The 111,920-nt window shown below is 60.2% G+C and carries 108 protein-coding genes, 1 tRNA gene, 3 pseudogenes and 1 riboswitch; of the genes and pseudogenes, 64 read left to right on the forward strand and 48 right to left on the reverse strand.

Features of this window, described 5'->3' with window-relative positions:
• The 14 genes and pseudogenes from AC07NR_RS05030 to AC07NR_RS05095 all read left to right on the forward strand — a co-directional run.
• Positions 1-513, forward strand: a pseudogene (locus AC07NR_RS05030) (type VI secretion system Vgr family protein); the annotation flags it as partial.
• Complete coding sequence (locus tag AC07NR_RS05035) at positions 510-5,162, forward strand: RHS repeat-associated core domain-containing protein (protein WP_495077946.1); 4,653 nt, start codon at positions 510-512, stop codon at positions 5,160-5,162. The pseudogene AC07NR_RS05030 and the gene AC07NR_RS05035, both read left to right, overlap by 4 nt.
• Positions 5,159-5,491, forward strand: coding sequence for a hypothetical protein (locus AC07NR_RS05040; protein ID WP_134826548.1), 333 nt, complete (start codon positions 5,159-5,161; stop codon positions 5,489-5,491). Before AC07NR_RS05035 ends, AC07NR_RS05040 begins: the two co-directional genes overlap by 4 nt.
• 67 nt (positions 5,492-5,558) lie before the next feature.
• Positions 5,559-5,822 carry a PAAR domain-containing protein gene (locus AC07NR_RS05045; RefSeq protein ID WP_305837924.1) on the forward strand — a complete coding sequence of 88 codons (264 nt, stop codon included), beginning with the start codon at positions 5,559-5,561 and terminating at the stop codon, positions 5,820-5,822.
• A gap of 136 nt (positions 5,823-5,958) precedes the next feature.
• On the forward strand, positions 5,959-6,354 hold the full coding sequence (locus AC07NR_RS05050) for a hypothetical protein (protein WP_495077947.1): 396 nt from the start codon (positions 5,959-5,961) through the stop codon (positions 6,352-6,354).
• Positions 6,355-6,602: 248 nt separating this feature from the next.
• Positions 6,603-7,655 (forward strand): isopenicillin N synthase family dioxygenase, encoded by a 1,053-nt coding sequence (locus AC07NR_RS05055; RefSeq protein ID WP_423205513.1) that lies wholly within the window; start codon positions 6,603-6,605, stop codon positions 7,653-7,655.
• 27 nt (positions 7,656-7,682) lie between these two features.
• Positions 7,683-8,492: a MetQ/NlpA family ABC transporter substrate-binding protein gene (locus tag AC07NR_RS05060; protein WP_495077948.1), complete on the forward strand. Its 810-nt coding sequence runs from the start codon at positions 7,683-7,685 to the stop codon at positions 8,490-8,492.
• Positions 8,489-9,289 (forward strand): methionine ABC transporter ATP-binding protein, encoded by an 801-nt coding sequence (locus tag AC07NR_RS05065; RefSeq protein WP_495077949.1) that lies wholly within the window; start codon positions 8,489-8,491, stop codon positions 9,287-9,289. The genes AC07NR_RS05060 and AC07NR_RS05065 overlap by 4 nt, the downstream gene beginning before the upstream one ends.
• Positions 9,286-9,957: a methionine ABC transporter permease gene (locus tag AC07NR_RS05070; protein ID WP_495077950.1), complete on the forward strand. Its 672-nt coding sequence runs from the start codon at positions 9,286-9,288 to the stop codon at positions 9,955-9,957. Before AC07NR_RS05065 ends, AC07NR_RS05070 begins: the two co-directional genes overlap by 4 nt.
• Positions 9,958-9,965: 8 nt before the next feature.
• Entirely contained in the window at positions 9,966-11,522 is a 1,557-nt protein-coding gene (locus AC07NR_RS05075; protein WP_495077951.1) for a sugar ABC transporter ATP-binding protein, read from the forward strand.
• Positions 11,515-12,540: an ABC transporter permease gene (locus tag AC07NR_RS05080; RefSeq protein WP_495077952.1), complete on the forward strand. Its 1,026-nt coding sequence runs from the start codon at positions 11,515-11,517 to the stop codon at positions 12,538-12,540. The genes AC07NR_RS05075 and AC07NR_RS05080 overlap by 8 nt, the downstream gene beginning before the upstream one ends.
• A 31-nt stretch (positions 12,541-12,571) precedes the next feature.
• Positions 12,572-13,627 (forward strand): substrate-binding domain-containing protein, encoded by a 1,056-nt coding sequence (locus AC07NR_RS05085; RefSeq protein ID WP_495077953.1) that lies wholly within the window; start codon positions 12,572-12,574, stop codon positions 13,625-13,627.
• Positions 13,628-13,735: 108 nt separating this feature from the next.
• The gene (locus tag AC07NR_RS05090; RefSeq protein ID WP_495077954.1) at positions 13,736-16,123 is read left to right on the forward strand and encodes a TonB-dependent receptor plug domain-containing protein; all 2,388 of its coding nucleotides are present in this window, start codon (positions 13,736-13,738) and stop codon (positions 16,121-16,123) included.
• Between the two features lie 41 nt (positions 16,124-16,164).
• Complete coding sequence (locus AC07NR_RS05095; protein ID WP_495077955.1) at positions 16,165-17,529, forward strand: APC family permease; 1,365 nt, start codon at positions 16,165-16,167, stop codon at positions 17,527-17,529.
• Here the strand turns inward: AC07NR_RS05095 and AC07NR_RS05100 are convergent.
• From AC07NR_RS05100 to AC07NR_RS05110, 3 genes are all read right to left on the reverse strand, one after another.
• Positions 17,526-17,987, reverse strand: coding sequence for a DUF3574 domain-containing protein (locus AC07NR_RS05100; RefSeq protein ID WP_495077956.1), 462 nt, complete (start codon positions 17,985-17,987; stop codon positions 17,526-17,528). The two genes, AC07NR_RS05095 and AC07NR_RS05100, sit on opposite strands and share 4 nt — an antisense overlap.
• Positions 17,988-18,177: 190 nt before the next feature.
• Positions 18,178-19,209, reverse strand: a complete 1,032-nt coding sequence (gene ahr, locus AC07NR_RS05105; RefSeq protein ID WP_495077957.1) for an NADPH-dependent aldehyde reductase Ahr — start codon at positions 19,207-19,209, stop codon at positions 18,178-18,180.
• Positions 19,210-19,260: 51 nt separating this feature from the next.
• On the reverse strand, positions 19,261-19,506 hold the full coding sequence (locus tag AC07NR_RS05110; RefSeq protein ID WP_085708437.1) for a hypothetical protein: 246 nt from the start codon (positions 19,504-19,506) through the stop codon (positions 19,261-19,263).
• A 163-nt stretch (positions 19,507-19,669) separates the two neighbouring features.
• On the opposite strand from AC07NR_RS05110, the gene AC07NR_RS05115 reads away from it, so the two are divergent.
• The 3 genes from AC07NR_RS05115 to AC07NR_RS05125 all read left to right on the forward strand — a co-directional run bounded on the left by AC07NR_RS05115 (position 19,670) and on the right by AC07NR_RS05125 (position 21,289).
• Positions 19,670-20,314 (forward strand): ATPase, encoded by a 645-nt coding sequence (locus AC07NR_RS05115; RefSeq protein WP_495077958.1) that lies wholly within the window; start codon positions 19,670-19,672, stop codon positions 20,312-20,314.
• Between the two features lie 86 nt (positions 20,315-20,400).
• Positions 20,401-20,742 carry a hypothetical protein gene (locus tag AC07NR_RS05120; protein ID WP_134826561.1) on the forward strand — a complete coding sequence of 114 codons (342 nt, stop codon included), beginning with the start codon at positions 20,401-20,403 and terminating at the stop codon, positions 20,740-20,742.
• A 154-nt stretch (positions 20,743-20,896) separates the two neighbouring features.
• Positions 20,897-21,289, forward strand: coding sequence for a DUF1801 domain-containing protein (locus AC07NR_RS05125; protein WP_495078459.1), 393 nt, complete (start codon positions 20,897-20,899; stop codon positions 21,287-21,289).
• A gap of 51 nt (positions 21,290-21,340) precedes the next feature.
• Here AC07NR_RS05125 and AC07NR_RS05130 read toward each other — a convergent pair.
• The 7 genes from AC07NR_RS05130 to AC07NR_RS05160 all read right to left on the reverse strand — a co-directional run bounded on the left by AC07NR_RS05130 (position 21,341) and on the right by AC07NR_RS05160 (position 25,447).
• Positions 21,341-21,415: transfer RNA gene (locus tag AC07NR_RS05130), tRNA-Gln, on the reverse strand.
• Between the two features lie 194 nt (positions 21,416-21,609).
• Positions 21,610-22,059, reverse strand: coding sequence for a hypothetical protein (locus AC07NR_RS05135; protein WP_423205522.1), 450 nt, complete (start codon positions 22,057-22,059; stop codon positions 21,610-21,612).
• The gene (locus AC07NR_RS05140; RefSeq protein ID WP_305837952.1) at positions 22,043-22,327 is read right to left on the reverse strand and encodes a hypothetical protein; all 285 of its coding nucleotides are present in this window, start codon (positions 22,325-22,327) and stop codon (positions 22,043-22,045) included. Before AC07NR_RS05140 ends, AC07NR_RS05135 begins: the two co-directional genes overlap by 17 nt.
• 79 nt (positions 22,328-22,406) lie before the next feature.
• Positions 22,407-23,870, reverse strand: a complete 1,464-nt coding sequence (locus AC07NR_RS05145; RefSeq protein ID WP_305837954.1) for a GDL motif peptide-associated radical SAM/SPASM maturase — start codon at positions 23,868-23,870, stop codon at positions 22,407-22,409.
• A 99-nt stretch (positions 23,871-23,969) separates the two neighbouring features.
• Complete coding sequence (locus AC07NR_RS05150) at positions 23,970-24,551, reverse strand: DUF1842 domain-containing protein (RefSeq protein ID WP_423205524.1); 582 nt, start codon at positions 24,549-24,551, stop codon at positions 23,970-23,972.
• Positions 24,552-24,591: 40 nt separating this feature from the next.
• Entirely contained in the window at positions 24,592-25,227 is a 636-nt protein-coding gene (locus AC07NR_RS05155; protein ID WP_134826565.1) for a DUF1842 domain-containing protein, read from the reverse strand.
• A 34-nt stretch (positions 25,228-25,261) separates the two neighbouring features.
• Positions 25,262-25,447 (reverse strand): DUF1843 domain-containing protein, encoded by a 186-nt coding sequence (locus AC07NR_RS05160; protein ID WP_085708738.1) that lies wholly within the window; start codon positions 25,445-25,447, stop codon positions 25,262-25,264.
• A gap of 547 nt (positions 25,448-25,994) precedes the next feature.
• Between AC07NR_RS05160 and AC07NR_RS05165 the strand changes: the two genes are divergently transcribed.
• The gene (locus AC07NR_RS05165; protein WP_495077959.1) at positions 25,995-26,912 is read left to right on the forward strand and encodes a LysR substrate-binding domain-containing protein; all 918 of its coding nucleotides are present in this window, start codon (positions 25,995-25,997) and stop codon (positions 26,910-26,912) included.
• 40 nt (positions 26,913-26,952) lie between these two features.
• Here the strand turns inward: AC07NR_RS05165 and leuD are convergent, their stop codons facing one another.
• From leuD to AC07NR_RS05195, 6 genes and pseudogenes are all read right to left on the reverse strand, one after another.
• Positions 26,953-27,561: a 3-isopropylmalate dehydratase small subunit gene (gene leuD, locus AC07NR_RS05170; RefSeq protein WP_495077960.1), complete on the reverse strand. Its 609-nt coding sequence runs from the start codon at positions 27,559-27,561 to the stop codon at positions 26,953-26,955.
• Between the two features lie 3 nt (positions 27,562-27,564).
• Positions 27,565-28,986 carry a 3-isopropylmalate dehydratase large subunit gene (leuC, locus tag AC07NR_RS05175; protein ID WP_495077961.1) on the reverse strand — a complete coding sequence of 474 codons (1,422 nt, stop codon included), beginning with the start codon at positions 28,984-28,986 and terminating at the stop codon, positions 27,565-27,567.
• A 127-nt stretch (positions 28,987-29,113) separates the two neighbouring features.
• Positions 29,114-29,626 (reverse strand): GNAT family N-acetyltransferase, encoded by a 513-nt coding sequence (locus AC07NR_RS05180; RefSeq protein ID WP_495078460.1) that lies wholly within the window; start codon positions 29,624-29,626, stop codon positions 29,114-29,116.
• Positions 29,624-30,181, reverse strand: a pseudogene (locus AC07NR_RS05185) (HD domain-containing protein); the annotation flags it as partial. The pseudogene AC07NR_RS05185 and the gene AC07NR_RS05180, both read right to left, overlap by 3 nt.
• A gap of 85 nt (positions 30,182-30,266) precedes the next feature.
• Complete coding sequence (locus AC07NR_RS05190; protein ID WP_495077962.1) at positions 30,267-30,824, reverse strand: helix-turn-helix domain-containing protein; 558 nt, start codon at positions 30,822-30,824, stop codon at positions 30,267-30,269.
• A gap of 78 nt (positions 30,825-30,902) precedes the next feature.
• Positions 30,903-31,307, reverse strand: a complete 405-nt coding sequence (locus AC07NR_RS05195; RefSeq protein WP_495077963.1) for a RidA family protein — start codon at positions 31,305-31,307, stop codon at positions 30,903-30,905.
• A 134-nt stretch (positions 31,308-31,441) separates the two neighbouring features.
• Here AC07NR_RS05195 and AC07NR_RS05200 point away from each other — a divergent pair, with 134 nt between their 5' ends.
• Positions 31,442-32,383 (forward strand): LysR family transcriptional regulator, encoded by a 942-nt coding sequence (locus AC07NR_RS05200; protein WP_423205533.1) that lies wholly within the window; start codon positions 31,442-31,444, stop codon positions 32,381-32,383.
• Here AC07NR_RS05200 and AC07NR_RS05205 read toward each other — a convergent pair.
• Positions 32,346-33,206, reverse strand: a complete 861-nt coding sequence (locus tag AC07NR_RS05205) for a LysR substrate-binding domain-containing protein (RefSeq protein WP_495077964.1) — start codon at positions 33,204-33,206, stop codon at positions 32,346-32,348. The genes AC07NR_RS05200 and AC07NR_RS05205 overlap by 38 nt on opposite strands.
• 137 nt (positions 33,207-33,343) lie before the next feature.
• On the opposite strand from AC07NR_RS05205, the gene AC07NR_RS05210 reads away from it, so the two are divergent.
• From AC07NR_RS05210 to AC07NR_RS05225, 4 genes are read left to right on the forward strand one after another with little or no spacing between them, the layout of a single operon-like run.
• A complete protein-coding gene (locus AC07NR_RS05210) occupies positions 33,344-34,396 on the forward strand; it encodes an agmatine deiminase family protein (protein WP_119429109.1) in 1,053 nt (350 codons plus the stop codon).
• 3 nt (positions 34,397-34,399) lie between these two features.
• Complete coding sequence (gene aguB / locus AC07NR_RS05215) at positions 34,400-35,308, forward strand: N-carbamoylputrescine amidase (RefSeq protein ID WP_495077965.1); 909 nt, start codon at positions 34,400-34,402, stop codon at positions 35,306-35,308.
• A 1-nt stretch (position 35,309) separates the two neighbouring features.
• The gene (locus AC07NR_RS05220; RefSeq protein ID WP_495077966.1) at positions 35,310-36,413 is read left to right on the forward strand and encodes an extracellular solute-binding protein; all 1,104 of its coding nucleotides are present in this window, start codon (positions 35,310-35,312) and stop codon (positions 36,411-36,413) included.
• Between the two features lie 47 nt (positions 36,414-36,460).
• The gene (locus tag AC07NR_RS05225) at positions 36,461-37,579 is read left to right on the forward strand and encodes an agmatine deiminase family protein (protein WP_495077967.1); all 1,119 of its coding nucleotides are present in this window, start codon (positions 36,461-36,463) and stop codon (positions 37,577-37,579) included.
• A gap of 9 nt (positions 37,580-37,588) precedes the next feature.
• On the opposite strand, the gene AC07NR_RS05230 is transcribed toward AC07NR_RS05225, so the two are convergent.
• The 5 genes from AC07NR_RS05230 to AC07NR_RS05250 form a co-directional block, all read right to left on the reverse strand.
• Positions 37,589-38,251, reverse strand: a complete 663-nt coding sequence (locus AC07NR_RS05230; protein ID WP_495077968.1) for a glutathione S-transferase family protein — start codon at positions 38,249-38,251, stop codon at positions 37,589-37,591.
• Between the two features lie 32 nt (positions 38,252-38,283).
• On the reverse strand, positions 38,284-38,691 hold the full coding sequence (locus tag AC07NR_RS05235) for a RidA family protein (protein ID WP_495077969.1): 408 nt from the start codon (positions 38,689-38,691) through the stop codon (positions 38,284-38,286).
• A 31-nt stretch (positions 38,692-38,722) separates the two neighbouring features.
• Positions 38,723-39,085, reverse strand: a complete 363-nt coding sequence (locus AC07NR_RS05240; protein WP_495077970.1) for a hypothetical protein — start codon at positions 39,083-39,085, stop codon at positions 38,723-38,725.
• Positions 39,086-39,102: 17 nt separating this feature from the next.
• Positions 39,103-39,609: a PaaI family thioesterase gene (locus AC07NR_RS05245; RefSeq protein WP_495077971.1), complete on the reverse strand. Its 507-nt coding sequence runs from the start codon at positions 39,607-39,609 to the stop codon at positions 39,103-39,105.
• A 70-nt stretch (positions 39,610-39,679) separates the two neighbouring features.
• Positions 39,680-40,516 (reverse strand): SDR family oxidoreductase, encoded by an 837-nt coding sequence (locus AC07NR_RS05250; protein ID WP_495077972.1) that lies wholly within the window; start codon positions 40,514-40,516, stop codon positions 39,680-39,682.
• 112 nt (positions 40,517-40,628) lie between these two features.
• On the opposite strand from AC07NR_RS05250, the gene AC07NR_RS05255 reads away from it, so the two are divergent.
• Positions 40,629-41,534, forward strand: a complete 906-nt coding sequence (locus AC07NR_RS05255; RefSeq protein ID WP_495077973.1) for a LysR family transcriptional regulator — start codon at positions 40,629-40,631, stop codon at positions 41,532-41,534.
• Positions 41,535-41,541: 7 nt separating this feature from the next.
• Here the strand turns inward: AC07NR_RS05255 and AC07NR_RS05260 are convergent, their stop codons facing one another.
• On the reverse strand, positions 41,542-42,495 hold the full coding sequence (locus tag AC07NR_RS05260) for a LysR family transcriptional regulator (RefSeq protein WP_248741176.1): 954 nt from the start codon (positions 42,493-42,495) through the stop codon (positions 41,542-41,544).
• A gap of 143 nt (positions 42,496-42,638) precedes the next feature.
• Here AC07NR_RS05260 and AC07NR_RS05265 point away from each other — a divergent pair, with 143 nt between their 5' ends.
• Together AC07NR_RS05265 and AC07NR_RS05270 are read left to right on the forward strand one after the other, a co-directional pair.
• Positions 42,639-43,817, forward strand: a complete 1,179-nt coding sequence (locus AC07NR_RS05265; RefSeq protein WP_495077974.1) for a M20 aminoacylase family protein — start codon at positions 42,639-42,641, stop codon at positions 43,815-43,817.
• Between the two features lie 30 nt (positions 43,818-43,847).
• Positions 43,848-45,152: an MFS transporter gene (locus AC07NR_RS05270; RefSeq protein ID WP_495077975.1), complete on the forward strand. Its 1,305-nt coding sequence runs from the start codon at positions 43,848-43,850 to the stop codon at positions 45,150-45,152.
• A 19-nt stretch (positions 45,153-45,171) separates the two neighbouring features.
• Here the strand turns inward: AC07NR_RS05270 and AC07NR_RS05275 are convergent, their stop codons facing one another.
• Complete coding sequence (locus AC07NR_RS05275) at positions 45,172-45,456, reverse strand: FecR/PupR family sigma factor regulator (RefSeq protein WP_085731863.1); 285 nt, start codon at positions 45,454-45,456, stop codon at positions 45,172-45,174.
• Positions 45,457-45,670: 214 nt separating this feature from the next.
• On the opposite strand from AC07NR_RS05275, the gene AC07NR_RS05280 reads away from it, so the two are divergent.
• Positions 45,671-47,581 carry a tyrosine-protein phosphatase gene (locus AC07NR_RS05280; protein ID WP_495077976.1) on the forward strand — a complete coding sequence of 637 codons (1,911 nt, stop codon included), beginning with the start codon at positions 45,671-45,673 and terminating at the stop codon, positions 47,579-47,581.
• Between the two features lie 29 nt (positions 47,582-47,610).
• On the opposite strand, the gene AC07NR_RS05285 is transcribed toward AC07NR_RS05280, so the two are convergent.
• Positions 47,611-48,585 carry a helix-turn-helix transcriptional regulator gene (locus tag AC07NR_RS05285; RefSeq protein ID WP_495077977.1) on the reverse strand — a complete coding sequence of 325 codons (975 nt, stop codon included), beginning with the start codon at positions 48,583-48,585 and terminating at the stop codon, positions 47,611-47,613.
• Positions 48,586-48,667: 82 nt separating this feature from the next.
• Positions 48,668-49,573 (reverse strand): LysR family transcriptional regulator, encoded by a 906-nt coding sequence (locus tag AC07NR_RS05290; RefSeq protein WP_096821669.1) that lies wholly within the window; start codon positions 49,571-49,573, stop codon positions 48,668-48,670.
• A 105-nt stretch (positions 49,574-49,678) separates the two neighbouring features.
• Here AC07NR_RS05290 and AC07NR_RS05295 point away from each other — a divergent pair, with 105 nt between their 5' ends.
• From AC07NR_RS05295 to AC07NR_RS05305, 3 genes are read left to right on the forward strand one after another with little or no spacing between them, the layout of a single operon-like run.
• On the forward strand, positions 49,679-51,406 hold the full coding sequence (locus AC07NR_RS05295; protein WP_495077978.1) for an amidohydrolase: 1,728 nt from the start codon (positions 49,679-49,681) through the stop codon (positions 51,404-51,406).
• Positions 51,407-51,445: 39 nt separating this feature from the next.
• On the forward strand, positions 51,446-52,519 hold the full coding sequence (locus AC07NR_RS05300) for a C45 family autoproteolytic acyltransferase/hydrolase (RefSeq protein WP_495077979.1): 1,074 nt from the start codon (positions 51,446-51,448) through the stop codon (positions 52,517-52,519).
• 49 nt (positions 52,520-52,568) lie between these two features.
• Entirely contained in the window at positions 52,569-53,915 is a 1,347-nt protein-coding gene (locus AC07NR_RS05305; protein ID WP_495077980.1) for an MFS transporter, read from the forward strand.
• Between the two features lie 15 nt (positions 53,916-53,930).
• Here AC07NR_RS05305 and mntP read toward each other — a convergent pair whose 3' ends face one another.
• The 3 genes from mntP to AC07NR_RS05320 all read right to left on the reverse strand — a co-directional run bounded on the left by mntP (position 53,931) and on the right by AC07NR_RS05320 (position 56,759).
• Positions 53,931-54,494: a manganese efflux pump MntP gene (gene mntP / locus AC07NR_RS05310; protein ID WP_495077981.1), complete on the reverse strand. Its 564-nt coding sequence runs from the start codon at positions 54,492-54,494 to the stop codon at positions 53,931-53,933.
• A gap of 208 nt (positions 54,495-54,702) precedes the next feature.
• Positions 54,703-56,100 (reverse strand): ATP-binding protein, encoded by a 1,398-nt coding sequence (locus AC07NR_RS05315; RefSeq protein WP_248741167.1) that lies wholly within the window; start codon positions 56,098-56,100, stop codon positions 54,703-54,705.
• On the reverse strand, positions 56,097-56,759 hold the full coding sequence (locus AC07NR_RS05320) for a response regulator (protein WP_119429240.1): 663 nt from the start codon (positions 56,757-56,759) through the stop codon (positions 56,097-56,099). The genes AC07NR_RS05315 and AC07NR_RS05320 overlap by 4 nt, the downstream gene beginning before the upstream one ends.
• 170 nt (positions 56,760-56,929) lie before the next feature.
• On the opposite strand from AC07NR_RS05320, the gene AC07NR_RS05325 reads away from it, so the two are divergent.
• From AC07NR_RS05325 to AC07NR_RS05345, 5 genes are read left to right on the forward strand one after another with little or no spacing between them, the layout of a single operon-like run.
• Positions 56,930-57,196, forward strand: a complete 267-nt coding sequence (locus AC07NR_RS05325; protein ID WP_114882494.1) for a PepSY domain-containing protein — start codon at positions 56,930-56,932, stop codon at positions 57,194-57,196.
• Positions 57,196-57,741: a cytochrome b/b6 domain-containing protein gene (locus tag AC07NR_RS05330; RefSeq protein WP_495077982.1), complete on the forward strand. Its 546-nt coding sequence runs from the start codon at positions 57,196-57,198 to the stop codon at positions 57,739-57,741. The genes AC07NR_RS05325 and AC07NR_RS05330 overlap by 1 nt, the downstream gene beginning before the upstream one ends.
• Positions 57,742-57,792: 51 nt before the next feature.
• Positions 57,793-59,088, forward strand: coding sequence for a sialidase family protein (locus AC07NR_RS05335; RefSeq protein ID WP_495077983.1), 1,296 nt, complete (start codon positions 57,793-57,795; stop codon positions 59,086-59,088).
• On the forward strand, positions 59,088-59,690 hold the full coding sequence (locus tag AC07NR_RS05340) for a hypothetical protein (RefSeq protein ID WP_495077984.1): 603 nt from the start codon (positions 59,088-59,090) through the stop codon (positions 59,688-59,690). Before AC07NR_RS05335 ends, AC07NR_RS05340 begins: the two co-directional genes overlap by 1 nt.
• A gap of 3 nt (positions 59,691-59,693) precedes the next feature.
• Positions 59,694-61,727, forward strand: coding sequence for an LTA synthase family protein (locus AC07NR_RS05345; protein WP_495077985.1), 2,034 nt, complete (start codon positions 59,694-59,696; stop codon positions 61,725-61,727).
• Positions 61,728-61,771: 44 nt separating this feature from the next.
• On the opposite strand, the gene AC07NR_RS05350 is transcribed toward AC07NR_RS05345, so the two are convergent.
• A complete protein-coding gene (locus AC07NR_RS05350; RefSeq protein ID WP_134826597.1) occupies positions 61,772-63,454 on the reverse strand; it encodes an MFS transporter in 1,683 nt (560 codons plus the stop codon).
• Between the two features lie 425 nt (positions 63,455-63,879).
• On the opposite strand from AC07NR_RS05350, the gene AC07NR_RS05355 reads away from it, so the two are divergent.
• Positions 63,880-64,083 carry a hypothetical protein gene (locus AC07NR_RS05355; RefSeq protein WP_495077986.1) on the forward strand — a complete coding sequence of 68 codons (204 nt, stop codon included), beginning with the start codon at positions 63,880-63,882 and terminating at the stop codon, positions 64,081-64,083.
• Between the two features lie 250 nt (positions 64,084-64,333).
• Positions 64,334-64,726, forward strand: coding sequence for a hypothetical protein (locus AC07NR_RS05360; protein WP_495077987.1), 393 nt, complete (start codon positions 64,334-64,336; stop codon positions 64,724-64,726).
• 56 nt (positions 64,727-64,782) lie between these two features.
• On the opposite strand, the gene AC07NR_RS05365 is transcribed toward AC07NR_RS05360, so the two are convergent.
• Positions 64,783-65,478: a transposase gene (locus tag AC07NR_RS05365; protein WP_495077988.1), complete on the reverse strand. Its 696-nt coding sequence runs from the start codon at positions 65,476-65,478 to the stop codon at positions 64,783-64,785.
• A gap of 261 nt (positions 65,479-65,739) precedes the next feature.
• A pseudogene (locus AC07NR_RS05370) lies at positions 65,740-65,850 on the reverse strand (hypothetical protein); the annotation flags it as partial.
• A gap of 427 nt (positions 65,851-66,277) precedes the next feature.
• Here AC07NR_RS05370 and AC07NR_RS05375 point away from each other — a divergent pair.
• On the forward strand, positions 66,278-66,595 hold the full coding sequence (locus tag AC07NR_RS05375; RefSeq protein ID WP_248741160.1) for a hypothetical protein: 318 nt from the start codon (positions 66,278-66,280) through the stop codon (positions 66,593-66,595).
• 109 nt (positions 66,596-66,704) lie between these two features.
• Here the strand turns inward: AC07NR_RS05375 and AC07NR_RS05380 are convergent, their stop codons facing one another.
• Positions 66,705-67,088, reverse strand: a complete 384-nt coding sequence (locus AC07NR_RS05380; RefSeq protein WP_495077989.1) for a DUF6124 family protein — start codon at positions 67,086-67,088, stop codon at positions 66,705-66,707.
• A 508-nt stretch (positions 67,089-67,596) separates the two neighbouring features.
• On the opposite strand from AC07NR_RS05380, the gene AC07NR_RS05385 reads away from it, so the two are divergent.
• Both AC07NR_RS05385 and AC07NR_RS05390 read left to right on the forward strand, forming a co-directional pair.
• Positions 67,597-67,977, forward strand: a complete 381-nt coding sequence (locus AC07NR_RS05385) for a RidA family protein (RefSeq protein WP_495077990.1) — start codon at positions 67,597-67,599, stop codon at positions 67,975-67,977.
• A 286-nt stretch (positions 67,978-68,263) separates the two neighbouring features.
• Positions 68,264-70,252 carry a peptidase U32 family protein gene (locus AC07NR_RS05390; RefSeq protein ID WP_085708386.1) on the forward strand — a complete coding sequence of 663 codons (1,989 nt, stop codon included), beginning with the start codon at positions 68,264-68,266 and terminating at the stop codon, positions 70,250-70,252.
• A gap of 60 nt (positions 70,253-70,312) precedes the next feature.
• Here the strand turns inward: AC07NR_RS05390 and AC07NR_RS05395 are convergent, their stop codons facing one another.
• Positions 70,313-71,623 (reverse strand): MFS transporter, encoded by a 1,311-nt coding sequence (locus AC07NR_RS05395; RefSeq protein WP_495077991.1) that lies wholly within the window; start codon positions 71,621-71,623, stop codon positions 70,313-70,315.
• A 367-nt stretch (positions 71,624-71,990) separates the two neighbouring features.
• Between AC07NR_RS05395 and yddG the strand changes: the two genes are divergently transcribed.
• Positions 71,991-72,890 carry an aromatic amino acid DMT transporter YddG gene (yddG, locus tag AC07NR_RS05400; protein WP_495077992.1) on the forward strand — a complete coding sequence of 300 codons (900 nt, stop codon included), beginning with the start codon at positions 71,991-71,993 and terminating at the stop codon, positions 72,888-72,890.
• A 28-nt stretch (positions 72,891-72,918) separates the two neighbouring features.
• On the opposite strand, the gene AC07NR_RS05405 is transcribed toward yddG, so the two are convergent.
• The 3 genes from AC07NR_RS05405 to AC07NR_RS05415 form a co-directional block, all read right to left on the reverse strand.
• Positions 72,919-74,154, reverse strand: a complete 1,236-nt coding sequence (locus AC07NR_RS05405; RefSeq protein ID WP_495077993.1) for an aromatic ring-hydroxylating oxygenase subunit alpha — start codon at positions 74,152-74,154, stop codon at positions 72,919-72,921.
• 103 nt (positions 74,155-74,257) lie between these two features.
• Complete coding sequence (locus AC07NR_RS05410) at positions 74,258-75,598, reverse strand: MmgE/PrpD family protein (RefSeq protein WP_495077994.1); 1,341 nt, start codon at positions 75,596-75,598, stop codon at positions 74,258-74,260.
• 123 nt (positions 75,599-75,721) lie between these two features.
• Positions 75,722-76,681, reverse strand: coding sequence for a LysR family transcriptional regulator (locus AC07NR_RS05415; RefSeq protein ID WP_248741376.1), 960 nt, complete (start codon positions 76,679-76,681; stop codon positions 75,722-75,724).
• 366 nt (positions 76,682-77,047) lie between these two features.
• Here AC07NR_RS05415 and AC07NR_RS05420 point away from each other — a divergent pair, with 366 nt between their 5' ends.
• From AC07NR_RS05420 to AC07NR_RS05455, 8 genes are all read left to right on the forward strand, one after another.
• On the forward strand, positions 77,048-78,082 hold the full coding sequence (locus AC07NR_RS05420) for a quaternary amine ABC transporter ATP-binding protein (protein WP_248741155.1): 1,035 nt from the start codon (positions 77,048-77,050) through the stop codon (positions 78,080-78,082).
• A gap of 54 nt (positions 78,083-78,136) precedes the next feature.
• Entirely contained in the window at positions 78,137-79,090 is a 954-nt protein-coding gene (gene proW / locus AC07NR_RS05425; protein WP_085708380.1) for a glycine betaine/L-proline ABC transporter permease ProW, read from the forward strand.
• A gap of 42 nt (positions 79,091-79,132) precedes the next feature.
• Positions 79,133-80,155, forward strand: a complete 1,023-nt coding sequence (gene proX / locus AC07NR_RS05430; protein ID WP_248741154.1) for a glycine betaine/L-proline ABC transporter substrate-binding protein ProX — start codon at positions 79,133-79,135, stop codon at positions 80,153-80,155.
• Positions 80,156-80,320: 165 nt separating this feature from the next.
• A complete protein-coding gene (locus AC07NR_RS05435) occupies positions 80,321-81,637 on the forward strand; it encodes an NAD(P)/FAD-dependent oxidoreductase (RefSeq protein ID WP_495077995.1) in 1,317 nt (438 codons plus the stop codon).
• Positions 81,638-81,700: 63 nt separating this feature from the next.
• Entirely contained in the window at positions 81,701-83,029 is a 1,329-nt protein-coding gene (locus AC07NR_RS05440; protein WP_495077996.1) for an MFS transporter, read from the forward strand.
• Between the two features lie 66 nt (positions 83,030-83,095).
• On the forward strand, positions 83,096-83,998 hold the full coding sequence (locus AC07NR_RS05445; RefSeq protein ID WP_248741151.1) for a dihydrodipicolinate synthase family protein: 903 nt from the start codon (positions 83,096-83,098) through the stop codon (positions 83,996-83,998).
• A gap of 1 nt (position 83,999) precedes the next feature.
• Positions 84,000-85,490, forward strand: coding sequence for an aldehyde dehydrogenase (locus tag AC07NR_RS05450; protein ID WP_495077997.1), 1,491 nt, complete (start codon positions 84,000-84,002; stop codon positions 85,488-85,490).
• Between the two features lie 127 nt (positions 85,491-85,617).
• Positions 85,618-86,643, forward strand: coding sequence for a GlxA family transcriptional regulator (locus AC07NR_RS05455; protein WP_495077998.1), 1,026 nt, complete (start codon positions 85,618-85,620; stop codon positions 86,641-86,643).
• Positions 86,644-86,665: 22 nt separating this feature from the next.
• On the opposite strand, the gene AC07NR_RS05460 is transcribed toward AC07NR_RS05455, so the two are convergent.
• On the reverse strand, positions 86,666-87,727 hold the full coding sequence (locus AC07NR_RS05460; RefSeq protein ID WP_423205566.1) for an alpha/beta fold hydrolase: 1,062 nt from the start codon (positions 87,725-87,727) through the stop codon (positions 86,666-86,668).
• Between the two features lie 220 nt (positions 87,728-87,947).
• On the reverse strand, positions 87,948-88,142 hold the full coding sequence (locus tag AC07NR_RS05465) for a PLDc N-terminal domain-containing protein (protein WP_085708371.1): 195 nt from the start codon (positions 88,140-88,142) through the stop codon (positions 87,948-87,950).
• Positions 88,143-88,313: 171 nt separating this feature from the next.
• Here AC07NR_RS05465 and AC07NR_RS05470 point away from each other — a divergent pair, with 171 nt between their 5' ends.
• Both AC07NR_RS05470 and AC07NR_RS05475 read left to right on the forward strand, forming a co-directional pair.
• Positions 88,314-89,150, forward strand: a complete 837-nt coding sequence (locus tag AC07NR_RS05470) for an AraC family ligand binding domain-containing protein (RefSeq protein WP_495077999.1) — start codon at positions 88,314-88,316, stop codon at positions 89,148-89,150.
• Positions 89,151-89,201: 51 nt separating this feature from the next.
• The gene (locus AC07NR_RS05475; RefSeq protein WP_248741146.1) at positions 89,202-89,798 is read left to right on the forward strand and encodes a LysE family translocator; all 597 of its coding nucleotides are present in this window, start codon (positions 89,202-89,204) and stop codon (positions 89,796-89,798) included.
• Between the two features lie 12 nt (positions 89,799-89,810).
• Here the strand turns inward: AC07NR_RS05475 and AC07NR_RS05480 are convergent, their stop codons facing one another.
• Entirely contained in the window at positions 89,811-91,166 is a 1,356-nt protein-coding gene (locus tag AC07NR_RS05480; protein ID WP_495078000.1) for a PBS lyase, read from the reverse strand.
• Between the two features lie 79 nt (positions 91,167-91,245).
• On the opposite strand from AC07NR_RS05480, the gene AC07NR_RS05485 reads away from it, so the two are divergent.
• From AC07NR_RS05485 to AC07NR_RS05495, 3 genes are all read left to right on the forward strand, one after another.
• Positions 91,246-91,602, forward strand: coding sequence for a hypothetical protein (locus tag AC07NR_RS05485; protein WP_495078001.1), 357 nt, complete (start codon positions 91,246-91,248; stop codon positions 91,600-91,602).
• Positions 91,603-91,766: 164 nt separating this feature from the next.
• Complete coding sequence (locus AC07NR_RS05490; protein ID WP_495078002.1) at positions 91,767-92,462, forward strand: tRNA (adenine(22)-N(1))-methyltransferase; 696 nt, start codon at positions 91,767-91,769, stop codon at positions 92,460-92,462.
• Positions 92,463-92,514: 52 nt separating this feature from the next.
• The gene (locus tag AC07NR_RS05495; protein WP_495078003.1) at positions 92,515-92,679 is read left to right on the forward strand and encodes a DUF2986 domain-containing protein; all 165 of its coding nucleotides are present in this window, start codon (positions 92,515-92,517) and stop codon (positions 92,677-92,679) included.
• Positions 92,680-92,765: 86 nt separating this feature from the next.
• On the opposite strand, the gene AC07NR_RS05500 is transcribed toward AC07NR_RS05495, so the two are convergent.
• From AC07NR_RS05500 to AC07NR_RS05515, 4 genes are all read right to left on the reverse strand, one after another.
• On the reverse strand, positions 92,766-93,101 hold the full coding sequence (locus AC07NR_RS05500; protein ID WP_265814702.1) for a DUF190 domain-containing protein: 336 nt from the start codon (positions 93,099-93,101) through the stop codon (positions 92,766-92,768).
• 10 nt (positions 93,102-93,111) lie between these two features.
• On the reverse strand, positions 93,112-93,495 hold the full coding sequence (gene crcB / locus AC07NR_RS05505; RefSeq protein WP_423205571.1) for a fluoride efflux transporter CrcB: 384 nt from the start codon (positions 93,493-93,495) through the stop codon (positions 93,112-93,114).
• 145 nt (positions 93,496-93,640) lie between these two features.
• A riboswitch (Fluoride riboswitch) is annotated at positions 93,641-93,701 on the reverse strand.
• Between the two features lie 84 nt (positions 93,702-93,785).
• Positions 93,786-95,432 (reverse strand): alkaline phosphatase D family protein, encoded by a 1,647-nt coding sequence (locus AC07NR_RS05510; protein ID WP_495078004.1) that lies wholly within the window; start codon positions 95,430-95,432, stop codon positions 93,786-93,788.
• A 137-nt stretch (positions 95,433-95,569) separates the two neighbouring features.
• Positions 95,570-97,954 (reverse strand): DUF3772 domain-containing protein, encoded by a 2,385-nt coding sequence (locus tag AC07NR_RS05515; RefSeq protein WP_495078005.1) that lies wholly within the window; start codon positions 97,952-97,954, stop codon positions 95,570-95,572.
• A 156-nt stretch (positions 97,955-98,110) separates the two neighbouring features.
• On the opposite strand from AC07NR_RS05515, the gene AC07NR_RS05520 reads away from it, so the two are divergent.
• From AC07NR_RS05520 to AC07NR_RS05540, 5 genes are all read left to right on the forward strand, one after another.
• Entirely contained in the window at positions 98,111-98,452 is a 342-nt protein-coding gene (locus AC07NR_RS05520) for a hypothetical protein (protein WP_367253516.1), read from the forward strand.
• Between the two features lie 99 nt (positions 98,453-98,551).
• Positions 98,552-99,802: a TolC family protein gene (locus AC07NR_RS05525; protein ID WP_495078006.1), complete on the forward strand. Its 1,251-nt coding sequence runs from the start codon at positions 98,552-98,554 to the stop codon at positions 99,800-99,802.
• Complete coding sequence (locus AC07NR_RS05530; protein WP_495078007.1) at positions 99,799-101,046, forward strand: efflux RND transporter periplasmic adaptor subunit; 1,248 nt, start codon at positions 99,799-99,801, stop codon at positions 101,044-101,046. The genes AC07NR_RS05525 and AC07NR_RS05530 overlap by 4 nt, the downstream gene beginning before the upstream one ends.
• Entirely contained in the window at positions 101,043-104,201 is a 3,159-nt protein-coding gene (locus AC07NR_RS05535) for an efflux RND transporter permease subunit (protein ID WP_495078008.1), read from the forward strand. The genes AC07NR_RS05530 and AC07NR_RS05535 overlap by 4 nt, the downstream gene beginning before the upstream one ends.
• Positions 104,198-104,548 (forward strand): copper-binding protein, encoded by a 351-nt coding sequence (locus AC07NR_RS05540; protein WP_495078009.1) that lies wholly within the window; start codon positions 104,198-104,200, stop codon positions 104,546-104,548. The genes AC07NR_RS05535 and AC07NR_RS05540 overlap by 4 nt, the downstream gene beginning before the upstream one ends.
• 54 nt (positions 104,549-104,602) lie before the next feature.
• On the opposite strand, the gene arsH is transcribed toward AC07NR_RS05540, so the two are convergent.
• From arsH to AC07NR_RS05560, 4 genes are all read right to left on the reverse strand, one after another.
• Complete coding sequence (gene arsH / locus AC07NR_RS05545; RefSeq protein WP_495078010.1) at positions 104,603-105,292, reverse strand: arsenical resistance protein ArsH; 690 nt, start codon at positions 105,290-105,292, stop codon at positions 104,603-104,605.
• 11 nt (positions 105,293-105,303) lie between these two features.
• A complete protein-coding gene (locus tag AC07NR_RS05550; protein WP_495078011.1) occupies positions 105,304-105,774 on the reverse strand; it encodes an arsenate reductase ArsC in 471 nt (156 codons plus the stop codon).
• Positions 105,775-105,783: 9 nt separating this feature from the next.
• Positions 105,784-106,131: a metalloregulator ArsR/SmtB family transcription factor gene (locus tag AC07NR_RS05555; RefSeq protein ID WP_248739426.1), complete on the reverse strand. Its 348-nt coding sequence runs from the start codon at positions 106,129-106,131 to the stop codon at positions 105,784-105,786.
• Between the two features lie 109 nt (positions 106,132-106,240).
• Positions 106,241-106,861 carry a LysE family translocator gene (locus AC07NR_RS05560; protein WP_248739427.1) on the reverse strand — a complete coding sequence of 207 codons (621 nt, stop codon included), beginning with the start codon at positions 106,859-106,861 and terminating at the stop codon, positions 106,241-106,243.
• Positions 106,862-107,140: 279 nt separating this feature from the next.
• Between AC07NR_RS05560 and AC07NR_RS05565 the strand changes: the two genes are divergently transcribed.
• From AC07NR_RS05565 to AC07NR_RS05585, 5 genes are all read left to right on the forward strand, one after another.
• Positions 107,141-108,100 carry a hypothetical protein gene (locus AC07NR_RS05565; protein WP_495078012.1) on the forward strand — a complete coding sequence of 320 codons (960 nt, stop codon included), beginning with the start codon at positions 107,141-107,143 and terminating at the stop codon, positions 108,098-108,100.
• A 2-nt stretch (positions 108,101-108,102) separates the two neighbouring features.
• Positions 108,103-108,735: a DUF2997 domain-containing protein gene (locus tag AC07NR_RS05570; protein WP_495078013.1), complete on the forward strand. Its 633-nt coding sequence runs from the start codon at positions 108,103-108,105 to the stop codon at positions 108,733-108,735.
• Between the two features lie 21 nt (positions 108,736-108,756).
• Complete coding sequence (locus AC07NR_RS05575; protein ID WP_495078461.1) at positions 108,757-109,257, forward strand: 4Fe-4S single cluster domain-containing protein; 501 nt, start codon at positions 108,757-108,759, stop codon at positions 109,255-109,257.
• Between the two features lie 27 nt (positions 109,258-109,284).
• Positions 109,285-110,895, forward strand: coding sequence for an AAA family ATPase (locus AC07NR_RS05580; protein ID WP_495078014.1), 1,611 nt, complete (start codon positions 109,285-109,287; stop codon positions 110,893-110,895).
• A 157-nt stretch (positions 110,896-111,052) separates the two neighbouring features.
• Positions 111,053-111,784: an NAD-dependent epimerase/dehydratase family protein gene (locus tag AC07NR_RS05585; RefSeq protein WP_305838661.1), complete on the forward strand. Its 732-nt coding sequence runs from the start codon at positions 111,053-111,055 to the stop codon at positions 111,782-111,784.
• The last annotated feature ends 136 nt before the right edge of the window (positions 111,785-111,920 follow it).

Below are 111,920 nucleotides of genomic sequence, written 5' to 3' on the forward strand. Positions count from 1 at the left end.
GGCATCAAGGACGGCGATTACGAAGTCATCGATGCCTTGGGCAAAAGCATCAAGGGCAAGCTCGATGCCAAGGGCTTCGCCAGTGTTGCCGGCGCCGCACCGGGCCCGGCGCGGGTGCTGTTCGGCAAGGATCCGGCGGACACCTGGAGTGAAGGCAGCTACATCGGCAAGCCGGAATGGCCGTTGAGTCCACCGGGCGCGGAAGACGTGCCGAGTCAGGTGCAGGCGATGGTGGCGCAGGCGTTGCCGAGCAAGAACTGGGACATGTTGGAGAAGGGCAAGGAATTGGCACAGACAGGGATGGGTGCGATGCAAACCGCGCAGCAAGTGAAAGGTGTGATGCAGGGTGGGGTGGCCGGGTTGCCGAAGCTGGCGAGTGCGGCGATGCCGAGTGCGTCGGGGATTCTCGGGGCGGCGAGCAAGGCGGGCAAGTTGCCAACGCTTCCGGCTCCAACCCTGCCAAAAACTTCTATTAAAACCCCGGGCCTGCCGGCGGGTGAGATGCTGTCATGACCACTGAAACTGCTGTTGTGAAACGTGAGCCTCAGGTTGCGATCGTTCCACTCAATACCGTTGACATCAAGGATGTAGGACGTGGCGCTGCGGTTTTTGACGCATGGCTGCAATCGATCAGTGGTGGTGTGGTTACTTTGGATCGCATCAAGAATGTCGCGGGGGCCTTGCCTGTCATCGGTAACATCATGGCACTGGTCGATGCCTTGGGTGACATTGTAACTCTGGCCAAAAGCAAGCAACGTGAAGTGCTCGACTGGGTCAGTCTGGGCATCAACTTGATCGGTGTGCTGCCGGCACCGCCGACAATGGCTGCAGCTCGTATGAGTTTGCGCCCGACGCTGTTCCTTGTACGTCAGGAGTTACGCAATAGCGCCAAAATGCTGTTGGGTGATTCGATGATCGAGGTGTTGGTCGGGCATTTGAACGCCACAATTGTTGGTACCATCGATGACTTTGTAAAGCAGGCCCAACCCAAGCTTGCGGGTATTCTCAACGATGCGGGCGAACTGGGTCAGAGTGCAATTACCGAAATCGCCAAAGGTCTGGAGACAACGGTCAATGGCAATCTCAACGCTAAGGGTGATGTTCAGGCAGCCAGACAAAAGTTGAGCGCCGCAGGCGATCAGTTGCTCAATGATCCGAAAGCTGCGATCAGTAATATTTTTGGTGCAGCATTCAGTGCCTATAAAGCAGCTGGAAAAGGCGTAGCCAATAGTGCGGCGAAGAACCTTCTTCCGGAGCAAGCCAGGCAGTTAGTGATCAAACACACCACTTCGTTAAAAGCGCTGGGTCCAGAGTTGCGAAGCCAGCTGAGTAAATTGGCCGACCCTGGCACACGGCATTCAATCGGTTGGTTGATTCAGGTATTGAGCGGCGCTGTCACCAGTTTTCGCAAACGTCGTGGACACGGGCAAAGTGCAGTCCTCAAGCCAAATGCAACCACCCAAGCCAAGCATAAGGCCGGCGAAGGTCGTCTTGAAGCCAGCAGTCGTCAGGCACCGGCATCAGCGAATTGCAACAGCTGCAAAAACGGCGTCAAGGCAGGTACCGGAAACAGTATCAGCTTCGCTTTGGGGTCAGAAAGCCTCAGCCATGTTGACTTTCGTTTGCCTGGACCGTTTTCGATCGAGTGGGTGCGTACCTATAGTTCACGACTCGACGCTTACGATCAAGGTGAAATGGGCGCTCGGTGGATCACTGAATTTACGACGCGTCTGGACTGTGTCGACGAGGGGTTGCAGTTCCACGATATAGATGGCCGTAGTCATTTCTTCCCTTTACCGAAAGTCGGACAGTTTCATTACGACGCGATAGAAAACATCACGCTGGTTCGAGTAGATGAAACTGAGCTGCTGATATGCCGTGGCTTCGAGCGACGAGAGTCCTATGTTCGAAGTGGACAGCGTTATCTGTTGAGTGGCGTTGTCTTGCGTAGCGGTGCGGGTATCAAACTGCATTATGAGCACCGCCATGGGGACACGCCTGTGCTGTCCGACCTGATGACATATCAGGGCGATGTTACGAATGTCCTCACGCATATCGGCACAATGATGGATGAGCACGGGCGCCTTGCGGGGTTCTGGGAAATTTGCGAGGGTCAACCAGAGCGTCAACTGTGTGCGTATCAATACGACACCAACGGTGACCTCATTTTGGCTCAAGATGAGAATGGCGCAGTCTGGAATTATCAGTATCAACACCATCTGATCACACGCTATACGGATCGAACCGAACGAGGCATGAACATCGAGTGGCTTGGCCAGGGACCCGATGCCAAGGCCATTCGGGAATGGGCGGATGATGGCAGCTTCGACACCCGACTGGAATGGGACGAAAACATTCGTCTGACTTACGTGACCGATGCCCACGGAAACGAGACCTGGCACTACTACGACATCCTTGGCTACACCTATCGTATTCGTCACCCCGATGAGCGTTCCGAGTGGCTGTTCCGGGATGACGCAAAAAACCTGATCAGGCACGTGCATGCCAATGGCAGCACAGATCGTTATAGCTACGATGAGCGAGGTAATCTCCTCGAACATATTCGAGCCGACAACAGCGAAGTGCATTTCGCTTACGACGATCAAGACCTGTTGACCAAGATCAGTGATGCCGAGGGCGGACAATGGCAACACGGCTTTGATGATCAAGGCAATCTCGTCGAGACCACCGACCCGCTAGGGAACAAGACCGAGTACGCCTACAACGCGGCGGGCGTACCAGTCGCTATCAAAGATGCCAACGGAAACGAAAAAACCCTTGAATATAATGACCTTGGACAATTGGTCAAATACACCGACTGCTCTGGCAAGAAGAGTGCCTGGGAATACAACTCGCGTGGGCAGATGGTTTGTTTCACGGACGCCTGCGGTGAAAGCACTGAATACGAATACCATGCAGGCCAGTTGGTACTGATCAGACATCCCGACGGTACCGAAGAGCGATTCGATCGTGACGCAGAAGGCCGGTTACTTGCGCATACCGATGGCCTCGCCCATTGCACTACCTGGCGTTACAGCACCGCAGGTCTGGTGATTGAACGAGTTGACGCAACTGAACAGATCCTGCGTTACAGCTGGGACACGTTGGGTCGGTTGACCGGGCTGGAAAACGAGAATGGTCGCTCCACGGTATTTCGATATGATTCGCTTGGACGTCTGTTGGCCGAAACAGGCGTCGATGGTCGTACCTCTCACTATCAGTACGATCTCGAAACCGGGCGTCTGGCACGCATCATCGACGGCGAGCGAATAGTTTCATTCAGCTATGACCCGATGGGGCGAGTGACAGGGCGTCAAGCCAGCCAGGGGGACCAGGTACAAAGTGAGGCATTCGCCTACGATGGTAACGGCAAGATGGTGTTGGCCGAAAACGCCGATAGCCGCCTGCAGTTCTTTCATGACCCAGCCGGCAATCTTCAGCGCGAGCACCATCACTATCTTACATTGGAAAAACCAGCCGTCGCCGTCTGGCGGCACGACTACGATGCGTTGAATCAACGTGTTGCGACCCTTCGTCCCGACGGGCATCGTGTCAGCTGGCTGACTTATGGCAGTGGTCACCTGTTGGGTATGCGGCTTGATGATCACGAGCTGGTCAACTATGAGCGCGACGACATGCATCGAGAGGTGGCTCGCCATCAGGGCAACCGCCTGGTGCAATCGCAAAAGTGGGATCCGTTGGGGCGCCTGCAGGAGCAGTTGATCGGTCGGAGCGATGACAAAGCGACCCTGCTCAAACGTGATTATCATTATGACGCTGCGGCACAACTTTCCGGCATCAATGATTCGCGTCGCGGTGCTCACACCTATCTCTACGATCCTGTCGGGCGGTTGCTCAGCGCGATGACTCGCCATGGTGAGGAAACTTTCGCGTTCGATCCGGCGGGCAATCTGTTGGAGAACAAAGCCACAGAAATGCGCGGGCCGCTGGATCTGACCCCACAGCACAACAAACTGGCCGACAATGTGTTGCAGGAGTACGCCGGCACTCATTTCGAGTATGACAATCGTGGCAACATGATTCAGCGCTGGAAAAGCGACAATCGCAGCCAGATGAAATGGGACCTGTTTGATCGCCTCGTGCATTTCGAAGACAACCGCCTTGCGGTGGACTTTGCTTATGACGCGCTGGGCAGGCGCCTTTACAAAAAATCCGTTGCACACTTCAAACGCCGGCCGGAGGCGGGTTCTCAGTGGAATCGCAATGAATATTGTCGCGTACAGCGTGAACAGGGTTGCGGTTTTACGCTCTATGGCTGGGACGGTGATAATTTGGCCTGGGAGAGCAGCCCGGATGAAATGGATGGAACACCCGGTCGGACGATTCACTACGTTTTTGAACCCCAATCCTATGTTCCTCTGGCGCAGGCAGTACGTCATGTATCGATAAACCTGTCTGAAGTGCCTGAGTTCAATGGTGAATACAGTCTGGAAAATGACCCGGTCTGGAACAACGAATCCATCGCGACACCGTTTGATACGTTGGCCTGGTACCAATGCGATCATTTAGGAACACCACAGGAGCTGACGGATGCTCAGGGACAGATTGCCTGGAGTGCGCAGTACAAGGTTTGGGGCGTTGCCACGGAACAGCGTTCAGAATGGGCCCGACAACACGGGATCAAGAACCCGATAAGATTCCAGGGTCAGTATCATGATCATGAGACCGGTCTGCATTTAAATCGCTATCGATATTATGAACCCGAAACAGGACGCTTCATCAGTAAGGATCCTATTGGCCTCGCCGGTGGCTTGAACCTGTATCAATACGTGCTCAATCCATTGACTTGGGTTGATCCGCTGGGTCTCTCGGCCTCTTCGGATCTACCTCGCATGAAGGGAACGAGCACCCGTCGCGCAGGAAGTACATTGACCAATGCCGGTTTCACAAAAACCAACGATAATGGCATCAATCAGAAGTGGAAGCATCCCGATGGGTCAGAGGTCAGGGTTCATAAATACGGGAACCAGAATCCTTGCCCTTACAAGTCAGGCAATAACGCGCATATACATAAAGAAGACCCCTCCGGCAATCAGCTGGACGATCGTGGGTCGGTATCCACCGACCCAAACAAAACACACATCGGCATGCGCAACCCTGCCGACCTACCGACTGTTCGACACAGGCCCCACGGATCATGAGTTATGAATACAAGGTGGTGTTCGACGACACCACCTCTGCCAGCAAGGTAATGAAGGAAATAGAGGACAGCGATGCATGCGTTCGCGCGCAACAGCCTGGCGACCTCTACCTGAAAGATCAGTCGCTCAACAGCAGTGCTGATTATGACGCTCGAGTGATCTATGAAAGTGAGAGCGTTCTGTGGCTTCAGGTCAATTTCAAATCATTGAGCCTGTACCAAACCATGCTCTCGGCGTTGGGCGACAGCGACTATAGATGTCTTGAGGATGGTGATGACGATGAAGAGGTGCCGCTCAAGGAAGCATTTCGCATCAAGGGCAATGCTTGAAGAACGCTTGAGTTTCTGAATTGTGCGTCAGTGCAAATAGACAGGCCATGGTCAAAGGAATGACAACATGAAAGACGCAATCCGCCTCGGTGACTCCACCACCCACGGTGGCAAGGTGCTCGAAGCCTTTTCCCGGACCGATCTCAACGGCAAGCCGATTGCCGGGGTCGGCCACATGGTCAGTTGCCCATTGTGCAAAGGGGTTTTCCCGATTGCCGAGGGCAGCAGCACCTACACCGTCGATGGCGTGCCCATCGCGCTCGACGGCATGAAAACCGCCTGCGGTGCAGCGTTGATAGCCAGTGGACCCAAAGGGGCCGTGGTCAGTTGAATCCATATCTGTGCATTGATTGCCATCTCCCATGAAGCGGCCTTTTCGGCGCGTCGTTTGAACAAAACACGCTTCAACCAAAACAAGTTTCACCTCAAAAAGAGCTCAAAACGCTCGAACATTTAAAGGAATAAATATGAAGACCGCTTCTTTGATTCTTGCCATGGCAGCCGCGTTTGGCACCCACTCGCTCGCCCACGCCGAAGGGCAAGACGCCGCCACCCTGAAAGGGATTTACGACAACGGTCGCAACGTGTCAGGCCTGATCAAAAGCTGTGTCGACAAGGGATTCCTGAAAGCGGACAGCACCGAGAACGCCAACAAGATGGCCGCATTCGTCGGCAACATGCCAGGTGATTTCGACAAGCGCGACGGCGACAAGAACGAACAGTCTGGCCGTAAAGGCGAAGTGTTCACGGATGGGGAATACAAGAGCCTGGAAAGCAACCTGCCGCCGAACCTCACGCTCAAACAATGGTGCGAGCAAGCGGATCAGGGCATGCGCGAAGGGCTGAAGCGCGTCGGTCTGTAGCCGTCAGCCCATTCAGGACCGGCTGCAACGGCAAGTCGATTGCCGCAGTCGGTCTTCAGGTCAGTTGAGCCCCCGATATACAGGCCTAAGCTAATGCAAAAAAGATATTTGTTCGGAGTTTTATATATCGTTTAGTTTTTATTCACAGACGAATCAAAAGCATCAAACCGACAGACCCCCGATTGCCATGACGGCACACGCTGAATCGATCACAGGCTCTTCAGGTTTGATTCACACGGGAGTGAATCATGCCGCATACCTCAAACATCACCGCGTTACCCATCCTCGACTTGTCGCAGCTCGACGGTACGCCGCAGCAGCGCCAGGCCTTTCTAGATGACCTGCGTCACGCCGCCCGCGATGTGGGTTTTTTCTACCTGACCGGCCATGGCATCGACGCCAATCTTCTCAAGCAAGTACAGGACCACGCCCGCCAGTTTTTCGCCTTGCCCGACAGTGAAAAAGCCGCTGTCGGCATGATCAATTCGCCGCATTTTCGCGGTTACAACCGCGCCGCTTCGGAGATCACTCGCGGCCAGCCGGATCAGCGTGAACAGTTCGATCTGGGTGCCGAACGTGAGGTCTTGCCGCTGACGGCCGACAGTCCGCTGTGGGCGCGTCTGCAAGGGCCTAACCAATGGCCGCAGGCGTTGCCGCAACTCAAGCCGTTGCTGCTCGATTGGCAGCAAGCAATGACCCATATGTCGCTGCGCCTGCTGCGCGCTTTCGCTCAGGCGCTCGCGCTGCCGGAGAACGCCTTCGACCGGTTGTACGGCGACAAACCCAACGAACACATCAAGCTGATGCGCTATCCGGGGCAGTCCTCGACGGCGAGCAATCAGGGCGTCGGCGCGCACAAGGATTCGGGTTTCCTCAGCTTCCTGCTGCAAGACCGGCACGCCGGTCTGCAAGTGGAAATCGAAGAGGGACGCTGGATCGACGCGTTGCCACGGGACAACACCCTGGTGGTGAATATCGGCGAGCTGCTGGAGCTGGCCACCAACGGCTATCTGCGCGCCACGGTGCATCGCGTGGTCTCGCCGCCGGCGGGTAGCGAGCGCTTGTCCATCGCGTTTTTCCTTGGCGCGCAACTCGACGCGGTGGTGCCGCTGTACCCGCTGCCGGCGGTGTTGCTGCGCGAAGCGCGAGGCCCGGCGAGCGATCCGCTCAATCCGCTGTTCCGCGATGTCGGCTGGAACTACCTCAAGGGCCGGCTGCGTTCGCACCCCGATGTGGCGCGTCGGTTCTATGCCGACGCCTTGTTGCCCGAACCAGCGGCTCGCAAGACCGCAAACGCCTGATCCATCACTCGCTAAAGGATGCTCCCCATGTTGAAAACAGCAGGTTTGACCCTGGCCGTCCTCGGCGCGCTGGTGACTTCGTTCAGTGCTCAAGCGCTCGAGCCGTTGCGGGTTGCCGCCGACCCGGTGCCCCACGCGCAGATTCTGGCCTACATCCAGAAAATCGATCCGCAACTGAACCTCAAGGTGATCGAAATTCCTCAGGGCGTGAACTCCAACGAGCTGCTGGTACACGGCGATGTGGACGCCAATTACTTCCAGCATCTGCCGTACCTGCAATCCCAGGAAAAGGCCCTCGGCGAAAAGCTTGCGGTGGCGGCCACGGTGCACATCGAACCGCTGGGCATCTATTCCCACCGCCACAAAACCTTTGCCCAGGTGCCGGACAAGGGCACCGTCGCGGTGCCGAACAACGTCACCAACCTGAGCCGCGCGCTGTACCTGTTGCAGGACAACGGCCTGATCAAGCTCAAGCCCGGTTTCAATGACCCGGCGGCCGATCAGGCAACGCCCAAGGACATCGCCGAAAACCCGAAACACTTGAAGATCCTCGAAATCGAATCGCCGCAACTGCCCCGCGCACTGGACGACGTGGACCTGGCGGTGATCAATGGCAACTACGCGCTGGAAGCCGGGCTGGTGCCGGCCAAGGATGCGCTGGGGCTGGAGAAAGCCGAGCACAATCCTTACGCCAATATTCTGGTGACCACGCCGAAACTGGAAAACGATCCGCGCATCCAGCAACTGGCCAGGGACCTGACCTCGCCGCAAGTGGCCAAGTACATCGCTGAGAGCTTCAAGGGCTCGGTGATCCCGGTGGCGGATGCCAGGCCATGATTGTCGTCGAGCAGTTGAGCAAGACCTATCCGTCAGCATCGACCCCGGCGCTGGACCAGGTATCGCTGAGCATTCCCGATGGCGCGATCTACGGGATTCTCGGGCGCAGCGGCGCGGGCAAATCGACGCTGCTGCGTTGCCTCAATCTGCTCGAACGTCCGGACGCCGGGCGGATTTTGCTGGATGGCGAAGACCTCACCGCGCTGTCCGATCAGGAACTGCGTCGTCAGCGTCAGCGCATCGGCATGATCTTCCAGGGTTTCAACCTGCTGCATTCGCGCAATGTGTTCGACAACGTCGCGGTGCCGCTGGAAATCGCCAAGGTCGCCAAATCACAGCGCCACGAACGGGTTCGGGAACTGCTGGAGCTGGTGGGCCTGAGCGACAAGGCCGAAGCCTTTCCGTCGCAACTGTCCGGTGGGCAGAAGCAGCGAGTGGGCATCGCCCGGGCCTTGGCGGCACGGCCGGCGTATCTGCTTTCGGACGAAGCCACCAGCGCCCTCGACCCGGAAACCACCGCATCGATTCTGGAACTGTTGCGTGACATCAACCGGCAACTCGGTTTGACCATCGTCCTGATCACCCACGAGCTGGACGTGGTCAAGTCGATCTGCGATCACGCCGCGTCCATGGCCAACGGAAGGCTGGTTGAGGCGGGACCGGTCGCCAGACTGCTCGCCGACCCACAGTCCTCACTCGGCGCATCACTGCGGCCCAGTTGCGGTTTGCCGCTGGGGCACGACGCGCCCGGTTTGAGTTTTCTAAGGCAATACGGCGTACGGGCGGCCCACTCATGAACCGCGTGATCGACTGGAATGAAATCCTGCAACTGGTGCTCAACGCCACCGGCGAAACCCTGTACATGGTGCTGCTCGCCGGGCTGTTCACCCTGTTGATCGGCCTGCCGCTGGGGGTGCTGCTGTTCATCAGCCGCCGTCAGGGTTTGTACCCGTTGCCCCGGATCAATCAGGCACTGGGCGCGATCATCAACCTCGGTCGTTCGCTGCCGTTTGTGGTGATGCTGATTGCCCTGATCCCGCTGACCCGTCTGGTGGTTGGCACCACGTTGGGCAGCACCGCCGCCGTGGTGCCGATCACCATCGGCGCCTTTCCGTTTTTTGCGCGGATCGTCGAGAACGCCCTGGACGAAGTCGAAAAGGGCCGCATCGAAGCGATCCTCGCCATGGGCGGCGACATCCGTCATGTGATTTTCAAAGTGCTGCTGCCCGAAGCGCTGCCGGCCTTGCTGGCGGGCATCACCCTGACGCTGGTGATGCTGATCGGTTTTTCCTCCATGGCTGGAGTGATCGGTGGCGGGGGACTGGGCGATCTGGCGATCCGCTACGGCTATCAACGGTTCAACAATGAAGTGATGGTCGCCACGGTCGTGGTGCTGGTCATCCTCGTTCAGGGCGTGCAGAGCCTGGGTGATCGGCTGGTTCGTTCGCTGGCTCATCGACGTTAAGGAATCTTATGAGTGCACCTGTCGCCGTGGCCTCCGAGCCGCTGATTCGTGTCCGTGAGCTGAGCAAGACCTTCGGCTCGAACCGTGCGCTGGATCGGGTCAGCCTGGAGATTTTTCCCGCCGAAGTGGTGGCGTTGCTCGGCGCCAACGGTGCGGGTAAATCGACGCTGGTGAAGATCCTTGCCGGTAGCCAGTCGGCCGACAGCGGCGAGATTCAGGTCGACGGTCAGCCTCGGCAATTCAACTCGCCGCTATCCGCTCGGCGGGTCGGCATCGTCGCGGTTCATCAGCAGATCAACGAGGGCATCGCACCCGGTTTGAGCGTGGCGGAAAACCTGCTGCTCGACGAGTTGTGCCGCCCGGACGGCGACTTCTGGCTCAACCGCAAACGCCTGCTGGAACGTGCCGCGAGCATTGCCGCCGGCCTCGGGCTGGAGTTGCCGCTGGAGCAACCAATCGAACATTTGGGCCAGGCCGAACGGCAACTGGTGGTGCTGGCCCGCGCCTTCGCTCTGCAGCCACGGTTGCTGATTCTCGATGAGCCCACGGCGGCGCTGTCGGACGCCGAAGCACAACGCTTGTTCGGTCTGATCGACACGCTGCGCAGCCGGGGCGTGGCGATCATTTATATCTCCCATCGTCTGTCGGATCTGCAACGGGTGGCGGATCGAGCCATCGTCCTGCGTGACGGGCAACTGGCCGGCGAATTCAGTGCCCGGCAACTGCCTCAAGCGCTGGAAGCCATGCTTGGTCAGGCGCTGGAGGCGCACGTCTACACGCCGCGAGCCACAGGGCGCGAAGTGCTGAAGCTGCGCGAAGTGAAACTGCTGCCACGCACGCAAGCGTTTGACCTGACCTTGCACGAAGGCGAAGTCGTAGTACTGACCGGGCTGCTCGGCGCCGGCAAAAGCGAGATCGCCGAAGTGCTGTTCGGCCTGCGCCAACCCTTGTCCGGATCATTGCAACTGGACGGCGCCGACTGGCAACCGGGCTCGCCGCGGCAGTCGATCCAGAGCGGCGTGTTCTTCGCTGCCGAAGACCGGGCCAGTCAATCGCTGGTGCCGGATTTTTCATTGCGCCGAACCCTGACCTTGCCGTTTCTCGAACGCTTCACCCGTGGCGGTTTCATCCGCAACCGCGCCGAAGCGGCAGCGGTGGAGGCGCAGGTCGCGGCGCTGGGGATCAAGACTGCCGGTATCGATGTGCCGATGAGTGCGCTGTCCGGCGGCAATCAGCAGAAAGTCGTGCTCGGTCGCTGGCTGCTCGGCGAGGGCCGGGTGCTGATCCTCGACGAGCCTTTTCAGGGCGTCGATGTACGTGCCCGACGCGAGATCGGCCAACTGCTGCGCGACAGCGCCGATGGCCGCGCCACGCTGGTGATCTGTGCGGATGTCGATGAAGCCCTGGAAATCGCCGACCGGATTCTGCTGGTACGTGATCACGCGGTGGTCGCCGACTACCCGCGTGCCGGTCTGGATCGCGCCGTTCTGGTAGCTGCGCTGGCCGGCGACGATCCGCAGAATTCTTTTGTTCAAGCCGCGCCAAGGAGTAGAGCGAGTGCCTGATTCGAGTTCCCTGTTGACATCCGCCCCGGCCACTGCCGAGCGCTTCGTGCAAGCGCTGATCCGCTACGGCCTGTTGTGGGTGCTGGCGTTGATCGTGGTGTTTTTCAGTGTGGCGGAGCCGGCGTTTCTGCGGGTCGGCAATCTGTTCAGCATCCTGCAGTCGGTGTCGATCGTCGCGCTGCTGGCATTGGGCGTGACGCTGACCATGGCCGTCGGCGGGCTGGATTTGTCCATTGGTGCGGTAGCGGCCATGAGCCTGATGATCGCCAGTTACGTGATGGTGGTGCTCGGCTGGGGAGCGCTGCCGGCGGTGCTGATCAGTCTGGCCGGCGGCGCGCTGGTCGGGCTGCTCAACGGCTGGCTGATCGTGAAGATGCGCGTGCCGGACATTCTCGCGACGCTGGGCAGCATGTTTCTGGTGATCGGCGTGCAACTGATTCCCACGGGCGGGCGCTCGATTGCGGTGGGCATGACCCTGCCCAATGGCGACGAAACCGAAGGCGCGTTCAGTGCGCTGTTTCTCGCCCTTGGACGTGGACGGTTGTGGGACGTCGTGCCGATTCCGGTGTTGATCACGGCGGTTGTCGCGCTGGCGGTGTGGCTGTTTCTCGAACGCACACGCATCGGCCGGTTGTTCTATGCGATTGGCGGTAACGAGCAGGCGGCGCGCCTGGCCGGTGCGCCGGTGCAGCGCTTCAAACTGCTTGCTTACGTGCTGTCGGCGTTGCTGGCCTCGCTCGGCGGAGTGCTGTTGGCGGCGCGGTTGGGGCGCGGCGATGTCAGCTCCGGCAACGGTCTGGTGCTCGATGCGCTGGGCGCTGCACTGATCGGTTTCGCCGTGCTCGGGGCGAAGAAGCCCAACGCCTTCGGCACGCTGGTCGGTGCGCTGCTGGTGGCCTCGTTGCTCAACGGCCTGACCATGCTCAACGCGCCTTACTACGCGCAGGATTTCGTCAAGGGACTGGTGCTGGTGCTGGCCCTGATGTTCACCTTCGGCCTCGCGCATCGGGCGCGTTGAGCCGGTTCATTGATGCTTCAAGGAACGATCCATGCACGGTTCAATCAAGCAGTTCGCACGTCATTGCCTCACCGGCGCCTTGCTTTCGGTTCTGGCGCTGAATGCCCAAGCCAAGGCCTTGCCCGGTGCCCCGGCACCGTTCGATAAAGGTCAGGTACAAATTGCGCTGGTGGGGTATCTGTTCTCCGGGGATTTCCCCGAAGCCTACCTGCGCGGCGTCGAGAAACAGACCGAAGCACTGGGCGCCAATCTGCGGGTATTCGATGCCCGGCAACAGGCGGCCAGTCAGGGCGAAATGATCGATCAGGCGGCCGACCTCGGAGTGGACGGGATCATCGTGCAACTGGGTCTGGCCGAAACCCTCAAGGGGCCGATTGACCGTGCGCTCGCCAAAGGCATCAAGGTCGTTGCCTTCGACGTCGATCTGAACACACCGCAGGTGACTCAGGTCGAGCAGGACCACCACGCACTGGCGCGTCTGGCACTCGATCAAGCGGTGAAGGACAACGGCAACCGCTTCGACGCCGGCTACGTCTACATCAGCGGTTTCACACCGATGGAGCGTCGCGACGAGATCTGGAGCCAGGTCAAAAAGAGCAATCCGGGGATTATCGAGAAGGCGCGGTTCGGCACGCTCAATCCGCCGATTGCCAACTCCGTGGCCGATCAGGCCAGCGCCGTGTTGCGCGCCAATCCGGGGATCAGCGTGATCTTCGCGCCGTTCGATGAGTTCGCCAAAGGCGCGAAAATTGCCGTCGACGAGGCGGGCCTGAGCAGCAAGGTGAAGATCTACAGCGCCGACATATCCACCGCCGACATCCAGATCATGAAAGAACCCGACAGCGCCTGGGCGGCGACGGCGGCGGTCAATCCGCAAGTGGCCGGCGCGATCAGTATGCGCAGTCTGGCGTTGCTGATCGCCGGCGAGAATCCGGGGCACAAGGTGCTGGTGCCGCCGACCTTGATTACCCGCCAGCAGTTGCTGGATCTGGATGTGAAAAACGTCCGCGATCTGGGGCAGAAACTGCCGTCCTTCGGTGATACCGCCAATGTCGCGCGGGCGCCGTGGATTCCTGTGGCGAACTGAAAATCCCAACACCCAAAAAACTACAGCAGACATTTGCCGTGCACTGACTGACGACTCCTTTTTTGTCGGCAGCGGACGGGTATTAGCTGCGATAAAAGGAGCTGTCACATGATTCACCGTTCCCGTTCATTACTGGCTGTCGCTGTTGTCAGTGCGATCTGGCAACTTCCCGCACAAGCCGAGGACACTTCCACCCACATCGACGATGACACACGGTTGGGCACCGTGCTGGTCACCGGCACCCGGGGCACGGCGCGCACGGTACTGGATTCGCCGGTGCCAGTGGATGTGCTGACCGCCGAAGACCTCAAGTCCGCCGGTGCCGCCGACGGCGAACTGGGCGCGGCGCTGCAGACGCTGCTGCCGTCGTTCAGCCTGCCGCGCCAGTCCAACTCCGGCGGTGCCGACCATGTGCGCGCCGCACAACTGCGGGGCATGAGCCCGGATCAGGTGCTGGTACTGGTCAACGGCAAGCGCCGGCACACCTCGGCGGTGGTCAACGACTCGTCGAAAATCGGCCGTGGCACGGCGCCGGTGGACTTCAACTCGATCCCGATCAGCGCCATCAAACGCATCGAAGTGCTGCGTGACGGCGCCGGTGCGCAGTACGGTTCCGATGCGATTGCCGGGGTGATCAACATCATCCTCGACGACGCCCCAGAGGGCGGCGAAGTGTCCACCAGCTATGGCGCGTATCACACCCATCAGGACGCCATCGGCAAAACCACCACCGACGGCCAGAACAGCGTGACCACCGCCAAGATCGGCACCCGACTTGGCGAGGAGGGCGGATTCATTCGTGGCGGCACCGAGTACAAGAATCGCAACCCGACCAACCGCGCCGGTTTCGATGGTTTTGCCGACACGCCGGGCCAGCGCAACTATGTGATGGGCGATGGCCTGGCGCGGGACGTGAACCTGTGGTTCAACAGTGAGCTGCCGCTGGCCGGCGGCAAGGCCTACAGCTTTGGCACCTACAACCAGCGCCATACCACCGGCGCCGAGTTCTACCGTTATCCGTCGGAGCAGCCGCAGTTCTATCCCGACGGCTACCTGCCGCAATCCCTGGGCGACAACACCGACATTTCCGCCACCGCCGGTTTCAAGGGCCTGATCGGCGACGATTGGGACTTCGACAGCAGCCTGACCCATGGCCGCAACCGCTTCGAATCGGCTACCCGTCGCACCCTCAACGTCAGCCTCGGTGCGGACTCGCCGACCCGTTTTGACACTGGCGATTACGAGCTGCGCCAGACCACAGCCAACCTCGATTTCAGTCGCGAACTTCGCCTCGGCGGCCGCTCGTTCGTACTGGCGCTGGGTGGCGAATATCGCTACGAGAATTACCTGACGTTCGCCGGTGACGAGGCCTCTTACATCGGTTCCGGGGCTGACGGCGCCAACGGTTTGCGTCCGAGCGAAGAGTCGGATCTGGACCGCAATGTGTTCGGCACTTACGCCGAATTGTCCGGTGATCTCACCGACCGGTTCTTCGTCGATGCCGCCACCCGCTGGGAGCATTACGACGATGCCGGCAGCAAACTCACCGGCAAACTCAGTGGCCGCTACAAATTGACCGAGCAGTGGGCAGTGCGTGGCGCGGTGTCGAACAACTTCCGTGCACCTTCGCTGGCGCAGAGCGGCTTCCAGAACACCACCAGCAACTTCGGCGAGGGCGGCACGCTCACCGACATTCGTGTGCTGTCGGTCAACGACCCGATTGCCCGGGCACTGGGTGCGCAGAAGCTCGATCCGGAAACCTCGAACAACTACAGCCTCGGCCTGACCTTCCAGTTGAACGATCGCTTTGACGCCTCCCTTGATGTGTTCCGCATCGACGTCAAGGATCGCATCACGCTGTCCCAGCGCATCGGCAGCGACGCACTGGAAAGCTACATCAATGACAATTTCGGCGTGCCGGGCGTGCACGACGTGAACTTCTTCACCAACGCCGCCGACACCAGCACCCACGGTGCGGAACTGGTGCTCAACTACCATCAGCCGTTCTACGAAGGGCAACTGGGGCTGACCACCGCGTACACTTACAACCACACCAAGGTCACCAGCACCAAGGGCACGCCGTCGCAGCTGACTGCGCTGGGGATCGGCAACGATGCGCTGGTGGGCGTCGAGGAAACCAACACCCTGACCGATGCGGCACCCAAGGATCGCTTCGTGTTTTCCGCCAACTGGGTCAGCGAACACTGGGGCTTGCTCGGGCGCCTGACCCGACAGGGCGAGACCACCCGGGTGTTCGATTTCGGCGACTCGCAGCCCGAACAAACCTATGGCGCGGTGTGGCAACTGGACGCCGAGGTGACCTACAAATTCACCCCGAAATTCAACATCGCCCTGGGCGGCAACAACCTGACCGACAACTACCCGGAGCGCTCCGGCTCGGCCATCAACTACGGCGGCAACCTGCCGTATGACGTGCTGTCGCCGATCGGCACCAACGGCGCTTACTACTACGCCCGCGCCACTTACGGCTTCTGAGATTTGCCGCCATGGATGGCGGACCTTCTGCAGGATCACGCATGAGTAAAACCAACGGCCCTCAACGCCATTTGCCGGTATTCCAGGCGTTGCTGATCACCCTAGGCATGGTCATCACTACCGATATTCTCAGAACCGCGCCGACCGTTGCGTTGAACGTCGGGCCGGAACATTTCTATTGGGTCTGGGTTCTCGGCGGACTGGCGTCGATGGCCGGGGCCCTGTGCTTTGCCGAAATGGCCACCGCGTTTCCGCACTCGGGCGGTGACTATCATTTTCTGCGCACCGCCTACGGCGAGCGCATGGGTTTTCTGTTCGCCTGGTCGCGCTTCTCGGTGATGCACACCGGGTGGATCGCGTTGTCGGCGTTCATGTTTGCCGATTATTTCAACGCGGTTTTTCCGCTGGGACAGTACGGATCGGGGCTGTTTGCCGGCGCGATCATTGCGGGATTGGTGTTGCTGAATCTGACGGGCAAGCACATCGGTTTCATCACACAGACCGTGCTGGTCGGGCTGCTTGCTCTCGGGTTCCTGAGCATTGCCAGCGCCGGGGTCTGGCTGGCGTGGCAAGGGATCGAACCGACGCTGCCCAGCGATCCCGTCGTGCCCGAACACACCGGCGCGGCAGGGTTTTCCGCCGCGATGATTTTCGTGTTTCTGGCCTTCGGCGGCTGGAGCGATGCGGCGACGTTGTCCGCCGAAGTGCGCGATGGGCGGCGCGGAATATTCGTCGCCATGCTCGGTGCGCTGACGGTGTTGATGGCGATCTATCTGGCGCTGAATTGGGCGTTCGTCCAAGGGCTGGGGTTCGCAGGCCTGGCGGCGAGCAATGCGCCCGCCGTGGAGTTATTGAATCGCGCTTTCGGTGCGCCGGGGGTGATGCTGATCCTGCTGATGGTCGGCATCGCCGCCATCGCCACCATCAATTCGACCCTGCTGGTGGGCGCCCGTACCACTTACGCCGCCGCCCGGGACGTGCCGCAACTGCGTCGCTTCGGCGAGTGGGACGAGCGCGATGGCGTCCCGCGCAAGGCCTTGCTGGCCGAAGGCGCGGTGGCGTTGTTGCTGGTGTTGTTCGGCAGTTTTACCCAGAGCGGTTTCAACACCATGGTTGAGTACCTGACGCCGGTGTACTGGTTGTTCCTGAGTTTGAGCAGTCTGGCGTTGATTGTGCTGCGCAGGCGATTTCCCGAAGTGCCGCGGCCGGTCAGGGTACCGCTTTATCCGATTTTGCCGCTGCTGTTTTTTGGGTTGTGCGCTTACATGCTGTATTCGAGCGTGACGGTGGTGGGGTTGGGGGCTTTTTTGGGGATTGGGGTGTTGCTGGTGGGGGCGCTGGTGCTGGCGGGGTTGAGCCGCCTGGTGTCGACACCTCGGCAAGCTCTGCAGCAGACAGCGGATTAGAACGATACCTGGGCCGGCTGAGACAAACGCAACACCGACAAATCCCCCGTGATGCGCTTGTACGCCAAACGAATCGCCTCAATATCGCTCTCACGCTTCGGCCCGCTTTCGTGCAGGATCACAATCACCTTGGTCGCCAGCCGCTCAGGCACTTTCGCGTCATGGTCCTTCCACTGCCCGTAGGCGTCCAGCACGGTGAAACCGTCCGGGAACCGCGACGTCACTTCCTGATCGAGAAACTCGCGCCAGCGCGCGGGGCTCACCACACCTTCCTTGCCATCGATCGACCCCACCGAGAAATACAACTCGGTGCGCACCCACTGCGCCTGGGCCGGGCGCGTGGCATCGCCTTGCAGGGTTGAACTGGCGGGATCTTTGGTATGCACGGAAACGGGAGGAGGGCTGGCACAACCGGCGACTGCCAAAAACATTGCGGCCATCAACAGGCTTTTTTGCATGGAACGTCCTTTTTTATGAGTTGAGTGCAGGCGAGAGCCATCATAAGGGGCATCAGTAATAGCGATAAAAGATTAAAAAATGGCCGTCTGCTTGATTTACGGAATAAGGAGATAAGCGAGAAAACCATGAAACAGCGTTTTCTCCGGGCACAAAAAAGGCGCATGAGCGGTTAACTCATGCGCCTTTCATTCATTTGCTGGCGTTCAACACAATCCGATACCGCGCCTTGCCACTGCGCAGATGGTCGACCGCTTCGTTGACCTTGCTCATCGGAAATTCTTCGACCTGCGGCAGGATCTGATGCCGTGCGCAGAATTCCAGCATGGTCGCCGCCGTGGCAGGCGAGCCGACCGGGGAGGCTGACAGGGATTTCTGCTGCGGGATGAGGTTGAACACGTGCACCGGAATCGCATCGGGCACGATGCCGACGAAGTGCAGCCGCCCCTTGCCGCGCAGGGTGGCGAGCATGGCTGTCCAGTCGAGGTTGGCATTGGCGGTGATCAGCAGGAAATCCAGCGTGCCGGCAATCGCCTTCAGCGCATCGCTGTCGGTGGAGGCGACGACCTTGTGCGCACCAAGGCGTTTGGCTTCGTCCTGTTTGCTCAGCGACGAGGTGAACGCCGTGACGTCGCAGCCCCACGCATTGAGAAAGCGCAGCGCCAGGTGACCGAGGCCGCCGATGCCGACGACTCCGACCCGATCCGTGGGTTTGATGCCGAACTCCACCAGCGGGTTGAACACCGTGGAACCGGCGCAGAACAATGGGCCGGCCAGCGCGGGATCGAGATTGTCCGGGAGTTTCAGCGCCCAGGCCCAGTGAGTGCGCAGTCGATCAGCGAATCCGCCGTGGCTGCCGATGATCGTGGGTTTGGCGGTGGCGCAAAGGTGATGGGAGCCGCCGATGCAGGAAGAGCAGTGCATGCAGCTGCCCTTGTACCAGCCGATGCCTACCCGCTGGCCGACTTCCAGTCCGCGAACCTGCGGGCCTGCACGCACGATGCGGCCAACCACTTCGTGGCCGGGAATGAACGGGTATTGGCTGATGCCCCAATCGTTGTCGATCAGCGACTGGTCGGAGTGACAGACGCCGCAGTATTCCACGGCGACTTCGACTTCTTCATCCCCGAGCGGGCCGGGATCGTAACTGTAACGCTCCAGCGGAGCGCCGGCCGAGGTGGCGGCCCAACCGGTAAATGTAGTGGGTTCGGTGTTATTGCTCATCGGACACCTCCAGGTCTGGCGCTGCGGGCGCAGCCTGAAGAGTCTAGCGGGTCATCGCGTATGCGCGAGCCAGGTGTCCAGCACGCGCCGGTCGAGTTCTTCCCAGTCCGCCATGCCCAGCACTCGCGTGGTGTTGAGGCCGCGCAGGTAACCGCGCAACTGATTGGCCACGGCCCGTACCGACTCCGAATCGTCCGCCGGCTGGCCCAGCACGGTTTCGTATTCGACGAGGTATTCGGCCACCCGGTCGCGGAATTCGGGCAGGACGGCATCGCGGATCAAATCAAAGGTTCGCACGGATAATCCTCATTTGTTTTCGTTGTGATCGAGTGTGCAGCAGTCTGCACGCTGCGCAACTATTGGTTCAAGTAATAGTGACCATCAAGAAACGCAAGTTCTGCTTTGCGGCCGACAGGCGGAAAATCGCCTCCATCGAAACGCAGCTCAAGGAATTTGCGCGATGAAGACTCTGACCCGACTGGCTTTGGTCGCCCTGCTGATGGGCGGGGTAGCCACCACTGCACCGACTTACGCAGCCGACGCCGGTACGTGCCATTTTCTTCCCATCGGCGGCGCCGGCAGCGGACTGCAGCACTCGCAAACCGTGGGTGTGCTGTACAGCGAAAACACCCTGGACAACCTGCAATACCTCGAGCGTTATCACGATGTGGCGGTGAACGGTGCCAAGGATGCGCTCGATGCGCGGATTCGCGAGGCCTTCGTCAACAGCTCCGACCCGGAACTGGCCATCGACTGGTTGATGAGCTCGCTGCAACAGCAGTTTCTCTCGGTGACTGTCTACGACAGCCTGGATCAACTGGTACAGGCCCATCCCGACGTGGTGGTGATGCTCGACACCCACAACCGTCTGCTGACCCAGCGCAACAGCCAGGTCGAAGCGCGGTTCGCCGCACGCTTCTACGACGCCAACCTGCAATACATCGGCAAGGCCGAAGGTGCGGTGGAGAAACAGCTGCCGTCGGTGTGGGTTCACAACAAGGCAGCGCCCGAGATCGCAGCCCAGATCGAAAAACAACGGGACCTGCAATTCAGCGCCTTGAAGCAGTTCGATGATTCGCTCAAGGCCCTGGTGAGTGCAGGCTGAACACCCGAATCAGAAATCGCAACGGCGGCGCCCGTGACGCTGAACGTTGCTTGAGAACCGAATCTTTTATTTTCAGGATTTTATCCATGCGTGCCTTTTTTATCCCTGCCATGGCTTCTGCCAGTTTGCTGCTGACCGCTTGCGCCTCCGCGCCGAATGACCCGACGCTGACCTTGCAGACTCACAAGACCCCGGCCCAGTACGCCGAATGCGTCGTGCCGAAACTGCAGAACAGTGCGATGAACCCGACTGTCTCCCAGACCCAGCGCAGCTACCGGATCGTGGTGCCGAGCAAAGTGTCGGCGGACAACGTGCTGGAAGCCTACAAGGCGCAGGACGGCGGCAAGGTGTTCTTGTACGAGCGCCACTTGCTGGCGTCGAGTTTCATGCCGTCGAGTTTTGAACGAGCCGCCCAGGAGTGCCTGTAACACCCGACGGTTAACGCTTTTGACGATGCTCCTTTGGTTGGCCGCAACCAACCAATTCCTTTGCCCCGCACCTTGCGGGGCTTTTTTTTGCCCGGCGTCTGGCGCAGTCGGCGCTACGCTGGATAGCGGACAAGGTTTTCGGGAGAACAAGGAGATGAAGAAGGACAGCGGTGGCGCGGCGACCGAGAATCCCTCGGCGCTGATCGACGCAAGAATCAACGAACTGAACGACTGGCGCGGCCAGAAACTGGCCGAAATCCGCGCGATCATTCACGAGGCCGATCCGGAGGTGGTCGAGGAGTGGAAGTGGCGCGGCGTTCCGGTCTGGTCACACAACGGCATCATCTGCACCGGAGAGACCTACAAGGCCGTGGTGAAAATGACGTTTGCCAAGGGCGCGGCGCTGGAGGATCCGTCGGGACTGTTCAATGCCAGTCTCGAAGGCAATACCCGGCGGGCGATTGATGTTCACGAAAACGACAAAATAGATGCAAAGGCACTGAAAGCGCTGGTGCGTTCGGCGATTACGTTGAATTCGAAAAAATGATTTGCCGTTGAGGCAGAGATGAAGCGGAGGAGGGTGAAACGAGGAAGAAAATGGCAGGGGCGGCTGGATTCGAACCAACGCATGGCAGGATCAAAACCTGCTGCCTTACCGCTTGGCGACGCCCCTGTAGCTATTGTGTTCAGTCCCGGGAGGACCTCTGCAACAGTGGGCGGCACTTTACCAGCGCTCTTGCGTTCTGGGAACCCCTGAAGCAAATAAATTTCATGGAAAACAGCTACTTATTTTCAAACCCGTGTTTTGTGAGCGTGTTTATGGGCTTTTTCACGGGTCGCAGGGTATTCAGTCCGGGTCAGGCGAAATCAGTCGCTGCTGCAACCGAGCAGAATCCAGCGTTGGCCTTGGGCGTGAACATCGAGCGCGAACTCCCAGAACACGGGATAGCCAGGGTGACCCTTTTTTAGCCAGAAAGTGCTCACCTGATCAGCCTGTTCAACGTGTGCGGCTTCCAGCAGTTTCCCGGCAAGGTGCAAGACCTCGGCTCGTTTCAGTTCCAGATCGATAGGGCCGGCGCCCTCATCGCCAGGGTAGGTCAATGATTCAATGACCAGCTCCTTTGCATCCTCGACGGACAACGGTGTCGTGCGATCCACCTCACAGTTGCCTGACACCGAAGCCCTGAGCGCATCGACCAATGACTGATTCGCGTCCAGAGGACCGTAAACGTTAACCCACACCTGATAATTCCACCCGTAAAGCAGGTGCTCCAATCGAAGGAAATCCTCGGGTCTGTTATCACTTGCTACCTGCATGAATGCTTCCTTTAACCAAGGTGTTTGCCACGAAACCGATTGCGCATTGATCGCAGTAAAGTCCGTTGATGAATTGCTCAAGCGGCGGGGCATTGAGCGAGCGCGGCTCGCACTCGTCTATGGCCAGTTGATCCAGCCGGCGATAGCCTGTTTTTTCTTCCTCGGGAAACAGCTTGCTCGGGCTGGCAGCGCCTATGAGGATACTTTTGGGGCGAACGGCGTGAGCCGAGCCGCAGCGAGGGCAGGCCTCTTCGCAGTCACGTTGCATGGCATGACCTGACACATAGAGAGAGGCCGCCAAGGATACAGATGTTCTTGACGGTGGTCTCTCCCGTGCAGCGTCCGGCTCAGCTCAACGTACTCGGCGCCACCCCCAGCAACCCCGTCAACGTGTTCATGATCGCCTGCTGACGAGCCCGGTCCGTCTGGTGCCTGGCCTCGGCCGCCGCGACGTCGGCGTGGCAGTGCGGGCAGATCGATTCATGGGGGTGGATGTATTGCAGGCAACTGCGGCACAGCGCCAGTTGCACGGGGATGCGTCCTTCCTCCGGCGACTTCTGGCCCTGATTGATCCAGGCGAGTTTGATCACCTGGCCGCTGTCGCTGACGCTGCTGACGTGTTCGCCGGTGTCGATGCGTTCGGTGATCAGGTCGAAACGGCCGACGGCGAAGGAGCGTTGCGCCGCGTCTTCGAGCTTGACGATGCGCTCGCGCAGTCCGCGCTTTTGCAGTTCCAGGGTGCGGTAATGGCAGTACGGGTTGTTGCCGGGTTTGCCCAGCAACGAGTGGGATGTCCATGTGCAACCGCCCCGGCAGACATCGTTGTAATAGCAACTGCGGCAGTAACCCCACAGGTCGTCGACCGAGCGCAGGCGGCCAAAGTGGATGCCTTCGCTGTAGTGCCAGATATCGTGCAGGCTCATGTTGCGCACGTTGCCGCCGGAGAAACCGACGGTCGCCAGTGACGGGCAGCCTTTCACCGTGCCGTCCGCTTCGAGCGCCAGTACGGTTTGACCCGCCGCGCAGCCGCTCCAGTGCACGCGCTCGTCACCGAAGCCGCGCCACAAATGTTCGTAAGGGCCGTAATAGCCGATGTTGTTGCCGACGTTCATCAGCAGGCCGCGATCCACGCCTTCGCGGTACAGCCGTGCGAGCAGCGGCATCACCTCCAGCAATTGATAGGGTTGCAGCAAGAGTTCCGGGTGATCCACGGCATTGCCCATGGCCACGGTGATCTGGATCTGCCAATGGGTGGCGCCGAGTTCGATGATGGTGTCCATCAACTCCGGCAAGTCAGGCAGAGTCGCTGCGCCGATCTGGGTGTTGACGCTCACCGCCAGCCCGGACGCCTTGGCCCGGCGCAGGGTATCGACTGCCTTGTCAAACGAACCGGGGACGTTGCGCACTTTGTCGTGCAACGGCGCGAGCCCATCCAGAGAAATTCCGACCCCGTTGAGGCCCGCATCGACTGCTGCCTGCATCTTCGCCGGCGTCAGGTTGCGTCCGCCGGTCTGGATCGCGCAGTACATGCCGTGGTCGTGGATGGCCTGGATCAGTTGCGTCCAGTCCTTGCGCAAATAGGCTTCGCCGCCGATCAGGGTGATCTCGCGGGTGCCGAGGGCCGCGAGGGAATCGATCACGTCGAGGCATTCACGGGTGTTCAGTTCATCGGGGCGTCGATGACCCGCGCGTGAGCCGCAATGCAGGCATTTGAGGTCGCAGGCCAGGGTGATTTCCCAGACCACGTGCACCGGCACGTAGCGTTTGAGATCGGTGTCACTGAGGTAGCGGGCAGGGCGGATGTCTGTCATGGGAGATCCTTGCGCACGGTCCTGTGCGCGGCACGATTGGACTGACCTTGAAATCCGGCAAGACGCCGGGCGCGAAGGATCGCGCCCGGCGTATGCGGTTTAGCGTGCTTCCAGTCGGGCAATCTCCGCGTTCAGTTGCTCAAGGGCACTGCGCAATGCGCCTTCGTGGGCCAGTTGCTGCTCACCCTGTTGCACGACGGTCTTGAGCTGTGCCAGATCCCCGCTGGTCTGGGCCTGTTGCACGGCAACGGCGTACAGCGGCACGTGTGGATGCGGCACCGGTTGCGGCTCCACGGTTTGAGCCTGATGCACCGCGACGTGTTTTACGACGTGCCATTGGCCTTGCTCTTCGTAGCGGTAGTCGGCAAAACCGCTGGCCCAATCACCGCCGAGAATGCCTTTGAGATGGAAGGTCTGGGCGATCTGGCTGAGCGGGCCGCTCGGGCTGCCGGCCAGGTTGAGGATAATGTGGTTCTCGACCGCCGAGGTCAGCTTGACCTGGCTGTAGTCGCCCCAGACCTGAGCCCGAAAATTGACGGTAGGCCAGGTAGCCTGAAATACACTGGCCACACCGCTGACTTTCTTGCTGACGGTGTTGACCAGCAGATCCAGGGTCAAGACAGGTGCGCCGAGTAAATCGTTTCTGACAATGAGGCGGGTATGGAAAAGTCCGATCGACATGATGCTGCTTCCTTGAATGATGATGGAGTCCAGTGGCCGATCAGCGACTTTGCAGGCGGCTGAGTTCGTTTTTTGCGGTATCCAGCGCGATCCGCAATTGCGGTAGCTGCTCCAGTTGTTGCTTGGCCAGTGCGGCCAGGCTTTTCATCTGGGCCAGGTCGCCGGCGGCGATGGCGCTCTGGATGGGGGCGGCGTACAGCGGCATGATCGGACGGTGTGGCTGGATCACGGGGCCGGGATGGAAAGGCTGAAAGGCTTTAGATGGCACCGACTCGACCAGATGCGCCGGGGCATTGGTGACTTCGATCCATTGAGAACCGTTGTAGTACTCGTAATTGGCGACACCTTCTCTCCAGTCAGTACCGACTACCAGCCGGATCTTGAAGTTGACGATGGAGTTGGAGCCTGGACCGCCATGATTGCCCTGGGCGGTGATCAGGATCTTGCTGACACCGGGGGACATGACGGTGAGATAGGTGTATTCACCCCATACATCGGAATGCAGGTCGAGCGGCGGATTGACGGCCTGGGTGATGGTGGCATTGCCGTTGACTTGCTCCTGAGGCGTTGAAACCAGGAGGTTGAGTACCAGGCTTGGTGCGCCAGGCAGTCCCGTGCTGATCCGGTAGCTCACCGGAAACAGACCGACGTTTTGTTGCGAAACAGAACCAGACATGTGAATTGCCTCCATTGCAATGTGGGAAAAGGCCTTAGTGTTTTTCCAGACGGGAAACTTCTTTGGCCAGTTTTTCGTACGCGGTTTGCAGCTCCTTCGCTTCCGGCTTCGTTGAATCGCGCTGCTTCAACAAAGTCTTCATCTGTTGCAGATCGCCGCCCGTGATGGCGCTCTGGATGGCGACGCCGTAAGGCGGCATGTTGTGTTTTGAGCCAGTCATATCGAGGGTTTCCTCGTGGTGGTTGCCGAACATCCCCTTCAGGCGAGGGGCGTCTTTCCTGACAGGCAGGCGACAGCCAGCGGCAGGAAACACTGGCGACAGTGGTGCCTGGCGATGTGAAGGCCTGATCCGTCCGGATCCGTCAAATCGTGGTGATTGAATGGGCGCCGATGCGACGCCGCGGGCGTCAGCCGAAACCGTCCGGTCTGCTGTCCGGAATCGGGGAGCGCGTCTGCCGTGGCAGAGGGCAAGAGAAGTTCGCCTGTACGTTGGTCATCTTTCTGTCCTTGATAGAAAGCAACGAAACACAGGGATAGGTTGTTCACTCATCAAGAGTGCATTAACCCGCAAGCACAAAAACCATCCCTGATTTTTCTTCCAGTGCTGCTGATGGCGTTCGTCGAGAGACGTTTGCCAAGTGGCCAGCATATCGCCAGCCACGCAACCCTAGCCCTGTTTGTGGGGGGCTGCCAGAAAAAGCGCCGAACGGTCATGGCCGCTGCTATCCTGCGCGAATCATGAAGCAGGCAGTGGGTGATCGAGCTGTATGAACACGAATCGTGACCAGTTTCCCTTGCCCGAAGACCTCAAGGTATTCCTGACGGTCATCCGCAAGAACAGCTTCGCCAGCGCCGCCGACGAGTTGGGCTATTCCCCGGCCTACGTCAGCAAACGCATCGCGGTGCTCGAAAGCACGCTCTCGACAAAGCTGTTGCACCGCACCACCCGGCGCATCGCCCTGACCGACGATGGCGAGCGGGTACGGATCTGGGCGGAAAAGCTGCTGGGGGATTTCGATGATTTCCTCGGCGAGATTGCCCAGGCCCGGCACCAGCCAGCCGGGTCGCTGCACATTTGCAGCAGCTTCGGTTTTGGCCGCAATCACGTCGCACCGGCGATCAGCCAACTGGCCCGAGCCTGCCCGAAGCTCGACATTCGCCTGGACGTGTTCGACCGCGTGATCGATCTGGTGGGCGAGGGTTTTGATCTGGAAATCCTCGTCGGCGATGACCTGCCGGGCCAGCATCTGGCGCGCAAACTGGTGAGCAACCGGCGGGTGTTGTGCGCCACGCCGGATTACCTCGAGCGCCGGGGCACGCCGCAATCCCTCGAAGATCTGCAAGACCACGACTGCCTGGTGCTGAAGGAACGCAACAATGCGTTCGGCATCTGGGAACTCACCAAGGACGGGCAGCAGGAATCGGTGCGGGTCAGCGGCCCGTTGTCCTCCAACAGTGGCGAAATCGTGATGGAGTGGGCCTTGAGCGGCGGCGGGATTCTGTTGCGCTCGATGTGGGACGTCAAACCGATGCTCGAACAGGGGCGGCTGGTGCAGGTGCTGGCTGATTACACCCAGAGCGCCAACGTCTGGGCGGTGTACCCGACGCGGCTCAGCGAGTCGGCCAAGTTGCGGGTCTGCGTGGAGTTTCTCGAAGAGTATTTCCGCGACTTGTCCGTCGAATGAAAAACCGGGTGGTTCAGTGAGCCACCCGGTTTTTTTGTGTTCAGCCCAGCCAAGGGTTTTCCGCGAGATGTCGTGCCTCGAACGCACGAATCTGTTCGGCCCGTTGCAGCGTCGTGCCGATGGCGTCCAGCCCCAGCAACAGTGACTGTTTGCGCAGTTCATCGATCTCGAAAGCGATCCGTGTTCCGTCAGCCAGTTCGATGGTCTGCTCGGGCAGGTTCACGCGGATATGCGCGGTTGCCGGAACGCTGATGAGGTCGGCGATCAGCTTGTGCTGCGCGGCATCGAGCTGAATTGCCAACACACCGTTGCGCTGACAGTTGTCGTAGAAGATCCCGGCAAACGTGGTGCCGATCAGCGCCCGGATCCCGACTTGCTTCAAACCCCACACCGCGTGTTCACGGCTTGAGCCGCAACCGAAGTTGGGGCCGGTCACCAGAAACGCCGCGTCCTGCCAGGCGGGCTGATTGAGCACGAACTCGGGATTGGGCGCCCCCGAGGCCAGAAAACGCAGATCGAAAAACAGCCCCCGGTCCAGCCCCTGACGATCGATGCCCTTGAGGAACTGCTTGGGCATGGTCACGTCGGTGTCGATGTTGGCTGCCAGAAACGGCGCGGCGCTGCCGCTGATAGTGGTGAACGGTTGCATGGCTCAAACTCCCGGCGCGAAGGCGCGAACGTCAGTCAAATGTCCGGTGATGGCGGCTGCGGCGACCATCGCCGGACTCATCAGATGGGTGCGCGCACCGGCGCCCTGACGGCCTTCGAAGTTGCGATTGGTGCTGGACGCGCAGCGATCACCGGGCGCCAGCACGTCGTCGTTCATCGCCAGGCACATCGAGCAGCCCGATTGCCGCCACTCGAAACCGGCGTCGCGAAAGATCTGCGCCAGCCCTTCGTCTTCCGCCTGATCGCGCACCAGCGTCGAGCCGGGCACGATCATCGCCCGCACGTGAGCCGCGACTCGCTTGCCGCGCACCACGCGGGCAACGTCACGCAAATCTTCGATCCGCGCATTGGTGCAGGAGCCGATGAAGGCGTGGCTGATCACCACTTCGCTCAACGGCATGCCGGGTTTCAGGCCCATGTAATCGAGGGCGCGTTGCAGGCCCTGACGCAAAATCGGGTCGGGCTCGCCGGCCGGGTCCGGCACTCGTCCGCCGACCGGGGCGGCCTGATCCGGGCTGGTGCCCCAGGTGACCATCGGTTCCAGAGCCGAGACATCAAGGCTGACTTCTCGATCGAACACCGCGCCGTGGTCGCTGTGCAACGCTTTCCAGCGCTCGACGGCCTGTTCCCAGATTTCGCCTTTGGGCGCGCGCGGCTTGAGTTGCAGGTAGGCAAAGACCTTGTCGTCCGGCGCCATGAACGCACCACGAGCACCAGCCTCCACGGCCATGTTGCAGATGGTCATGCGCGCTTCGACACTGAGATCGCTGATCGTCGGGCCGGCGAATTCGATGGCATAACCGGTGGCCCCCGAAGCACCGATCTTTTCGATCAGGGCCATGATGATGTCTTTCGACGTGACGCCCGCACCGAGCTCGCCATTGACCGTTACGCGCAGGGTTTTCAAGCGTTTGTAGACCAGGGTCTGCGTCGCCAGCAGGTGCTCGATTTCCGAGGTGCCGATGCCGAAACCGAACGCACCCAGTGCGCCGTAAGTGGTGGTGTGGCTGTCACCGGCCGCCACCACCATGCCCGGCAGAATGAAACCCTGCTCCGGCGCCACGACGTGTTCGATGCCCTGACGCTTGTCCAGCACATCGAACAGCTCGATGCCGAAGTCGCGGCAGTTCTCTTCGAAATACGACACCTGCCGCGCACCGCCCGCGTCGGGCATGGTTGCAGTGCGTGTGGGCGCCGTAGGGTTCACATGATCGACCACCGCCAGCGTCGCTGCGGGGCGCCAGACCTTGCGCCCGGCGTCGCGCAACCCGCTGAAAGCCTGCGGGCTGGTGTATTCGTTGGCGACCTGGCGGTCGATGTAGAGCAGCACATGGCCCTGATCGTCGAGGGTGCAGACCGTGTGACTGTCGATGTGTTTCTGGTACAGGGTTCTCGGGCTGGGCATGGCGCAGGCTCTTTTCTGTCAGTGCAAAACTACGTACGGACAGAATTGTTGATTGCAGAACCTGCATCAAGCGCGCATTGGTGAAGCCGTTGAACACGAAATGTGAGCAATGAAAAACGATGAGGCGCTAATCGGTAGCCTCGAACGCCTCGTGATACTTCACCACGCCCACCGGCAACTCCCCACCAAACGCCAACGCCTGAAAATACTCCGCCGGAATCCCCGGCAACTCCAGACCCGCATGGGCCTTGAAGCCGAAACGCCCGTAATAGCCCGGATCGCCAAGCACCACGCAGCCAGCCCCGCCGATGCGCTGCAACTCCGCCAGCGAGGCTTTCATCAGCGCGGAACCGATGCCTTGCTGCTGGCGGGTCGGGCACACGGAGATCGGGCCCAGGCCATACCAGCCTTGAGCGCCGGAGGAAATCGTTACGGGGGAAATGGCGACATGGCCGACCACCGTGTCGTTTTCCACTGCCACCAGCGAAACGCTGAGCTGACCGGCGTGGCGCAAGGCGTTGACGATGAATTGTTCGGTGTGGCTGGAGTGTTCTTCGTGCTGGAACGCGGCCTCGGTGATTCGGGCGATGGCGTCGATGTCTTCGGGGCGTTCGTTGCGGACGGTGATGTTTGTATTCATGCGTTCTCGGGTATCCCGGTCGATCAGGGTTCGAAGGGTTTCGAACAGCGGATCGGCGTTGGTGTATTGCTTGCCGTAGGCCAGGTTGAAGCCATAGTCGAAGTCTGGCGGATTCTGTCCTTGAGTGTGTTGTAAAAGTGTTTCCAGCTTGTCCAGCGCCTTTACGGCTTTGGCTTCGGGGGAGCCGGCGTTTTCGTAGTCGTCCCAGAGCGCGAGGATTTCGTTTCTCAGGGCGTCGTCCAGAGAACGGGTGAGCAGCAGCAAGTCGTTGCGTTCCTGTTCGCCCTTGTCGGGAAAGCCGACTTGATCGACTGCCGGAATGTCTCCGTTGATGGCCTCGCCGAGGTCGTGGATGACGCACATCTTCAGGACTTTCAGCACATCGAGCCCGGCCAGATCGTCGGCGAACACGATTGCCATCAGGCACAGGCGCCAGCTGTGCTCGGCGGTGCTTTCGCTGCGACCGGAGGAAGTGTGCGCGCTTCTGAGGACGTCCTTGAGCCGTTCTGCTTCGCGCAGGAATTCGAGGCGTCCCTTGATCTTTTCGAGGTTCATACAGTGGCCGGGATAAAAAGAGCAGGGCTCAAAGCCTAGGCCCGGGCTCGATCATCGTCCACGCATAAAATATGCGGCGGGTGGCCTACAGCGTTTCCACCAGCCGTGCGGCGGTGCCGTCGGAGAGGGCGATCCGCGTCCAGCGGCACAGGCTTTCGCGGATGGGGACAAGGGTTGAATCATTGTGGCCGGTGACGAATTCCAGAGCCGGCGGCGCCTGGACTTCTCGCCAGCCGGTGTCATCCAGCAAGGATTCCTTGTGCTGGATTTCCGCCGTCGCAAAACGCCACAGCGATTGCCCCAGGAGATCGCTCAGCGGGCTGGCGAACTGCGCGGCCCGGGCCGGGGAGCAGGCCAGCAGGCGATGGGTCAGGTCGCAGACGAGGTGAACCGGGCGTGCACTTCCCGTCACCAGCCGTGCGAGGGCCTGATCGGCGGCGCTGTCGAGTCGCGCCGCGAGCAACGTTTCGAGTTGCCGATGCGCGTCCGGGTCCATCGCCTGCACACCGCTTTCCCAACGGGAAATCGTCGATTGAGTGACCTTGAACAACTCGGCGGCATGGCTCTGCTTGACGCGGTGCAGCACACGCCAGCGGCGCAGGGCGATGCCGGGAAGACTGGGCTTGAGCAAGGTGTCGGGCATGGCGATGGATCGCAAAAGGAATGCGGGCCGACAGTCTGAAGACTGTCGGCCCGTGCTGCAAATCGACGCGATGTCAGGTCATTCCGGCACTTTGGCAATCACCTTGATCTCGAACTGAAATCCGTAGAGCCACGTCACGCCGACAGCCGTAATGGTCGGATGCGGCGCCTCGCCCCAGAACTCAGGCACCACTTCCCAGATGGTTTCGAAGGTCGATTGCGGGTCGACCATGAACACGGTCACGTCCACCACGTCATCAAAGCTGCCACCGGCCGCGCCGAGAATCGCGTTGAGGTTGGTGAAGGCCCGGCGCACCTGTTGTTTCAGATCCGGCTCGGGCGAGCCGTCCTCAAGGCTGCCGACTTGCCCGGAGACAAACAGAAAACCGTTGGAACGAACGGCCGGCGAGTAGCGATTGCGCTCGTACAAGGCATGACGTCCGGGCGGGAAAACCACATCGCGTTTCGGCTGATTGTTGGTCATGGGGTGTCTCCTTCAATGGGTTGAAAACCTGCGATGGAGAAACTCTAGGGGCTTGCATCGGCCCGATAAACGCGCAACCTTGGCGTTCACTGTTTGGGATAGCCAAACAATCGAGCCGCCATTAGAGGTTGGATATGGACCGTTTTGACGCGATGCAGGCCTTTGCCCGGGTGGTGGAGGCGGGCAGTTTCACCAAGGCCGCCGAGACCCTGCACATGAGCAAGACCACCGTGACCCATCTGGTGCAGCAACTGGAGGCGCGCCTGCGGGTCAAGTTGCTCAACCGCACCACGCGCAAGGTCAACGCTACGGCGGACGGCGCGGCCTATTACGAGCGGGTGATCAGGTTACTGGCGGACATGGACGATGCCGAGACCAGCCTTCCCGGCGCGGCGGCCCAGCCAAAGGGGCGCTTGCGGGTCGATGTGCCGAGCCCCTTGGCCAACCTGATTCTGGTGCCGGCGCTGCCCGAGTTTTGCGCGCGTTACCCGGAGATCCAGATCGACATGGGCGTCAGCGACCGGATCGTCGATATCATCGATGAAAACGTCGATTGCGTGGTGCGCGGCGGGGAGCTGCGGGATCAGTCGCTGATGGCCCGGAAGGTGGCGGATCTTCAACTGGGCGTGTATGCCGCGCCGGGTTACCTGACCCGTGCCGGCACCCCGGCGCATCCCCGGGAGCTGGAGGACAGCCATCACCGGGTGGTCGGTTTCCTCTGGGCGCGCACCGGCAAACCCGTGCCTTACGCCTTGCACAACGAACACGAAGACTTGCAGATCAAGGGCCGCCACGTACTGGCGGTGGATGACGGCAATGCCTACCTCTCGGCGGGCCTCGCAGGGCTGGGCGTGTTGTGGCTTCCCAAGTACATGTCCAAGGCACACGAGGCGAGCGGTGATCTGGTGCCGCTGTTCGAAGAATGGCGCCTCGATCCGATGCCGCTCTACGTCGCGTACCCGCCAAACCGCCACATCAGCCGCAAACTGCGGGTGTTCATCGACTGGGTCGCCGAGGTGATGGCCCGTCACGCACCGGTCATGGATCGCCCAGGTTCGCCAGCAACCACTCGGTGAAACTGCGGGCCATCGGGTCGCTTTCGCTGTCGCGGTGGGTCAGCAGCGCCCAGTTCGGGCCGCGAATGGTGTCGTCCACCAAGGGCTGCAACAGCCCGTCGGCCCGGGCCTTGCGGCTGAGCAACTGGCTGACCAGCGCGATGCCGAGTCCGCCGCACGCTGCGTCCAGCAACAGGCCCGGATCGGAGAAGTTCAGGCCCTGATCCTGCTGGCCGACGTCGATCCCGGATTCCACCGCCCAATGGCTCCAGTCCATTTCCCGCTCGCCGTGCAGCGTTGTCCGCTGAGCGCTCGGCACGCTTAGCAGGCTCGGGTGACACGCCGGATAGAGCCGGTCGGCATGCAGCACCTTGAAGCTGCATTCAGCCTGAGAACTGATGTCGTCGCGCACCGCCAGATCGATGGTCTGGGTCGCCATGTCCGGCACTTCATCGGTGCTGAAAATCCACAGGTCCACATTCGGATGCTGACGGCGGAAATCCCCCAGACGCGGCAGCAACCAGTGCCGGGCAAACGCCGGCGTGGTGTTGAGCACCAGTTGATTGGGTTTCTGGTACTGCCCCAGCCGCCGGATGCCCACCGACAGTTGCTGCAGCATCGCCTGAGTCGTGCTGAGCAGATCGTGGCCGGCGTCGGTCAGGGCGACGCTGCGTCCGCTGCGGAAAAACAGCGGCTGCTCCAGGTACGCCTCAAGGCTGCGGATCTGCTGGCTGATGGCCGACTGTGTGAGGCTCAGCTCTTCGGCGGCCTTGTGAAAACTGCCCAATCTTGCTGCGGCTTCGAAGCCGCGCAACGAGCTGAGGGGTGGCCAGTGTTTCAGCATGATCGATAAGTTCCTCTAATCAGTTTTCCGCTAAATCCATCGTTTGTTTGCCCGTCAGGCCGCCATTAGCATGCACGTCAACGCCGCCAAGGCTGGTTTCATTGAACACAATGGCTTAACTCAAAGGGCTTTTTACCATGCAGCAGAACAAAAACAACAACAGCGGTTGGATGATGCCGGCAGAGTGGGTAACGCACGCCGCGACCTGGATGGTCTGGCCCCACAACAAAGCCCTGTGGGAGTCGGGCTGGCGCGTGACCTTGCCGCTGGTGCAGGAAGATTTCGCCCGTGTCGCCAACGCCATCGCCCGGTTCGAACCGGTGAAAATGGTCGTCGATCCGTCGGCCATCGCCAGCGCCAAAGCCCTGTGCGGGCCGAACATCGAACTGATTCCGCTGGCGGTCAACGACAGCTGGTGCCGCGACTCCGGCCCGAGCTTCGTCGTTCATCCGGAGCAAGGTCTGGCCGGTGTGAGCTGGCGCTTCAACGCCTGGGGCGGCAAGTCGGCCCATGACCTGGACGAAAGCCTGGCCCGCCGCGTACTCAATCATTTGGGCGGCGAGTGCTTCGGCACGGCGCTGAGTAACGAGGGCGGCGCAATCCATGTGGACGGCGAGGGCACCTTGATCACCACCGAATCGGTGCTGCTCAACCCCAACCGCAACCCCGGCGTGAGCAAGGCCGAGATGGAAGAAATCTTCAGTCGTCTGCTCGGCGTGAAGAAAACCATCTGGCTGCCGGGGGATCCGGACTACGTCACCGGTGACATGACCGACGGCCACGTTGATGGCGTCTGCGCCTTCGCCCGTCCCGGCGTGTTGCTGGTGGATGCCACTCACGATCGCAGCTCGGTGTACGCCGAAGTGGTGCGGGAAAACCGCCGTGCACTGGAACTGGCCACCGACGCTCAGGGCCGCAAATTCGAGCTGATCGAGCTGTATGAAGCCACCGATGCCGTGGACACCGAAGCCGAAGTGTTCTGCGCCTCGTACACCAATTTCTACATCGCCAACGGCGCGATCATCATGCCGGCCTACGGCATCGAGGCCGACCATGTGGCGGCAGAAACCCTGGCCAAGGCATTCCCGGGCCGTGAAGTGGTGCCGGTGCAGATCAATCACCTGGCCCATGGCGGCGGCGGTGTGCATTGCATCACCCAGCAACAGCCAGCCTGGCCGGTGGAGGGTTGATCGATGACGATGCTCAAAGTCGCCACCACCCAGATGCCGTGCACCTGGGACCTGAACAGCAACCTCGACCGCGCCGAGCAACTGGTGCGTGAAGCGGCGGCGCAGGGCGCGCAAGTGATCCTGTTGCAGGAGCTGTTCGCCACGCCATATTTCTGTATCGAGCAGAGCCACCATCACATGGGGCTGGCCGAGGAATACCGGGACAGTCAGGTGCTGTCGCGCTTCGCCGCACTGGCCCGGGAACTTGGCGTGGTGCTCCCGCTGAGCTGGTACGAGAAGGCCGGCAATGCCTACTTCAATTCCCTGAGCGTGGCGGATGCCGACGGGCGTTTGCTGGGTGTTTACCGCAAGACCCACATCCCCAACGCCATCGGCTATCAGGAGAAGGAATATTTCAGCCCCGGCGACACCGGTTTCAAAGTCTGGGACACCGCATTCGGCCGCCTCGGCGTGGGCATCTGCTGGGATCAGTGGTTCCCGGAAACCGCCCGCTGCCTGGCGTTGATGGGCGCTGAAGTGCTGTTGTTCCCGACGGCTATCGGATCGGAACCGGGCTGCGCAGATCTGGATTCACGGGATCACTGGCAGATGACCATGCGCGGCCACGCGGCTGCCAACCTGCTGCCGGTGATCGCCTCCAACCGTGTTGGCCGCGAAGTGGCGGGTACCGATGCGACACTGCAAATGAATTTCTACGGCTCGTCGTTCATCTGCAACCACAAAGGAAAAATGCTCGCCGAAGCCGACCGCGCCAGCACCGGCGTGCTGGTGCAGAGCCTCGATCTTTCGGCCATGCGCGAAGATCGCCTGAGCTGGGGCATCTACCGCGACCGTCGCCCGGAAATGTACGGAGCGCTGCTCAGTCAGGACGGCCGTCACCTTCACGCCCGCTGGAATCCTCAAGGAGTCTGATATGCACACCTCACACAAGTGGTTGCTGGGTGCTCTGGGTCTGGCGCTGGCCGGTTTGATGCCGGTCGTGCACGCCGAAGACAAGACGCTGCGGCTGTACAACTGGGCGGATTATTTCGCCGAAGACACCCTGAGCAAATTCACCGCCGAAACCGGGATCAAGGTGATCTACGACGTGATGGACGGCAGCGAAACCCTGGAGGCCAAGATGCTTTCCGGTGGCAGCGGCTACGACCTGATCTTCCCAGGCGACACCGTAGCCGAACGGCTGATGCGCGCCGGCAGCCTGTTGCCGCTGGATCCTTCGAAAGTTTCGGCGATGAACGACATCGAACCGGGCCTGCAGAAACTGCGCAGCCATTACGAGCATTCGAACAAGGCCACCGTGCCTTATACCTGGGGCACCATCGGCCTGACCTACAACGCCGAGCAGATCAAGCAGCGCATGGCCGATGCGCCGGTCAACAGCCTCGACATGCTGTTCAAGCCGGAACTGGCGGCGAAGTTCGCCGATTGCGGGATTTCGATGATCGACTCGCCGGACGAAGTGCTGGCGGTGGTGCTCAATTATCTGGGCCGTGATCCGCGCAGCGCCAAATCCGAGGATCTGGCAGCGGCCAGTGATTTGCTGATGAAACTGCGGCCGTATATCCGCAAGTTCCAGTCGCAACCGGTGACCGATCTGGTCAACGGCAACCTGTGCCTGTCCCTCGGCTACAGCGGCGACATGACCCAGGCCCAGCGCACCTCGGACAGCGCCGGCAAGAAGACCCGCTTCCAGTACCGCGTGCCCCGTGAAGGCACCACGGTGTGGATGGACACCATGGCCATTCCGGTCGATGCCAAGCATCCGGAATATGCCTACGCGTTCATCAACTTCGTGATGCGCCCGGAGAACATGGCAGCGATCAGCAATTTCACCGGTTACCCGACCTCCAACGCCAAGGCCCGGCCAATGGTGGATGAGGCGATGCGCAACAACCCGGACATCTACCTCGACGAAGCGACCTATGCTCGTCTGATACCGGGCAAGGATATTCCCCAGGCTGACATGCGTGCCCGCATGCGCACCTGGACCAAGTTCAAGACCGCCACTGCAAAGTGATTTTTCCGGGCCGCTTCGGCGGCCCCTTACACATCAGGAAGTTACACATGCCAACTCGTCGCGAGTTCATCAAACAGGTTTCAGTCGCCGCCGGCGTAGGCGCTGCCGTCATGGGCCTCGGCCTGTCGCCGGCGCGGGTTCTGGCGGCCAGCGAAGGTCGCTGGTTCATGCCCGACGAGGGCGACAAGCACGAACGCGCCTACATGGCCTTCGGCGCACAGGACGCGATCTGGGAAGACTTCACCGAAGACGTCCAGGAAGCCCTGGGCCGGATCGCCCGCGCCATCTCCCGTTACGAGCCACTGACCATCTACTGCCGCAGCGGCGAGCGCAGCCTGGCCGAAGAGATTTGCGGCACCTCCAACATCACCTACCAGATCGCCAACCTCGACGACATCTGGATGCGTGACATCAGCGCCAACTTCGTCATCGATGACAAAAGCGGCCTCGGCGCGGTGGACTTCAATTTCAGCGGCTGGGGTAACAAGCAACAGCACTCCAAAGACGCGAAAATCGCCCAACGTGTGGCGCAAGACGCGCAAGCGACCTACATCCGCAGCGAACTGGTGGGCGAGGGCGGCGGCATCGAAGTCGATGGCCACGGCACCGGGATCATGACCGAAAGCTGCTGGATCAACGAAAACCGCAATCCCGGCTGGAGCAAGGCCGACGTCGAGGCGGAACTGAAGGCACGCCTGGGCCTGCGCAAGATCATCTGGCTGCCGGGCATCAAGGGCAAGGACATCACCGATGCCCACGTCGATTTTTACGCACGCTTCGTCAAGCCCGGCATAGTGATCGCCAACCTCGACACCGACCCGCAATCCTACGATCACAAGGTCACGCTGGCGCATCTGGAAGTCCTGAACCAGGCCACCGATGCCGACGGTCGTCCATTGCAGATCCACACCGTGTCGCCACCGCTGAAACCGCGCAAGACCAAGTTCAACAAGAACAACGACGACTTCGCGGCCGGTTACATCAACTACTTCGTCATCAACGGCGCGGTGATCGCCCCGGAGTTCGGCGACAAGGACGCCGACAAGAAGGCCTTCGACCTGCTCAAACAGCTCTACCCGAACCGCGACGTGGTGCAGATCAACATCGACGCCATTGCCGCCGGTGGTGGCGGGATTCACTGCGTGACCAGTCACCAGCCAGCGTGAGGCCGTTCCTCAGCGAAACCGTTGGGGAAGCGCTTCGGCAAAGGGATAGAAGTCAAACCAGGGTTTGGCTTCGTCGATCACCTGGCTGAAAGACGGGCGCAGCACCAGCCGCTCGAAATAAGCGCTGAGGCGAGGGCGGTCGGCGCCAAACGGCACCAGCGTACTGGCGTAAAACAGCGCCGGGCTGGCCGAGCAATCGGCCATGCTGTAGTCCGGGCTGGCGATCCACGGGTGGGTCGCCAACTGGTTTTCCAGCATGTCGTAGGCGGTGTTCAGCAAGGTGCGCTGGCTGCTCAGGTCGGCGTTTCTGCTGTGGATGCGGTCGGCGACGATCTGCGACATCGGCGTCATCACGTAGTTGTCGAAGAAACGGTCCCAGAGGCGAACCTGCAGGGCTGTGTCCCAATCGTCGGGGATCAGGCGGCCAGCCCCGGCGTGATAGCGATCCAGATACTCGATGATCACGCTCGACTCCGGCACATTGCGCTGGCGGGCACGGTCCTGCAGCACCGGGAATTTGACCAGTGGCCACAGCGCCCGCAACTCGGCCCGCTCGGCTTCGCTGGACAGGTCGATCAGGCGTTTTTCGAAGGCGACGCCGTGTTCGTACAGGGCAATCAGGGCTTTGTGGCAGTAGGACGACAACGGATGGTAGTAGAGGGTCAAGTCCATGGTTCAACGCCTCGCGGTGATAGTGAAAAACACTACACAGGTATAGCCCGCCTGCGCACGGCCACACATTTGATTTCCACCAGCAACCCCGGATGGGCCAGTTCGCTGACGCCGATGCAGGTCCAGGCGCAGAAGCCTTTGGGGAACACACGATTCTTCACTTCGCGAAACACCGGCATGTGCTGGCTCATGTCCACGTGATAGGTGGTCATCTCTACCACGTCTTCGAAAGTGCAGCCGCCGGCCTTCAGCACTTCGTCGAGGTTTTCCCAGGCACGGATGAATTGCTGCTCGGGGTCCTCGATGACTGTCAGATCTGCCGTCCGGCCGACCTGACCGGCGCAATAAAGCGTGTCGCCGACCAGCACCGCCGGGGCGTAACCGGCGCGTTCGACGATGGGTTTCATGGATTCGGGGATGATGATTTTGCGATCGGACATGGCCGGGGCTCCTGGCAATCGTTGGATCGGATCACTTCGCGCGAAAGTACCGGATCAGGTTGACCGATTTTGTGAATACCGCATAAGCCACTGCTGCGATCATGAGTCCGGCGATGGCCAGGCCGACCGCGTTGATGCCGGTGATAAGCAGCATGTAGAGCGACAACATCAGTATCAGCACGACATAACTGGCGAGTGTCTTTCTAAAGAGCGCCAACAGCAGCGGGACGAATGCCACTGCCAGCGTGTGGATGGCCACTGCCTGCAAAATCTCGATTATCAGATACGAGAACGCATCTTCGCCGCTTGCTTGCGTGGCGATCAGCCAGGATTCGTTCATCAGCCAATTCAGGCCGCCCACCACCATCAGGCTGATGGCGACAATCAGCGCCATGTTTATTGCTCTGGTACTCATTGGTCTGCATTCCGCCCATGAGCGGCCGCCGCCAACTGCCCCGCATCCACCCGCACAAACACCGAATCACCCACCGCCGTCAGCACATCCCCGGCATACACCTCGCAGATCACCCGGCTCTTGCGTCCGACTTCTCCTTCGACTTTCGCCTTCAGCGTCAGCGGCACGCCCATCGGCGTCGGTTTGATGAACTTGATGCCGAGGTTGCCGGTGACGCAGTTGATGCGTGGCAGGCTTTCGGCTTCACGGCCTTCGGCGCGGTAGTGGTAAGCCATCGCCGTCCAGTTGGAATGGCAGTCCACCAGCATCGCGATCAAACCGCCGTAGACCAGCTCCGGCCAGCCGCAGTATTTGGCTTCGGGCACATGCTCGGCCATGACATGCACGCCGTCCTCGTGCCAGAAGCTCTTGATGTGCAAACCGTGCGGGTTGCTGCTGCCGCAGCCGAAGCAGACGCCGTCGGGGGCGGCGGTGTCTTGCAGGGAGGTGTCGAGGGTGGACATGCCGGGGTCATCCTTAAACTGTTAGCCGAACCGGGCGGATTCTAACCCCGAATAAAGGATGAAGCGTGATTTAGTCCGGCGCCAGATCCCCATACCAGTAAGCCGCCGTGACACCGCCGTCCATGAGGAAGTCGCTGCCGGTAATGAAGGTGCCCTCAGGTCCCATGAGCAAAGCACCCACGGCAGCCACTTCATCCGGTGTGCCGCCACGCCCGGCGGCGCTGCGTTCGATCATGCGCCGATAGCCTTCACCGCGTGGGCCGTTCAACTCATCCCGGGCCAGTGGGGTGAAGATGATGCCCGGGCTGATCGTATTGACCCGCGCACCCCGTTTACCCCATTGCACGGCCTCGGCCATGACCCGCAGCGAGTTGCCGCGTTTGGAGACTTGATAGGCATGCAGCGGGTCGCTGATGCGTTCGGCCGAAAGCATTGGCAGCGCCAGCAGTTCCTCAGTCGGAGTCGTGGCCAGCGCGTTGTTTTGTTCAGCGCTCAGCGCCGGCAAGCGGTGACCGGATTGCGAGGCAATCACGATGGCCGAACCGCCGGCTGCGATGACCTGGCCGAATTCCTCCAGTACAACGGCCGTGCCGTACAGGTCGACGCGCAAAATGGTTGCGGCAGACGCTTGCGAGGGCGAAACCCCGGCCGCGTGAATCACCCCGTGGATGTCACCGAGAACGGTAGCGATCCGGACCAGCGCTTGCACCGAGGCGCGAGAGGCGACGTCCACCACTGCAGTAGTCACGTCGAAACCGGCATTGAGCAAGACCTTTGCGGCGGCATCGGCGTTTTCCTGTTTGAGATCGGCCAGCACCACGTGCTTGCCGGCACTGACACGCCGGGCAATCGCCTGGCCGATGGCGCCCGCACCAATCACCACGATCACATTTGCAGAGTTGTTCATGGGTTCACCTCACATGAGAGCCGGATTCCCGACGAGGTGAACGACTCTATATTGCTGCTGATTGCTCAACAATATAGGGTTGGCTGCATGCCTTAGTGAGGAATTTTCATCAATGTTACGCGCAGATTTGCCGGGCCTTACTGCTTTCATCGCGATTGCCGAACAACGCAGTTTCAGTGGTGCAGCGCGAGTATTGGGAGTGTCTTCGTCGGCGCTCAGCCATTCGATGCGCAACCTGGAGGCGCGCCTGGAAATGCGCCTGTTCAACCGCACGACGCGCTCGGTGTCGCTGACCGAGGCGGGGGAGCAGTTGCTCAACGGGGTTCGACCGTTGATGAATGACCTGGCGAACGTGGTCAACGAGGTCACCTCCGCCCGGATCAGCCCTTCAGGGTCGATCCGCATCAGCGCGTCGGAGTCGTCGATCCGGCCGCTGATACGGCACGTGGTTCCCGAGTTCATTGCCCGCTATCCGAACATCCATATCGAGTTCGTGGCCGACGCTGCGCTGCAAGACATTGTCGGCGACGGTTTTGACGCCGGCATCCGGCTGATCGATGACGTGCCTCGGGACATGATCTCCATCCGCTTCGGGCCCGACGTGTGTTTCGCTGCCGTGGCCTCGCCGGACTACCTTCAGCAGCATCCGGCGCCACAGGTGCCGCAGGATCTCAAGGCCCATCGCTGCATTCGCTTTCGCTTCACCGGTGGCGGTCTGTTTCGCTGGGAATTCAGACAGGGCGAACAAAGCGTCAGCCTGGATGTGGAAGGCCCGTTGACGATGGACAACCTTAATCTGATGGTCGAGGCCGCGCTGGCCGGTGCGGGAATCGCCTGGGTGCCGCAGTCCCTGGTGGCGGAGGCTTTGCAGGCCGGACGGTTGGTCCGGTTGCTGGAGCCATGGAGTCCGAACTATTCGGGGCTGTGCCTGTATTACCCGGCCAACCGACATCCGCCCACTGCACTGCGTTTGTTCGCTCAGGCCGTGCGGGACTGGGCGAACCGGGGCGTCTCGTAGCGTTGCCTCATATCAACAACCCCAGCGTATCGAACAATTCGACATCCTCCGGCCTCGCCGAGCGTGCGCGGCGGCGGATCACTTGCAACAGGCAATCGACAAAACACTGCGCCGCCGCGCCCAGCGGGGCGTTGCGCGGGGTGACGATGCCGATGACATCGTTGGCGAAGGTCTCGGCCAGATCGAGCCGGGCCACGCGTTCGCGGTAGCCGGGCACTGTCAGCATCGGCTCGGGAAAGTAGCTGAGCATGTCGGTCTGCTCGATCAGCGACAGGGTCAGTTGCGGCGAGTGCGCGCGATGGATGTGTTGCAGGTCGATCTGCGCGCCGTGTTGCCAGAACAGCTCGGTCATCAAGCCTTCGTGGCTGGCGTCGGGGTAGTTGACCACCCAGTCCTGATCGAGCAGTTGGTGAATGGAGTTGGCTCCGCGCAGCGGATGATCGTGGCGGGCGACGACTGCCATGCGGTAGGAAAAGATCGGTTCGCTGACGAACTCCGGACGCGGCAGCAGCGACGAGACCAGGCCCACCGCGAACTCCATGGTGCCGTCGCGCAGTTTTGGCAGGGCCACGGCCATCAGGCCTTCGAAGATTTCCAGGCGCACTTGCGGCATGCGCTGGCGGAACAGTGTGACGACTTCCGGCAGCAGGGTCATGCCCATCCACGGCGAGATGCCCAGGCGCAACTGGCCCTGGGCCTGATCGCTCAGGTGCGTCAGCTCCAGTTGTGCGCGTTCGAGCTGGCTGAGCATCTGCCGCGCATGCTGCAGCAGCGACTGGCCGTAAGCGGTCAGCACCACGCCGCTGGCATTGCGCACCAGCAGCGGCAATTGCAGGTGTTCTTCCAGTTCGCGCAGGGCCTTGGCCACGGCGGTCTGCGAAACTCCCAGTTGCCGGGCCGCCGCACGAATGCTGCCGCAGTCGGCAATCATCACCAGCGCCCGCAGTTGATGCAGCTTCATCCTTTTCTCCCGTTGTGACGGTGTAAACCCACGGTTTTCAGCCCCCGTTTTTTGCGACTGCCGCAGCATTCGGCAAGTCATTAGGATCGCAGGGTATCAGTCGAACACCCGAAAACGCCCCCATAAAAACAAGGAACCTGCTGATGACCGACCTGCCCGCACTGCCCGGTATCCGTGCGCTCGAAGAAGAAATGATCGTGCTGCGCCAACACATTCACGCCTACCCGGAACTGAGCTTCGAAGAGTTCGCCACCGCCGATCTGGTGGCGGGCAAGCTGAGCGAATGGGGCTATGAGGTGCATCGCGGGCTGGGCGGCACCGGTGTGGTCGGCCTGCTGCGCCAGGGCAGTGGCGGCAAGATGATCGGCCTGCGCGCCGACATGGACGCGCTGCCGATCATCGAGCAGACCGGGCTGCCGTATTCCAGTCGCCACGAAGGCGTAATGCACGCCTGCGGGCACGACGGGCACACGGCGATGCTGCTGGCGGCAGCACGTTATCTGGCCGAAAGCCGCGACTTCGACGGTTCGCTGGTGGTGATCTTCCAGCCCGCCGAAGAGGGCGACGGCGGTGCGCAACGCATGCTCGATGACGGCTTGTTCGAGCTGTTCCCGTGCGACGCGGTGTTCGCCATGCACAACATGCCGGGGTTGCCGGCAGGCAAGCTGGGCTTTCTCGAAGGGCCGTTCATGGCCTCCACCGACACCGTGACGATCCGTGTCGATGGCGTTGGCGGCCACGGCGCGATGCCGCACAAGGCGGTGGATCCGGTGCTGGCCGGGTCGGCAATTGTCATGGCGTTGCAGAGCATCGTTTCGCGCACTGTCGATCCGCTCGACACGGCAGTGGTGACGGTCGGTGCCTTTCACGCCGGGATCGCCGCCAACGTGATTCCCGATCACGCCGAATTGCAGTTGAGCGTGCGAGCGCTCAAGGCCTCGGTGCGTGATGAATTGATCGAGCGCATCACCCGCATCGCCCAGGCCCAGGCCAGCGGTTTCGGGGCGCGGGCGACGGTGGATGTGGACGAGGCGCAACGCTTCCCGGCGCTGTTCAACGATGAGGCCAAGACCGCTTTTGCGCGGCAGGTGGCGATCGATTGGGTGGGCGAGGAAGGGCTGATCCCGAACATGAAACCGCTGACCGGCAGCGAAGATTTCGCCGTCATGCTGCAACGCTGCCCCGGCTGTTATCTGCTGATCGGCAATGGCGACGGGGAGGGCGGCTGCATGGTGCATAACCCCGGTTACGACTTCAACGACGACTGCCTGGCGACCGGCGCCAGTTACTGGGTGCGACTGGTGGAAGCCTTTTTGGCCTGATCCGCTTCGACAACTTCAGGAGTTCGCCCCATGTCCACCGTCATTACCAGCGCTGCGGCCACTGCTACCGCGACGCGCAAACCCATCGGTGCGCGAGCCATTGCCGCGATCACCATCGGCTCCGGCCTCGAGTTCTATGATTTTTCCGTCTACAGCTTTTTCGCCACGCTCATTGGCCGGCAGTTTTTCCCGGTGGAGAGCACGCTGGGGCAATTGCTGCTGTCCCTGGCCACGTTCGGCGTCGGCTTCGGCATGCGCCCGATTGGCGGGATCGTGTTGGGTGCCTACGCCGACCGGGTCGGTCGCAAACCGGCGATGATGCTCACGCTATGGCTGATGGCGCTCGGTTCGCTGCTGTTTGCCATCGCCCCCACCTACGCGCAGATCGGCCTCGCGGCACCGGTGCTGATTGTGCTGGCGCGGCTGGTTCAAGGGTTTGCGATGGGCGGTGAAGTGGGGGCCTCTACGGCGATGCTGATGGAGTACGCCGACGACAAAAACCGAGGTTTCTACGGGAGCTGGCAGCTGTTCAGCCAAGGCTTGAGCTTCATGTTCGGCGCGCTGGTGGCGCTGGGGTTGAGTTCGACCTTGTCGGCCGAATCCCTCGAGAGCTGGGGCTGGCGACTGCCGTTCGTACTGGGGATGCTGGTGATTCCGGTGGGGCTGTATATCCGTCGTCACCTCGATGAAACCGCCGAGCAGGAACCACCAGGCGATGGCGCCACCTCCGGCCTGCGCCTGATTTTCCGGGACTATCGCAAAGTCCTGCTGACCGGCGTGCTGCTGGTGATCGGCAGCACGGCATCCAGCTACATCGTGCTCGATTACATGACCAACTACACCGTCAGCGTGCTGCACCTGCCGATGACCATGGGCACCACGGCTGCGTGTCTGGGCGCGCTGGTGCAGATCAGTCTGTCGATCTGGGCCGGTCGTTTGAGCGACCGCATCGGCCGCCGGCGCACCATCGCCTTGGGCTGCATTCCGATGCTGTTGCTGATCTATCCGGCGTTCATGTTGATGAACCGCTTTCCGACCCTGGGCACGCTGCTGGGCGTTTCGATGGTCACCACGTTGTTTCTGGTGCTGATCACTGTGCCGACACTGGTGCTGGTGACGGAGATGTTCCCCCGCAAGATTCGCGCGTCGGGACTGTCGATCATCTATTGCCTGGGTGTGTCGGTGTTTGGCGGGTTTGCCCAGTTCTTTGCCACCGGGCTGATCGGATTGACGGGCAACAACAACGCGCCTGCGCTGTATGTGATGACGTGTCTGTGCCTGACCCTGGCGGGGCTGGCGATGGTGCGGGAGACCGCAGGCAGGCCGCTGGAGTGAGCGGCCCGGGCGCGGCGCACTAGTTGCGCTGCGCCAGGTTGCGTTGAAACTCTTCGAAGCTGCAGGGCAGCGTCGTGGCTTTGCGTTTTTTTGACTTGTCTTGCTCGTCGGGCAATTGATCACTCAGCTCCCAGACCTCAAGCATCTTCGCGTACTCGAAGGCGTGGCGTGGGCTGCTCTGAATCCATTGCTGGAAGGCCTGGCGTTCGTCAGGCGTGCAGGTTTCGTCTTGCAGGCGCAGGCACCAGTGCGCCGCCTGATTGAGGATTTCATCGTCGGCGTCTTGAGGGCTTTGGAGGTTCATTGACTGCTTCCAGGATGGCCGGAGAGGGCACTTTACCCTGCCTCTTGCAAAAAAAACGTCAAAGTTCTACAGGGATTTAGCCTGCCTGACGGACAGAATGCGCGTGCGCCGGACAGATCGCGCCGCCATTTACGCTTTTCGCAGATTTGCCATATTCAGTCACATTTCGTTGTAGATAGTGGGCAGCCCAACCGGTTTCCAATGAGGCTGCATCGTGTTTCCACGTCTTCTGTGTTCGCTGTCCGTTTTGAGTCTGTCCATTGCCGCCGCCCACGCGGCCGACCTTGATACCCCGCGCCTGCAGGGCATCGACAACTTCCGCGATGTCGCCGGTATCACCACGGCCTACTCGACGACCCATGACGGCACGATGCGCGCCGGTGTGTTCTACCGCTCCAACGCGCTGACGCCGACGGCATCGGATCTGGCGACCCTCAACGGTCTGGGGATCAAAGCTGTTTTCGACCTGCGCACCCCCAGCGAAATCGCAGCCACGCCGGACACCATGATCAGCGGCGCGACCTACCAGAACATCGACATCATCGGCGCCACCACCTCGGGCGCGAACATCACCACGGTCTCGTTCAAGAGCGCGGCCGATGCGATTGCGATGATGCAGGAGACCAACCGTGCGTTTGTCAGCGACGCCGGCATGCGCGGTCAACTGGGTGTGTTGTTCAACGAACTGGCGGGCGTCGACGGTGCCGCACTGTTCCACTGCACCGCCGGCAAGGACCGCACCGGCTGGACCGCCGCCGTGCTGCAAAGCATCGCCGGGGTCGACAACGCCACGATCATGAGCAACTACCTGGCGACCAACGACTACACCGCCGCCCGCGTGGCCAAGACGCTGGTGATGATGCCGCCGAGCATGGCCGCGGTTTACGCGCCGCTGCTGGGTGTGGAAGCGAGTTACCTGCAAGCGGGTCTGGATCAGGTGGCCGCGCAATACGGCAGCATGGACAACTACCTCAAACAGGGGCTGGGTCTGTCTCAGGAAACCATTTACGTGCTGCGCGGAAAAATGGTCGAGTACAACAGCCTGCCGGGTCAGGCCGGGCTGATCGGCAACGCCGCCGCCGGCGCACAATTGTTGCAGGAACTGCAGAACAGCAAACTGTCGGGCACCTACAGCGCCTACAACTACTACCTGCAATCGGCCATCGACGCCGGCACTCTGGGCGGTGTTGAATCCACCGTCGGCGGTCAGGTGCACGCCGATGCGGCCAGTTACCTGCTGCGTCAGAACGCAATGATCGAACAAGCCGCCGCGCCATTTGCCAGCGGCACCGACCTCAAGGTCGGCCAGTACCGTTTGTGGAGCACCGCGCTCGCCGGTTACCTGGGCACCGACGGTTCGGCCCATGCGCAAAGCAGCAACGAACACAGCCAGGGCCTGATGGTCGGCGTCACCCAGCGCTTCTCCGAGCAACTCAGTGCTCGCGGCGGGATCGGTTACAGCAAAGGCACCGTCGGCGGGGCAGGGGGCGAGGCTGATACCGAATTCACCTTCCTCAATCTGGGTGCCCGTTATGGCTTCACCAGTCTGGAACGTGGTTTGTTTGCCGATGCGAACATAAGCGCCGGTTACGTCGATTACGACAGCAAGCGCGACCTCGGCGGCGGCCTCGGCTCGGCGAAGGGCGACACCCACGGCAATCTCAGCGGCGCCACGCTGGCGCTGGGTTATCGCCTGCCGATGAACGATATGGTTCTGGAGCCGAGCCTCGGTGTGCGCGTCAGTCGTCTCGATTTGTCGGGTTTCCAGGAGAAGGGCAGTGAACTGGCCCTCGACGTCGACGGCCTACAGCAAACCCGCCGCAGCGCCGTGGCCAATCTCGACGTTTCGTTCGCCCCGATGCCGATGGGCGCGTGGCAACTGGTGCCGGGTGTGCGGGTCGGCTACGAGCGTGTGCTCGGTGATCATCAGGTCGACAGCGAAGGCCATCTGCTGGGGCTGGATATCGAACAACGCGCGGCGTTCGACAACCGCGATCAGTTCAGCGGCGGCGTCAACCTGATGGCCAACCTCGGCGCCATGAGCCTGGGCGCCGAAGTCGGTGCCAGCGGCGGGGGCGACAGCCACGGTTTCAGCGGCGGGCTCAAGGCCAGTTATCAGTTCTGATCAACCGAAGGTGAAGAAAAAGGACTGCCTCAGCGCAGTCCTTTTCGCATTTCTGCGGGGCTCACGCCGTAGGCGTCCTGAAAATACTGGCAGAACCGGCCGACGTTGCTGAATCCGTATTGCAGGGCCACGTCGGTCACCGAAGACGATTGGCCGTGCTTCAGCGCAGCGCAAGCACGCTCCAGACGCACCTGCCGCTGGTACGCGACAATCGAGGTGCCGACGAACCGCCGGAAGCCTTCCTGCAACGCCCGCAGGCTGACGTTCACCAGCCCCGCCAGATCCGTCCCGCTGACCAATTGTTCGGGATGCGCCTGAATGTACTCGATAGCCTGTTTCACATGCCGAGGTGCGATCTGCACCTCAGGTCGACGCAAGGCCTCGCTGAAATTGTGCGGCCAGGCTTCCAGCACGGCGTCCACCAGCATCTCCCGCAGGCGCGAAGGCATCAGCGAACCGGCGTTCAACAACAGGTCGAATTCGGTACCGGTGGCCAGGTCGATCAATGCGCGAATGCCCTGAAACGCCGGGCTGTTCAGATCCACCCTCGGCTCGAAATGCAGCTTGTGCACGATCGGTCGGCCCAGCAGCGACGACAGGCGCTCGGTGAGCGCTGCGCGGCTGATCGACATGCCGTGCTGGGCATGATTGTCGACGAAACGCATCGAGCGCAGATCCGCCTTGTCGATGGCCAGCCCGATGTGCGGCATGCCGAGCGATTCGGTCGAGTCGTTGAAGATGATCCGGCCGGCGGTGGGAATCACGAAGGTGATTTCATCGTAGGACTCGGGGAACGCCACGGTGAAATCACCCCGGTAATGCATGCGGCGGAAACTGACCCCGTCGTGCCGTCCGTAGACGCCGCCGATGATGATGTCCTTGGGCGGCGGCGGTGTATCGCCATAACGATTGCCGAACATGCGGGAGAACAGCGCGCCGAAGTCATCGCAGGACATGTCGGCGGATCTGAGGATGATGGTCTGGCGCGTCGGGCTTGAGTACACCGGGAAGGTCACCTTGGCAGTCGGGGCAAAGAGGCGCGAGGACGTTAGCAACCGAGAATGACAGCGACATGACACAAACGGATTACGCCGCTTGCCAGTGCGCCTTCAGGAAATCGATGAACACCTTCACCTTGCGTGTATTGCGCCGATGGGCCTGATACAGCACGTAGATCCAAGGCCCGAAGGCGCTGGGTTCACGCCAGTATTCGGGCATCAACTCCACCAGTTCGCCCCGGGCGAGATACGGCGCGGCGCTCCACTGCGGGAGAAATTGCAGGCCCTGGCCGTCGAGCAGGCAGGCCAGCAGGAAATCGTAATTGTCACTGGCGATGCGCGGGGTCGGCTGGGTCATGCGCAAGCGTCGTTCGCCCTGTTTGACCCACCAGAAATGCCGGTTGAGCAGCGGGTGACGGAAGATCAGCCAGTCGTGCTGGTGATAGTTGTCCAGCGACACATCGCTGCCCTTGCGCGCCAGATAGGCCGGGCTGGCGCAGAGCTGCACGCGGTTTTCCACCAGCGGTTGGGCGATGACTCCCGGCAGATCGATCGGCCCGTCTCGCAGCGCCAGGTCATAGCTGCCATCCACCGGATCGTCGTAGTTGTCGCTCAGATCCACTTCCAGATTCACCTGCGGGTGCTCGTTCAGAAAGCGGCAGCACACCTGATTGAGAAAGGCCGGGGCGAAGGAGGGCGGGGCGATGATGCGCAACTCACCGCGCAATTCGTGTTTGAGCTGTTCGACGCCTTCGCTGGCCAGTTGCAGTTGCAACAGCGCCTGACGCGCGCCTTCCAGATAGATCCGCCCGGCCTCGGTCAGCGCCATGCGTCGTGTCGTGCGGTCGAACAAACGGCTGCCGAGTTCCTCTTCCAGTTGCGCCACGGCCTTGGTCAGGGCCGACGGCGTGTTGCCGAGCACCTCGGCGGCTCGGCTGAAATTACCGTGTTCGGCGGTGGCGACGAACATGGTCAGGGCGCTCATTTTGTCCATTGATCTATTCCTGATGGGCACAGAAGTTGTGCGTGAGACGGCATTCAGTTATCCGGCGGGCTTGGCTAATCTGGCCTCAGCCTAACAAAAATAACGAGAACGCTCATGAAGCAGCTTCTGACCCTGATGGTGTCGTCCGCACTGGCCTGTGCCTCGCTGGAAAGTCTGGCGGCCACCGACCTGATCCTGCACAACGCGAAAATCTACACCGCCGAACCCGGCCAGCCGTTGCAGCAGGCCGTCGCCATCGAGGGCGACAAGGTGGTGGCGGTCGGCTCGGACGTGCAGGTGCTGCGCCTCAAGACCGCCGACACCCGGCTGATCGATCTGGGCGGCAAAGTGGTGATGCCCGGTTTTATCGACTCCCATTCCCACACCCTCAAGGGCGGCCTGCAAATGCTGCAGGCCAATCTCGACGGGCAGATGCTGCCGCTCGATGAACTGGAATCGCGCTTGCGCCAATGGCGTGAGGACGGCAAGGCCCGGCGCGGCGAATTCCTCAGCGTCGGCGGATTGCCCTCGACTTACTGGAACCAGATCGACGCGCTGGAACAGCGCTTTAATCAGGGTGAGTGGGCCGATCAGCCGTTGTTGCTGCTGGGCTGGGACCTGCACACCGGCTGGGCCAATCAGGCGATGCTTAAACGCGCCGGCATCGATGCGGCGCGCATCCAGGCGCTCAAGCCCGAAGAGAAAGACACCCTCGGCCATCACCCAAACGGACAACCGAACGGCTTTATGGTGGACGCCGGGCTCTATCCCGTTCAGGCCCTGTTGCCGCCGCCGACCGATGAAGCGCTGCTGGCGGGCGGTCGCGCCGCGCTGGATTACTACAAAAGCCTCGGGATCACCGGGTGGATGGACCCGCTGGCCAACGAACTGCCCGGGGCCGACGTGAAAAACGACTCGCTGGGCGTGCTGCCGACGTACAAGAAGCTTTCGGAAAACGGCGAGCTTACTGCCCATGTCGCCGCATTGCTGATGGCGGATTCGAAGGCTACACCTGCGGATCTCGATGAACTGGACAAGGTCCGCCAGCAGTTCCTCGGCGTACATAACCTGACCCTGCCGGGCATCAAGGTGTTCGCCGACGGCGTGGCCGAATCGCCCGCGCAGAGTGCCGCGATGCTGGAGCCTTACAAGAATTCGAAAAAATCCGGCGAGTTGCTGATCGATCCGGCGCACTTTGGCGAACTGGTCAGCGCCGCCGACGCCCGTGGCTGGCTGGTGCACATCCACGCCATCGGCGACCGCGCGGTGCGTGAATCACTCAATGGCATCGAACAGGCGCGCAAGGATCGCCAGAGCGGCATCGCCCATTCCATCACCCATCTGCAAATGGTCAACCCGAAAGAATTCGCCCGCTTCAAGGCACTGAATGTCATTGCCTCGATGCAGATGTACTGGGCCAGTGCCGATGAATCGAGCATGGATCTGGTCAAACCCTACGTCAGCGCCATGGCCTTCATGTACACCTACCCGGCGCGTTCGCTGCTCAAACAGGGCGCGACCATCGCCGGTGCCAGCGACTGGCCGATCACCACGCCGGAACCCTGGAAAGCCATTTACCAGGCCGTCAGCCGCAAAGGCCCGAAAGGCGTGCTCAACGCCGCCGAAGACATCGATCGCCAGGTCATGTTCCAGGCCTACACCCTGAACGCGGCCAAGGTCCTGCGCCTGGAGGACAGCATCGGCTCGCTCAAGCCCGGCAAGCAGGCCGACCTGATCGTGCTCGACCGCGATGTGTTCACGGTCGCCCCCGAAGCCCTGCGCGACACCCAGGTGCTCAACACCTTTTTCGCCGGTCGTGAAATCTATCGCCGCCAGCCGTAAGCCGCACTCCGATTACAACGCCAAAAAGGAAAACCTTTCGTGAACCTTCATTGCTTCGTCACCGACACCCGCAACCCGCAAACCCGTGGGCACCAGATCGGTGATGCCTTCAGCGCGCAGATTCGCCAGACCGTTGCGCTGTACCTCGACTTTTTCAATCAACTCGACATCCCGCCACAGCAAGTGCGCGCCATCGGCGAAGCCAGCCTGAAAGCCCTGGAAGACTGGAGCCCGGCACTGGCCGAGGAAATCGTCGCCATGGCCGAAGGCGCGGATCTGCCGCTGTGGCAACTCGCGGCCCTGAACGCCCGCACTGAAATCCTGGCGGTCATGCCCTCGAATGAAGGCGAATGCTCGACCGCCGTGTTCGCGCCCCATGGCCCACAGGCGCCGAAAACCATCCAGACCTGGGACTGGCACGACACGCTGGTGCCCAACGGCCTGATCCTGCAACTGACCACCGACGCCGGGATGACCGTCAAGCTGTTCACCGAATTCGGCATGCTCGGCAAGATCGGCGTCAACAGCGCCGGGCTCGGGCTGCACTTCAACATCCTTCACCATGCCAGCGACAACGGCAGCGGCGGGGTGCCGGTGCACGCGATAGCGCGGCGGATTCTGGAGCAGGCCCGCAGTGTCGATGAGGCCATCGAACTGGCGTGTTCGGCCCGGGTCAGTGCGTCCACGGTGCTGACGGTGTTCTCTCGCGAAGACTCGAAAATCCGCGCCTGCAGCATCGAAATGTCGCCTGCCGCCACCGCCGTGGTGCTGCCGAACGCCGAAGGCTGGATCACCCACACCAACCATTTCCTCGACCCGGAGCTGGGCGCTGGCGAACGCACGCCGGACGCCTCGACCACCTACGCGCGCATCGATCACGTCAACGCCTTGCTGAACGACATGACCGAGGGCGACATCGTGCGCCGGGCCGATGCCATGTGCGGCGCGGCCGGCGAGGAAGCACCGATCTGCTTCCATCCCGACCTGAGCATGCCGGCCACCGAGCGCTGGGAAACCTTGCTGACCATCGGCATCGACACTGAACACTGCGTGCTCGAATTCGCCGCCGGCAACCCGAAACAGCTGTCCCGCAACGGTTACCAGCGCTTCTGAAACCCTTGCAGCAACGCCCCAAAAAACAACAACAAGAGGAGCACCCCACATGGCCAGTCACCCTGGACGCACGGCGGGTTCACCGTCGGCACTGAGAACATTCTTCGTCTCCGGCATGGGCACCGCCCTGGAGTTCTATGACTTCGTGATCTACGGGACCGCCGCCGCACTGGTGTTCCCCAAGGTTTTTTTTCCGCAGATGGACCCGCTCACCGCGACCCTCGTAGCCTTTGGCGCGTTCGGCGCGGGGTTCTTCGCCCGGCCGTTGGGTGGCATGGTGTTCGGGCATTACGGCGACAAACTCGGTCGGCAGAAAATGCTGGTGATCACGCTGCTGTTGATGGGGCTCAGCACCTTCCTGATCGGCTGCTTGCCGGGTTACGCCACAATCGGCGCAGGAGCACCTGCGTTGCTGGTGCTGTTGCGGTTGGTGCAGGGTTTTGCCGCCGGGGGCGAGTGGGGCGGTGCTGCGTTGTTCGGCATCGAATCGGCACCCGTGGGGCGTCGAGGGTTGTGGGGCAGTTTCACCAGCATGGGCATCGGCATTGGCGGGATTCTCGGCTCAGCCGTGTTCGCCGTGGTCAGCGTGGCAGCGAACGATGACCTTGCCGGTTTTGCCTGGCGCATTCCGTTCTGGCTGGGCGGCGTGCTGGTGCTGATCGGGCTCTATGCGCGGTTGCAGAAACCGGCGCAGTCGCTGGGCGAGTCAAAGGGACACGGGCGCATGCCGTTGATTGAAGCGTTGCGTGCGCGACCTCGGGCCATGTTGCTGTGTACCGGCATCGCGTTTGGTTACGTGACCATCGCCTACATCGGCAGTACGTTCTTCCTGTCCTACGCCACACAACTGGGCTACGGCAGCACCGATGCGCTGATTTTCGACATCGCGTTGTCCGTCGCCATCGTCATCACCGCGCCGCTGTTTGCCTTGCTTTCCGACAGGATCGGCCGACGCAAAGTGATGATCCTCGGCGCGTTCATCATGGCTTGCGGATTCTTCGTGTTCTTTCCGTTGGTAGGGTTGAAAAGCCTGTTGGTATCGACGTTCGCCTACATCGTGATCGGTGCGTTCATGGGCGCGACGCAGGGGCCGATCCCGGCGTTTCTGGCCGAGCAGTTTCCACGGGACATGCGTTATTCAGGGATGTCGGCGGCGTACCAGATCGGTGCCGCGCTGGGAGGCGGGACGGCGTCGAGTGCGGCCACGGCCATTCTGATTGCCAACAACCACAATGCGTTTGGCGTTGCGGTTTACGGAGCGGTGGCGCTGGGGATCGTGGCCGTCTGTTCGTTCTTCCTCAAGGAAACCGCGCACTTGAGCCTGGAACAAATCGACGCGCCATCGGGCGGCGCGCCGATCTCTGCACCGGCGCCGGGGCGTTTGCAAACCCCCTGACACCGGCGTTCGGGATCAAGCCGAAAGGTGTTCGTAGAGAATCGTCGCGCCGACGATCATCAGCACCACGCCACCGACGATTTCCGCACGCTTGCCGACCACGGTGCCCAGCACCCGACCGAGCATCACGCCAATGGTGACCATGGTCATGGTCGCCAGGCCAATCGCGGCAGCGGCTACCCAGATGTTCACATCGATAAACGCCAGGCCGACGCCGACGGCCAGGGCGTCGATGCTGGTGGCCACGGCGGTGACGGCGAGAATGAAGAACGAGTGCTGCCCCGGTTTTTCTTCTTCGGCTTCCTCGTGCTTGAGGCCGTTGTGGATCATGTGCAGACCCAACGCGACCAGCAGGGTGAAGGCGATCCAGTGGTCCCAGCTTTCCACCCAACGGGTGGCGGCCTGGCCGATGAACCAGCCGATGACCGGGGTGATTGCTTCGATGACACCAAAGATCAAACCGGTGCGCAGGGCTTCGGTCAGACGCGGTTTGTGCAGGCTGGAGCCTTTGCCGATGGCGGCCGCGAAGGCATCCGTGGACATGGCGAGTGCGAGGAAGATCAGGGAAACAGGATTCACGGGCAATACTTCCAGTCGGGCCATGAGTCAACGACACAACCACACGCCCGACTTTCGGCATGGATGTGTCGTCGGTCTCACCAACCCGAAGGTGTTCGCACCACGGCATGTTGCCGAATATGTTGATACGAACGCTTCCGAGGGGCTCGGAAGCAGGTTACTCCCCAACGAAGGCCCGGATCATAGGCAGGCAAACATGAAAATTTCGTTAAATGCCCGGCGCAGGTTCGGTTGACCCCGCAGGGATTAGCAGCTCGGCGCACAACCCGCCTTCAGGCCGGTTGTACAGCTGCAGGGTGCTGCCGATCTTGCTCACGATCATCTGCACGATGGCCAGCCCGAGACCGGCGCCGTTGGCGTGGCCCTCGCTATAGAAGCGTTCGAACAACCGCGCGTATTGCTGCTCATCGATGCCGGGGCCGGCATCTTCGACGCTGATCGACACCGAACCGCAAGCCTGTGGTTGCACCTGAACCCGCACCTCGCTGCCGGGCGGGGCGAAGTTCAGCGCATTGGTTACCAGATTTTGCAGAGCGATGGCCAGCGCCACCGGATCGGTATCGACCGGGCAGTGATGATCGCTGTCGAGGATCAACTCGACGTCTTTTTCCAGGGCCAGCGGCGTCAGCTCGGCCAGCTCCTCGCGCACCAGCGCGGTCAGTTCGACGCGGGCGTTTTGCGGGGATGCCAGACGCGGTTCGATGCGTGCCATGGTCAGCAACTGGCTGGCGATGCGCGTGGCGCGGTCCACGGCGCTGACCAGAAACTCCAGCGCTTCCTCGCGTTGTTGCGGGGTGTTAGCCAATTGCGCGTTCTGCGCATGAATCCGCAGGATCGCCAGCGGCGTGCGCAGCTCGTGGGCAGCGTCGGCAATGAAACGCCGTTCCCGGGCCAGCAGGTTGTCGATCTGTTGCAGCAAGCGGTTGAGCGCGGTCTGCATCGGCTCCAGGTCCTGAGGCAGGGGGCTCAGGTGCAGGGGTTTCAAGGTGTCGGTGTCGCGGCCGCGAATCGACTGGGCCATGGCGCGCAACGGCTGCAAGCCCCAGCCGATCGCCAGCCAGATCAGGATGGTCAGCAGCGGCACGCCGATCAGGCTCGGCCACAGGGTATGGCCGACGATGCGGGTGATCAGGTCCTGGCGGATGTCGTCGCGCTCGCCGACCCAGATCAACAGGCCTTGTCGCGGATCCTGAAGCAGGAAGGCGCACCAGTCGCGGCCGTTTTCCATCAGGTCATGGGCGCCGAGGGTGGCGGGTGGTGCATCCAGAATCGGCGCTTCGGCCGAGCGCATCAGCAACTGGCCGTCATTGCGCCAGACCTGAAAGGTCAGGCGTGTTTCGTAAGGGTGAGCAGCTTCGCCATCGCCGTCACCGTCCCGGCTCATCGCTTCGTCGAAGGCCTGATGCAGGCGCTCCCAATCGTTGTCGCCGGGTGCGCGCTGGGCCAGCACGCCTTGCAGCAGGCGGGCGCTTTGCGCCAGTTGGGCATCGTAGATTTCTTCGATTTCGTGGTGGCTGTAGCGCAACACTGCCCAGCTGATCAGCACATCGCCGAGTAGAACCAGAAACAGCACCGGCAGCAGAATTCGTGCGCGAATCGAGTTCATGGTTTGAGCTCCACGACGTAACCCACGCCGCGCACGGTGCGGATCAGTTCGGCGGAGAGTTTCTTGCGCAGGTTGTGGATCAGCACTTCCAGGGTGTTGCTTTCGACCCGTTCCTGCCAGCCATACAGCGTGCGCGACAGGCGCTCGCGGGTGACGACTTTGCCGGGGCGGGCCATCAGTTGATGCAACAGTTGATACTCCATCGGCGTGACCACCACTGTGCTGCCGCGCCAGGTGACTTGCTGGCTGATCGGGTCGAGGCAGACGCCAGCGTGTTCCAGCACCGGTTGCGCACGGCCCTGACTGCGCCGCAGCAAGGCACGGATGCGCGCCTTGAGTTCATCGACATCGAATGGCTTGACCAGATAATCGTCAGCGCCGGCATCCAGCCCGGCGATGCGTTCGGCGGTGCCGTCGCGGGCGGTGAGGATCAGCACCGGCAAATCATGCTGGCTGGCGCGCAATTGTTGCAGCAGCGCCAACCCGTCGAGCCTTGGCAGGCCGAGGTCAAGCAGCAACAGATCGAAGCTTTCGCTGCGCAACGCATGCAGCGCACTGACGCCATCCTGCAACCAGTCGAGGGTGTAACCCTCGTTGCTCAGGGCGACGCGGATGCCCTGGCCGAGGGCGCGGTCATCTTCGACCAGAAGTAGGCGCATGGCATTTTCTCTGTGGGAAATCGGGCGCGTGTCCGGCGGCATCATGCCGCTCGCCTCGCTGCCGTGGCAGCCCCTGAACCGGCGAAGATGTTACGACTCGTTGCCAACTAAGCTTTCGTTAAGCTTGGTTTTGCACAGTGAGGCCTTTCCCATCCAGCGAGAGTGCTTCCATGCGCAAACTTGTGCTGTTGTCCCTGATTGTCGCCAGCCCCCTGGCCGTCGCCGGCCCGCAATGCACCACGGCCGAACGTTCGCAGTGGCAGGACCAGAAGGCGTTTCAGGAACAGCTGAAATCCCAGGGTTATGAAATCAGCAAGTTCAAGGTCACCGACGGCAACTGCTACGAGATCTACGGCTTCGACAAGGACAAGCGCAAGGTCGAGATCTACCACGATCCGGTCAGCGGCAAAGCGGTGAAAACCGAGATCAAGGGCTGATGCCACGCGAGTCCCTGCGCCTCTGGGACCCGGTGGTGCGGGTGTTTCACCTGTCCATCGCCGGGGTCTTCGCCGCCAACTACTTCTTCAATGAAGCCGGTGACGACTGGCATGTCTGGCTCGGTTATTACGCCATGGGCTGGCTGCTGGTGCGTCTGGTGTGGGGATTCGTCGGGCCGCGCAGTGCGCGCTGGTCGGACTTCTGGCCGACGCCGTCACGGCTGGCGGCCCATGCCCGGTCGCTGATTGCCGGGCGGCCCGAGCATCGTCTCGGGCATTCGCCGATCGGTGCGCTGGTGATGATAGCGATGCTGCTGGCGATGCTGACTGTCGGTGTCAGCGGCTGGGCCATGGAAGAAATCGATGCCCTGTGGGGCGCCGACTGGCCGCTGCAAGTCCACGAAACCGCCGCCGATGCGTTGCTGGCGCTGGTGATCGTGCACATCGTGGCGGCGCTGTTTGAAAGTGTTCAAGTGCGCGACAACCTGCCGTTGTCGATGCTCACCGGTCGCCGGCGTCGTTTGCCGGACGATCCGGGCCCGTGACAGGGATGTCCTTTCGATGGTTTGCCATCTCGTAACTGCCATGAGCTGCCTATGCGTGCCTTGTCCTTTCGTTTGAAATTCGTTGTCGCCGCGCTCGCCGTGAGCCTGATTTTTATCGCGGCGTGGCGCAGTCACCCGGAGCATGTGCTGGCGCCGTTCGCAGTTGAAACGCCTGCGGTCCAGGCTTCGGCGAATGCGGCCGAGCCGATGTACAGCAGCCGTTTCGTGTCCTCGGAACTGGATGATTTCGTGCATTCGTCTTCGCTCACCGCGCTGCCCGGCGGCGACCTGATGGCCGTGTGGTTCGCCGGCTCCCGCGAAGGTGCCGCCGACGTGCAGATCCGCACCGCGCGCTTCAACGCCAAAACCGCAGAGTGGGGCGCCGAACAGGTGCTGGCCACCCGCGAATCCACCGTCGCCGGCACCCAGCGCTACATCCGCAAACTCGGTAACCCGGTGATCGCCCTCGCGCCGGATCAGCGCTTGTGGATGTTCTACGTGTCGGTGTCCGTCGGTGGCTGGGCCACCAGTGCGATCAATGTGATGGTTTCCGATGACCTGGGGCGCAACTGGACCGCGCCGCGACAGTTGATCACCTCGCCGTTCTTCAACATCAGCACTTTGGTGCGCGCCGCGCCGGTGTTCCATGCCGACGGCTCCATTGGCCTGCCGGTGTATCACGAGTTCATGGGCAAATTCGCCGAGTATCTGTATCTGAGCGCGGACGGCGCGGTGATCGACAAATTCCGCATCAGCCGGGGCAAGCATTCGCTGCAACCGACCATCGTGCCGCAGGACGAGCGCCGCGCCGTGGCGATGCTGCGTTATGCCGGTGAAACCCATCACAAGGTGCTGGCCAGCCGCACCGAAGACGCCGGGCAGACCTGGAGCGAACCCTATCCGCTGGAACCGGCCAACCCCAATTCGTCGCTGGCGGCAGTGGGCACGGCTGATGACGGCCTGCTGGTGGCGCTCAATGATCTGCGTGACGGTCGCTTCAAGCTCAGCCTGTATGGCACCGATGCCAATCTCAACGACTGGCGCAACGTGATCGAACTCGACCAGTCCCCCGATCCCCTCGGCCAGCCGTTTTCGCCCGAGGCCTACAAGGCAATCATCGGCGAAGGCTTTCGCGCCTCCAGCGGCGCCCAGCGTTTGCCACTGGAACAACGTTTCCTGAGCAACCTCGACTACCGCGTGTGCAAGCCCGAAGGCTGTGAATTCGAGTACGAATACCCGTACTTCAGCCGTGGCAGCGATGGCCTGTATCACCTGGTGTATTCCTGGAACAACACTTTCATCAAACATGTCAGCTTCAACGATGCCTGGCTGGCGGAGCGCCTGTGATGCTGTTTCTCTGGCAAGCCCATTTGAGTTTCATCCTGCTCGGTTTTGTTCTGCTGGGTTCCTTTCAATTCACCCAACGCTGGCGTCCGTGGCTGTTACCGGCGCTGGCACTGGTCAGCTTCATTCCGCTGGGCGGCTTGCCGCTGGCGGCGTATGTGCGCAGCTTTACCGATGATCTGGCGATCACCACGCTGGTGTTTCTGGGCTGGGCCGCGTTGTTGCGCCTTGGTGTGGTTCCCCAACTGAAACCGCTGACACGGGGCCAGATTCTGGGACTGTTCGTGGTGCTGACGGCGCTGTTGTACCCGGCGACGATGGGTCTGACCTATGTCGATCCTTACCGATGGGGCTTCAATCCACGGCCGATGATCGTGCTTATCGGGTTGGCGACTTTGGCGCTGCTGTGGCTGCGCAACATGCTCGGCGTCGCGATGCTGGCACTGGCCACGTTGGCATTCGCGCTGCGCCTCAAGCCTTCGGAAAACTACTGGGATTACCTGGTCGACCCTTTGCTGGCGGGTTATTGCCTGATCGCCGGATTTGGACTTTGCATTAAGACCGCGTGGCAATTCCTGCCATCTCAACGAACAACACAGAGGTAAACGATGGGGTGGTTGCAATCGCGTCGCCTGCGCTATGGCGTGGGCGTGACAGGTTTGGCGTTTCTGCTGTTTGCCTTGCTGCGGCTGGTGTTCCTGATCGGGTTTTCCGGGGTGGATGCCGCGCAGTTCTTTGCCGATCCGCAATGGCTGCAAACCCTGGGCATCGGCTTTCGTTTCGACCTGAGGCTGGCGCTGTTGCTGGTGCTGCCATTGGCGGTGGTCGCGTGGCTGCCGCACTGGAATCTGACCACGGTGCCGCTGTTGCGCGGTGTGGCCCGGGTTTATCTGCTGCTGGCGTTGGGGCTGATCGGTCTGGTGTACATCATCGACTTCGGCCATTACGCCTACCTTGGCGTGCGGATCAACGCCACGGTATTGCGTTATCTGGACGATGCGCAGATTTCGCAGCAGATGGTTTGGGAAACCTATCCGGTATTCTGGATTGCGCTGGGTTGGCTCGCCGTTCTGGCGCTGTGGTCCTACGGTTTTGTGCGGCTGGAACGGCTGACGCTGGCTCGTGAACCTCGGGTGATTCGCCGCAGCTCAATCGCCGTGGGCACGGGGCTCGGCGTGGTGGCCGTCCTGCTGGCGCTGTTGGGTCGGGTCGACAAGCTCAACCTGGAAAACCCGGTGCCGCTGCGCTGGAGCGATGCGTTCTTTTCCGGCAACGGACAGATTGCCGCCGTGGGCCTGAATCCGGTGCTGTTCCTCTATGACACTCTGAAGGCGGGGCAGGCGCAGTTCGACGAGGCGCAGGTGCGGGCGCATTACCCGGTGATTTCCAGTTATCTGGGTGTGGACCGTCCGGATGTGCAAAACCTCACATTTGAGCGTCGGCAATCCGTGCAGCCCTACAACGTCGCGGCCGAGCGTGCACCGAACGTGATGTTTGTCATGCTCGAATCCCTCGGTACCAGCGCGGTGGGTGCATACGGAAACCCGTTAAATCCGACGCCTAACCTGGATCGGCTGGCAAACGAGAGTTGGTTCTTCAAACATTTCTACGTCCCGGTCACCGGCACTGCGAAAACCGTGTGGGCGAGCATCACCGGCGTCCCCGACGTCACCCGGCAGGAGACCGCCACCCGCCATCCGCTGATCACCAACCAGCGCACGCTGATCAATGCCTTCACTGATTACCAGAAGCTCTACATGATTGGCGGCAACGCCGGTTGGGCCAACATCAATGCGCTGATCCAGCAAAGCATCGACGGCGTGCGCCTGTACGAGGAACGCGACTGGCGTTCGCCACGGGTGGATGTGTGGGGGATTTCCGATCTGGATCTGTTCAAGGAGGGCGATGAGATTCTGCGCGCACTGCCCAAGGACAAACCGTTCTTTGCCTACGTGCAAACCTCGGGCAATCACCGGCCGTTCACCATTCCAAAGGAAAACGACGGCTTCGAAGTCAGCAATCTGTCGCTGGAGCAGGTGCAAAACGCCGGCTCACGCAGCGTCGAGCAATACAACGCGGTGCGCCTGCTGGACTTCAACATCGGTCGCCTGATGGAACTGGCCAAGGCTGGCGGCTACTACGACAACACGATTTTTGTGTTCTTCGGCGATCACAACACGCGCATCAGCCGCATCCCGCACATGCCGCCGGCCTTCGAACAACTGGGGCTGGAAAGTAATCATGTGCCGATGCTGATTCATGCGCCGGGGCTGCTCAAGCCGAAGGTGATCGAAGAGGCGGTGGGGCTTGCCGATTTGCTGCCAACCGTGGCGGGCATGGCCGGCGTGGCTTTCGAGAACGGCACGATGGGCCGCGACCTGCAGCAACCGTCGCCCGAAGGCGAGCGGGTGGTGCCGTTGGTTTTGCGCGAAGGGACATTCCCGCTGATCGGCGGGGTGACCAAGGACCATCTCCTGCAGATGCAACACGACGGCAGCGCGCCGACGTTGCATAACCTGAAATCGGCGACACCGCTGGAGAACGTCGCCGAGGCGCATCCTGAGGAATTTCAGAGACTGGTCGAGTTGACCCGGGGACTGCATGAAAGCGCACGGCTGATGCTGTATCGCAACGTGCGTTGAAACGAGCGGCGGCCCTCTCTCTATGAAAGAGGGCCGCCACGGTTTCAGGTGTGATGGATGTCGCGATCCTTGGTTTCCGGCATGAAGAAGATACCGAGAATCGCCGTCATCACCGCGATGACAATCGGGTACCACAAGCCGTAGTAGATATCCCCGGTGGCCGCGACCATCGCGAACGCCACCGTCGGCAGGAAGCCGCCGAACCAGCCGTTGCCGATGTGATAGGGCAGCGACATCGAGGTGTAGCGGATGCGCGCCGGGAACAGCTCGACCAGCCATGCCGCAATCGGGCCGTAAACCATGGTCACGTAGATCACCAGCACGGTCAGCAGGAGCAAGACCATCGGGTAATTGGTCTTGGCCGGGTCAGCCTTTTCCGGGTAACCGGCCTCTTTCAATGCGGTGCCTAGGCTGGCGGTGAAGGCGTCGTTGCGGGTCTTGAAGTCGGCGGCCGGCAGGGCGGTACCTTCGAAGCTTTCGATGACCTTGTCGCCGATACGTACTTGGGCCACGGTGCCCGGTTCCGCCACCACGTTTTCGTACGGGATCGCCCGTTTGGCCAGGATGGTTTTCGCCAGATCGCAGGAGCTGGTGAATTTGGCCTTGCCCACCGGATCGAACTGGAACGAACACTGGTCAGGGCTGGCGACCACTTTGACCGGGTTCTTTTCCTGAGCGATGAACACGTCGGGGTTACCGTACTGGGTCAGCGCATGGAAAATCGGGAAGTAGGTCACCGCCGCCAGAATGCACCCGGCCATGATGATGCCCTTGCGCCCGATGCGGTCGGACAGACTGCCAAAGATCACGAAGAACGGCGTGCCGATCAGCAGCGAGCCGGCGATCAGCAGGTTGGCGGTCTGCGGGTCGATCTTCAGGGTTTGCAGCAGGAAGAACAGCGCGTAGAACTGCCCGGTGTACCAGACCACCGCTTGCCCGGCGGTGCCGCCGAGCAGGGCCATGATCACGATTTTCAGGTTGTCCCAACGGGCGAAGGATTCGGTCAGCGGCGCTTTCGAGGCCTTGCCTTCGGCCTTCATCTTCATGAACACCGGCGACTCGTTCAGTTGCAGACGGATGTACACCGACACCGCCAGCAGCAGGATCGACAGCAGAAACGGAATCCGCCAGCCCCAGGCCTCGAACGCCTCGGTGCCCAACGCGGTGCGGCAGGCCAGAATCACCAGAAGCGACAGAAACAGCCCCAGCGTCGCCGTGGTCTGAATCCACGAGGTGAAATACCCGCGTTTGCCCTTCGGTGCATGCTCGGCCACATAGGTCGCCGCGCCGCCGTATTCACCGCCCAGCGCCAGACCTTGCAGCAACCGCAGGGTAATCAGAATGATCGGCGCCGCGACCCCGATGGTCGCGTAACCCGGCAGGAAACCCACAATCGCCGTCGACACACCCATGATCACAATCGTGATCAGAAACGTGTGCTTGCGCCCGATCATGTCCCCCAGCCGCCCGAACACCACCGCACCGAACGGCCGCACCGCAAAACCGGCGGCGAAGGCGAGCAGGGCGAAGATGAACGAAGTGGTCTCGTTGACCCCGGCGAAAAAGTGCTTGGCGATGATCGCGGCGAGGGAGCCGTAGAGGTAGAAGTCGTACCACTCGAACACCGTGCCGAGGGACGAGGCGAAAATGACCTTGCGCTCCTCCTTGCTGACACTGTGGTGCGGATGCGGCGCACTGCCGGTGGACATGCTGTCGAGTACGGCCATGGGGGTTCTCCGTCGTGCTTGTTGTTGTAGGCCGGAGCACTTCATCAACGTCGCGTACCCGTGGCCTTTGGTTGCTGCTGGAGCAGGTGGTTCGTGGAGCGTGCACAGACTCTCGACCTCGCGGGAGGGCGGGGTTTCTTTGAGCATAATTGGGATTGGGGGGATATCCAGTTGGGAACGGTGTGGGTGGGGCGAAATGGAGATGGATTGGCTGGTTCGGGGAGGGGATGAGTTAAATGAGCCTGCGCCCGTAGTCTCTTATGGTTATTTAGAGTTTTGGTTGTTCTGAATAAGTATAAAAACTGTCATTTCTATCAGGTGTGATTGCGGCTATTTGTGTTGATACTTTGCTTGTGGGTGAGGCGCAGAAAATAAATCTGTCCCCGTTGAATTGCTAACTGCCTAGATTGCAAGGGGTGTGTGTTATGGCGAAGTTAAATATGAGTGATACGTCGGAAGATAGTACTGGTCAAGCCGAGGCCTCGGAGGCAGATAGTGTGTCGCCAACCTCCACTTCTGGGCGAATGATCAAGCTTGGATTGTCTATTGATGATACAGATGAACCGAGCGAGGCTCCTGAGGATATGCCGGAACTTGATAATGATTCAGGCATGGAGGAAGTAGATTAAAAGTTAAACAAAGGTGAACAAAATCAAAAGGGGATAGAGTTATTTAATAAATCAAAAGAAAACCAAAAGGGGACAGATTTATTTAATCAACCAAAAGGGGACAGATTTATTTAATCGTCCCCTTTTGATTTTGAGTGGTAGCGGCGACTAACCTCGCCAGGAAAATCAAAAGGGGACAGATTTATTTGATCGCCACTTTTGACGATAAGCAGTTTTATCTGGGCGTCCTCGCCGTTAAGGAGGAGAACTTATGAGTTACCTTGGCGCAAGTATGGCTTTTGTGTTTTTTATCGCTTCAGGTGTGCCGGTAGTTCTACAGGCAGCACCGACCACCTGCGATGGAGTGTCAGCACTTCTGACAACACCCGACGTGGCGGCAGGGAGCCCCATTGGGGTTGAATTGACTGTGGACGATGATCTACAGGGGAAAGTTAGCTGTGCGGTGCAGTTCATTGGTGAGCAAGGACGGAATTCAATACTCACCTCAACTTATCAGGCATTCTCGGCGGCGAAGACAGTCATAACGGTCAAAACGAAACCAACGACTACTATTAGCAATTACAAGGGTACTCTTTTGTGCTTTGTAAGTGACGTTCAATGTGATGAAAGGGTGGAGGGGATGTTGGACTTGTACGCTCCCTGATTCAAAAATATTAACATCAAAAGGGGACAGATTTATTTAATCGCCCCCTTTTGACGTTAAGCATCTTTTTCGGGCCGTCCTCGCGCTCTGAAGTCAATTCGTTTTCCGGTGATTTTCTCGATCTCGTCGACGAATCTCGTGTTTCCAGTCAGTTGGCTCCGCTGAAGTGCACCCCTTATGAGTTGCAATTCATTGGTGGGTGTCGCCATCTCAATAAACGATTTATAGCGTTCTCGCCGTATGGCATCCGTAGGCCCCAGCTCCAGAAAACAGGGATCTTTGTCCAGCCATGTGGATGCAGAGAAATCGCTCAGGCGCAGAGCAAAACTTGACCAGCGATAATCTTCTGCACGCGCCACCATCCGGGCCCGCACCGGGTTTAGCTCGATGTAGCGACTGCAAGCCAGTAGATAAGTGTCGGATTGAACGACACTGGATTTGTAGCGACTTTCCCACAGCGTCCCGGTCCTCCCCTCTACCTTGTTGCGATACCGCGTCATCCGTCCGGCGAGGGCTTTCATGAGCTGTCCAAGGCTGGACGTTGATTCCCCAGGGGCGAGCAGCAAGTGGACATGGTTGGTCATCAAGCAGTAGGCATAAACTTTTATACCTAATGCTTCTTTGAGTTCGCGCAGGTCAGAGAGATAGCGTTCGAAGTCAGCTGGCGCGGCGAATACGACCTGCCTGTTGTGGCCGCGCTGCACGATGTGGTGCGGGTAGTGGGGTAGCACGATGCGTCCCGTTCTGGGCATGAGTCTTCCTACGTCCTTGTTTTGACGGATGAAGTTTAGAAGGTGGTGAGGCTGAAGCTGGTGGGATGTGTCAGAGAATGTATCCGCTTGGGCTGAGAGGGTGAGTTAAATAAGTCTGTGCCTGCTACCTCTTATGATTGTTCAGAATTTTGGTTGTTCTGAATCAGTATTAAAAACTGTCATTTCTATCAGGTGTGGTTTTAGGCCTTTATGTCGATACTTTTTCGGGTGGAGGGTCGGAAAATAAATCTGTCCCCTTTGTTCGAACACCGTGCCGAGGGAGGAGGCGAAGATGACCTTGCGCTCCTCCTTGCTGACACTGTGGTGCGGATGCGGCGCACTGCCGGTGGACATGCTGTCGAGTACGGCCATGGGGGTTCTCCGTCGTGCTTGTTGTTAGAGGCCGGAGCACTTCATCAACGTCGCGTACCCGAGGCCTTTGGTTGGTGCTGGAGCAGGTGCTTCGTGGAGCGTGCACAGACTCTCGACCTCGCGGGAGGGCGGGGTTTCTTTGAGCATAATTGGGATTGGGGGGATATCCAGTTGGGAACGGTGTGGATGGGGCGAAATGGAGATGGGTTGGTTGGTTCGGGGAGGGAATGAATTAAATGAGTTTGCGTTCGTGGTTTTTATAGTTATTCAGAATTTTTGTTGTTCTAAATAAGTATTAAAACCTGTCATTTCTATCAGGTGTGTTTGTGGGTATTTATGTTGATACTTTGCTTATGGGGGCGCAGTAATTAAATCTGTCCCCTTTGATTGTCTTTGTTGGTTGTATTGTCTGTTGGAGGGTGTGGTTGTGAAAAAATTACTGTTGATGAATCTTCCCTCGGAAGAATTACTAACGGATTCAGATCTTCAAGCAAAGCTAAGGGTTATGGGAATTGGTTTTGATGCTATTCAGATCGACAGGTCAAAATCAAAGGCATTGGTATATGTGAATGATTCCGAGAAGCTGCGGGGAATCTTGGGGTATACCGAGGATGTCATCGTTTCAGACTTTTTGGATTCGACTTCGGCTTTGTTTGATGAAAGATATAGTAGGGCGCACCACGGTATTATGGTTGGCATGGGGCAAAAAGATGCTTATGTAGGGGATGAGGCTCAGTCGAAATAAATTAGGTCAAAAGGAATTAAAAGGGGACGGAATTAAAAGGGGACAGATTTGTTTAATCGTCCCCTTTTGATGTTGAGTGGTAGCGTAAATGAGACTTTACCGGTGCGACTTATTCCGTCGGCACAACTTTATCCAACACCCGATTCACCGCCAGCTCCGCCAGCATCACAACCTGCGCAATACCCTGCGCGGTCTTGCGGTGAGGCCCTTGGAGCAGGTCGGCGAAGTTGTGGAGCATGACGTTGGCCGAGCCGAGGGTTTCGACGGCGTCGACCAACAGGGATTCGTTGTTGCTGGCCGGGTTGGTCTGGTAGAGGCGGTTGGGGGAGTAGGGCGCGGCCATCATGTGGGCTGTCATCGGGCCGAGGTGGTAGTCGAGGGCGCGGTTGGCGGCTTCGTTGAATCTCTTGGAGTCAGGGCATTCGTAGGGGGACGTTGGGTCGGTGATGCTGGCCGGTTCGGTGACCGGGGGATTCGGTGTAATTTTGAACATATTCATTCTTTTCCTGTTTTGAAGCCGCCAGACCCGAGCTACTAAACAGGGGTGGAGGCAGCTGTGCGCAGGTTAGTAGACCGGGGAAAAGAAGAAAGCCGGCGTGCCCGAGGGCACCCTACGCACAGCCACCATCAAATCCAGGCATGGGAATACCTGACTGACAGACACCTGTGCACTCTTCAATTACCAACGGGCTACTAAACCCGATCACTGGAAATCAGTGACCCGATCCAAGTTACCGGCCGACCCCAAGGCGCACAAGCCGGCGGATTCTGGCGTAGCCGTAGGCTCTGGCGCAAGGATTTGTGGGCAATTGCGCGTAACTCCTGGTGTCTTTAAACACACGCATCGAAACGTGTTTGGCGGCCGACAAAACACACCGAAACATCCGTCAGAACCCACCCCGAAAACCGCCATGGCTTCAAACCCGCCGCCGTGTCTGTAAACTGGCCGCCCGATACGGCGCGCGATGGCGCCGTCCTCACTGCCAGCGAAGGACTTTCCCATGGCCAACCAAGACATCACCTACACCCCGGACCCGGATGCAGACTCGATCTCTTCGGACGTGACCGAATTCAACGGCATCCTGATGTCGACCCAGATTCCGACCCGCGCCGACGGCAGCCTGGAACTGGGCGACGTCACTGCGCAAAGCGAATGCACGTTGCAGGCATTGAAAGTTGCACTGGAAAAGGCCGGCAGCTCGATGGACCGGGTGCTGCACCTGACCATCTATTTGACCGATATGGCTGATCGCGCTGCGTTCAACGAAGTGTACAAGCGCTACTTCGCCAAGCCATGGCCGGTGCGTGCAGCGGTGGGCTTGGCGGCGCTGGCGGTTGAAGGGATGAAGGTGGAAGTCACCGCGATGGCCGCCAAGGCCTGATTTAGCCCCGTGACACTTCCCTGTGGGAGCGAGCTTGCTCCGGGCGGCGATCCGACGATGGCGTCGTGTCAGGCAATACGCCTCTAGCTGATATACCGCTATCGCTGGCAAGCCAGCTCCCACAGGTTTTTGGGTGTCTGCGGGATCTGGGGCAAGCCAGCTCCCACAGGGATTGCGATGCTCCCGGAATTGTCGGCAGTTGCCACCCGGCAGCACAGGCGTGCCGGCCACGCGTTTCGCGGCTACAATGCGCGCCTCGACCGTGACAGCCTGACTAAAAAAACATATGTCCTTGCCCAAACATCACCTGGAACTGCTCAGCCCCGCCCGTGACGTGGCCATCGCCCGCGAGGCCATCCTGCATGGCGCCGACGCGGTGTACATCGGCGGCCCGAGCTTCGGTGCGCGCCACAACGCGTGCAACGAGGTGAGCGAAATTGCCGAACTGGTGGAATTTGCCCGTCGCTACCACGCGCGCATCTTCACCACCATCAACACCATCCTGCACGACAACGAACTGGAGCCGGCGCGCAAGCTGATCCATCAGTTGTACGACGCCGGCGTCGATGCGCTGATCGTCCAGGACCTGGGCGTGATGGAGCTGGACATTCCACCCATCGAGCTGCACGCCAGCACCCAGACCGATATCCGCACACTTGAGCGGGCGAAGTTCCTCGATCAGGCCGGTTTCTCGCAACTGGTGCTGGCCCGTGAACTGAACCTCAAGGAAATCCGCGCGATCGCCGATGAAACCGATGCCGCCATCGAGTTCTTCATCCACGGCGCCTTGTGCGTGGCGTTTTCCGGTCAGTGCAACATTTCCCACGCGCAGACCGGGCGCAGTGCCAACCGGGGCGACTGCTCCCAGGCCTGCCGTCTGCCGTACACCCTGAAAGACGAAAAGGGTGGCGTGATCGCCTACGAAAAACACCTGCTGTCGATGAAGGACAACAACCAGAGCGCCAACATCCGCGCGCTGGTCGAGGCCGGTGTGCGTTCGTTCAAGATCGAAGGTCGCTACAAGGACATGGGCTACGTGAAGAACATCACCGCCTATTACCGCCAACGCCTCGACGACGTGCTCAACGACCGCCCGGACCTGGCCCGCGCCTCCAGCGGCCGTACCGCGCATTTCTTCATGCCGGACCCGGAAAAGACCTTCCACCGTGGCAGCACCGACTACTTCGTCAGCGAGCGCAAGATCGACATCGGCGCGTTCGATTCGCCAACCTTCACCGGTCTGGCGGTGGGCACGGTCGAGAAAGTCGGCAAGCGTGACATGCAGGTCATCACCCACGAGCCGCTGTCCAACGGCGATGGCCTCAACGTGCTGGTCAAACGCGAAGTGGTGGGTTTCCGCGCCAACATCGCCGAAGCCAAGGGCGAGTTCGAGGAAGAAGGCGAGAAGCGCTACCGCTACCGCGTCGAGCCGAACGAAATGCCGGAAGGCCTGTACAAGTTGCGCCCGAACCACCCGCTGAACCGCAACCTCGACCACAACTGGCAGCAGGCCTTGCTCAAGACCTCCGCCGAGCGTCGTATCGGCGTGAGCTGGCTGGCGAAGCTGCGTGAAGAGCGTCTGGAATTGACCGTGACCAGCGAAGAGGGCATCAGCGCCAGCGTTGCGCTGGACGGCCCGTTCGGCGTCGCCAACAAACCGGAACAGGCGCTGGACACCTTGCATGATCTGCTCGGCCAGCTCGGCACCACCGAGTACCACGCGACCTCGATCAAACTGGATGCGCCGCAAGCGTTCTTCATCCCGAACTCGCAGCTCAAGTCGTTGCGCCGCGAAGTGATCGAAGCGCTGACCGCCGCCCGCGTTGCCGCCCACCCGCGCGGTTCGCGCAAGGCCGAGACCACGCCACCGCCGGTGTATCCGGAAGCGCACCTGTCGTTCCTGGCCAACGTCTACAACCAGAAGGCCCGCGACTTCTATCACCGTCACGGCGTGAAGCTGATCGACGCGGCGTACGAGGCCCATGAAGAGGCGGGCGAAGTGCCGGTGATGATCACCAAGCACTGCCTGCGGTTCTCCTTCAACCTGTGCCCGAAACAGGCCAAAGGCGTGACCGGCGTGAAGACCAAAGTCGCACCGATGCAGCTGATTCACGGCGACGAAGTTCTGACCCTGAAGTTCGACTGCAAACCCTGCGAAATGCACGTGATCGGCAAGATGAAGGGCCACATCCTGAATCTGCCGCAGCCGGGCAGTGTGGTGGGGCATATCAGCCCTGAAGACCTGATGAAGACCATTCCTCGGGCGCCGCACTGATTAGCAGGCAATAAAAAACCGGTGACGAAAGTCACCGGTTTTTTTATGCCCGCCAGAAACTCAACTGGCTTCGTAGCGCGATCCCGTTGGCGGCGCCGCTTCGCCACTCAACGCATCGACCATCGGCGGGTGCTCCTGCGCGGCCTGACGCAGATCCTCGGTCACCCGCAGCTCTGCACCGGTCGGCGAAAAGGTCGCTGCCGCCGCAAACGGCGCCGGGTTGGCCGGCACCGGACGCTTGCCGCGACGCCAGAAGAAGAACGTCACCATGGCCAGGTTGACCAGGGCGAAAGCCCAGAACAGGCCGGTTTCGCCGTGGGCGTTCATCGCCGGCGAAATCAGCAGCGGGCTCATCGCCGAGCCCAGCGAGTTGATCAGCAACATGCCCTGAATCATCGGCACCAGGGTTTCGACCGGCGCACGGTCGGCAGCATGGCTGACCGCCACCGGGTACAGCGCGAACACGCCGCCGCCCAGCAGGAACAGCATCGCCGCGAGCATGGCCGAGGACAGCGGCACCAGCACGATCACCAGCGACAGCACGGTGCACGCGGCGCACAGCACGGTCAGCACTTGCAGACGATCCTTGCGGTCGGACCAGCGCCCGACCGGGTATTGCAGGAGCATCGCGCCGAGGACCGTCCAGGCCATCATGCTGCCGACTTCGCCGACGTTCAGGCCGATGCGTTGCAGGTACAACGGCAGCAGGGTGTAGATCGCGGCGATAGTCACGCCGGAACCGAAGCAGCCGACCAGTCCGGTAGGCGATACGCCGAGCAAGGCCCGTGGTTTGAGAGGTTCGACCTGTTCCAGCAACGGCGAAACGCGCGGCAGGATCACGATCGGCAGCACCGACAATGTCGCCAGCATGCCGGCGACCATGAACGGAGCGGTGTCGCCCAGCCCGGTGATTCTCCCCAAAAACGCCTGACCCAGCACCCCGGCGCCGTAGAGGACGATCATGTACAGCGCCAGCAGGCGGCCGCGAATCTTCGCGTCACCGGCCAGCAGCAGCCAGCTCTCGATCACCAGAAACACGCCGACCGTGGCCCAGCCGTTGATCAGGCGCAGGACGACCCAGCCCCAGGTGTCATAAAACAGCCCTTGCAGCAGGATGGTCGCGGCGATCAGCGAGGCGAAGCTGCTATAGGCACGGATGTGGCCGATGCGCAGGATCAGCCGGTCGTTGAAAATCGCGCCCAAGGTCAGGCCGATGAAATAAGCCGAGGACACGATGCCGATCATCGTCGCCGATTCGCCGGCCGCGCCCAGGCGCAGGGTGGTCAAAGAAGACAGAAAGCCGTTGCCCAGGGCAACAATGAATAGCCCGAGCAGGGGCGCCAGCGCCATGGCCAGCAAACGCGGTGTCATAAAAACCTCAAGTGATCGAACAGCGGAACGTGCGCCTCTGCGCATGCGAGTGCCAAGCCGAAGTGTGTTGAAGACAAACGACCGCCGAACGGGCAGGACGATTGGGCCTGGCGCACTTTATGAAAGTGGCCGGCTGTTCAAACCTGAGGGTTGTCATGGCTGCGGGCAGGCGCCGGTCGGGCGGCTGCAAGAGGAGGCGCGATTTTAAGCCTTGTGCGGCGTTTGCCAAGGTGCCGGGCCTGCGACGTTGGGACGCAGGCCGAATCGATAACCCCAGCGCATTCATTGCCCGGATGAAAAGTTGCTGTATCGATCCGGTTTCCCTCGTTAGCCTGTGCGGTCGAATCGCGATATTGATCCAGAGGCAATGATGCAGATAAGAGGCGAGCGTGCCGCCACGGCGTGCGGGTTGTTGGCGATTGTGTTGTGGAGCACCGCCGCCGGGTTGATCAGGGGCGTCAGTGAACATTTCGGCCCTCTGGGCGGGGCGGCGATGATTTACACCCTGGGGGCGATCCTGCTGGTGATGTTTCTCGGGCGGCCGCGTCTTCGTTCCACGTCAACACTGTATCTCCTGCTCGGCAGTGGGTTGTTCGTTGCCTATGAGGTGTGCCTGTCTTTGGCGCTGGGTTTTGCCAGTGACCGGCAACAGTCCATCGAACTGGGCGTGGTCAATTACCTGTGGCCGTGCCTGACCGTGGTGCTGGCGATCTTCATGAACGGGCAGAAGACCCGCTGGTTCATCGTTCCCGGCAGTGCGCTCGCGCTGTTTGGCATTCTCTGGGTGGTCAGCGGCCAGGGCCTGTCGTTGCCGGGGATCATCGCCAACGTCAATTCCAACCCGCTGAGTTACAGCCTGGCGCTGGCTTGTGCGATCACGTTTGCGCTGTATTGCAACGTCACGCGCCGCTACGCCAACGGGCAGAGTCTGGTGGTGCTGTTTTTCGTGCTGACGGCCATTGTGCTGTGGGTGAAGTGGGGCTTCAGCAATGAACATATTTCCACCTTCACCCTGGGCAACTCCCTGGAACTGATCGCTACCGGCATCGCCATGGCCGGCGGTTATGCGCTGTGGAACATCGGCATCCTGCGCGGCAATCTGACCTTGCTGGCCACCGCGTCCTACGGCGCACCGGTCCTGTCGTCGGCGTTCGCCGCGCTGTGGCTGGGGGTCAGTTTGCAGATGCAGTTCTGGCAGGGCGCGGTGCTGGTGACCGTGGGGTCGCTGATCTGTTGGCAGGCGACGCGGCAACGCCAGATCTCCTGAAAAAAACCGGCGCTGCCGCGAATGCCAATCAGCCTACGGACTTCAACGGAACCGGCCCCTTGAGCCGGTCCATCATCGTGGCGCAGTACCAGTCATCGAACTGACAGACGCCGGTTTCCGCCGTTTCCGAGTAGGGCCCCGGTTCATAGGACGGGGACGTCACGCCGCGCTGGGTGCCTTCGACCAGCGTGCGGTCCTGATCGTTGGTGGCGACCCAGACTTTGGTCAGGCGTTCGAGGTCGTAGTCCATGCCTTCCACCGCCGAGTCCGGCACCAGCCATTTGGTGGTGACCATGGTTTGCGTGGCGCTGATCGGCAGCACCCGGAAGCTCAGCGCGTGGTCGCCTAGGAAGTGATTCCAGGTGGACGGGTAATGAAAGTAGAGCAGGGCGCCGATGTCCGGCTCGGCGGTTTTGTCCAGACGCCCGTTCACCGCAGGCTTGCCGTCCATGGTGTAGCTGACGGCCCCGGACGACAGCGGAATGCGGGTCATGCGGTACTGGCCGTTGATGTCCATCACCAGACGGCTCGGCAATCCGGCCTTCTCGCAGGTGTTCCAGTAGGCCGTCAGGTGCGGATCATCCTCGCCGCCGGCGCCGCCCACGGACGGGTTGTCGACGTAGGATTTCAGCAGTTCGGGGTGGGAGCCGTCGCAGTGGTAGCACTCGCGGTTGTTCTCGAACACCAGTTTCCAGTTGCCTTGCTCAATGATGGTCGACTCGAACGCCACTTTGCAGTGGTCCAGATAATGCGGGGCAATGAACGGGCTGACGGCCTTGCGAAAGCCTTCGAAGTCCGGTGCCCTGGTGGCGACGCAGACATAGATGTAGCTGTGCACGATCTCACAATGCACGGACTTGAGGTTGTATTGGGCCTTGTCGAAATCCTGGCCCATATTGCCGGCGAACAGCAGGTTGCCGTCCAGCTCGTAGGTCCACTTGTGATAGGGGCAGACCATCTTCGCGACCTTGCCGTGCTCGTGTTCGCAGATCTTGGCGCCGCGATGGCGGCAGGCGTTGTGAAACGCCCGGACTTCGCCATCCTTGCCACGCACCACGGCGACCGGGTAATCGCCGATCTGCAGGGTGAAGTACTGGCCGGGTTTGGAAATTTCGAAGGTGTGCCCGGCGAAGATCCAGTCCTTGTACCAGATCTGTTCAAGGTCCTGGCGATAGACGTTTTCATCCTGGTAGAGGGCGCCCGGTAGGGAGTGCCAGGGTTTGCGCTGGGCGATCAGGTCAGCCACGGTGTCTTTATTGTTCATTGTTATCCTCGTCATGCGCGTAGGGCCGGAACGGGTTCCAGCCTATCTGTGCCGGGAAAGCCGTCACAAACGACATTTCCTGCGGGCAATCGATGCGTTGAGGTTATGGGTGAACCCGTTCGAAGATCGGCTCAAGCGTGGCGATGGCCGACGCAGATTGGCCCAGATTGCGAATCGCCTGTTTCACCGCGAGGCTGCTTTCGTGGCCGAGGCTTGAGGCGAACAGGTCGAATTTCTGCTCCAGTTCTTCCCGGCTCAGGGCCGTTTCGGGATCGCCGCGCGCGGCGGTGATCGGGCTGACGAGCACGTTGCCGTTTTTCAGGGTGACGGAAACCCGCGAGAGGATTTCATTGGGGAACCGCGCGGAAATATCGGCGGCTTCGACGATCTCGATGCGTGCGCTTAAGGCGCGAATGTCGGCGGCGTGGATGGATTCGCCGGTGACTTCGTCCGGCCCGAGTTTGCCCCTGACGATCAGCGCCGCCAGCGGAAAGGCCAGGGCGTATTGCGCCTGATCGGCATCCGCCGGGGTGTGGCCTTGAAGGCACATCGACTCGTAGAAGGTCTCGACGCGGATGGTCTCGATGCCGTCAGCGTTGAGCGCAGGATGATCCTGTTGCAGTTGCAGCATCGCGGTCAGCGCCGGTTGCGCCCAGCGGCACACGGGCCAGGGTTTGAAATACTGACTGTCGATCTCCCAGCGCTGACCGAGGTCGAGCCAGTGTTCGGCCACCGAAGCATCCTCGACGGTTTCCGCCGGCGCACCGGTCACGCCTTCCCTGGCCATCAGCAGCGCATTCAATCCGACAAAGGCGCCGCTGCCATGGGCGTCACGCAACATGGTGGGAAACGCGATCAGGCGCATCATCGGGCAACGGGCGCTGAAGTACTCGGCAATGCCCAAGGCATGGCGGAACGTCGGCTCGTCAAAACCGAGCAGCCGGGCACCGGCGCAGACCACGCCAATCGCCGAAAAGCCGCCGGACGCGTGATAAGTCGGGGAGGTCGCCATCAGCGCCGTTCCGGCGCGGAGCCCGGTTTCATAACCGAGGCACAGCGCGCTCAACAGCTCATGCCCGCTGACGTTTTTGCCCTGATGATGCAAGGCATCGGCGAGGGCGATCAGGGCCGGCACCACGGTTGCGCCGGCGTGCCCCTTGGATCGGAAGTGACCTTCGTGGGCATCGAGGCTGTCGGCGGAAAAGCCGCCGGCCCAACCCGCGCCCAGCAGGTTCACGCGTTGACCGTCGAACAGCAGACGGCTGCCGAACTCGCCGGCGGGGTAGTGGACAACGGCAAAACGGCGCAGCGCCACACTGGTGTCATTGGACGCGGCACCGGCCATGACGCCGACGATATCCAGCAGGCTGTTCTGCAGGATCTCCCGGGTTTTGGCCGGGGCCTGGAGGAAATCAAAGTCGCGGCAGAATTCGTAGAGTGACATTCAACAATTCCTTCCTGTGAGAGTAACCGGCCAGATCCCGGCCGGCGCTGCTCCACAATGAGTCAGGAAGGTTGTGCGGCTCCAACGACATTTTCGTCGGGCAATTGATAACCAAATCGATGGCTAGCGCCGGGGAAACTTCGACAGGATCCACTCGCGAAACCGCCGTAGCGCGTCTTCGTTGTCGGCGTTCTCGCGGCAGCTCAGGTAGTGCCAGCTGTTGCGCAGCTGGACTTCCTGCTCGATCGGGCGCACCAGCAAACCGCGCTGCAACAGCGGCGCAACCAGATGATTCCAGCCCAGCGCGATGCCCTGATGGGTCAGCACCATGCTGATCAGCAGGTTGTAGTCGTTGGCATTGAAGATCTGCGGGCTGGTCGCCGGGCGGTCGTCGATGTCGATGGACTGAAACGCCAGCCACACGCCCCAGTCGACATGCTCGGCGACTTGCGAGCGACCATAGGGGCTGAGGTTGAGCAGGGCCGAATCACGCACGCCCTCGATGGTCGAGATTTCCGGGTGCTGCTCCAGATACTGCGGGGTACACACCGGGTAGATCAGGTCGTGACACAACGGGTAGCTGCGATAGCCCTCGCGGATGCGCGAAATCTTGGTGATGAACACGTCGGGCTGCACGCCCGGTTCCATGGTCAGGAAGTTCTGGGTGGTGATCAGGTTCAGCTCGATGCCTTCGCTCTGGGCGAAGAACTCCGGCAGATGATTCGACAGCCACAGCGCCGAGAACGCCGGGGAGCAACAGATGGTCAGCACCTTCTTGACCGACTGACTGCTGCGGATGCGCTCGGCGGCCTGGGCGATGTTCACGAACGACAGCTGAGCGGCGTCGAAAAACAGCGCACCTGCCGAAGTAAGCTCTACGGCCCGCCCGACGCGGGTGAACAACTGCGCCCCCAGGTAGCTTTCCAGTTCGCGGATCTGCCGGCTGATCGCGGCTTGGGAAACGCACAATGCTTCGGCAGCACGGGTAAAACTCTGGTACTTGGCGGCTGCGACAAATGCCTTTACGGCCCGCAAGGACGGCATCTTCAGCAAGATGGTGTCTGGGTCGACATGCTTGGTCATTTGTACGGCCTCCTCACGATACGGCTCCCGGGCGAAGCGCGACGAGGGTAGCCCAAGCCTGCGCGCAGGGATACGCCGGCGTCGCAGCAAGGATAGTCGCGGTCGCTGGCAGGCGATGCCGGCTGCCAGCGGCGGATGCCGGCCTGATCGATAACCCGACGTTATCAACATGCCCCTGTAAATGTCGTTGGATTAAGCAGGGGGATGCTAATAAATTTGAAACGTCCCTCGTTCCTGGGGTCCCAAAAATAATAAAAGGAAACCCGTCGTGACGACTTATAACTATTACCGCTGCCGCTCTAAAACCGTTTCGCTCGATTGCATATTGTTTGAATTTGAATATGCACAACGCGATGGAGGCAAGGTATGACTCGCTCCGACGAAATAATTTGCGTGAAGAATGTTTATAAAGTCTTCGGCACTCAGCCAGCACTGGCCATGAAGTTGATCGAAGAGGGCGCCTCGAAAGCCGAAGTCTTCAAAAAGACCGGCCAGGCCATCGGTGTATTCGATGCCAACTTCTCGGTCAAGCGAGGCGAGATCTTTGTCATCATGGGGTTGTCCGGCTCGGGCAAATCGACCATGGTCCGACTGTTCAATCGCCTGATCGAACCGACCTCCGGCAGCATCTTTCTGAATGGCCGGGAAATCACCGGACTGGGCGACAAGGACCTGTTGCAAGTGCGCCGCAAAGACATGGGCATGGTCTTCCAGTCGTTTGCCTTGATGCCGCACATGAGCGTCATCGACAACGTCAGCTTCGGCCTGGAAATCAGCGGAGTCGGCGAAAAGGAACGCTACTGCCGGGCCATGGGCGCCCTTGAGCAGGTCGGGCTTTCCGGGCAGGAAATGTGCTTCCCTCATCAGCTCTCCGGCGGCATGCAACAGCGGGTTGGCCTGGCCCGGGCGCTGGCCAATGACCCGGCCATCCTGCTGATGGACGAAGCGTTCTCCGCCCTCGATCCGATGATCCGCAGCGAGATGCAGGGCGAGCTGATCAAGCTTCAGGCCGAGCAGGATCGCACCATCATTTTCATCTCCCACGACATTGAAGAAGCCGTGCGCATCGGCCATCGCATCGCGATCATGGAAGGTGGGCGGGTGGTGCAGATCGGTACGCCCCGTGAGCTGCTGTGCAACCCGGTGAACCAATATGTCCGGGACTTCTTCAACGGTTTCGATACCAGCCGGATATTGCGCGCCGGCGATATCGCACAAGCCGATTCCGGCATTGTTTATGAACCGGGTCGTCAAACTCCGATAAAGGCTGATGCTTCCTTGCGCGAGATCTTTCATCTTGTTGCAGCATCTTCAACACCAATGCCGGTAGTTGATGAAGTTGGACTTTATAAAGGGTCGATCTCGCAAGGGCATCTATTAAGTTGCCTGGGCAATAGCTGAGATCCTGTTTTAAAAAAAGAATGGTCACGCAGTCCGCAAGTGCGAGGTAGTGTCATGTCTGACTTTAACTTTCTGGATCCCTTCCAGAGTTTGAATATCCCCCTGGGGTCGTGGGTTGAAACCGCCCTCAAATATCTGGTGCATAACTTCCGGGATGTCTTCCGCTCGATTCGCTGGCCGGTCGATCAAGTGCTCGACGGCGTCCAGTGGGGGCTGCTTTCGCTGCCGCCGACGGTTTTCATCATCATCGCCGGGCTGATCAGCTGGCAGATCGGCGGCAAACGCATTGCGATCTTCAGCGTGGCGACCTTGACCGGGCTCGGGCTGATCGGCGTGTGGAACGACGCGATGGTCACCCTGGCGCTGGTGCTGACCTCGCTGTTGTTCTGCGCGGTGATCGGCATTCCGCTGGGCATCCTGTGTGCCCGCAGCGACCGCACGGAAATGATCATCCGCCCGGTGCTCGACGCCATGCAGACCCTGCCGGCATTCGTGTACCTGGTGCCGGTGGTGATGTTGTTCGGCATCGGCAACGTGCCCGGTGTGATCGTCACGATCATCTTCTCCGTCGCGCCGCTGGTGCGCCTGACCAACCTCGGCATCCGTCAGGTGCCGGCGGACAAGGTCGAGGCGGCGCGGGCCTTTGGCTGCACACCGATGCAGATGCTGATGAAGGTTCAACTGCCGCTGGCCGCGCCGACCATGATGGCCGGCTTGAACCAGACCTTGATGCTGTCGCTGTCGATGGTGGTGGTCGCCTCGATGATCTCGGTCGGCGGGCTGGGGCTGATGGTGCTCAGCGGCATCGGTCGCCTCGACATGGGCCTGGCCAGCGTCGGCGGAGCAGGGCTGGTGTTGCTGGCGGTGTTCCTCGATCGCCTGACCCAGGCCATGGGTGAACGCAGCAGCGATCTGGCCACCGGACAGCGCTGGTATGAGAGCGGGCCGGTCGGCCTGGTCATGAAGTTGAAGAAAAAGAAGAACGTTGCTCGTGCGGTCATTAACTGAACCTTTCTGCTCACCGATTAAAACTCCAAAGCGTGGTGAAACATGAAACTGGCAAATCTCAAGAAAAGCGTCGTGGCAGGTGTGGTTGCTTCCTTGCTGGGCACGGTGCTGTGTTCGGCAGCCTATGCGGCCGATGCCAACAAACCCGGCGCCGGTGTGTCGATCACGCCGATTTTCCCGACCATCGCCGAAGAGCGCTTTCGCGGTGAAGTGGTGATCGCCGGGCTCAAGGAACTGGGCTACGACGTCAAACAGCCGAAGGAAACCGATTACCCGGCGATGTTCCTCGCGCTGTCCTACGGCGACGCGGACTTCACCGTGCATGAGTGGGAGCACCTGCACGAAGCCTTTTACGAGAAGGCCGGTGGCGATGACGTGATGGTCAAGGTCGGGCAGATCATGAAAGGCGTGCTGCAGGGTTACCTGATCGACAAGAAAACCGCAGACGCCTATCACATCAAGGATCTGTCGGATCTAAAGAAACCGGAGATCGCCAAGCTGTTCGACAGCAACGGTGACGGCAAGGCCGACCTGACCGGTTGCAACCCGGGCTGGGGCTGCGAAGTGATGGTCGAACACCACATGAAGGCTTACGGCCTGGAACCGACCGTTGTCGACAACCGCGGCTCGTACTTCGCCTTGATGGCCGACACCATTGCCCGCTACCAGCAAGGCAAACCGGTGCTGTTCTTTACCTGGGTGCCGCAGTGGATTTCCAGCGTGCTGGTCGAAGGGCGCGACGTGGTCTGGCTACCGGTGCCTTACACCGATCTGCCTGACGGCAAGGAAAGCAAGGACACCTTCTACGAAGGCAAGAACCTCGGCTTCCCGGTGGACACGATCAATGCCGTCATGAACAAGGAATTCGCCGAGAAGAACCCGGTAGCCCGCAAGTTCCTCTCCGAAGTCAGCATCAGCACCGCCGACGAAAGTGCGCAGAACCTGAAGATGCAGAACGGCGAAAAGTCCCTGGCCGACATCAAGCGCCACGCTGCCGAATGGATCAAGGCCCACCAGCAAAGTTATGACGGCTGGCTGAGTGATGCGCGGGCGGCGGCCAAGTAAGCGGGTTTTTCGTTAGTTCGAGTGGCGGTTATCCCGTGGTGTAAAGCCGTCATTCAAACGCATTCATTTACGCAACTTTGATGGCTGTTTTCATTCAACGCGATTCCGCGCGTTCGCTTCGTGTCGGCTTCGATTTGTCATTTCAACAATAAACGGTTCAATACTATGAAAGTCAGTTCGCTGCCCGCCGATGATGACAGCTGTGGCTGGTTCCACCTGAGCCGGCCACGCAGCCCCGAGCCTGGCCATCGCGGCCACCGTTCGGCGCGTTGGGTGGTCGTCGGCGCCGGCTTCACCGGGCTGGCAGCGGCCCGCCAGCTCGCGCTGAACTTCCCCGACGATGAAGTGGTGCTGATCGAAGCGCAGGAAGTGGGGTTGGGGCCGTCCGGTCGCAATGCCGGTTTCGCAATCGATCTGCCCCACGACATCGGGGCCGAGGACTATATCGGTGATATCGACCTGGCCAGGATCAGTCTGAAGCTGAACCTGGAAGGCCAGTCGATCCTGCGCAATCTGGTCGATCAGTTCGGCATCGATTGCCAGATGAAAGCCTGCGGCAAGTATCAGGCCGCCGTGGAGGAACGTGGCATCGCGGTGCTGGAAGCTTATCGCCGGGGTCTCGACAAGCTCGGTCAGCCGTATCAGATGATCGAGACGGAAGAGCTGCCCGAACATCTGGGCACTCGTTTCTATCGCAAGGCGTTGTTCACCCCCGGCGCGGTGCTGGTTCAGCCGTCGGCGCTGGTCAAGGGACTGGCGGACAGTCTGCCGGCCAACGTCACCCTGTACGAACGCACGCCGATTCTGGAAGTGGAGTACGGCGCCAAAACCTTGCTCAAGCACGCTCACGGCAGCATCACCGCCGACAAACTGATCCTCGCCAACAACTCGTTCGGCATGCGCTTCGGTTTTCTGCAGGGCCGCATGTTGCCGATCTACACCTACGCCAGCATCACCCGCCCGCTGACCGACGAGGAGCAGGCGCGTCTGGGCGGCAAACCGTTCTGGGGCGCGATCCCCGCCGATCCGTTCGGCACCACGGTGCGGCGCACCCCCGACAACCGTTTGTTGATCCGCAACAGCTTCAGCTTCAACCCCGATGGCCGCAGCAACAGCAAATACAACGAGCGCTTCGTGCACCGTCACCGCGCCTCGTTCGATCAGCGCTTCCCGATGCTGCCGGGGGTGCAATTCGAATACACCTGGGGCGGGGCGCTGGCCATGTCGAGGAACCACAACGGCTTCTTCGGCGAACTGGCGCCGAACGTTTACGGCGCGCTGGGCTGCAATGGCCTGGGCGTCACCCGTGGCACGGTCACCGGCAAGTTGCTGGCCGACTGGTTGGCCGGGCAGCGCGACGGCTTGATCGATTTCCTGTTGCAGGCTCCGGGGCCGACGGGCAACCCGCCCGAACCGTTTCTGTCGCTGGGCGTGAACATGAACCTGAAGTGGGGGCAATACCGCGCCGGCCGCGAAAGTTGAATGCTCATGGCCCGCGATTCGCGATGAGCTGAAGTAACGATGCACTGAATACAAGGACAAGAAATGAACAACGTTGCTGTATCAATCGAGGACGTACCGCTCAATGGTTTTCATCGTCTGCTGACGATCCGTTCGGCCGGTGGTTCCTTTGTCGACGGGTATGTTCTGAGCATCATCGGTGTGGCGCTGGTGCATATGTCCAGGTCTCTGGCGCTGGACGATTTCTGGGAAGGCATGATTGCCGCCTCGGCGCTGATCGGCATTTTCTTCGGCGGTTTTCTCGGCGGCTGGCTGACCGATGTGTTGGGGCGCAAGCGTCTGCTGTTCGTCGGGCCGACCCTGTTCATCGTGGCGTCGCTGGCGCAGCTGTGGGTCGATTCGGCGTTGGCGCTGTTTGTGCTGCGGTTGCTGCTGGGAGTGGCGGTCGGCATCGAGTACCCGGTGGCGACCTCGCTGCTGGTCGAGTTCATGCCGCGCAAGTATCGCGGCCCGCGTCTGGCGACGCTGACGATCATGTGGTTCGCCGGGGCGGCGATGGCGTATGTGGTGGGCGAGCTGATGTTCAAGCTGTGGGGCTCCGATGCCTGGCGGCTGGTGCTGGCCAGCGCGGCGATCATCGGCGCGATGCTGTTTCTGGTGCGCATCGGCACACCTGAATCGCCGCGCTGGCTGTTGAGCAAGGGCCGCGCCGCCGAAGCCGAGGCGATCATCAAACAGGTCTATGGCAACGATTTCTCCCTGGCCAATCTTCCCGAGCACCGGGTGGGCGAAAAACTGACGATCTTCAATCTGCTGCACTCCGGCTACGGCAAGCGGATGCTGTTTGTCGTGGTGTTCTGGACCTGCTCGGTGGTGCCGCTATTTGCCGTGTATGCCTTTGCGCCGAAGGTGCTGGCCGCGCTGAATCTGCAGGGCGACTGGTCATCCCTGGGGTCGGTGGCGATTACCTTGTTCTTTGTCATCGGCTGCGTGATTTCGACCCGAATCATCAATCGCGTCGGCCGACGCAATCTGCTGATCTACAGCTTTCTCTGCTCCGGCCTTGCGCTGCTGGGGCTGGCCATCGGTCACGCCGGGCCCAACGCGCTGGTGCTCGCGTTCTTTGCCGTTTACGCCTTGTTCATCGGCGGCGCCCAGGTGCTGACGCTGGTGTACCCCAATGAACTGTTCCCCACGGAAATCCGCGCCTTCGCGGTCGGTGTCGGCACCTCACTGTCGCGCATCGGCGCGGCGGCGGGGACTTATCTGGTGCCGGTTTCCCTGAGCACGCTGGGCATCGCCCAGACCATGTACATCGCGGCGGCCGTCACCTTGGTCGGCCTGGTGCTGTCGTGGGTGCTCGCGCCGGAAACCCGCTCGCTCAACCTGCAACAGGCTGCCTCGCTGAATTGAACCTTGCCCGGGCCGTAGCGGCGTCGGGCCAACGAATTGAACACTGTAATCACTGGAGAAAACCCTATGAACTTTGACGGCATCTTTACCCCTGCCATTACGCCTTTGTCCGCCGATGGCCAGATCGATTACTCGGTCTTCGCCGAAGTGCTCGAGTATCTGATCGAGTCGCGGGTTCACGGCATCGTCATCGGTGGTTCGACCGGTGAGTACTACGCCCACACCACCGCTGAGCGGCTGAAAGTGGCCGAGCGCGCCAGGGAAGTGATCAATGGCCGCATTCCGCTGGTGATCGGCACTGGCGGGATCCGCACCGAAGATGCGGTGGCCTTCGCCGAGCATGCCAAGTCGATCGAGGCCGACGCGATTCTGGTGGGCTCACCGCCGTATGCCTTGCCGACGCAAAAGGAAATCGCCGCCCACGTGCTGGCCGTGGACAAGGCGGCCGGCCTGCCGATCATGCTCTACAACTATCCGACGCGGATGGGCGTAGCGATGGGCCCTGAGTTCTTCGAAGCGATTGCCGGTTGCAAGAACATCGTCGCGATCAAGGAAAGCTCCGGCGACACCGCCCAGTTGCACCGTCTGGCGCATTCGCACCCCTCGATCCAGCTGTCTTGCGGCTGGGACGACATGGCCCTGGAGTTCTTCGCCTGGGGCGCGCGCAGCTGGGTCTGTGCCGGTTCGAACTTCATTCCGGCCGAGCACATCGCGCTGTACGAAGCCTGCGTTCTGGAGAAGAACTTCGACAAGGGCCGGCGGATCATGTCGGCGCTGTTACCGCTGATGGACGTGCTGGAAAGCGGCAAGTTCGTTCAGTCGATCAAGCACGGCAGCGAGCTGGTCGGCCTGCGTGCCGGCGGCGTGCGCAAACCGATGCAAGCGCTGGATGCGTCCGAGAAGGAAGTGCTGGAAAGCGTGATCAAAACCCTGAAGCAGAATGTGGCGCGCATCGTCGCGGAGGTTTGAAATGGCCGATCTTCTGAGTCAAGCGCAATACCGCGAACTGGCGGCGAAGCTTGAATTTCGCAATCAGGCGTTCATCAACGGCGAGTTTCGCAGCGCGCTGTCCGGCAAGACGTTCACCACGACCAACCCGGCCACTGAAGCGGTGTTGACCGAGATTACCGCCTGCGGTGCCCAGGACGTGGACGTTGCTGTCGCCGCCGCCAAGGCTGCGTTCGAGGACGGGCGCTGGCAAGGGCTGGCGCCGTCGGCGCGCAAATCGGTGTTGCTGCGGTTCGCCCAATTGCTGGAAGACAACGCCCATGAACTGGCGGTTATCGAAAGTCTCGACAGCGGCAAACCGATCCGCGAATGCCAGAACATCGACGTGCCCGAAACGATTCACACCTTGCGCTGGCACGCCGAGCTGATCGACAAGATCTACGACTCGACCGCACCGACCGGTAACGGCGCGGTGACCATGGTCGTGCGCGAACCGATTGGCGTGGTCGGCCTGGTGTTGCCGTGGAATTTCCCGCTGCTGATGCTCGCGTGGAAGATCGGCCCGTCGCTGGCCGCCGGTTGCTCCATCGTGGTCAAACCGGCCAAGGAAACCACCCTGAGCACCTTGCGCGTGGCCGAGCTGGCGCATCAGGCCGGGATTCCCGCCGGTGTGTTCAACGTGGTGCCCGGCGGCGGCAAGGAAGCGGGCGAACCGCTGGGCCGTCATCCGGACGTCGCCATGGTCAGCTTCACCGGGTCCACCGACACCGGGCGGTTGTTCCTCAAGTATTCCAGCGAATCCAACCTGAAACGCATCGTGCTGGAGTGCGGCGGCAAGAACCCGGCGGTGGTGATGAACGATGTCGAAGACGTCGATCTGGTCGCTCAGCACGTGGTCAACGGCGCGTTCTGGAACATGGGCGAAAACTGCTCGGCTTCGTCGCGGCTGATCGTGCATTCGGACATCAAGGACGAATTGCTCAAACGCGTGCAGGTGCATCTGGCCGACTGGAAAATGGGCGATCCACTGGACCCGGAAAACCGTCTGGGCTCGATGATCAGCAAGGCGCATTTCGAGAAGGTCCGTTCGTACCTCGACCATGCCCGGGAGGAAAACCTTTCGGTGCTGGCGGGGGGCAACACGGCCGACAACATTTTCGTCGAGCCGACCATCGTCGATGGCGTCAACCGTGACAGTCGTCTGTTCCAGGAAGAAATCTTCGGCCCGGTGCTGAGCGTGACCACGTTCACTTCGGTCGACGAAGCGATCAGCCTGGCCAACGACACGGCTTATGGTCTGGCGGCCTCGGCCTACACCGGCAGCCTGCGCCATGCGCTGAAACTCTCGCGGGGCATTCGCGCCGGTATCGTCACCGTGAATTGCTTCGGCGAGGGCGATGCGTCGACGCCTTTCGGCGGCTACAAGGAGTCGGGTTTCGGTGGGCGTGACAAGTCGATCTGGGCCCATGACCAGTACACCGAGCTGAAAACCATCTGGATCGACGCTTCCTGATTCATCGCGGTTTTTCGCAGGTCTTTTTCGCCCCGATCGGCACGTTTGTACCGGTTGGGGCGAATTGCATTCATTCCCGAGTATTTTGCCGCCCCGGCGGTTAGCATGGCGGCATAACAAGTAACTGATGGACCGCATCTTGATCGAACGACGTCAATTCAGCGGTGGCATGAAGGGCAAGAACCTTCGCTACCTGAACGAGCCTTCCTCCGGGGCGGGGCGCATGACCCGCACGGGGTTCGTGCTGCTGGAGCATTTTTCCCTGCCGGCCTTCACCCAGGCGCTGGACACCCTTGTCACCGCCAATCTGCTGCGCCCCGGTCTGTTTTCCACACGCACCTTCGGCCTGAGCGACGGCGAAGTCATCAGCGATCTGGGACTGGTAATCCGTCCTGATTCACGACTGGATGCTGATGCGATACAGGAACTGGACCTGCTGGTGATCTGCGGCGGCTATCGCACGGAATTGAAGGCCAGCGACGAGTTCATCGGCCTGCTGAAGATGGCTGCCGAGGCCGGCGTGCTGTTGGCCGGGTTGTGGAACGGTTCGTGGTTTCTGGGCCGGGCAGGGGTGCTGGAAGGGTATCGCTGTGCGATTCACCCGGAGCATCGACCGGCGCTGGCGGAAATCTCCAAGGCCACCCAGGTCAGCAGCGAGCCCTATGTGATCGACCGTGATCGGCTGACCGCTTCGAGTCCGTCCGGCGCCTTCCACATGGCGCTGGACTGGATCAAGAGCCTGCACGACAAGGCGCTGGTCGAGGGCATCGAAGACATTCTGGCGTTCGAGGAATCGCGCTACCGGCGGATCAAACCGACCGAGAACATCAGCGTCAGCGCGCCGTTGCGCGAAGTGGTGAAGCTGATGGACGCCAACCTCGAAGAGCCGCTGGAGCTGGAACAACTGGCAGTGTACGCCGGGCGTTCCCGGCGTCAGTTGGAGCGACTGTTCAAGGAACAACTGGGCACTACACCACAGCGTTATTACATGGAACTGCGCATCACCGAGGCCCGGCGTCTGCTGCAGCACACCGAGCTGTCCCAGGTGGATGTGCTGGTGGCTTGCGGGTTCGTCTCGCCGAGCCATTTCAGCAAGTGCTATAGCGCCTATTTCGGTTATCGGCCGTCCAAGGAAAAACGGCTCGTCAAATGACGAGCCGTTTTCAGGTACATCTTCAGAGGTGATCGGCGTCGATGATTGCCTTGGCGAAGGTCTGCGGACTTTCCTGCGGCAGGTTGTGACCGATGCCGCCGTTGATCAGACGGAACTCGTACTTGCCGGTGAAGCGTTTGGCGTAATCCTCGGGCGCCGGGTGTGGCGCGCCGTTGGCATCGCCTTCCAGGGTGATGGTCGGCACGCTGATCGATGGCGCGGTGGCGAGTTTCTGCTCCAGCGCTTCGTACTGGCTTTCACCCTGCACCAGGCCCAGACGCCAGCGGTAGTTGAACACGGTGATGGCGACGTGATCCGGGTTTTCCAGGGCCTTGGCGCTGCGGTCGAACGTGGCGTCGTCCAGCGCCCATTTTGGTGAGGCGGTCTGCCAGATCAGCTTGGCAAAATCGTGGGTGTTCTTGGCGTAGCCGGCCGCACCACGGTCGGTGGCGAAGTAGAACTGATACCACCATTGCAGTTCGGCCTTGGGCGGCAGCGGATTCTTGCCGGCGGCCTGATTGCCGATCAGGTAACCGCTGACCGACACCAGCGCTTTCACTCGCTCCGGCCACAGCGCCGAGACGATATCCGCCGAACGTGCGCCCCAGTCGTAGCCGCCGAGTACGGCAGTTTTGATCTTCAGCGCATCCATGAAATCGATGACGTCACTGGCGAGTGCCGCAGGCTGGCCGTTGCGCACGGTCTTGTCGGACAGGAAATGCGTGTCGCCATAACCCCGGGCGTACGGCATCAGCACGCGATAACCCTTGGCCGCCAGAATCGGTGCGACTTCGTCGTAGCTGTGAATGTCGTAGGGCCAGCCGTGCAGCAGAATCACCACCGGACCATCGGCCGGGCCGGTTTCGGCGTAGGCCACATCCAGCACGCCAGCTTTCACATGTTTCAACGCGCCGAAGGGCAGGTCGGCGCTTACCGTGGCTGCTACGGTCTTGACCGGCTCCGGCGCCGCCGACTGAGCGTTGGCGTACGCGCCGAATTGCATCAGGGCGGTGGCGAGAATCGACAGGCCCAGCAGGCGACGACGGGTGTTGCCGGTGGCGGTGGTGTGCAGTGCAGGTTTCATGGTCAGGCTCCTTTGCAATCGACGGGGATGGGGTTCTGGGTGAACCCTTCTGAACTGGAGCCCAGTAAAACCTGCCGGTGTATCCGTGCTGTTTCGGTTTTGCTCCCGAGTTGATGGTGTGTGTATCCGCAGGCATCCCGTACACAGTGCGATACAAATCCGCCGCCCATGAAAAAGCCCCGAATGATCGGGGCCTGGTTGTGTCGCGCTTTTGGCAGATTCATGCCTGGGTAATGTGTTTCGGTCCGGCCAGGGCCCAGGCGATCAGTCCCAGTAACGGTACAAACACGATCAGTACGATCCAGACGCCCTTGTTGCTCGATTTCCCTTCGCTCTTGCGCACCCGGTTGATTGCCCACAGTTCCACGAGCAAAAGAATGATGGCCAGTACGATCCACGTGGTTTCGATTTGCATGAGCTACCTCCTGATGGTCATTCGGTTAGGCGGGCGGTGAAACCGAGGGTTCATTTAATTTGCGTCGCGCCTGCGTCGCGCCTGCGTCGGTCAACCTGCACAAATCTTCTAAACGCTTCGACGTGAAGCGCGGTAAGTTAGGTATCGAACCCATTTCTCCGGAGCCTTTGCGTGGACAAACGCAACTGGATCGACCTGTCTCAGGATGCCGACACCGGCATCGAGTCGATCCGTGCCCATTTCCAGGGCCATGCCTACGATCCGCACTGGCATGACAGTTTTCTGGTGGGTGTCACCGAGCAAGGGGTTCAGCAGTTCGATTGCCGGCGGGTGCGGCACTTCAGCACTCCGGGCAAGATCTTCATGCTGGAGCCGGGGGAGATCCACGACGGGCATGCGCCCACCGAGGAAGGCTTTACCTATTCCATGCTCTATCTCGATCCGCATTGGCTGGAGCGCGAGTTGCTGGCGCTTTTCGAGCAGGCGCCGGACAACCGCCAGCTCGGATTCGCCGACACCCTGAGCCAGGACCCGCGACTGGCCACTTCCATCAATCAGGCCTTTCAGGCCCTGCATCACGGCGACTTGCGTATCGTCCGGCAGAGCGCGGTCGACCACTTGCTGGGTGCTTTGACGTCCCATCTCGACTGGCGCAAACGTCAGGCGTTCGATCCACGCTTGCCGCGCGTGGCGCAGGTCGCGCGGGACTACCTGCATGCCCATGCCTTCGAAGATATCGGGCTGGATGATCTGGCCCGGGCCTGCGGGGTTGACCGCTTTCGGCTGACCCGGGCCTTCAAGTCGGCCTTCGGGCTGGCGCCCCATGGCTACCTGATCCAGTTGCGGCTGGCCCGAGCCCGGCAGATGCTGGCGCGAGGCGAAACGCCCGTCGACGTCGCCAGTGCGCTGGGGTTTGCCGATCAAAGCCATCTCGGCCGCTGGTTTCGCCGCGCCTATCACCTGACGCCGGCGGACTATCGCAAGCGTTGCTCAAACCTTCCAGACTGAACGTCTCGCAACCGCGACCATGGACTCCTGTTCTGATCCGGAGTCCATCCCATGGAATCGTTGTTGCCCTTTCTGCTGTTTTCCTTCGTCGCCTCGATCACCCCAGGGCCGACCAATATTCTGGTGATGAGCCACAGTTCGCGGCGCGGGATGGTGGCCACGCTGCCGATCATCTTCGGTGCCTGTCTGTCGGCGGCGCTGGTGGTGCTGGTGGTCGGGCTCGGCGTGGGTGAAACGCTGCTGCGTTATCCCCGCGTGCAGCAGGCAATGGCCTGGGCCGGGGTGCTGTGGCTGAGCTGGCTGGCGTGGCAGATCTTCCGCAGTACGCCGCCGTCCCTTGACCCGGCAACGGCGGGTGAAGAAGGGGTCGGCGTTTATGGCGCCGCCGGCCTGCAACTGATCAATCCCAAGGTGTGGATGATGGCGGTGGCGGTGGTGAGCGTGTTTGGCGGAAATGGCGATGAACAGATGCGAATGCTGTTGCTGGCCTTTGTGTTTCTGCTGGTCTGCCTGCCGTGCATGACGGCGTGGGCGGTGCTGGGTGTGGGCAGTGCGCGGTTCTTTGGCTCGCCACGGGCATTCAGGCGCATGAATGCCGGGTTGGCGTTTTTGCTGTTGCTGTCGGCCTGGTTGACGGTGTTGGTCTAGGTTGTTCAGGCATCAGCCAGTAAAGACAGCAACCCTGGCACTTTGGATGAGGCCACTTGCGGCAAGCTCCCTGAGCTTTTGCACCAGCGCGCTACGCTCGGCTTTTGGGGTGACCGGGTCGATAAACTGATACTGATGCTCGCACCAGAACTCCACCTGACGAAGCCAGAATGTCTCGGCCACGGGCTCTGTATCCAAGCGTTTCAGCAGGTAGGCGATCTGTTGCCAACACGACATCAACTGCAGGACCGCCCGGCGGCGTTGCGCGGGGAGCTCATGCCAATCGTCATCCAGTTTGGTAGCGACGCCGGCGTTCAGTGCGGTCCAGGGCTGTTTGCTCAGTGACGCGTAGGCGGTAAGAAACACTTTTTCCGATGTATCACTCAATGCACCAAGCATTTGCGGCAGATGTTCATCGCCCAGCACGCGAACCGCCGCTTGCCGCACGGAGGGATAGCTGGAGCTCAGCGCCTCTGTGAGCCAACGCTTCTGGAGACCGGTTTCAAGCTCGGCAGCCAGCCCCAGTACGCCAAGCCAGTCGCGTTTTCGGGTGGGAAGGTCTTGACCGAGTCGCTGTTCCAGGACCTCCGGTGCATTGATCCCGTAACGCGATGCTGCCCAACGCGCCAGACTTCGAATCGACGGAGAGGCGTCGAGCAACGCCAACCGCAGCAGTGGGTGTGGATCTTCAGTCAAGGGAAGCAGTGCGCGCAGTATGCAGACACGTACTTTGGCCCCCGGTCGCGACAGAGCCTCCAGCAATAATGGCGCGGCCTGCACTGACGGCAGATCCTGACAGGCTGCAACGGCTGCCAGCCTTACGGTCAATTCACGGTGGGCGAGGGCGCTGCGCAAAAGCCTTTCCGGGCTGATATCGGTTTCCAGCAGCAACGAGAACAGATAACGCGCCGCTTTTCCTTGTCGTGTGAGAAAGTTCGCGTAGACCTCTTCGCGAACCTCCGATAACTGAAGAACAGTACGGGCTGCGGTGTACGTGGGAGCATGGTCGACTCGCTGTCGAGCCGCCAACGCCATGAGCGACTCCAGCGCAAACAGCAATGCGCAGGCCTGAGAAGGTTTCAGATAGTCGTTCAGGCCAGACAGTGCCAAATCGCGAATCTGTGGTACCCAATCGTTGAGCCGTTCTATCAGGGCCACAAGTGTCTGCGGCGAACATTCGCGACTGAGTTCTCTCACGGCAACTTCCCGGACGAAGCCGTTGTAGTGGGTGCTGAGATCTATCCATGTGCCGCTGCCGCTGGCAGTCGCGAGCAGTTCCAGCGCTTCGTCGCGCCGGTATTGCGCCCAGGTGGACTCGGGCACGGGTTGCTTCTTCAGCCGGTCCAGCCATTCCCTTGTAGATGTCACGCATAGATCCTTGTGTATTCTTGCAGGGCTGCCACTTTACTCATTTTCAAGGCTATGAGCGCGAGGCCGGTAATCTTGCATGAAACTGAATATTGATTTTCCTGAAAACATGATCACGGATGCGTTGCTCGAACATTCGCGAATTCCGTGTTTATGCAAGGTTTCGAGTGCATTCGAGATCTCATTTTCGGATACGGTTCCTGAATCATCAGGGGTTGTATCCGACTGGGATCGTAGCGAACTGGATCTGCGGGCCCCTGCCGGGGCGGGTGGGCAATACACGCACTACTCGAATGGATTGATCACGTTGGAGAAGGTTGCCAAGGGCACTTACAGGATCGTGGATCTTGAAATGTTTAATAGATGCGTTGGCTGGTGTGCTGTTTTAAAGGATGGAGAATATGCATCTCCCGGAAAGTTTTGGGATGAAGTATGAACCCGGGGGCGGTGGAAGCCGGTTATGCCCATAACGAGATGCAAGACAGCTTTCGCTCGCCGCGGCTTCAGGTCATGGAAATTTGAATTCCACGACGTTGCCCCTCAAAATCGCGCCCCGATCCGGCCACTGGTGCCGGACGCTCAATGTAAAAGGGGTTGCGGTTGAACGAACAGACATTGTCCATGCGCCTGGAGCGTGTCGCTGCGCACGTACCCGCCGGTGCGCGCCTGGCCGATATCGGCTCGGATCACGGCTACCTGCCGGTGGCGTTGATGCGTCGCGGCGCGATTACGGCGGCGGTGGCGGGGGAAATGGCGTTGACGCCGTTTCGTTCGGCCGAGCGCACTGTGCGTGAGAACGACCTGGGTGAGCAGATTACCGTGCGCCTTGCCAATGGCCTGATGGCCATCGAGCCAAAAGACGGGATGAATGCGATTACGATGTGTGGCATGGGCGGCGAGACCATTCGCGATATTCTCGAAGCCGGCAAGGCACGTTTGAGCGGCCGCGAACGCCTGATCCTGCAACCCAACGGCGGCGAGCAACCGCTGCGCCAATGGTTGATGGACAACGGCTACCGGATCCTCTGCGAAGAAGTCTTGCGGGAAAACCGCTTCGACTACGAAATCATCGTCGCCGAGCGTGGCGAGCCGGTGATTTACTCCGCCGAAGAACTGTACTTCGGTCCGCTGCAATTGCAGGCGCGCAGCCCGGCTTTCGTCAGCAAGTGGCGGCACCGGTTGCGGCACAAGCAGCAGACTCTGACGCACTTCGGTCGCGCGCGACATGCGGTGCCCGAAGAGAAGGTGCAGGACCTGACCCGGCAGGTGCGGTGGATCACCGAAGTGCTCGCTTGAACCCGACTCAGGGCTGATATCATTCAACAACTTTCAAGCAGGGCAAGACACCATGAACCGCCAAAAGAAACTGCAACAACTCTTCAAGGAAAAATCCAGAAAGGCCAACGCCAAACTGGCGCCGAAAAGCAACAAGCCCAAGTACATCAGCAAGGCTGACCGCTTGAAGATGGCAGCTGAAGCCAGCCAGGAGCCGAGCCTTTCCACTGAAGAGTGATGTGCTTTCTTTAAAGGGGACAGATTTATTTTCTGCTTTAAATAGAAAATAAATCTGTCCCCTTTAAAGCTGTCTGCAAGCCTTCACTATGGCGGAGGGCTGCCGGCCTTTTTACCGACAAAGCCCATTTCAATCGGCGTCTTTATGTAAAACACCGAGATGTCTTCCGCCTCAAGCCGTTTGAACAATCGCTCGGTCTCCTCCTCGGTAATCGCCATGCGAATCTCGGTCGGCTGATCCGCCAATTCGAAAAAATGCGACGAATGCAGCCGGCCGGTGTGGCCGAATCCCTCGATGCCGGTGGAAAGGGTCGCGCCGCGCAGGCCCAGTTCCTTTGCCAGATCGACAATCCAGTCACCGAGCATCTTTCCTTGATGGCGGCGGTTTTGTTGAGTGAAGAAAATCACCAGAAAACCTTTCATTTCGGTCTCCTTAACGCGTGCCAATCAATTGATAGGACAACAGCCCCGCCGCTGTCATTGCGAGCGAGCCGACGACGTGTACCGAAATCGAGCCGAGTGCCCAGAGCAACCTGCCTTCCTGAATCAGGGCAACGGTTTCGGCCGAGAATGTAGAAAAAGTCGTCAGGCCACCGCAGAAGCCGGTGATGACCAGCAGCCGCCACTCGGGGCTCAGCGAAGGGGAGGCGGCAAGGAATGCGATAGCCAGGCCGATGATGTAGCCACCGACCATGTTGGCGACCACGGTGCCCGGAGGAATCGCGGGGAACAGCGCGTTGAGTTTCATGCCCAGAAGCCAGCGCAACCAGGCGCCCAGTGAAGCACCTACGGCAATGACCAGCAGTGATTTCAGCATGTCGGGGCCACCTCTTCAGGCCATTGCGGCCAAACAGGGAGCAGAGAGGAAAAGCGAAAAACGGCGGGTTGGATAAGTCGAATCATGATCCTGTCCTGGAGTGGGAGGACAGGGGGAGCAGACACACCTACGCACCCTGTCCAGGGTTCACGTAGGCATCATCAGCACGAGGCGGTTTGAGGAGGAATGCCATCTCCTGGAAAAGATCCTATAGCCTCAGCACAAAAGGGGACAGATCTATTTTCAGAAAATAAATCTGTCCCCTTTTGTGGTCGTGTTTTGTGTGTGGTCTATTCCAACTCGAGGGTCTTGATGACGGCTTCGCCTTCGGTGCCGCCCGGCCAGCAGAGATCGACGGTGATCGAATCACTGTTTTTTACATGGAAAATGGCGAAGTTCTTGTCTTCCGAATGGCTGAACAGGTGCTCGAACTGGACATTGTCATTACCACTGAGCGTACCGGATTTGGCTATTCCGGCAGAGACAGCCTGCCCGGCGGGCATTCGCGAAATCGCACTTGAGGTGATCTGGTAAACGTTGGCCTGGCGATAGATTTTGTGTTGCAACCTGAAGGCGGCAGCACAATGAACATCGCCGCTCAAGAACACCAACGTTCGGCCTTCGGCATCGAAGGCGGCGAATATCTTTTCCAGCAGAAGGTTTCTTTCAACATGGTTGGAGGGATGATCCCATTCATCCATGAAGTCGTCCTTGAGGCTGTTAATCCAGGACCCCGCCGTCAATACGATAGATCGCCAGTGAACGACTGGAACGGAACTGACCACAAACACGATTTTTGATTTTTTGACGGGCGGCGTATCCAGCCACCCCAGAAAACGGTCAACCTGATCATCTCCCAGCAGCCTGTTCTGGGCTCTTTCAACGTCATGATGCCCGCGCAGGTCGAGTACATAGAATGGGGTTGTTCCCTTTGTGAAGTTGTAGTCCCAGATGCATTCTTCGGGCGTTTTCAATAACGACCTGACAATGTTGGTGGGAGGATTGTGACTGTGGCCATATTCAAAATAGGCTGTTCTTGCTGCATTCCACATCGAGTCTATAAGTTGCTGGTCAATGTCGGGGTCGTCTTTCTTGAAGTACCTTGAAAGAATTTCCAGACGCTCCTTGTTGGTCCGCGATCCCCAGCCATCCATGATTTCATGGTCATCCCAAATCATGTATTGAGGCGTTTTCGAAAAGATCTCCTGCATTTGAGGGAAATTCCAGTACACACGGTAATACCAGCGGTAGAGGCTCAGAAGGTAAGCATCAAGGCCCGCGGTGAGCAGTTTTCCGTCTTTTGTAAAAGCCGCGATCAGATCGTCCTTGTTGTTCTGCAGCCATTCCCAGATGTCCGGAAAGTATTTGTTTTCCTGGCAGTCCACATAGACCTGATCGCCACCGCCAATGACGAATCTGACTTTTGCGTTGTTGGCTCTGCTGAGAAACAAGGGCCACGCACCATTGCTGTTATTGGCGTTGAATGGATCATGGCAGCTATAGAATCCGAAGCTGAAATCAGGCATGGATTGCGCCATGGTGGTAAAGGAGTAGACCTTTTGATAGCCGATCTCTGTTCTGCGCCACATACTCTTGGACGCTGGCTTCTGACTCATCAGGTAATAGTAGTAGGTGGTGTTCGGCTTTAGATTGGCTATGTCGAAGGTGTTGGTCAGGTCTGAGTCTTCACTGAACTTGTACGACAGTATGTTTTTCGGGTCGCATCCCTGACCTTTTAGAAACAGCTCAATGGTTTTGCCATCAAGCGTGAACAGGTCCCCGACCAACGCCTTTTCGGACCAGACCAGCGTCCATTCTCCCGCCATATAGACGCGAATCCAGATTCGGGCACTGTCAGTGCTCACATGACCGACGATGCTGGCAGTGCCAAGTTTGTTCACGTCGTATTCGTTGTTCCGCGGATCGACCAAGGCCATGACTTTCTCCATTTTCACTTGGGTTGTCAGGGGAATTGGAGTTCTGATCGAACACGGCCAACAGCAAACTTCTGACGAATCCCCATGAGGTGAACGATGTGACTATAGATGGTATCGGGCCATTGGGCTGACGGGCCTCAACTACCCGGCTGCGGCGGCTTCGCCAACTCAATCCCCGCCGCCGACAGCCGCTTGAGTATCTCGAACAACAGATCACTCTTGGTCTTGCCGACAATCCTCGGGCTGTCGACGTAACCCGTCACGGTCAACGTGATGCCATCGGGTGAAAGTTTGCTGAAACGCACGAACGGCGCCGGTTTGCCGAGGATGGTTTCGTGCTCTTTGTAGGTGTCGAGCAGCAGGTTTTTGACCTGTTCGGGATCGATGTCCAGCGGGAACATCAGCTCCAGCGTCGCCACGCCCTGGGCGCTGCCGCCGAGGGTGACGTTGCGCAGGTTCTGCGAGATCAGTTGCGAGTTGGGCACGATCACGATGGAGCGATCGCTGAGCTGGATCTCGGTGGCACGCACGTTGATCCGGCGGATGTCGCCCTCGACGCCGCTGATGCTGATCAGGTCGCCGACCTTGACCGGGCGTTCGGTGAGCAGGATCAGCCCGGAGACGAAGTTCTTCACGATCTCCTGCAGACCGAAACCGATCCCCACCGACAGGGCGCTGACGATCCACGCCAGGTTGGTCCATTTCACGCCCAGCGAAGACAGCGTCAGCAACACCACCAGCGCATAGCCGATATTGGAAAACAGCGTGCTGAGCGAGGCGCACATGCCCGGGTCCATGTCGGTCTTGGGCAGGAATTCGTTGTCCAGCCAGCGGCGCAGGGCGCGGATCAGGTAGATACCGATCAAAAGCGCAAGCACCGCGTTGAGCAAATGACCAGGGACAATGTTCAGCTTGCGCAGGCCGGCGCCGCCGAGAATGGTGCCGATGTTGTTGGCCAATTGACCCAGCGTGGTGCCGATGCCGCCCACAAACAGCGTGATCACTGCCAGCAACAGCAACGCCGCCCGGCCCACGCCGGCCAGCAGGGTCGAGGCCTGTTCGAGGCGCCGGTCGCCGACGCCCAGCAGTTGTTTCAAGGCCTTGCCGCTGGAATGGCGGGGCGAGAAGACGTATTCGCAACTGTCCTTTAGTAACTGCATCAGCAGGTAGAAACCGGACAGCACGATAAACGCCCACACCAGTTCATAGGTGATGAACCGCGCCAGCGATACGTAGCCTGTCAGCAACGCGCCGAGGGAAATGACCATCGCCAGCGTGGTCACGGTGTAAATCACCCCGGCCAGGGTGTTGCCCGTCACCTGCGCATCCCCGGCGGCCGCCAGCGCCTTGCGCACCTTGCCGACGCGCATCAGCAGCACGGTGACGATGGCCAATACCACCAGCGCGATCACGCCACGGCCGGTGATCACGATCTGGCTGCTCATGCCGGACGAATTACCGACCTGCACCGCCGTTACCAGTACCAGCAGCGTCGCAGCGAGGACCCTGGCGAAAGGCTTGAGCGTCAAGGCCACCGGTTCGGCAATCGCCGGCAGCCGCCACGATGGGTGCTCGGTGGACAGCAACGCGCGGCTCAGGCTGGTGATCATCACGCAGGCGTACACGACTTTCTGGAATTCGTCGGAGAACGTCGCCAGCATCGGCGGCAGCGGTACATGCCGGGTGCAGGCGTAATACAGCAGCTCCAGGGCAATCGCGGTGGTCGCCAGTGTCGCCAGCGCCGAGGCGAAAGCCAGCGAACTGCGGCGCAAACGGCCTTCGGGCATGCGATGGATGCACACCCACGCCAGCCAGCGGTCGGCGAGCCTTCGGCCGAGGGTCCAGACCATGAACGACAACACTACCAGCACGGCGGTGTAGAACCGCTGCCCCGGCTGCCAGGCCTCGGTGCCGGTTTCCTTGATCTGGTCGACGAACATCTGCAGGCGTTGGCGATCGGCAGGATCGGGATCGACTATCGGCGACCAGAAATCAGGGCTGAGCACGCTGTCGGTGCGCAGGGTGAGTTCGCTTTCCAGCAACGTGCGGCGAATGCCGGCGATCTGGGTGATCAGGTCGGTGGCGTTCTGCTTGAGCGTGGCCAGATTCTTCAGCGCGGTATCGACCTTGTTCTTCTGCTCGATCAACGCCGCTCGTTGTGCGGCGATATCGGCCTGTTCGGCGGCCACCGTTTCCGTCGGTGCCGCCCCCAGCACGCCCAGTTGTACGGTCAGTTGTGCCTGTTGTGGCAGCAGCGAAGCCGACAGTCGATCAATGTCGAGAATGAACGCCTGCACCCGATCCTGCGGGCCTTCGAGCTGGTTGTAATTGTTGGCGGACGAGATCTGCTGCTTCAGGCCATCGAGGCGTTGCTGCAGGGCTTGCAGATCATTCTGGGTAACACCGGGGAGCGGGGCACCGCTGTCGGGCGAGGGCGACAAATCTGCGGCCGACACCACGGCCAGCCCCGGACCGAGCAGGATCAGGGCGACGAACATCAATGACTTCAATGCGTTGCGCATGGGACTGGCGATTCCGGTTGAACACACAATCAATGAGGTTAGGTGATCGTTCGAGCGCTGCATGATTTTCCGCTGCTAATCCTGGCTTAATGCTCATCCGCTGATATCGCCGCCATCCGATTGTGAATCCCGTTTCTCGCAACTAGACTTCCGGCCATGAAACGCTACCTGCGGTTTTGTCTCGTCTTCCTGATCAGCCTGGCGCTTCCCCTCAGCGGGATGGCGGGCGTGCAGGCGCCGACAGAACCCTGCCCGATGCAAGCCATGGGCATGGCGATGATGGATGGCATGGGCATGGATTGCTGCAAGGACATGAAAAGTCCTGCCGACCACGGCACACCCTGCAAGCCAGGCCAGGAGTGCAAGACCGGCGGTGTGCTGCAAGTCGCGATCCTCAAGCCGCCCGTCACCGTGTTCAGCCCCGTGACGCATTCTTTCTTCAGTGATTCCCTGCCCGTAGCGACCCCGTCCGGGGTCTGGCGACCGCCCCGCGTCTGATTCCTGTCTCCCCTAAAAGCTCATTCCGCCCCGGCGGAGTGGATTGGCTGTGTGCGTGTTTTACGCCGCGCACAGCGGACGATCACAGGAATCGTAAACATGAAATTCAAGTGCACAGGTTGGCCCTTCGCGGCCGGCCTTGCGGCAAGCGTGCTTGCGTGGCCGGGTTTCGCCGCCGCGCTGACACTCGATGAAGCGCTGCGGCTGGCGGAAACCAATGCGCCGTCGCTGAACGCTCAAGATGCAAAAATCCAGGCTGCCAGCAGCGCCGCCATCCCGGCGGGGGAGTTGCCCGATCCGAAACTGGTGCTGGGCGTGCAGAACTATCCCGTGGGCGGCCCGGACCGCTACAGCCTCGACAAAGACTTCATGACCATGCAAATGGTCGGCTGGCGCCAGGACATGCCCAACGGCGACAAGCGCAAGGCGCGTATCGAAGTCGCCGAGGCGGGCGTCGAGCGCGCGGCGGCGGAACGTCGCGTCGAACGCCTGAAAGTCCGTCAGGCCACCGCGCTGGCGTGGATCGGCAGCTATTCGGTGGAGCGCAAACAGGCGCTGCTTCAAGACTTCTACAAGGAAAACCGCCTGCTGAGCGATACCGTGCGGGCGCAGATTGCCGGTGGCCGGGCGCAACCTGCGGACGCGGTGACGCCGAAGCAGGAAGCCGCCCGACTGGCGGAGCAAGAAGACAACCTGACGCTGGAACGCACCCAGGCCCGGGCGGCGCTCAAGCGCTGGATCGGCACCGCCGCCAACGACAAGCCCGAAGGCAGTCTGCCGCAATGGTCGGTCGAGCCCGCCACCTTCAACCATCAACTGCAACACCATCCCGAATTGGCCGCGTTTGCGCCCATGGCCCGCGAAGCGCAGGCGAAGGTGCAGGAAGCGGTGTCCGAGAAAAAGTCCGACTGGAGCTGGGAAGTGGATTACCAGCACCGTGGCCGCGAATTCGGCGACATGGTCAGCGTGCAGTTTTCCTGGGATCTGCCGCTGTTTCCCGAATCGCGACAGAACCCGAAGATCGCTGCCCGCCAGGCTGAACTCAGCCAGATCGAGGCTCAGCGCGAAGCCCTGTCCCGGGAGCACACCGAACAACTGGAAAACGAGCTGGCCGACTATGCGCGCCTCGACCGGGCTGTGCTGCGCAACCAGCAAAGCCTGGTGCCGCTGGCCAAAGAGAAGGTCGAGCTGAGCCTTGCCAGCTACCGCGCCGGCAAGGGCGATCTGAACGCCGTGGTCAGCGCCCGCCGTGAACTCATCGAGGCGCGCCTCAAACAGATCGACGTGGAAGAACAGCGCGCACTGACCGCTGCGCGTCTGCATTTCGCTTATGGGGAGACAGGCTTGTGAACCTACCAAAACGCAACAGTTTCTGGCTGGCCGGCCTCGCCCTTGCGGTGGGTGTCGCTGCGGGTTACGGCGTGGCTTATCAGCGCATGCCTGGCGCAACCGGTGCAGCAGCGGAGCAGGGTGCCGAACCCAAGGCCCTGTACTGGTACGACCCGATGTACCCGCAACAGAAATTCGACAAGCCGGGCAAGTCGCCCTTCATGGACATGCAACTGGTGCCGCGATACGCCAGCGAAGGCGCAGGCAATGCGACGGTCAGCATCGATCCGGGCCTGACCCAGAATCTGGGGCTGCGCACGGCAACGGTTGTGCGCGGGCGCTTTTCCTCCAGCCTCGACGTGACCGGTGTGCTGGCCTTCAACGAACGCGATGTGGCGGTGATCCAGACCCGCACCAGCGGTTTTGTCGAACGGGTCTACGCCCGGGCAACGGGGGATGTGCTGGCGGCGGGGGCGCCATTGGCGGACATTCTCGTACCGGACTGGGCGGCAGCGCAGACCGAGTTTCTGGCCCTCAAGCGCAGCGGCGACCGGGAGCTGATTTCGGCGGCGCGCCAGCGCTTGCAGCTGACCGGTATGCCGTCGAGCCTGATTGCCCAGGTGGAACGCAGCGGCAAGGTTCAGCCGAACCTCACCGTTACCAGCCCGGTGGGCGGCGTGATACAGGAGCTCAACGTGCGCACCGGCATGACCGTGGCGAGCGGCGAGACGCTGGCGCGGATCAACGGGCTTAGCAGTGTCTGGCTGGCTGTTGCGGTGCCGGAAGCACAGGCCGGTTCCATCAGCGAAGGGCAAGCCATCGAAGCAAGATTGCCGGCGTTTCCCGGCACCGTGTTCAACGGCAAGGTCAGCGCGATTCTGCCGGACACCAACACGGACAGCCGCACCCTGCGCGTGCGGGTCGAACTGGCCAACGCCGAGGGTCGCTTGCGTCCGGGGATGACCGCTCAAGTACGGCTGAACCGCTCGACCGGGCAGGACAGCCTGTGGGTGCCGAGCGAAGCGGTGATCCGCACCGGCAAGCGTGCCTTGGTCATGCTGGCCGAGGACGCGGGTCACTATCGCCCGGTGGAGGTGCGGCCCGGCGACGAGAGCGACGGCAAAACGGTGATCCTCAAAGGCCTGGAAGAAGGGCAAAGGGTCGTGACCTCCGGCCAGTTCCTGCTCGACTCCGAAGCCAGCCTGAAGGGCATCGCCGCCGCGCCGCTTGAGACCGACGGCCAAGCATCGGGGAGCCAACCATGATCGCCGCGCTGATTCGCTGGTCCGTGGCCAACCGCTTTCTGGTGCTGCTGGCGACGCTGTTCATCACGGGATGGGGTGTGTGGTCGGTGCAAAGCACGCCGATCGATGCATTGCCGGATTTGTCCGATGTGCAGGTGATCATCCGCACGCCGTACCCCGGACAGGCGCCGCAGATTGTCGAGAACCAGGTGACCTACCCGCTGACCACTACCATGCTCTCGGTGCCGGGTGCGAAAACCGTGCGCGGCTATTCGTTCTTCGGTGACAGCTTCGTGTACGTGTTGTTCGAGGACGGCACTGATCAGTACTGGGCGCGCTCGCGGGTGCTGGAATACCTGAGCCAGATCCAGAGCCGTCTGCCGGCCAGTGCCAAACCGGCGTTGGGGCCGGATGCCACCGGGGTCGGCTGGATCTATCAGTACGCGCTGGTGGATCGCAGCGGCCAGCACGATCTGGCGCAGTTGCGCGCGTTGCAGGACTGGTTTCTCAAATTCGAGCTCAAGACCCTGCCGAATGTCGCCGAGGTCGCCACCCTCGGCGGCATGGTCAAGCAGTATCAGGTGCAGCCCGATCCGGTAAAACTGGCCAGCCTCGGCATCACCCTGGCGCAGGTGCGCGAAGCCATCGGCAAGGCCAATCAGGAAACCGGCGGTGCGGTGCTGGAAATGGCCGAAACCGAGTTCATCGTGCGCGCGTCGGGCTACCTGAAAACCCTCGATGATTTCCGTGCGATCCCGCTCAAACTTGGCACCGGCGGGGTGCCGGTGACCCTGGGCGATGTCGCGACGATCCAGACCGGACCGGACATGCGCCGGGGCATCACCGAACTGGACGGACAGGGCGAGACCGTCGGTGGCGTGGTGGTCCTGCGTAGCGGCAAGAACGCCCGGGAGACCATCGCGGCGGTCAAGGCCAAACTCGAGGACATGAAAAGCAGCCTGCCGCCCGGCGTGGAGATCGTCACCACCTACGATCGCAGCAAGCTGATCGATCGCGCCGTGGACAACCTCAGCCACAAATTGCTCGAGGAGTTCATCGTTGTGGCACTGGTCTGCGGGATCTTCCTCTGGCATCTGCGCTCGTCGCTGGTGGCGATCATCTCGTTGCCGGTGGGTGTGCTGATTGCGTTCATCGTCATGCGTCATCAGGGGCTGAACGCCAACATCATGTCGCTGGGCGGGATTGCCATCGCCATCGGCGCGATGGTCGATGCCGCCGTGGTGATGATCGAAAACGCACACAAAAAAATCGAGGCGTGGCACGCCGCCAATCCGGGGCAGGAGCTCAAGGGCGAGCGTCACTGGCAGGTGATGACCGACGCGGCGGCGGAGGTCGGGCCGGCGCTGTTCTTCTGCCTGTTGATCATCACGCTTTCGTTCATCCCGGTGTTTACCTTGCAGGCTCAGGAAGGGCGGTTGTTCGGCCCGCTGGCGTTCACCAAGACCTACGCCATGGCGGCGGCAGCGGGGTTGTCGGTGACATTGGTGCCGGTGCTGATGGGCTACTGGATTCGCGGGCGGATTCCGGATGAACGCCACAACCCGCTCAACCGTTGGCTGATCCGGATCTACCAGCCAGCCTTGGATGTGGTGTTGCGCCGACCGAAGTTCACCCTGTTGGTGGCGCTGCTGGTGTTCATCAGTGCGGCGTGGCCGGTGTCGCGCCTGGGCGGCGAATTTCTCCCGCCGCTGGATGAGGGCGATCTGCTGTACATGCCGTCGGCCTTGCCGGGTTTGTCAGCGCAAAAAGCCGCGCAATTGCTGCAACAAACGGATCGCTTGATCAAGACCGTGCCCGAGGTCGAGCATGTGTTCGGCAAGGCCGGGCGCGCCGAAACGGCTACCGATCCGGCACCGCTGGAGATGTTCGAAACCACGATCCAGTTCAAGCCCCACGAGCAATGGCGCCCGGGCATGACCCCGGAAAAACTCGTGGAAGAACTGGACCGTGTGGTGAAAGTGCCGGGCCTGACCAACATCTGGATTCCGCCGATCCGCAACCGCATCGATATGCTCGCCACAGGGATCAAAAGTCCCATCGGCGTGAAGGTCGCCGGCAACGATCTGGCCCAGATCGATGCGGTGACCCAGACCGTCGAGCGTGTGGCCAAAGACGTGCCCGGCGTCAGTTCGGCGCTGGCCGAGCGACTTACCGGTGGTCGCTACATTGACGTCGATATCGACCGCAACGCCGCCGGTCGCTACGGGCTGAACATCAGTGATGTGCAGTCCATCGTCGCGGGGGCCATCGGCGGCGAAACCGTCGGGGAAACCATCGAGGGACTGGCACGGTTCCCGATCAACATCCGTTACCCGCGAGAGTGGCGCGATTCACCTGGCGCCCTGGAGCAACTGCCGATCTACACGCCTTCGGGCAGTCAGGTCACCCTCGGCATGCTGGCGAAAATCCGGGTCACGGACGGCCCGCCGATGCTCAAGAGTGAAAACGCCCGACCGTCCGGCTGGGTGTACATCGACGTGCGCGGTCGCGACATCGCTTCGGTGGTGGGTGACTTGCGTCGAGCGGTCAGCGAGCAGGTGAAACTGCAGCCAGGCATGAGCCTGAGTTACTCGGGGCAATTCGAGTTTCTCGAACGGGCCAACGCTCGCCTGAAACTCGTGGTTCCGGCCACGCTGTTGATCATCTTTGTGCTGCTCTACCTGACCTTCGCCCGCTTCGATGAAGCGCTGCTGATCATGGCCACGTTGCCGTTCGCCCTGAGTGGCGGTGCGTGGTTTCTCTACCTGCTGGGCTACAACCTGTCGGTGGCCACCGGCGTCGGGTTCATTGCACTGGCCGGGGTTTCCGCCGAGTTCGGCGTGATCATGCTGCTCTACCTGAAAAACGCCTGGGCCGAGCGCGAAGACGGCGGCGACCGCACCGAGCGCGGATTGGTCGCGGCGATTCGCGAAGGCGCCGTGCAGCGCGTGCGCCCCAAAGCCATGACCGTGGCCGTGATCATCGCCGGCCTGCTGCCGATTCTGCTCGGCAGCGGCACCGGCAGCGAAGTCATGAGCCGTATCGCCGCGCCCATGGTCGGCGGCATGGTCACGGCGCCCTTGTTATCCCTGTTCGTCATCCCGGCGGCGTATCGACTGATGCGCCGTCGTCACTTGTCCGTTCAAACCCTCCCACCTGAAGGAAAAACCTCATGAAACTGATCCCGATCACCTTTGCCGGCACGCTGGTTGCGTTCGCTTTTTCTGTGCAGGCAGGAGACATGCCCGGCATGAAGATGGACGACATGCAGGGCATGCAGATGCAGTCCGCCACGCAACAGGCACCGGCCGCGAAAGCCGAAGGTACGATCAAGGCCATTGATGCCACGAAGCACACTGTGACCATTGCACATGGCGCCGTAGCGTCAATGCAGTGGCCTCCGATGACCATGGGCTTTGCCGCGACTGAGGAACAACTGGCCGGGTTGGCGGTGGGCGACCGGGTGAAGTTTTCGTTCCGGATGGAGGGTAGCAAGGCGACGCTGGTTTCGATCAGCAAGTAAGGTCGAGATATAAAAAAACGGCGCGAATCATCGCGCCGTTTTTTATTCAGGGCTTCAGATCGAGCGCTGATTGACTCGCCGCATCAACTCTTCCGCCGATTCCTTGCGCTCCGAGTAACGATCCACCAGATCCGGGCGATCACGCAGCAACAGCGTGAACTTCACCAACTCCTCCATTACATCCACTACGCGGTCGTAAAGCGCCGACGGTTTCATGCGGTTGTCTTCATCGAATTCGAGATAGGCCTTGGGCACCGACGATTGATTGGGGATGGTGAACATGCGCATCCAGCGTCCCAGAACGCGTAGTTGATTGACCACGTTGAACGATTGCGAACCGCCGCAGACCTGCATCACCGCCAGAGTCTTGCCCTGGGTCGGGCGCACGGCGCCGAGCGCCAGCGGCACCCAGTCGATCTGCGCCTTGAACACCGCCGACATCGCGCCGTGACGTTCGGGCGAGCACCAGACCTGGCCTTCGGACCATTGCATCAGCGCAAGCAGCTCCTGGACTTTCGGGTGATCGCCGGGCGCGTCGTCCGGCAGCGGCAGGCCCGACGGATTGAAGATCCGTGTCTCGGCACCGAAGTGCTCCAGCAGCCGGGCGGCTTCTTCCACCAGCAAACGGCTGAAGGAGCGTGGGCGGGTCGAGCCGTAGAGCAGCAGGATACGTGGTTTGTGGAGGCCGTCGTCGCGGGCGGTTTTCTGAATCAGTGATGGGTCGAGATTGGGCAGGTCGGTCATGACGGCTCCGGTCAAAGCAGGCTGATGCGGTCGAGTTCGCGCTTGAGGGCGGCGCGGTCGAGTTCGGCGAAGGGCAGAGCGAGGAAGGCGCGGCAGCGGGTTTCGATTCGGGTGAGGGTGGCGTGGAAGGCTGCGTTGATAGCGGTCTCATCGCCATGCACTTCCGACGGATCCTCCAGTCCCCAATGGGCTTTCAGGGCCGGGCCGAAGTAGGCAGGGCAGGCTTCGCCGGCGGCCTTGTCGCACACGGTGATGACAATGTCCGGCGGATTGTCTTCGAAGGCGTCGTTGCCCTTGCTGCTCAACCCGGCGATGGAAATGCCGGCCTCCTGTAACGTGGACAGGCTGCGCGGCAGCACCTGGCCTTTGGGGAAACTGCCGGCGCTGACTGCCTCGAAACCTTGCGGTGCCAGGTGATTGAACATCGCTTCGGACAGGATGCTGCGGCAGCTGTTGGCGGTGCACATGAATAGAACGCGCATGATCGGTCCTCAGCAACAGGCGGATGAATTGAGCGGGCGGTCACCCATGGCGGCGAGTCGCGCGCTGTTTTCCTCCAGCCACGCGGTGTTGGCGGCGAGGGTGGTCTGTAGCATCTCGCGAACCCATTCCGGTAACTGCGGATTGAGCCGGTAATACACCCACTGGCCCTGACGGCGATCCAGCAGCAGGCCGCAGGTGCGCAATTGCGCCAGATGACGGGAGATCTTTGGCTGGCTGTCGTCGAGTGCGCAGACCAGCTCGCAGACGCACAACTCGCCTTCACGGGTGATCAGCAGCGTGGCCCGGGCGCGGGTTTCGTCGGCGAGGCATTTGAAAACGGTGGCGGGGGTGAGCATGAACGTGCCCTTGATACATATGGGGTTTCGAATATACGGATATCCATATGTATAGGGCAAGCGCTTGAGTCGAGGAAACTGCACGCGTCGATAGAAGGCGTTGGGCGGCTTACCGCTTGCTGAAGGCCAGCCGCGCGGCAAACAGCACGAAGATCATCCCGGTTGTGCGATCCATCCAGCGAATCACTTTCTCCCGGCGCAGAAACCCTGACAGCGGCTGCGTCGCGCCAATCAGCACCAGTGACCAGATCAGTCCCAGCACCACATGAATGCTCACCAGCCCGAACGTCCACGGCACGAGTGGCTGCCCTTGCGGAATGAACTGGGGCAGGAACGACACGTAGAAAATCCCCACCTTGGGATTGAGCACGTTGCCCAGCATGCCCTTCAAGAACCAGTTGCCTCCCGGCTTGCCATTGGCTTCGGCGGGCGCCAGCGAGCGGCGGGGGCGCAGCAGCATGTTCAACCCGAGCCACGCCAGATACGCCGCGCCGCAATACTTCAACAGGTTGTAGGCCAGCTCCGACACAGCAATCAACGCCCCGAGCCCAAACGCCACCGCCGCGCCCCACAACAGGCAACCGGCGTTGATGCCCAACGCTGCGCGCAAGGCCTGTCGCTTGCCTTCGACGGTCGCGGTGCGCAGGACCAGCGCGGTGTCGAGGCCGGGTGTCAGGGTCAGCAGCGTGGCGGCGAGGGTGAAGGCGAGAAGATTGTCGGCGATGGACATGGCGCGTGGGTTCCCTGTTCTGGATGGGGGAACGGTAGCGGTTTCAGGCAGGGGGATCCAGTAGGGAGATGAGGGGGACGTTAGTTTATGTAGTTAGTTGCCGACATTTACAAAACCACGCAGGAGAGGTGCACCTGTAACGCGGCCTTTCCTGAAACGTGATAAACCAAAGACGGTCATGTAGCATAGAGCCATCATCGCTATCCCGCGGCTACTCACTTCAGCCCAACTAAAAAAGGTTTGTAAATGATAAAAACTATCCCGATGTGGAAAATGGTGATGGACATCAAAGGCAAAATAGCAGGACTTTTGGTGCTTGCAACCTTGCCTGCTTTCATCGCCGCCGGAGTGTGGATATTTGTCGAAGGGTTGCAAGAAGGGAAAATTCGCCAGGCCATAATGGGGTTCATTGCAGTGGCCTTTTTTGGTGCGTGTACCATTCTGTTTGCACCGTCAAAAAAATATGTTCCTGGAAAAACGTTCAAGTTTTATAGAGATAAAAGATTCAGTACGAAAAAATACATTAATTACGGTTACGCAATCATTGTTTTGATTTTGGCTGTTTTTGCCATTTTATCTCCGAAAGATACGTTGAATTCAATAGGCTATGGAATAGCAGGTCTCTATGGTCTTTATATTTATTCCAAAAGCTTGAAGTTTCACGCGGATGTCGATTTTTCGACCAATGAGTATCTGGCCACCGCTCTGGGGTTTTCTGCAGGGGAGAAAATTCTGCTCAGCTACCAGAATTTTGATGCTGACGAGGTTAAAGCTGGTAGCAATGCTTTTGCCGCAACAGCGACAAAATTGATTGTTGCATCATTTGATGGGAGTGCCTGGACGAAACTGTCAAAGGACCTGAATCAACTCTCAGGCATTGGTATCATTGGTAACGACAGTCAAAGTTACGCCATTAAATTGGAGTTCAATGATGGTGTCGATGCTTTGTTGTACGTTGGCCTCTATGACAAGCTCACATCAAACCCGTTTATGGTCATTCGAGGGCTGCTGGAAACCATTGATGCAAGTCTGCTGAGTGATAGTGGTGCACCACAGACAACCAAAAGACGTCGGGTGGTAGTCAACTCCGATAATTCAGCCTCGATTCCAGAAAATGTATCAGCTGATGCAGCGCTTGCCGCCGGGGCACCTGTTCGCAATATTGAGGTTGCTCCTGACGTGTTGAATGCTATCCAGAATGCCGAAGTAGCTGTTTCCGGCCGCAGGCTGGAGCTTTAATCATGTCTCATTGCACGAAATTTGAATTTTCATATGTTGATGAAGAGGCCATTGCCAAAGCTTTCGGCAAGATGGGCCTCCGTCCGACAACTGGCCTGGTTTCAATGTTTGCCAGCGACTTCAGCAAGAAAGTGCTGAGCAAAATGGGCTATATGGGCCAGCAGCAATTTAGAGCTATTTGTGGCAAGACAGCTAATGAGTTCAGCCTGTTTGTTTGTCAGATTGAGCAGGGCTCGTACAAACTCCTCATCGAACGGGAAACTGTTTCGGCCGACGATGAAGCGATCATGTCTGATTTGGCTTCAAGCTTTCAGAAAGCCTATATAAGCGTGGCCATCGATGAAGCCGTAAAACGCATAGATGCATCAGGTTTTCCATCAAGAGTGAAAGAAACCGTTCAAGGCTTTGAGATTGAATTCGGGCCCAGTTACGAATACAGCATTCATGTCACTTTTACAGGCGATCAAGTGACGGAAGAAGTGCATGGCGTTAAAGGCGATATTTGCACAAAACTTACTGAAGAGCTTGAGGCGCTTCTTTCCAGCCCTGCTGCGGAGCTTGTCACTGAGTGGAAGCCGGCCTATACCGTAGTCCATGAAGAACAAACCCTTCAAATTCTCAGGGCCAATTTCTAGATGGAAATCAATGTACATCACATGGACTTGAGCAGCGTTAACGGCCCCGGGTTGCGCTTGACATTATGGGTGCAGGGTTGTGCGTTGAATTGCAAGGGATGCTTCAATCAGAGTACCCACGCTCGCGAGGCGAGTAAGCTGATGTCCGTACATGAACTGGCAAAGAAGATCAATGCAATGGACATCGCCGGGGTTACTCTCTCCGGAGGGGAACCGCTCGACCAGGCGCCAGCCCTGGAACAACTGATACATGCTGTCGATGGCGAGAAGAACTGGATTCTTTATACAGGCTATACGCCAAAAGAGATATTCCAGAATGAGGCCATGATTCGAGTTGTCAAGTCCGTAGACTTGACGCTGGCAGGCCGCTATCTGCAAAACGCAAAACATCCCTATCAGCACAAACAAATGATCAAAACAAGCGATAGGGTTGATATTGACTTTTTTCGTGCTGGGAGACCTGTCGAGTTTGTTGTTTCAAACTCCGGGGTTACCAAGACCGGCCTTCCGATGCATGTCTAACATAGTTCAGGCGCAGGGATAACAGGCATGAACCGTACCAAGCAGATAACCGATTACCTCAAGGCGCGTTACGCGATTCTGGTCATTGAAACGTTCGAGGAAGAACGTGCCCTCAAAGAGATTTCTGAAATCGCCAAGGCGCTCAGTCATCGTTTGTTCGTTTGGAACTCGACAATGGGTGTTCAGATCAATGGCGCCGTGGCCGGGGATAAAACCTTTGATTTGAAAATGGCCCTGGACTTTTGCGAAGAAAGAGCCAAGGAGGAGAGTAGCAAAAACATTTTTGTTTTTTGTGATGCTCATAATTATCTTACCCCAAGCTCGAATCCTGTCTATCGTCGTCGGCTTCGGGATCTGGCCATCAATATTCGCTCGCGTGGGTATCGAAGTAATTGCATTATCGTGGCGCCAAGTTTTGAAATTGCCAATGATCTTCAGAAAGAAATCACGCTGATTGATTTTCCTTTGCCGTCGAGAGAAGAAGTTAAAAGTCAGGTCAATGACTTTGTTAATTCCTGGCAAGGCAACAGTAGTGTCAAGATCGACCTGGCTGGTGAAACCAAAGATAAACTCATTGACGCCGCGTTGGGGCTCACGGGGTTAGAGATTGACAACAGTCTGTCTCGCTCGCTGGTATCCAGTCTGAGTGTCAATGAAAGTACCGTAAAGGATCTGCTTTTCGAAAAGAAACAAATCATACGGAAGACAGGCATCCTGGAGTACATCGACTCCACGGTAAATCTCGAAGATGTTGGAGGGCTGGCGACTCTCAAGAAGTGGCTCCATTTGCGCAGTCAGTGTTTTGGGCAGATGGCTCAGGAATTTGGTGTCAAGACTCCAAAAGGCTTGCTCTTGACCGGAGTTCCAGGCTGCGGCAAGTCGCTGACGGCAAAGTGCATATCGTCGTCCTGGAATATGCCCTTGTTGCGTTTGGATATGGGGAAAATCTTCCAGGGCGTGGTGGGTTCTTCAGAATCAAATATTCGTTCCGCACTCCACACTGCCGAAGCCATTTCGCCTTGCATCCTGTGGATCGATGAAATTGAAAAAGGACTTTCCGGTTCTTCCGGAGGAGCCTCCGATGGTGGCACGGCCACACGCGTATTCGGCACACTGTTGACGTGGATGCAAGAAAAGACGGCGCCTGTTTTTGTATTTGCTACCGCTAACAACATCAATAGCTTGCCTCCGGAACTGTTGCGGAAGGGGCGGTTCGACGAAATATTTTTCGTTGACTTTCCGTCGACACAAGAAAGAAAGAAGATTCTTGAAATACACCTGAAGAAGTTGAAACGTGACCCGGAAAAATTCGATCTGGATCGATTGTCTGCTCTGGGAGGCGAGTCGAATTTTGGAAAAGACATTGTGCTTTCAGGTGCTGAAATCGAAGCGTGGGTCGGGGACTCGCTGATCGAAGCGTTCTCACGGCGAATGAGTGGCTCCGGTGATGCAAGTGACCTGACCATGGCTGATTTTGAGACGACTATTTCGCGTTTGGTACCCATGAGCAAAATGCGCAAAGACGAGTTTACAAAGCTGCGTGATTGGGCCAATCAAAACGCAATCAGCGCTTCGGCCATGGTTGCCGGTCAGAATGATACGGAAACTCAAATCGGTGGCAGGCAAATTGATTTTTGATTTGCGGTGATTTTCAAGTAAGGCAGGCTTTGTTGCATAAATTACGGCTGAAGGCCTGCTCGCTTTCACAGACACAACCTTCCACTCATCCTGAATGTTGTGAGCGGGTCACAAGCCTGAGAGGCTAGCGCGAGGTTTACCACAAGGACATACGGACATGAGCACGCCAAAAATTTTGATCACGGGGGCTTCTGGCCAGATCGGCAGAGCGTTCTGGACTGCGCGAAACGATAAATCCGATTTGCGTCTGGCCGATATAGACGTAGTAACACTTCCGGACTCGGCACAACGTTTCACTCTCGACATCAGGGACCAGGCCAGTTGTCTAGAGGCCTGCGAAGGCATACACACCGTGATCCATCTCGCTGCTGATCCGAACCCGGACGCCGACTTCACATCTTCCCTGCTGCCTGTGAATATTATCGGCACTTACAACATGCTGTTCGCCGCCAAAGCGCAAGGCTGCAAGCGCTTCATATTTGCGAGCAGTGCCCAAGCGATTGAGGGATATCCGAAAGACGTCCAGATCCATGAATGGATGGCACCTAAACCGGGCAATCTTTACGGGGTCAGCAAAGCCTTTGGCGAAGCGCTGGCCTCGATGTATGCAAACGATGGTCAAATGACGACAATCGCGGTCCGTATTGCAAACGTCGCCAGATTTCACGCTGGAGAAACCCACAGCTCCCGGGACGTGGCCGCATTTATCAGCTACAGGGATGTTGTAGCGTTACTGGAACGATGCGTCGAGGCCGATCTGAGCGGATTCCATGTTGTTCATGGTGTCTCGGGTAACCGCTATAAACGGCTTTCAATTGATCAGACCAGAAAAACCATTGGGTACACGCCACTTGATGATTCATTCGAGATTCTGGAAGGGCGCGCTTGATCTGAACGGGTGCGGTGTTTTTCAGGTCACCTGAGTGAGTCAGGAACGAATTAGCCGATGTGACAGAAACGGAGCGGAAAGGGGACTGATCAATTATTAAAAAATAGATCAGTCCCCTTCAACAAACCTTGGGCGC

It is taken from the genome of Pseudomonas sp. GW821-FHT09C09, assembly GCF_059418105.1.

What these genes read in the sequence shown, in the direction of transcription:
- AC07NR_RS05035 (WP_495077946.1), top strand. Translation starts at nt 510, where the DNA reads ATGACCACTGAAACTGCTGTTGTGAAACGTGAGCCTCAGGTTGCGATC.
- AC07NR_RS05040 (WP_134826548.1), top strand. Translation starts at nt 5,159, where the DNA reads ATGAGTTATGAATACAAGGTGGTGTTCGACGACACCACCTCTGCCAGC.
- AC07NR_RS05045 (WP_305837924.1), top strand. Translation starts at nt 5,559, where the DNA reads ATGAAAGACGCAATCCGCCTCGGTGACTCCACCACCCACGGTGGCAAG.
- AC07NR_RS05050 (WP_495077947.1), top strand. Translation starts at nt 5,959, where the DNA reads ATGAAGACCGCTTCTTTGATTCTTGCCATGGCAGCCGCGTTTGGCACC.
- AC07NR_RS05055 (WP_423205513.1), top strand. Translation starts at nt 6,603, where the DNA reads ATGCCGCATACCTCAAACATCACCGCGTTACCCATCCTCGACTTGTCG.
- AC07NR_RS05060 (WP_495077948.1), top strand. Translation starts at nt 7,683, where the DNA reads ATGTTGAAAACAGCAGGTTTGACCCTGGCCGTCCTCGGCGCGCTGGTG.
- AC07NR_RS05065 (WP_495077949.1), top strand. Translation starts at nt 8,489, where the DNA reads ATGATTGTCGTCGAGCAGTTGAGCAAGACCTATCCGTCAGCATCGACC.
- AC07NR_RS05070 (WP_495077950.1), top strand. Translation starts at nt 9,286, where the DNA reads ATGAACCGCGTGATCGACTGGAATGAAATCCTGCAACTGGTGCTCAAC.
- AC07NR_RS05075 (WP_495077951.1), top strand. Translation starts at nt 9,966, where the DNA reads ATGAGTGCACCTGTCGCCGTGGCCTCCGAGCCGCTGATTCGTGTCCGT.
- AC07NR_RS05085 (WP_495077953.1), top strand. Translation starts at nt 12,572, where the DNA reads ATGCACGGTTCAATCAAGCAGTTCGCACGTCATTGCCTCACCGGCGCC.
- AC07NR_RS05090 (WP_495077954.1), top strand. Translation starts at nt 13,736, where the DNA reads ATGATTCACCGTTCCCGTTCATTACTGGCTGTCGCTGTTGTCAGTGCG.
- AC07NR_RS05095 (WP_495077955.1), top strand. Translation starts at nt 16,165, where the DNA reads ATGAGTAAAACCAACGGCCCTCAACGCCATTTGCCGGTATTCCAGGCG.
- AC07NR_RS05100 (WP_495077956.1), bottom strand. Translation starts at nt 17,987, where the DNA reads ATGCAAAAAAGCCTGTTGATGGCCGCAATGTTTTTGGCAGTCGCCGGT.
- ahr (WP_495077957.1), bottom strand. Translation starts at nt 19,209, where the DNA reads ATGAGCAATAACACCGAACCCACTACATTTACCGGTTGGGCCGCCACC.
- AC07NR_RS05115 (WP_495077958.1), top strand. Translation starts at nt 19,670, where the DNA reads ATGAAGACTCTGACCCGACTGGCTTTGGTCGCCCTGCTGATGGGCGGG.
- AC07NR_RS05120 (WP_134826561.1), top strand. Translation starts at nt 20,401, where the DNA reads ATGCGTGCCTTTTTTATCCCTGCCATGGCTTCTGCCAGTTTGCTGCTG.
- AC07NR_RS05125 (WP_495078459.1), top strand. Translation starts at nt 20,897, where the DNA reads ATGAAGAAGGACAGCGGTGGCGCGGCGACCGAGAATCCCTCGGCGCTG.
- AC07NR_RS05135 (WP_423205522.1), bottom strand. Translation starts at nt 22,059, where the DNA reads ATGCAGGTAGCAAGTGATAACAGACCCGAGGATTTCCTTCGATTGGAG.
- AC07NR_RS05140 (WP_305837952.1), bottom strand. Translation starts at nt 22,327, where the DNA reads ATGCAACGTGACTGCGAAGAGGCCTGCCCTCGCTGCGGCTCGGCTCAC.
- AC07NR_RS05145 (WP_305837954.1), bottom strand. Translation starts at nt 23,870, where the DNA reads ATGACAGACATCCGCCCTGCCCGCTACCTCAGTGACACCGATCTCAAA.
- AC07NR_RS05150 (WP_423205524.1), bottom strand. Translation starts at nt 24,551, where the DNA reads ATGTCGATCGGACTTTTCCATACCCGCCTCATTGTCAGAAACGATTTA.
- AC07NR_RS05155 (WP_134826565.1), bottom strand. Translation starts at nt 25,227, where the DNA reads ATGTCTGGTTCTGTTTCGCAACAAAACGTCGGTCTGTTTCCGGTGAGC.
- AC07NR_RS05160 (WP_085708738.1), bottom strand. Translation starts at nt 25,447, where the DNA reads ATGACTGGCTCAAAACACAACATGCCGCCTTACGGCGTCGCCATCCAG.
- AC07NR_RS05165 (WP_495077959.1), top strand. Translation starts at nt 25,995, where the DNA reads ATGAACACGAATCGTGACCAGTTTCCCTTGCCCGAAGACCTCAAGGTA.
- leuD (WP_495077960.1), bottom strand. Translation starts at nt 27,561, where the DNA reads ATGCAACCGTTCACCACTATCAGCGGCAGCGCCGCGCCGTTTCTGGCA.
- leuC (WP_495077961.1), bottom strand. Translation starts at nt 28,986, where the DNA reads ATGCCCAGCCCGAGAACCCTGTACCAGAAACACATCGACAGTCACACG.
- AC07NR_RS05180 (WP_495078460.1), bottom strand. Translation starts at nt 29,626, where the DNA reads ATGAATACAAACATCACCGTCCGCAACGAACGCCCCGAAGACATCGAC.
- AC07NR_RS05190 (WP_495077962.1), bottom strand. Translation starts at nt 30,824, where the DNA reads ATGCCCGACACCTTGCTCAAGCCCAGTCTTCCCGGCATCGCCCTGCGC.
- AC07NR_RS05195 (WP_495077963.1), bottom strand. Translation starts at nt 31,307, where the DNA reads ATGACCAACAATCAGCCGAAACGCGATGTGGTTTTCCCGCCCGGACGT.
- AC07NR_RS05200 (WP_423205533.1), top strand. Translation starts at nt 31,442, where the DNA reads ATGGACCGTTTTGACGCGATGCAGGCCTTTGCCCGGGTGGTGGAGGCG.
- AC07NR_RS05205 (WP_495077964.1), bottom strand. Translation starts at nt 33,206, where the DNA reads ATGCTGAAACACTGGCCACCCCTCAGCTCGTTGCGCGGCTTCGAAGCC.
- AC07NR_RS05210 (WP_119429109.1), top strand. Translation starts at nt 33,344, where the DNA reads ATGCAGCAGAACAAAAACAACAACAGCGGTTGGATGATGCCGGCAGAG.
- aguB (WP_495077965.1), top strand. Translation starts at nt 34,400, where the DNA reads ATGACGATGCTCAAAGTCGCCACCACCCAGATGCCGTGCACCTGGGAC.
- AC07NR_RS05220 (WP_495077966.1), top strand. Translation starts at nt 35,310, where the DNA reads ATGCACACCTCACACAAGTGGTTGCTGGGTGCTCTGGGTCTGGCGCTG.
- AC07NR_RS05225 (WP_495077967.1), top strand. Translation starts at nt 36,461, where the DNA reads ATGCCAACTCGTCGCGAGTTCATCAAACAGGTTTCAGTCGCCGCCGGC.
- AC07NR_RS05230 (WP_495077968.1), bottom strand. Translation starts at nt 38,251, where the DNA reads ATGGACTTGACCCTCTACTACCATCCGTTGTCGTCCTACTGCCACAAA.
- AC07NR_RS05235 (WP_495077969.1), bottom strand. Translation starts at nt 38,691, where the DNA reads ATGTCCGATCGCAAAATCATCATCCCCGAATCCATGAAACCCATCGTC.
- AC07NR_RS05240 (WP_495077970.1), bottom strand. Translation starts at nt 39,085, where the DNA reads ATGGCGCTGATTGTCGCCATCAGCCTGATGGTGGTGGGCGGCCTGAAT.
- AC07NR_RS05245 (WP_495077971.1), bottom strand. Translation starts at nt 39,609, where the DNA reads ATGTCCACCCTCGACACCTCCCTGCAAGACACCGCCGCCCCCGACGGC.
- AC07NR_RS05250 (WP_495077972.1), bottom strand. Translation starts at nt 40,516, where the DNA reads ATGAACAACTCTGCAAATGTGATCGTGGTGATTGGTGCGGGCGCCATC.
- AC07NR_RS05255 (WP_495077973.1), top strand. Translation starts at nt 40,629, where the DNA reads ATGTTACGCGCAGATTTGCCGGGCCTTACTGCTTTCATCGCGATTGCC.
- AC07NR_RS05260 (WP_248741176.1), bottom strand. Translation starts at nt 42,495, where the DNA reads ATGAAGCTGCATCAACTGCGGGCGCTGGTGATGATTGCCGACTGCGGC.
- AC07NR_RS05265 (WP_495077974.1), top strand. Translation starts at nt 42,639, where the DNA reads ATGACCGACCTGCCCGCACTGCCCGGTATCCGTGCGCTCGAAGAAGAA.
- AC07NR_RS05270 (WP_495077975.1), top strand. Translation starts at nt 43,848, where the DNA reads ATGTCCACCGTCATTACCAGCGCTGCGGCCACTGCTACCGCGACGCGC.
- AC07NR_RS05275 (WP_085731863.1), bottom strand. Translation starts at nt 45,456, where the DNA reads ATGAACCTCCAAAGCCCTCAAGACGCCGACGATGAAATCCTCAATCAG.
- AC07NR_RS05290 (WP_096821669.1), bottom strand. Translation starts at nt 49,573, where the DNA reads ATGGACAAAATGAGCGCCCTGACCATGTTCGTCGCCACCGCCGAACAC.
- AC07NR_RS05295 (WP_495077978.1), top strand. Translation starts at nt 49,679, where the DNA reads ATGAAGCAGCTTCTGACCCTGATGGTGTCGTCCGCACTGGCCTGTGCC.
- AC07NR_RS05305 (WP_495077980.1), top strand. Translation starts at nt 52,569, where the DNA reads ATGGCCAGTCACCCTGGACGCACGGCGGGTTCACCGTCGGCACTGAGA.
- AC07NR_RS05315 (WP_248741167.1), bottom strand. Translation starts at nt 56,100, where the DNA reads ATGAACTCGATTCGCGCACGAATTCTGCTGCCGGTGCTGTTTCTGGTT.
- AC07NR_RS05320 (WP_119429240.1), bottom strand. Translation starts at nt 56,759, where the DNA reads ATGCGCCTACTTCTGGTCGAAGATGACCGCGCCCTCGGCCAGGGCATC.
- AC07NR_RS05325 (WP_114882494.1), top strand. Translation starts at nt 56,930, where the DNA reads ATGCGCAAACTTGTGCTGTTGTCCCTGATTGTCGCCAGCCCCCTGGCC.
- AC07NR_RS05330 (WP_495077982.1), top strand. Translation starts at nt 57,196, where the DNA reads ATGCCACGCGAGTCCCTGCGCCTCTGGGACCCGGTGGTGCGGGTGTTT.
- AC07NR_RS05335 (WP_495077983.1), top strand. Translation starts at nt 57,793, where the DNA reads ATGCGTGCCTTGTCCTTTCGTTTGAAATTCGTTGTCGCCGCGCTCGCC.
- AC07NR_RS05340 (WP_495077984.1), top strand. Translation starts at nt 59,088, where the DNA reads ATGCTGTTTCTCTGGCAAGCCCATTTGAGTTTCATCCTGCTCGGTTTT.
- AC07NR_RS05345 (WP_495077985.1), top strand. Translation starts at nt 59,694, where the DNA reads ATGGGGTGGTTGCAATCGCGTCGCCTGCGCTATGGCGTGGGCGTGACA.
- AC07NR_RS05350 (WP_134826597.1), bottom strand. Translation starts at nt 63,454, where the DNA reads ATGGCCGTACTCGACAGCATGTCCACCGGCAGTGCGCCGCATCCGCAC.
- AC07NR_RS05355 (WP_495077986.1), top strand. Translation starts at nt 63,880, where the DNA reads ATGGCGAAGTTAAATATGAGTGATACGTCGGAAGATAGTACTGGTCAA.
- AC07NR_RS05360 (WP_495077987.1), top strand. Translation starts at nt 64,334, where the DNA reads ATGAGTTACCTTGGCGCAAGTATGGCTTTTGTGTTTTTTATCGCTTCA.
- AC07NR_RS05365 (WP_495077988.1), bottom strand. Translation starts at nt 65,478, where the DNA reads ATGCCCAGAACGGGACGCATCGTGCTACCCCACTACCCGCACCACATC.
- AC07NR_RS05380 (WP_495077989.1), bottom strand. Translation starts at nt 67,088, where the DNA reads ATGTTCAAAATTACACCGAATCCCCCGGTCACCGAACCGGCCAGCATC.
- AC07NR_RS05385 (WP_495077990.1), top strand. Translation starts at nt 67,597, where the DNA reads ATGGCCAACCAAGACATCACCTACACCCCGGACCCGGATGCAGACTCG.
- AC07NR_RS05390 (WP_085708386.1), top strand. Translation starts at nt 68,264, where the DNA reads ATGTCCTTGCCCAAACATCACCTGGAACTGCTCAGCCCCGCCCGTGAC.
- AC07NR_RS05395 (WP_495077991.1), bottom strand. Translation starts at nt 71,623, where the DNA reads ATGACACCGCGTTTGCTGGCCATGGCGCTGGCGCCCCTGCTCGGGCTA.
- yddG (WP_495077992.1), top strand. Translation starts at nt 71,991, where the DNA reads ATGATGCAGATAAGAGGCGAGCGTGCCGCCACGGCGTGCGGGTTGTTG.
- AC07NR_RS05405 (WP_495077993.1), bottom strand. Translation starts at nt 74,154, where the DNA reads ATGAACAATAAAGACACCGTGGCTGACCTGATCGCCCAGCGCAAACCC.
- AC07NR_RS05410 (WP_495077994.1), bottom strand. Translation starts at nt 75,598, where the DNA reads ATGTCACTCTACGAATTCTGCCGCGACTTTGATTTCCTCCAGGCCCCG.
- AC07NR_RS05415 (WP_248741376.1), bottom strand. Translation starts at nt 76,681, where the DNA reads ATGACCAAGCATGTCGACCCAGACACCATCTTGCTGAAGATGCCGTCC.
- AC07NR_RS05420 (WP_248741155.1), top strand. Translation starts at nt 77,048, where the DNA reads ATGACTCGCTCCGACGAAATAATTTGCGTGAAGAATGTTTATAAAGTC.
- proW (WP_085708380.1), top strand. Translation starts at nt 78,137, where the DNA reads ATGTCTGACTTTAACTTTCTGGATCCCTTCCAGAGTTTGAATATCCCC.
- proX (WP_248741154.1), top strand. Translation starts at nt 79,133, where the DNA reads ATGAAACTGGCAAATCTCAAGAAAAGCGTCGTGGCAGGTGTGGTTGCT.
- AC07NR_RS05435 (WP_495077995.1), top strand. Translation starts at nt 80,321, where the DNA reads ATGAAAGTCAGTTCGCTGCCCGCCGATGATGACAGCTGTGGCTGGTTC.
- AC07NR_RS05440 (WP_495077996.1), top strand. Translation starts at nt 81,701, where the DNA reads ATGAACAACGTTGCTGTATCAATCGAGGACGTACCGCTCAATGGTTTT.
- AC07NR_RS05445 (WP_248741151.1), top strand. Translation starts at nt 83,096, where the DNA reads ATGAACTTTGACGGCATCTTTACCCCTGCCATTACGCCTTTGTCCGCC.
- AC07NR_RS05450 (WP_495077997.1), top strand. Translation starts at nt 84,000, where the DNA reads ATGGCCGATCTTCTGAGTCAAGCGCAATACCGCGAACTGGCGGCGAAG.
- AC07NR_RS05455 (WP_495077998.1), top strand. Translation starts at nt 85,618, where the DNA reads ATGGACCGCATCTTGATCGAACGACGTCAATTCAGCGGTGGCATGAAG.
- AC07NR_RS05460 (WP_423205566.1), bottom strand. Translation starts at nt 87,727, where the DNA reads ATGAAACCTGCACTGCACACCACCGCCACCGGCAACACCCGTCGTCGC.
- AC07NR_RS05465 (WP_085708371.1), bottom strand. Translation starts at nt 88,142, where the DNA reads ATGCAAATCGAAACCACGTGGATCGTACTGGCCATCATTCTTTTGCTC.
- AC07NR_RS05475 (WP_248741146.1), top strand. Translation starts at nt 89,202, where the DNA reads ATGGAATCGTTGTTGCCCTTTCTGCTGTTTTCCTTCGTCGCCTCGATC.
- AC07NR_RS05485 (WP_495078001.1), top strand. Translation starts at nt 91,246, where the DNA reads ATGAAACTGAATATTGATTTTCCTGAAAACATGATCACGGATGCGTTG.
- AC07NR_RS05495 (WP_495078003.1), top strand. Translation starts at nt 92,515, where the DNA reads ATGAACCGCCAAAAGAAACTGCAACAACTCTTCAAGGAAAAATCCAGA.
- AC07NR_RS05500 (WP_265814702.1), bottom strand. Translation starts at nt 93,101, where the DNA reads ATGAAAGGTTTTCTGGTGATTTTCTTCACTCAACAAAACCGCCGCCAT.
- crcB (WP_423205571.1), bottom strand. Translation starts at nt 93,495, where the DNA reads ATGCTGAAATCACTGCTGGTCATTGCCGTAGGTGCTTCACTGGGCGCC.
- AC07NR_RS05510 (WP_495078004.1), bottom strand. Translation starts at nt 95,432, where the DNA reads ATGGCCTTGGTCGATCCGCGGAACAACGAATACGACGTGAACAAACTT.
- AC07NR_RS05515 (WP_495078005.1), bottom strand. Translation starts at nt 97,954, where the DNA reads ATGCGCAACGCATTGAAGTCATTGATGTTCGTCGCCCTGATCCTGCTC.
- AC07NR_RS05520 (WP_367253516.1), top strand. Translation starts at nt 98,111, where the DNA reads ATGAAACGCTACCTGCGGTTTTGTCTCGTCTTCCTGATCAGCCTGGCG.
- AC07NR_RS05525 (WP_495078006.1), top strand. Translation starts at nt 98,552, where the DNA reads ATGAAATTCAAGTGCACAGGTTGGCCCTTCGCGGCCGGCCTTGCGGCA.
- AC07NR_RS05535 (WP_495078008.1), top strand. Translation starts at nt 101,043, where the DNA reads ATGATCGCCGCGCTGATTCGCTGGTCCGTGGCCAACCGCTTTCTGGTG.
- AC07NR_RS05540 (WP_495078009.1), top strand. Translation starts at nt 104,198, where the DNA reads ATGAAACTGATCCCGATCACCTTTGCCGGCACGCTGGTTGCGTTCGCT.
- arsH (WP_495078010.1), bottom strand. Translation starts at nt 105,292, where the DNA reads ATGACCGACCTGCCCAATCTCGACCCATCACTGATTCAGAAAACCGCC.
- AC07NR_RS05550 (WP_495078011.1), bottom strand. Translation starts at nt 105,774, where the DNA reads ATGCGCGTTCTATTCATGTGCACCGCCAACAGCTGCCGCAGCATCCTG.
- AC07NR_RS05555 (WP_248739426.1), bottom strand. Translation starts at nt 106,131, where the DNA reads ATGCTCACCCCCGCCACCGTTTTCAAATGCCTCGCCGACGAAACCCGC.
- AC07NR_RS05560 (WP_248739427.1), bottom strand. Translation starts at nt 106,861, where the DNA reads ATGTCCATCGCCGACAATCTTCTCGCCTTCACCCTCGCCGCCACGCTG.
- AC07NR_RS05565 (WP_495078012.1), top strand. Translation starts at nt 107,141, where the DNA reads ATGGACATCAAAGGCAAAATAGCAGGACTTTTGGTGCTTGCAACCTTG.
- AC07NR_RS05570 (WP_495078013.1), top strand. Translation starts at nt 108,103, where the DNA reads ATGTCTCATTGCACGAAATTTGAATTTTCATATGTTGATGAAGAGGCC.
- AC07NR_RS05575 (WP_495078461.1), top strand. Translation starts at nt 108,757, where the DNA reads ATGGACTTGAGCAGCGTTAACGGCCCCGGGTTGCGCTTGACATTATGG.
- AC07NR_RS05580 (WP_495078014.1), top strand. Translation starts at nt 109,285, where the DNA reads ATGAACCGTACCAAGCAGATAACCGATTACCTCAAGGCGCGTTACGCG.
- AC07NR_RS05585 (WP_305838661.1), top strand. Translation starts at nt 111,053, where the DNA reads ATGAGCACGCCAAAAATTTTGATCACGGGGGCTTCTGGCCAGATCGGC.